Source organism: Cellulosilyticum sp. WCF-2 (genome assembly GCF_003990395.1).
GTDB lineage: Bacteria > Bacillota > Clostridia > Lachnospirales > Cellulosilyticaceae > Cellulosilyticum > Cellulosilyticum lentocellum.
This window is the reverse complement of sequence record NZ_CP034675.1, coordinates 2,001,269-2,116,611: the sequence shown is the minus strand read 5'-3', so window position 1 is coordinate 2,116,611 and position 115,343 is coordinate 2,001,269. Positions and strand designations below refer to the sequence as shown.

Sequence of the window (115,343 nt, the reverse complement as noted above, 5' to 3'; positions counted from 1 at the left end):
AAGAATGTTACCAAAGTTGCCTGTTGGTACAACTACATTCATAGCTTCACCGGCTTTAAGCTTTCCATCCTTCATCATTTTTCCATAAGCTGCAAAATAATAGGCTACTTGTGGTACAAGTCTACCGATATTAATAGAGTTAGCAGAAGAAAATTTATAATTCTTATCCGCTATTTCCTTAGCAAACTCCTTATCTGCAAAAATCTCTTTAACTGTTGTTTGACAATCATCAAAGTTTCCTTCTACACCTACTACTAAAGTATTATCCCCCTCTGTAGTAAGCATTTGGCGTTTTTGTACCTCACTTACACCATCTTGTGGAAAAAATACAATAATTTTAGTGCCCTCTACATTAGCAAATCCTTCTAAAGCAGCTTTACCTGTATCTCCAGAAGTGGCTGTTAAAATGACAATATCTTTTTCTTCTTTATTATACTTTTTACTTACAAGCATAAAATAAGGTAGAATTGATAATGCCATGTCCTTAAATGCAATAGTAGGACCGTGAAAAAGCTCTAAAAAGTTTGCTGTTTTTGTATGTACAAGTGGTGTAATTTCTTTTGTATCAAATTTTTCATCATATGCATGAGTAATGCAATGTTTAAGATCTTCTTCTTTTATATCTTCAAAGAAAAGCTTAATCACACGATAAGCTAATTCTTGATATCCCCATTTTGATAGCTCGTCTAAAGTAAAGTCCATTTTAGGTAGTTCTGTAGGAATAAACAAACCACCTTCTTCAGAAATACCTTGTAAAATGGCCTTTGTTGATGTAATATTTTCTAATTTCTTTCGTGTACTTGTATATAGCATATGTTTAATCTCCCTTTCTCCATTTATTCACTGTGAGCTTATATCACTCTATTATAACATTTTATATAGTAATTGCAAAATATTATTAATACTTGTTCATATTTTTAAATTTTCTAACTATAGGGGATATGTATTATTTTCGACTTTTTTGTAACATTAATTCCAAAAGTTTCATACCTTATATTAGAGAAATGTAACGCAGGTTTACCCCCTGCTTCTCTATAAAATAGTTGTACTATTAATGTCTTAGGAGGTATTTATATGGGATTTCAACATGACTTAGCTTGTCTTGTAAACCAAAAAGTTATTATTCACTCCAATCGTTGTAGCTTCTGTGTCATTATTTCTCAAGTTTGCCCTTGCTATATTCGTGCATTAGAACTTGGTTGCGGAAACATCAGATACTTCAACTTTGACCGCATTGATTATATAGAGGAATGTTTACCTCAGTGCTAATTCGGTCTCATAATTTTATAATGAAATAAGGAGGACTTAATATGAGTTGTTGTGGAAAAAATAATAGAAATTTCTTTTCTCATAATCACAGAGTTTGCTGTGATGACTTTGATGATGACCGTTGCTGTGATAGACATCGTGATGATGACCGCTGCTGTGATAGACGTCGCGATGATGATGACTGCTGTGATAGACGTCGTGATGACGACTTTACTGGTATTTCTTGCCCATTTCAGAATAATAATGATTGTCTCTGCGAAGATAGTTTAAGAGATGTTGCTTGTAAATTAACTAATCAAAGAGTTATTATTCATGTAGACGGCTGCAAAATGTGTGTTGTTATCGTAGGAATCGGCAAATGTTTCCTAAAAACGATTAACCCTTGCACACAAAGAATTGTATACTTTAACTTTAACCGCATTGATAACATTGAAGATGTACTTCCTCGTTGCTTTTAGTTCTTTCAAAAAATGCAGCAGATAGAAAATCTATCTGCTGCATTTTTTGTTTAACCTTAAACTTCTTAACTTTATTTTATACTAAATACAATTTACCTTTAAAAGCAAACATTTTGATTGGTTGGCTATTTACAAACACTCTCTAATTTCTTCTTAATCCTTTGCAACGCATTATCAATAGATTTAGGTGATTTATCAAGTTCTTTAGCAATCTCTTGATAGTTCTTCCCACTAATATAAAGATTTAATACTTGCCATTCTAGTTTGCTTAATGCTTTTATAATTTGATTATTAAGAACCTCTAAATTTTCTTTGCTGATCATTTCATCTTCTGGTGTCATAGATGTATTGTTTTTAATTGTATCTAATAAAGTAATCCCTTCATCGTCCTCTTCATTCCCTTTATGATTAATAGGAATACTCAGGGATATACTTGTATTAAGCGGAATATGCTTCTGTCTTGAAACTGCTTTGAAAGCTGTACTTACTTGTCTCGTCACACAAAGTGTAGCAAAAGACTTAAAGCTTGTGTCTTTATGAGCATCATAATCACAAATAGCCTTAAATAAACCAATCATACCTTCTTGAATGAGATCATCTTTATCTACACCAATAAAGTAATTTGCTTTAATTTTAGTACGTACGAACCTTTTATATCGTTGTACTAGCACTTCAATTGCCTCATTTATTCCATCTCGATATCTTTGTATTAATTCTTCATCGGTTAATTGTTCCAGATCTTTATTTTCTTTTGATACTCCCTGAATAATTGCCATAACCTGCTCCTTACTTAATATGACCTCTAAGTAATTTCTTCACTTGTTCTAAAATTTCCTTACTCATCCAAATTTTAATATGATTATGTTTATCCATATCATGTCCAACTTATGTTTAAGAACCATTTAAATTATTCTATTCAAAAATAATATTATACTCATCTTCTTGTTAAATTTTAAGATACTATTTTTAGTATACTACAAATCACTTTATTTGTTAATACTAAATCCCTCATATAAAAAAGATGACTTCTACTTATTAGAAATCATCTCTTTTATTCTTATGTTTAATAATTATTATTAACTTTTTTAGTGAATTTGTGGCATATAACTATAATTAGCATTAATAGTAGATGAATTAGACGGTATTTCTGTTGTATCATATACAATTTGAATTGTCTTACTTCCATCTGGATTAGTAATTGTTTTTTCATACCCTGGAAGTACTTTAACTTGAGCAGATAATGTAACCGCTTTATTAAGCTTAGCAAATGTATTTGTATATTTATCTGCTTCTACTTCACTACCACAGCCAACTGTAAAGTATAGCTTTACTTCTTGTGTATTTCCCTTGACCACTTCAAAATCATCTTCAAAATCAATTTTGATTTTAGTTTCATCACCAGATTTCACCAGACTCAGGGTATAATTTGAAGGATCTACTAATATTCCTCCTGATTTAATCTGAGCTGATATAACCGTGTTATCAAAGTTAAGTAGTTCTACATCATGTGGTGTGCTTCCACCTATAGTAATCTTTTCTGTGGCTAGATTGCTGATATCAACACTATACTCTATTTTCTTTGCATAATCTATAAAATTAGTATTTAGGGAAATATTGCTTACACTAGTAGGAATAATCTTATTTCCTACATCTTCTGTAAGTACTGGTGGTGTAGGAGCAAATTTTTCAATCTTAAACGGCCCTTGTAGTACTTGTTTATCTTCACCTAATTCTGTTTTTACTTTTACTGCTACATAATAAGTTCCTGGATCTTCCGGCAATTTAATCTCACTATCTGCTACATAAGAATCAAAGTAAGCAATATTTACTCGGCCCGGTGTACTATCTGCACTCGCATAGAACCAATCCTGTGGTATGTCTTTCCATGTATTTGTTCCTGCTTCTTTATATATTGGTATAAAAGACTTTTGTGTAGGTCTTCCTTCGTACCATTCCATGTAAATAGGATAAACTTTATCTTTTTTGAGTTCTACATCAACCACTGTATTATTATTACTAGAACTACTGCCATTATTTATACCTGTTCTATTTGCAGGTGCTGATAATGTCCAGTCTTCTGCAAAAGTAACCTTTTTATTGTCTATCATGATATATCCATAAATTCCATCATCAGCAAAGCTTCCCATGTTATATTTTCCGTCTTTAAAATTCTCTCCATTTGGAACCATGTACCCCCAAAACTTAACTGCCTTATTCGCCCCACCTATATACTTTTCTGTATTAAAGAAACCACTAGGAACTACACTCCAACCAGTTTGTGCATCAGCAGTAGAAGCTTCCCTATAATGTAATGTAGGAACAGGGTCTTCTCCAGATTCTTGGAACCATGTTCCCTCAAACGTATAAGTCTCCCCCGCCTTAAAAGAGTAAGTAGTTACATATGGTTTACTGTTCTTTTTATCAGTTTCATTTCCATGATAGTAACTACCACCACCACCTAATCCATTAACTAATGTCGTCACTTGTTTAGTTTTATTGTTAGTAATCTTTAATGTAGGTGCGTTTTTATTCTTCTTATGGTCATTACAATAAATAGAGAATTGATAATTTATATCTTTTGAGGAAGTGAAAGTATTTATAAATGTAGTCGTTCCTGTTAAGCTGTCTCCAAAAAATGCCTCCTCATTTTCTACGGAGTAATATTGATTATTACTGCCTGTTGTTGCTAATTGGAATACATTATCCTCGCCAATTGGGTAGCAGAAGGTATCTGCTCTTTTTGGTATAACAGAGGTAGGTGTTTTCTCACCATACTTATAATTATAGTGTTTGGTAGATAAATATCCCTGTTTATCTTTTAATAAATCAGGATATGATTCCCACATGTTAGGTTCAATCTTGTCTAATGTCCCCAGATCCTTCCAACTAGTACTTGCATCAAGTGGTAATGTAGGTGCAGTATCTGATTCAATAACAGTATACTCTTGGGCTTTAAGGTAGTTTCCTTTAATATTTACATTAACCTTTGCTCCTGGATTAACTATAATTGGATCTACAAATATTTTTTGGCTTGTGTTTCCTTCTCCAACAAAACTTGACTTAAAAATATCTAGTACAGTATTATCCGCATCAATCGCCTTTAATACTATATCTAATGCACCGAAGCCTGCATCTAATTTGATATTTCCAGTTGCTCTACCAAAAGTATTTCCTAATGCCGTCATAGAAAATACAACTCTTGTTTCATCTATATTTTGTGTTTGACTTACAAACTGCATATCATCATTTACGGTAACATAAACTTTATCACATATTGGCCAATTAACACTTGCCTTATCTGTCGTGATATTTTGATCCCACCATTCCTGCTGTAGTTTGCCGTCTGCTCCTATAAAGTTAACCTGAGAACCTATCTTTACTTGGTCTCCTGTTTCATAAACAAAAGCTCTTATATAAAAAATAGCTTTTCCTTTTAACGTAGTTTCATTAACTGTTTTAGATAGTTCCTTAGATATAATAGAAGTTTGTTCCGTGCCATAATACACCGGAATCTCCACATACTTCTTTGATGTTACTTCACTTGGCAATTCACCGTATACTATAAATGCCTGCATACACATAAATACTGCAACGATTATTGATATAATCCGTCTTCTCATTCTATTCCCTCCTAGAATTTCGGTAACGTTTCCAATTATTTCGAAATAAAAATTTCTCCTTTCTATTCATTTTCTGAAAACGTTCCCATTAAAAACAACTAAAAACCACATCATTTCTGCTCTAATTATATAGGTATTTCTAGTAAATGTAAATCAATATATCTAATTTTTATAAATATTTTTATTATTTAGTATTGATTAAGCTTTAACCTCACTTCAAACTACTTTTAAGAGCCATAGCATCAAGACTTATTTAACACTCCTCTCTAGATAAAATCTTAACTTCTCTTTCGTAGCAAAAAATCACTACTAATGTCTCTATAAAAATCTAGAATAGTTTTCTATTTAAATAATTAGCTAGAGCCACAATAAAAACCGAGAGAATTAAATTCTCTCGGTTTTTATTCGGATTAATTTTTTATATCATCTATATTTTATTATTTAAAGTGCCTTTGTCTTACAACTTCATAAACCATAAGGCTAGCTGCTACTGATGCATTTAATGAAGTAACTTTTCCATACATTGGCACACTCACTACATAGTCACAAGTCTGCTTTGTAAGTTTTGAAACACCTTCGCCCTCACTTCCTACTACAATCCCGATAGGGCCAGTTAGATTTTCTTCAAAAAGGACTTTACCATCCATATCTGCGCAAGCAATCCATAAGCCTTTTTGTTGTAAATCTTTTATAGTCTGAGCAATATTACTTACTTTTGCCACCTTAGTGTGTTCAAGGGCGCCTGCTGACGCTTTTGCAACTGTTCCAGTAAGACCTACTGCCCTTCTTTTTGGAATAATAATACCATGAACACCTGCTGTATGAGCTGTTCTGATAATCGCACCTAGGTTATGTGGGTCTTGAATATTCTCTAAGATAAGTACAAAAGCAGGCTCTCCTTTAGCTGCTGCATCTTCTAGAATCTCTTCTACACTTACATATTCATGTGCAGCTACATAAGCAACAACACCTTGATGCTTTTCTCTTCCTGTGAGCTCATCTAACTTACTTTTTTCTACCTCTAATGTAACAATGCTTTTTGCTTTAGCCGCACTTATAATCTTAATAACTGAGCCTTCCTTTTCACCCTTTTGAATAAGGATTTTATCTATTTCACGTTCACTTTTTAAGGCTTCAATCACTGCATTTCTACCAAATAAAATATTTTCGTCTATTTCAAAATCCTCTGGAACCGCAGACCTTCTATTGTATCCTCTAGTAAACTCTGGCTTTTCTTTTTTAAAGCTTTCTCGTTTGTTAAGCTTATTTTCTTGATTTGGTTGTTTATCTGTACGCTCTTGTTTCTTTCCTTTTGCTTTGCCGTTTCTCATTTCATTTCTCATGTGCTTTCTTTTTCTCCTTTAAGTCACCTAAAGTGACATCTTTTCTAGCCCTAAATCAATCAATTCTTTAATCCGTTCTACTTGCCCATCTATATATAAATAACCAATGAGAGCTTCTACACCTGTAGCATGCCTGTAGTCACCAATATCACCATTTTTAGGTGAAGAATAGCTTTTTGCATTACGTCCTCTACGAAGAACAGCTTTTTCTTCTTCTGTTAAAATGTCTTCTATGGCATAGTAAAGCTTTGCCTGGGTACTGGCTTTTACTAATTCTCTCGAAGCCTTGTGTAATTTATTAACAGGTGCGTTACCTTTATTCATCACATAAGTACGGATAAAAATCTCATAAACACCATCACCTATATAAGCTAGTGCTAGTGGTGAATACGTATTCGCCTTATGATTCATTTTTCCTGCTGTTAATGTTAAAAGATTTTCTATTGTATTTTCCATCTGGACTTCTTGTACCTTTCTCATTATATACGTTTAAAACGTACACCTTCTCTCGTATCTTCAATCAGTACACCTTGATCTTTTAAAAAGTCACGAATACGATCAGCTTCTGCAAAATCTCTTGCTTTTTTAGCTGCTGTACGTTTTTCAATATACTCTTTAATTTCTTCATCGCTTAAACCGTCTTCATTATTGCCTTTTCTGTCATAAATTAAACCGAGGATGTCTGTAAGTTCATTAAATAGTTTCAATACAGCTTCTACGAATGGTTTTGAAGCACCTTCTTTGGCATAAGTATTGGCAAATTTAACAAGTTCAAAAATGATACTAATGGCATCAGCTGTATTAAAGTCGTCTTCCATATGTTCATGGAAACGTGCTTTAAAACCATCTAGTTCTTTAAGTAATGCTTTTTCCTCTTCTGTTAAATCTGCTATTTGGCTATGCTCTAAGGCAAAACTTAAGGTAGCTTTAGCATTTTTAATACGTTCTAAACTATTTTTTGCTGATTCTATTAGTTCTGCACTAAAATTAAGTGGGCTTCTATAATGCGCATTAAGCATGAAGAAACGTACCACATCATAGCCATACATTTCTCCTACATCACGTAGCGTTTTAAAATTACCAAGTGATTTGGACATCTTTTTATTATCGATATTAAGAAATGCATTATGCATCCAGTAATGTGCAAATTCTTTACCATTAGCACATTCACTTTGTGCAATCTCATTTTCATGGTGTGGGAATACTAAATCCTCACCACCTGCATGAATATCTATTGTATCTCCTAAATAACGTTTAGCCATTGCTGAACACTCAATATGCCACCCTGGACGCCCATTACTCCATGGACTTTCCCAATAAGGTTCTCCTTCTTTCTTAGGCTTCCATAGCACAAAATCCATATGATTTTTCTTTTCTTCTGTAAGTGCAACTCTTTCACTACGTCCTGCTTCTAATTCCTCAAGTACTTTCTTAGAAAGCTTTCCATACTGCTCAAATGCTGCTGTATCAAAGTAAACAGTCCCATTTATTTCATAAGCATAACCTTTTTCTATAAGCTCCTTAATCATCTCAATAATACGGTCCATTTCCTCTGTTACACGAGGATGATGAGTTGCTGGTGTTACATTAAGGTTATTTACATCTTTTAAGGTTTCTTCAATATATTGTGTAACCACTTCATTTGTAGATCTACCTTCTTCATTAGCTTTTTTAATGATTTTATCATCTACATCTGTAAAGTTCTGAACATAGTTAACCTCATAGCCTACACTTTCAAAATAGCGGCGTACTGTATCAAATACAATATAAGGCCTTGCATTACCTATATGAATTAGGTTATACACCGTTGGTCCACATACATACATACGTACTTTATGAGGTTCAATTGGTTTAAATTCTTCTTTTTGTTTTGTTAAAGTATTGTAAATTTTAATCATTATTTTTCTCCTTACTGATTCTTTTCTTGATAGTCGTTGCAAGCTTCTTTATTCTCACAGTTTTCATCTTCACAACGATGTTGATTCGGCTGTCTGATGAATTCAGTCTGCTGCATGCGCTCACAAAACTCTGGTGATACATAAATCTCTGGCGACTCATCTAAAACAACGGCTTTTTTCATTCCCTTTAGTTCCTTATCAGATAAACCCATTTGATGCTCTAATGACTTAAGCTGTTCTTCTAAACCTTCTACTGTTCTTCTTAATGTGCAAATTTCCATTTTCACAGGATCTGGCAACTTGACTTGGTCTAAGTCTTCACAAGGATTAATACGTTTTCCTTGAATTCTAACAACTTTTCCTGGAATACCTACTACCGTACTATCTTCTGGTATTTCTTGAAGCACTACAGCATTAGCAGCTATTCTAGAATTATCTCCTACTTTAAAAGGTCCTAATACTTTAGCGCCTGTACTAATCATCACATTATTACCAATGGTAGGATGCCTCTTACCATGATCTTTTCCTGTTCCCCCTAGAGTAACACCATGATAAATCGTAACGTTATCTCCTATCTCACAGGTTTCACCAATAACGACTCCCATGCCATGGTCAATAAATAATCCTTTTCCAATGATTGCACCTGGGTGAATTTCTATTCCTGTTAACCCTCTACCAATCTGGGAAATAAGCCTGGCTATAAAAAAATGCTTTTTCTTATAAAACCAATGTCCCCATTTGTGAAACAATAAAGCATAAAAACTAGGGTACAAAAAGACTTCTGCACTTGTTTTAATCGCTGGATCTCTTTCTTTAATGACACGAATTTGTTCTTTTACATATCCCATAATAGCTTGCTTCTCCTCCCACTTATAAAGATCCCTTTTTTACTACTTTTCCTGCAAATTTTCTGTTTCACATAAAAATAAATGAACTACTTGCTACTTCTACAAATAGCCACTGTCTTTTAGACAATAAAAAAACTCCCCCTCCTTGTTCAGAGGCGAAGTCACTCGCGGTTCCACTCTGATTAAGGGACATAAATCCCCTATCTCATTTACTGGTAACGTCAGTCTACGAGATATGCTAAACGACTTCACATATCCAGCTCCAGAATGCACTTCTTATGAATCACTATGAAACTCTTTCACCAACCGAGTCTTCTCTGACATAATTTTTCATAATACTCTTTCTTTCATTGCTTTTATTCTTATACCATTAATATATTCGATTATCTTAACTTTTGATAATCCTTCATCTATCTACCCATTATAATATAGCCGATTATGAGTTTCAACACCTCTTGTAAATTTTAATACTAGAAATTATAAAGCTACTCAGCTAAAATACTTGTATAGATACAGATAGGAGATTCATATGCAAACTATTTTAGAACATAAACAGCAAAGCTATACAAAGGAAGAGCAGTGCGTTATTGATGAGGTATCTTCAACTTACAAACTTTATGATTTTGTTGCTGCTATCATTTGCACTCGCAATGCTTTTAATTTAGATGAAATAAAAGAATATATTTTAGGTACTACGAGACCTAAAGGCTATAAAGGCCTAAAAGATATTGAAAAAGCTATAAGCCTTATTACTGAAAGTATATCACTTAACGAAAAAATTCGTATTGTAGGGGATTACGATGTAGATGGTGTAACGAGTACTTACGTTCTTCTCACGGTCTTCGAATCCTTAAATTACCCTCATATTAGTCATTACTTGCCGGTTCGCGAGAAGGACGGCTATGGGTTAAACCCAGATATTGTAGCTAATGCTCATGCTGATGGTGTAAGCTTACTGATTACTGTAGATAATGGTATTTCTGCGGTAGAAGCTGTGGCTAGTGCTAAGGAACTTGGAATGAAAGTCATTGTTACTGACCACCATGAGCTGCCTAATGAGCTTCCAATAGCAGATGCTATCATTAACCCACATCAAGTAGATTGTGATTATCCTTATAAAAGTCTGGCAGGTGTAGGCATTGCTTATAAATTAGGTCAAGCCTTAATCTCTCACTTTAAATTAAAACCTGCTCCAGCTTTAGTAGCACGTATTCAGGGATTAGTTGCACTAGGTACTGTCTGTGATGTAGCACCTTTAGTTGGAGAAAATCGTCATATGGTAAAAACAGGTTTGGGTGCACTTAATAAAGGTGCCTTACCTGCCGCTACCATGATTAATTCTCGTATTTCTGTGGGAACTTTAGGTTTTCAAATTGGTCCTAGATTAAATGCTTGTGGTCGACTTGAAAGTGCCGAAACCGCTCTTGAATACTTACGTACCACTGATCCTAATACCCTTTATCCTTTTAAACAACGCTTAGACAGCTTAAATAAAGAGCGCCAAGATGAGGAAATGGACTCTATTGCAAGAGTCAATGCAAAGGTTGAAGCCATGACTACCTTACCCGATATTATTATTGACATTGATGAAATGGCTCATGAAAGTGTGGTTGGCTTAGTAGCTGGGCGTATTAAAGAAAAGTACTATCGTCCGACTGTTGTTTTTTCACGCACTATTCATGGTACTTATAAAGGTTCTGGACGCTCTATCGAAGAATATGATATGTTCCAAAGCTTCAAGCCTTTTCTTCATTTATTAGATGGTGGTGGTGGTCACCCTATGGCTTGTGGTCTTAAAGCTTCCACTGTAGAACAAATTCACGCGTTTGCCAAAGCTGTTAACGAGGCTTCCTCTTTAACAGAACATGATAAAACACCAAAGATTTACGTGGATAAATGTATTTATAACGCTTATGAGTACGACTTTAATGAACTAGAAAAACAACTAAGGCTTTTCTTACCTACAGGTGCTGGTAATAGTGCTCCCACTTTACTCATTAAAGATGCCTCTCTTAAATTTAATACAAAATACGCTAAAAATCATCGTATTTCTGAAGTCGTTGCTAACTTTGGTCCTAAATCTATTGCAAGTACTCTTTGGAATGATGATACCCTTCCTGAAGCTGGCGACTATACCGGTGACATTACCTTGCAAGTAAGTGAAACAGGCTGGCAAATTAAAAGTATTTATCTTGCTATTTAAAACACTGTAAAAAGGCATAGGCTAGTGTAGGTCTTGGGGGAGTCCACTAGCTTATGCCTTTTTTATATGAATTATACTAAGTAGTAAAAGAAATGGCTTACTATTTTCTACGTGTTTTCACATCAAATGCTACAGCAATAATAAAAATAACACCTTTAACAATATATTGAAAAGAAACATCTACTCCCATTAAATTCATGCCATTAGTAAGTGACATGATAATGAGTGCACCAATAATCGTATTGGTTACTTTACCGATACCACCACTTACAGATACACCACCAATATAAGATGAAGCAATGGCATCTAGTTCAAAGGAAAGACCTGCTGTTGGTGTTGCAGACTGCAATCTTGAAGTATAAAGTACACCTGCTAAAGCCGCTAGTGTTCCCATTGAACAAAAAACAAATAAAGTTACTTTTTTTACATCCACACCAGATAATTCTGCTGCTTCTGGATTACCACCAATACCATAAATATATCTACCGAGCTTCGTTTTATTGAGCATAAAGTTATATGCAAATAGTACAACACTCACAACAACTGCTGTCCAAGGAATTCCTTGATAACCTGCAAGCACACCAATAATCAGTAAAATACAAGCTGAAGTAAAGATGAGCGAGAATATAAATATAGGTTTTGAAATCACATCAAACTCATATCTTTGCTTGTTCTTTCTAGCTTTGCACTTAAAGTAGAGCGTTAAAATAACAGCAATAATTCCAATAATAAGTGTCATGACATGAATGCCTGCATTAACAGGTATATCCGGAATAAATCCATTAGATAGCGCATTAAATCCTTCATTCGGTACAATAATGGTTCCTGATTTTTGTGTAGCTAGTGATAATAATCCTCTAAAGATAAACATACCGGCTAGAGTCGTTACAAAAGCTGGTACCCCTATCTTAGCTACTAAAGTTCCTTGATAAAACCCAATCAGTAAACCAATTAATAATACAATAGGAATGACTAGCCACTCGGACAATTGAGCCTTTGTCATTAATATAGCAGCTATGGCTCCTGTAAAGCCAGCCACATAACCTACTGATAAATCAATATGTCGAATAATTAAGATCAGTGTCATACCAATAGCTAGTACTGCCACATAACCCGTTTGATTAATTAAGTTAGAAATATTTCTTGCCTGTACAAAGACACCATCCGTTTTAACAGTAAAAAAGATAAAAATCACAACAAGTGCAATGTACATGGCATAATCACGAATATTATTTTTTGTAAGCTGGCAAATCTCTTGACCTAAACTTAAGTTTTGATTCAATACCTTATTATTTTTTTCTAAGTTACTCATGCTCTCCTCCTATCTTGTTGTAGCCATGGCCATTACTTTTTGCTCTGTTGCTTCTTCTGCTGTAAGTTCTCCAGTAATTGTTCCATTAGACATAACATATAAACGGTCACTCATACCCAGTACCTCTGGTAATTCCGAAGAAATCATAATGATACTCATGCCTTCTTCTACTAATCGGTTCATCAACGTATAAATTTCGTATTTAGCACCGACATCAATACCTCTTGTTGGCTCATCTAATATAAGTACTTTGGGCTGTACAAATAGCCATTTAGCTAGAGAAACCTTTTGTTGATTACCACCGCTTAAATTACCTACTTTTTGTTCAATAGAAGGTGCTTTTATATTGATTGAATTCTTATACTGATTAGCCACATTAATCTCTTCATTGGCATTAATCACATTACCCTTAGTTAATACTTCTAAATTTGCTAAAGTGGTATTATACCTAATATCTTGAATAAGTATTAGCCCATTACCCTTTCGATCTTCGGTTACATAAGCGATACCTGCTTTAATTGCATCTTTAGGATGCTTAAAAGTCTTGGCTTCGCCATTTAAAAGTATTTCACCACTAGTCATTTTATAGCCACTAGGATTACCAAACAAACTCATGGCTAGTTCTGTCCGTCCAGCCCCCATAAGCCCTTGTAGGCCAACAATTTCTCCTTTTCTTACATTTAAGCTGATATGATGTAAAATCTCTCTTCCCTTAGTAACATCTTCTACCGTCCAATCTTTGATTTCAAAGCAAATCTCTCCCTGGTCTTTCTTAGCTCTCTTTGGATAAATATTTTCTATTTCTCTTCCGACCATATATTTAATAATCTCTTGCTCTGTTACTTCTTGCGCTTTAGTATCCATTGAACAGATGGTTGCTCCGTCTCTAAGGACTGTAATAGTGTCCGCTATAGAAATGATTTCTTTTAACTTATGAGAAATCATAATGCAAGTTACTCCTTGACCTTTTAATTCTCTTAATAAATCTAATAGATTTTGGCTATCATCTTCGTTAAGGGCTGCTGTAGGTTCGTCTAGAATGAGTAATTCTACATTCTTGCTTAAAGCTTTTGCAATTTCTACTAATTGTTGATTTCCCACTCCTAAAGCTTTGACTTTTGTAGAAGGGTTAATATCTAATCGTACTTTTCTAAGTGCCTTTGTAGCTTCAATAATTGTTTTATTCCAATCGATTATCTTGCCACTCATGAGTTCATGTCCAAAATATATATTTTCATATAGTGTTAGCTCTGGAATAAGTGCTAACTCCTGATAAATAATGGCAATACCTGCATTTTCACTATCTGCAATAGACTTAAAGGCCTGCACCTCTCCTCTATAAACAATATCACCTGAATAAGCTCCTATTGGATAGACCCCTGATAACACCTTCATTAAAGTAGATTTACCTGCTCCATTTTCTCCAACTAAACAGTGAATTTCACCCTTCTTAACCTTGAAGTTAACGTTACTTAATGCCTTAACTCCTGGAAAGGTTTTGGTTATATCTCTCATTTCCAAGATGCATTCTTCCATGCCTATGCCTCCTTTAAATTAAGACCGGCTGATAAACTGCCGGTCTTAATCTTAATGTTTATTCATAACAAGGTGCTAATTAGTTTAAACCTGTGAATTTAGAAGCATCATAATAGCCTGAATCAATCAACGCTGACTTCACATTGTCCTGTGTTACAACTACAACTGGTGTTTGTTTAGATGGCACTTCTTTTTTACCATTGTCATATGTAGCATCTGTTGCTGGTGTCTCACCTTTTAAAATAGATACTGCCATATTAATAGAATCAGCAGCTAAAGTTCTTGTATCTTTAAATACTGTCATAGATTGTTTACCATCGATTACATATTGAATAGAAGCAACCTCTGCATCTTGACCTGTGATAACATAACTTGATACATCAGAATCTGCTGCAAATACATCAGCAATTGAACGAGATGTGCCATCATTTGGTGCTAGTACAAATACATTTCCTTTATCTGCTGCGCTAACTGCTGTTAAGTGAGCTTCAGCTTTGGATTTAGCGACGTTAAAGTCCCAATCAGTTGTGACTTGACCAATAATAGTTGATAATTGATCACGAGTAAGTTCTTTCGTATCCTTTAAAGCTAAAGCTTCAGAAGAATTTTTGATAACGAAGGTACCGTCTGCAATTTTAGGTTGTAAGATATTCCATGCACCTTGGAAGAATAAGAAAGCATTGTTATCTGTAGCCGCTCCAGCATAAAGATATAATGGATTACCTGTTCCTGACGCTTTTTCACTTAAGAAAGTACCCATTGCTTCTCCAACAGCAACACTATCAAAAGTCACATAATAGTCAACAGCATCGGTTCCTGTAATTAAACGGTCATAAGCAATAACAGTTACACCTGCTGCCTTTGCTGCTTCTACCGTTGCTGCTGCAGCTGAAGCATCTTGTGCACAAATGATTAATACTTTCATACCTTTTGAGATTAAAGTCTCGACATTAGCTTTTTCTGTAGCTGATGAACCTTGACTAAATAGTACTTGATTTGTAAAACCAGCTTTACCTAGAAGTTCTTCAAACTTACCTTGGTCCTGGATCCATCTTGGCTCATCCTTTGTAGGAAGAACAATGCCTACTTCAATATTTCCAGAATTACCACCAGTTGCTTTGCTATCTCCTTTATTGCTACATGCTGAAAAACACAAAACCATCATAATACATAAAACAAGACTTAAAATCTTTTTCTTCATAGCACCTACTCCTTTACGGTTTCTTAAGATAAATTGATTGTAGCATAGGCGTATAAGGAGTTTTTTTATAAGTATCTGTACTTTTTTATGAAGTTTTCATTTTTCTTTTAGGAATAGGATATTTTTGTTACAAAAAAATCCTATTCCTTATCCATCATATTGAGATAGACATCCTCTTTTAAATGAAATCCACCATCAATAATGACTTCATCCATATTCTCTTTGGTTACCTTAATTGGTGTCAAAGCACGATAAGGGATGTCGTAACTACCATCATTTATAGTTTGCTTTGTTTGCACTGGCTCATTTTTAGCAAGAGTTACTGCAAGCTCTGCTGCTTCCTTAGCTAACTTGGTAACATCTTTGAAAATAGTCATTGCTTGAGTGCCCTCTACTATTCTTTGACAAGCTGCAAGGTCTGCATCTTGTCCTACCACACATACTTCTCCTGCTAAGCGATATTCTGCTAGAGCCTTTACAGCTTCTCCTGCCAGATCATCATTGCCACAAATAATACCATCGATAGCACCATGTTGTTCCACCCAATGAGATACTTCATCAAAAGCCACTTCTCTTAACCAATTCTCAGCATATGCCTTATGTAACACCTTAATATTAGTTTTGTTTAAAACCTTAAAAATAGCATCTTCTATTATGGTTACATTATTATCTGTAGGTGAACCACATATCATAATAATGTTACCATTATCAGGCACTTGCTCTGTAACTGTTTCTGCTAATAATTCACCTATCTTTTCATTATCAAAAGAAATATATAGGTCTACATCTGCATTTTTAACAAGCCTATCATAAGCAATCACTTTTATCCCTTGATTTTTTGCTTTTTTAACAAGTGGTGTAAGTGCATCTGCATCCGTCGCTACTAATACAATCACATCTACTTTTTCTGCAATTAAATACTCTATTTGTTCTTCTTGTCTTCCTACTTCCCCATTTGCATTTTGCACATAAACCTCTGCCCCTAGTTCTTCTGCTTTTGAGATAAAAGCATCTTGTTCTCTGTACCATCGCTCTACCACAAAAGAATCAAAAGACAGTCCTATCTTGATCTCTACATTCTCTTGCTTTATGGTTTCTAATGGCTGTCCACACCCTATTAGTAAGCACATACAAGTAGCAAGTAAAATCCCTCCTATTCTCTTCATCTTATAGCTCCTCTCTGTACTCAGTCGGCGTTACACCTATTTGCTTTTTAAATAACCGACTAAAATAATTTGGATCTTTATAACCAATTGCTACACATACCTCCTTTATACTCATTTCCTTAATCATTAGTAGTTGTTTAGCTTTTTCTATGCGTACCTGTGTCACATAATCAATAAAATTTTCTCCTGTTTCGTCTTTAAATACTTTACTAAAATAGTAAGCACTAATATTAACTAATCTTGATACACCATCTAAGGAAATATCTTGATTAAAATGCTCATCAATATATTGTTTTGCCGTAGAAACACTCTCACTATAACATTCTTCTTTAACAGCTTGTACCTGTTTTACTAAACCCGAAAGGGTTTCTTGAAACCAACCGCTTAGTGCTTCATCTCCCTGAAGCTGAAAAATACGTTCTAAACCCTCTTCTTCTGTATAATAGGTTGTATCAACTACTTGTCTTTTAATAAGGATAATGGTTTCTAGTAATTTGACTTTAAGCACTACCTCATTGGCACCATAAAAATCTATAAGTTCTCCTAAAAAGTGATTGGCTTCTGCTAAAACAGCTGTACTATTTCCTTTTTGTACAAGGGTTAAAAAGTGGTTTTCTAGTTCTGTTATGTAGTTTTGCTTACTATGATGAGATAAGACTAAGTCATTGATATGTACCACACTTCCCTCTAATGACCTTAGTGCTCTTACAGCTTCCTTATAAGAAATAAAAAGCTTCTCCATAGACTGTACACTACCTATCCCTGCTCGAAACCTCACATCTATACGTGTCTTTAATTTATTTAGCATATCTCTTGTATATTGTATGATTTTAACACGTTCGTTATACTCATTCTCTAGGTCTAATTCCGGTACAAAAACAACTACCTTATTAGCCATAATAGGACCTATCACACAAGAAAAAAATTCTTTAATAATCTCCTTAAGTTCCTCATAAAACTTTTGTGCTTTTACTGTTACTCCTGTTGGATTAGTCATATTTTTTTCTTTAATCTCATCTCCAAACTCTATAATCATTATATAGCCATTATTAGCCTCAATATCTAAAAGCTCTTTAAAATTGTTAAGCTGATTATCATAGTCCTCTTGAAATAAAATACTGTGTATAAAACCATTTTCAATAACAGGTACAACCGCCTCTAATTTTTCTTTATTCTTAAGTTCAATTTCCCTCACATGTCTTTGCTGATCTACACGCTTCATTGCTTTTCCTAGTATATCTACTATTTTATTACTGTTAAAAGGTTTTGTTAAAAATTCTATCACCCCTAAATCAATAGCTCTTTTGGCATAATGAAATTGATCAAATGCTGTAATGACTACAAAATAGGTATACGGACTAAATTTTTTAATCTCCTCTATTGCATCCATGCCATTAATACCTGGTATTTGAATATCCATTAACGCAATGTCTGGTCTAAAGTGCTCTGCTATTTCAATAGCAATGCGTCCTGTTTTAGCACTTTCAATAGCGCAAACTTCATTAAAATGCTTTTGAATAATCATCTTAAGTGACTCTATAACGATTCCCTCATCATCTACTAATAAAATCTTATACACGCGCCTCCACTCCTTCCTCTACTGACTGATTTAAAGGAATTTTTAAAGCAACCTCTGTTCCTTTATTCATGCCTTCACTACTAATCTCTAAAACTTCCTCAATTCCATAAAATAAACACAAGCGATTAACTACGTTATGTAGACCAATCCCATTAGAGCTCCTACTTTCTTCTTCTTTGCTTGTTTCACCTGATAATACTTGTTTAATTCTCTCTTTACTCATCCCTTTACCGTTATCCTTCACACTAATCCAGATTTTTTCTTCTTTCTCAGCAATGGTAAGTTTGATCTTACCTTGCCACTCAATATCTCTGATACCATATTGAAAGACATTCTCTACAATAGGTTGAAGAATCATACTAGGTACTTTGGTCTGCAGTAACTTGTCATCGATTTCCTTCATGTAGCTTACCTCACCTGAAAAACGTACATTAATAATATAAATATAATAATCTACTAATTGCACTTCTTCCTCTAAGGTGGTTTCTTGATTAATTCTGGCAATATTATATCTAAAAAACTCTGCCATATTTTCAATAAATTCCGATGTACGTTCGGCGCCTTCCATCATGGCTAACTGTACCCCTGCATTTAAGGTATTAAATAAAAAGTGAGGATTAATTTGAGCTTGCAAATATTTGAGCTGAGCATCTTTCAAATGATTTTCCATTAAAAGCTCTTTTTCTTTCATTTGACTTTCTATTTCCATACGTTCTCGTAAACGTTGAATATAGTCTTTGATACTACCAATCATCTTATTAAATGCTTTTGCTAAAATTTCTATTTCATCACCGGTCTCTACATGCATTAAATCTATTTCTAAATTACCTTTAGCAATCTCATTGGCTTGATTAGATAAAAGTATTAAAGGGTGCGTAATACGTCTAGATAAAATAACTAACATCACGCCATTAAAGAAAATAACACTCAATAAAATGATTGTACTTGCTAACTCTAAATATTTAAGCGACGAACGTAACTTTAAATAATTGTAGGAATTATACTGAAACTGAGCACTATTTAAACGGCTAATATAGGCATTAATATAGCCATAGATTTGATTAGCGCTGTTATAACAGTCATTATACTTTTTTATATTTCTTCCTCGTTTTGCTTGGACAGCTTCATTAGTTTTACTTAAATAGTCCGTAGACATTTTTCGAATATGACTTTCCATCATTAAGCTAGTATGATCTGAAGGCTTTTCATTTAGATTTCTTAACATTCCTTGGAACTCTTGTATACTGATGTAATAAGCTTCTAAGTCCGAAGAATTCTTAAGTTTTAAATACTGGTACATATGCTCTTGTACTTTCTTTAAACTTTCTGAAAGTTGCATCAGATTCGTATTACTTGTATAAACTGAATCAAACTTATTAATGGTATAATTAATATTCACATAGGTAATAAAGTGAGCGGCTAAGGTAATTACTGAAGTGTAAATAAATACAAAAACAAGCTTACGGCTCATAGATTGATTAATCTTATTATTCATCCTTATCCCCTTAATTCGTATTTACTTTATAGGTATCTATATTCTCTGCATCAATGACATTAATATTAACTGATAAATATTCATTTACTCTTCCCTTTAAATTAAAATCTTCAAGAGCTTTTATGGCTTTTTCACCCATTTGTTTTGTATCAATTGCAATCGTAGAATGAATAATATTCTTGGCAATAGCATCTAGAATGATATCCGACTCATAATAACCCATAATTTGAATATCACCTACACGGTTATAGTCTACTAATGCTTGGTAGGCACATTGCGTATCCTCTGCAGATAAACAAACTAAGACATCTGTGACCTTCTGTGGATTTAGAATAATATTTCTTATAGATTCTTCCGCACTAAAGGCATTGGCTCTATTAATCGCTTTTGTTTCTACTGTTATTTTCTCTTTTTCTAAAACTTCTTTAATGCCCAGACAAATCATATTTTGATTATTACTTTCTGCTTCTGCATCTACTAATACTGTTACCTTGTTAATAGGCATTTCAATTTTCTTAATCTGCTCACCATAGGCTTTCCCTAAATTAACACTATTAATCCCCACGAAGCTCTTTCTTTTCCCCTCTACGCCATCATACAACAAAGTAATAACCGGTATGCCTTTCTGATCTGCTTCCTCTAAAAGTGTCGTTGTTTCTTTATCTTCTGGAACAACTAAAATACCATCTACCTCACTAGAAATAGCCATTCGTAAGTAATCATTAACTGAATAATCATTACCTAATTCTTCTCCTAAATTTTCGACTAAAATATGTTGTTTTTTCCCTTCTTCTTTAGCTGCTTCAAAAACACTTTCCCAAAAAGAATCACTTGCTCCTCCTGAAATAAAAACATAGTGCTTATCATAAGCCAGCGAGGTCGTCATTTCTGCTACAGATAAATGACTAATCTTAGCTCTTAAAAAAATAGTTCCCAAAGCAACAATCATTAAGGCAGCCATACAACTTACAATCATACTTATTTTTAAAAGCTGTTCATTACTCATTCTCCCTCTTGGATTTTTCATTTAATTTCTCCTTAGTCCTTGTTATATTGCACATTATTTTAATTTTATTATATAATATTTTATATATTATTACTATTTTTAACTTTATTCTTTTTAAAGGACACTCTTTTATTGTGAACCTATTTCTAATCGACCTATCACCCTACCTATTTACCTTCATATCCCATTTATGCTATAGTGATTAAATGTTTAAACAAATTCAAGTTATTTTACATATAAGTAGGAGGTAAATATGACAACCCTATTACTAATCAGACATGGAGAAACACCCTGGAACGTTTTAGCCAAAGTTCAAGGGTGTCAAAATATTGCTTTATCTGAAACTGGAAAAGCCCAAGCTTCTTTGTTAAGTGAAAGGTTAAACGGTGCATTTACTGCCGTTTACACTAGCCCCTTACATAGAGCCTTTGAAACTGCTGAAATTATTTGCAAACCAACACAGCTTAGTCCTATACCTTTAGAAGCACTAAAAGAAGTAGATTTCGGTTCTTGGGAAGGCCTTACCTTTAAGGAAATCTCCAAGTTATATCCTACACATTTCAACACCTGGCTTACAGATGAATTAACTGGACCTATGTACGATGGAGATGGCAGTATTCAAAATGTCAGCAGGCGTGCTAAAGCTTGTATTTACAGCATCGTTCAAAAACATCCTAATGAAACCATTGTCATGGTCTCTCATGGTGGACTTATTAAATCAGCTCTTATTGGTCTTTTTGATTGGAAAATGAATATGTATCATCACTTTGCTTTAGGCAATACTTGCATTACCACTATTCGCTTTGACGAGGCGCAAAGGCCCATGCTTGTTAGTTTAAATGATACCACCCATTTAAATACACCTGTTACAGCGGTTTAATTACCGGCACTTTCATAAATACTAATTCCTTTATTAAAGGTAGCGTAAGCAATTCCCCATCCTGCAAGTGCAATAAGTACCTCTACACCTATTAATTTAAGAGCTGCCTCTCCTGTTAAAAAATAACTTGCAGGGTAAAAAGCTACAAAAGCAAATGGCACAATCGTTGATAAAACTAGTTGTATAGACTTTGAATAAATGGAAACCGGGTATTTTGCAAAGTCAGACATATCATAGGTAAGCTGCAAAATACCTCCGCTATTTTTTACCCAAAAAGCTAAAGAAGCAAAAAATAATTTTATATCTGTATAAATAAGTGCACCTGCTCCTATTGAAATAATAAATAAAACAATATTAAGGAGATTTACACTCACAACTCCCTTTTGAATAGATCCCCCTACTAAGAGAAACCCTACCATCAATTCTCCTAAAGCATCTGGTTGAAACTTATCACTAATCAGCTGAAAAAAAGGATTCATAGGACGTAATAAATAGCGATCAAATTCGCCTCTTATAACCATTCTAAAAGAAAGCATCCATACATTATCTGTTAGTAAATGATCAATCCCCCTAGGGATTTGTGCAAATCCATAGATAAAAAGTAATTGATTAAAATTCCAACCATTTAGTTGTGGAATTTGATTAAAAATCAAAGCCAGGCAAATAATGCCACAGCTTTGAACTAATAAGTATCCTAATAAACCAATTATAAAATCCACCTTGGACTGCATTAAAGTCTTTAAATACTGTGCTACAAACAACTTATACAATTTAGCATACTTTTTTAATTCTTTCATTTTTATCCTCCCAGTACCGTAAGTCTCTTAGTTGCCTTATGCCATACGATACAGCTTAATATATAGAGTAATATTACCCATACAATTTGTTTGCCCATAGCCAAATAGAGGCTACTACCTTGTAATTTTCCTAGATAAATCATAACCGGCGTATAATTCATGGAAGTAAAAGGTAAATAATCAAATACATGTCTTACTGCCTCAGGAAAAAATACAATTGGAATAATCTGTCCAGTAAGGAATAATAACAGTGCATTTTTAATCATTGCCATTCCCCATACATACTGAGTATAAAAAGCAATCATACCAAAACAAAACTCAAAGAAAAACAAAATGAGAAAACTCATCAACCCACTTACTATATAAAAAATTATAGTACTTAAAGAAGGTGGTATTATTCCTTTACCTACCCAATTAACTAGAATAAGGCCTAGCCACACAAACCCTGCGGGCATAACTATTTGACTGAACATCCCTCCTAGAGATTCGAACAAAAGCTTTACCTTATAGTTAATAGGCTTTATGAGATTACTCGCTATACTTCCTTCTACAACATCTATTCCAATATCTGTTGCAATTCCTACGCGAACAATACTTCCCGTTACATAGCTCATAAAAATATAGGTAATCATCTCATCTATAGTGAAGCCACCTAATATCTGTTGGTTACTATTTTGATATACAGCCACCCACAAATAGTAATTGGCTAATACCTCTAAAAAGCTGGAAAAAATGAAGAGATAAACACTTATAGGGTAAGCTAAAAAAGTCTGAATCTTTGCTTTCATAAAAGGGATATAAATACGAAGCTGGTGTTTAAGTTTTTTCATATAATCCCCCCCTACTCTTCTATCATGCCATGCTTATAAATACTTTTTACAATATCGCCAATATCTGTATCTTTCATCTTCACATCTCTAATTTCACTGGTTTTAGCTACCTCATTCATCAAATCTGTAAAGTGGAGCTGATCTTTTTTAAAGCAAAAGCTAATCTCTGACGGATGAAGCTCATAGCTTAGCGCATCCTCTGACAATCCAAATCGTTTTCTATAATCTATTCCTTCAAATGGTTTTGTATCTTTTACATCAAAACTAACTGTTTTTTTAGCGCCAAATAAAGTTTTAATCTTTTCAATAGTGCCATCATAAATTAACTTACCCCCATCAATAATAATAATGCGATTACAAAGCTCTTCAATATCACTTAAATCATGGGTAGTAAGTACAACCGTTGTTTGATAACGCTCATTAATTTCCTTAATAGCAGCTCTAATATGATCTTTTACTACCACATCTAGCCCAATAGTAGGTTCATCTAAATATAATACTTTAGGATTATGTAGCAGAGCTGCTGCAATATCAGCTCTCATCCTTTGACCTAAAGATAAGGTTCTTACTGTGCTTTCCATAAAAGATTCTAACTCTAAGGTTTGATTCAAAAAAGCCATACGTTCCTTATAATCCTCATCACTTACACCGTATATTTCCTTTAAAATTGAAAACGTTTCCGAAAGTGGCAAGTCCCACCACAACTGTGTGCGCTGCCCAAAGACTACTCCTATATTTTGCGCATTCTTTTGCCTTGCTTTATAAGGAACAATGCCATTTACAGTACACGTTCCTTTAGTTGGCATCAAAATACCTGTCATCATCTTGATAGTGGTAGACTTACCAGCACCATTACTTCCGATATACCCTACAATCTCTCCTTTATGAATGCTAAAGGAAACATCTTCTACGGCTACCTTTTTTACTTTATCAAATGAAATTAACCCTTTAAATGCTCCCTTCAAGCCTTTATACTTCTTATTAGAAACAAACTCTTTGGTCAAATGATCTACTTCTATCATAATTTGTTCCATACGTTCCCCCCATAATACATGAATAAATTTTCAAATAATTACTAATTATAGAACATTTGTTCTCCGTTTGCAATTAAATTATTTTAGGTTTTAAATAAGTGCCCCTTTATTTTTTTTCAATATTAGATTAGAATATAATGATACTAATTATTTATTCTTAAATTTTCTATTTATAAAATAGATAGATGTATGCTACATATATTTATCTTGGTATAAATCAAATGATAAGTGAGGTTGTAAATATGTCGTTAGAAAATACTTCTTCTAATTTTATCCGCAATATTATTGTTGGAGATTTAGAAAGTGGCAAACATAATGAAATCATTACACGTTTTCCACCAGAACCAAATGGTTACCTTCATATTGGTCATGCTAAATCTATTTTACTTAACTTTGGCTTAGCTGAAGAATTTAATGGGAAAACCAATCTTCGTTTTGACGATACTAACCCAGTTAAAGAAGATACAGAGTATGTTGAATCTATTGAAGAAGATGTTAAATGGCTTGGCGTTCAGTGGGAGAAAAAATTATTTGCTTCTGACTACTTTGAAGAAATGTATAATCGTGCTGTCCTTTTAATTAAAAAAGGAAAAGCTTATGTATGTGATTTAACACCAGAAGAAGCTAAAGAATACCGTGGCACATTAACAGAGCCAGGTAAAGAAAGTCCTTATCGCTCTAGAAGTGTTGAAGAAAACTTAGATTTATTTGAGCGTATGAGAAAAGGCGAATTTGCCGATGGTGAAAAAGTACTTCGTGCCAAAATTGATATGAGCTCTCCTAATATGAATATGCGTGATCCTATTATCTATCGTATTGCTCATGCTTCTCACCATAATACAGGTGATAAATGGTGTATCTACCCAATGTATGACTTTGCTCATCCACTTGAAGATGCTATTGAGGGAATTACTCACTCTATTTGTACCCTTGAATTCGAAGCTCACCGTCCACTTTATGACTGGGTTGTTGAAGAATGTGAAATGGCAGCAAAACCTCGTCAAATCGAATTTGCTAGACTTAATATGACTAATACTGTTATGAGTAAACGTAAACTTAAACAACTCGTTGACGAAAGAGTTGTTGATGGTTGGGATGATCCTCGTATGCCTACTATTTCTGGTCTTCGTAGACGTGGTTATACGCCAGAAGCTATCCGTAACTTCTGCAGAGAAATCGGAGTTGCCAAAGCTGACTCTACAGTAGATAGTCAAATGCTCGATTTCTTCCTTCGTGAAGATCTCCAATCAAAAGCTACTTTAGCTATGGCTGTTTTAAAACCACTGAAACTTGTGATTACTAACTATCCAGAAGGACAAACAGAACTTCTTGAAGTTGAAAATAATGCAAAAGACCCAGAACAAGGTACACGCATGATTCCATTTTCTCGTGAAATCTACATTGAACAAGATGACTTTATGGAAGTACCTGCTCCAAAATACTTTAGACTTTATCCTGGTAACGAAGTACGTCTTAAAGGCGCTTACTTTGTTAAGTGTACAGATATTATTAAAGATGAAGCTGGTAATGTGGTAGAAGTACACTGTACTTATGACCCAGAAACAAAAAGTGGTTCTGGCTTTACAGGTCGTAAAGTAAAAGCTACTATTCATTGGGTAGATGCTGCTACTGCCGTTCCTGCAGAATTTAGATTGTTTGAACCTCTTATTTTAGATGATGCCCCAGAAAATGAAGGTAAACACTTCTTAGAGCAAATCAATCCAAATTCACTTGAAGTATTAGAAGGCTTTATTGAAAATGTGGCTTTCAAGGATGCAAAACCACTTGATAAATTCCAACTTGTAAGAAATGGTTTCTTCTGTGTTGATGGTAAATACTCTACAGAGGACAAACTTGTTTTCAACCGTATTGTACCACTTAAAAGCTCATTTAAACTTTAATACAAAATAACAAAAGGCCATTATAGGGTTAACGGATAAGTTAATCTTATAACGGCCTTTTCATTTATTAGTCGCTACAAAAATGGCTTTGCCTTACCACTTAGCAAGTAGCTCTTTAACTTGTTTTGTTACTTCTTCCTCTGTTGTATTTTCTATTACTTCGATCCCTGGCATTGTAGGGATAGAAAAATCCTTTGTTTTAACATAGGCATCCCAATTTTCTAGTTTCCAAGTATCCCTATCTGATGCTCTCAAAATCATACGCTCATGAATAAGTGCTATGTCACAATATACCCATACTAGCTTTAATTCTGCTTCCATTGAAGCTAAACGTTGCTCTAGTCCTTCTATATAGCTCCTATTCCTAAATTCCTTAGTGAAAGGAGCATTTAAAATAACTTGATCATTATAAATAAGTGCTTCAAGTGCAACCTCCATAGCTGCAATATATTCAGCATCCCTTAAATACGTATTAAAAAAATCAGAATCTCTATTATAGGGCTGATGAGCTGCTGCATATGCTGCTTTTGATAATGGAATAAAGGTATCCTTATCTAGATAAACTGGCTGGCTTAAACTACTTGCAATTTTTTTAGCCACAAAGGTTTTACCACTTGCAGGTGGTGATCCTACTAAAATAAGCTTCTTCATTATTCTCCCAACCTTCTTACCACATAATGGCCATATTTTCCTTCAAAAAAGATATAATTCTTTGCAATAGCATAAAAAGCACTATTATAACCATATCGATCGACACAGTGATCATCTCTTTTAATCCCCAATTTATCACAGATATGCACTAACTTTGGTGTCGTTACAAAAGGTAAAATAATATTATATACGTTTTGCTTATGTAAAAACTCTAATAAGCGTGTTGTGTAACCTAGATTCAAATACGCCTCATCTACCTTAATTTCTCTAATCATTAGCGTGCCATCTGCTTCTTCCTCATAAACAAATTTAAGATTATCATTAATAACCAAAGCAGTTAATCCTTGAAATGGCAGTAAAGTTTCTGGCACTACTCTTACATGGAAACCAGCTTCTGTTAAAAGTGCCTTTAAATCGTTCATATTTTTCCCCTACCTTCTATTTACTTTTTATTTACACCATATTATAATCTTTCCTTTTATCATATACAATATTCTTAATTAATAAAGGTTTGCTGCTCTACTATTCTTTTATCATCACTTTTAAACATAGACCTTACATCCTTTAGTGCAATTTTTAATTTTTCATAATCTGAGCTAGATATAAGTGGGTCTTGTCCTGCCTCATAAAGATGCACAGCTCTTTTAGCTGGTAAAATGCGATAATGATATTTCCCTTTGACCCGTGAATAATCTACCCAAGTTGGAATATAAGTCACCTCTTTTATGGATAATTCTCCTGTTAAAGGTGCTTTATTTAAAATGATATTAAAAATGGCACTTGTTTCTTTATAGCGAGATCTCTGCCCGGATATAAAATTACCTTGTGAATATAAAATAACCACTTCTTTTGATCTTCCATTCATTTGAGTTTTACGTATTTCCATAGGCTCCAGTACATGAGGATGACTCCCCAGTATCACATCTGCATCATTTTCTACTAGAAAATTCACCATTTCTTTTTGTGCTTTGTTAGGTGTTCTTGCATATTCCACACCAAAATGTATACTTACGCAAACTAACTCTGCTTTTAAATCTCTTGCTTTTTTAATATCTGCAGCTATTTTTTCTTTATTAATATAATTGATACTATATTCTTTCCCCTTGCTTACCTTAATACCATTGGTGCCATATGTATAAGCTAAAAACGCTATCTTACTTCCCTTTACTTCTTGAATGAGAATAGTTTCACTACTTTCCTTTGTTTGATATGTACCTGTGCATTGTAAACCTCTTTGCACTAAAACATCTATCGTTCTCTTTAATCCTTCAAAATCTCTGTCTAAGCTATGGTTATTAGCCGTTGTTAAAACATCAAAACCTACGTCTTTAAGCGCATCAGCAAGCTCATCTGGTGCATTAAACCGGGGGTAGCCTGTATACTTTTTATCTTTTCCCGAAAGTGTTAGTTCTAAATTGCCTATGGTTAAATCTGCTGCTTTTAAATAAGGTGCTACTTCCTTAAACATATAATCATATGCATACGTTTGAGTCTTAGGATCATATCCACTTGTGATTTGAGGCTCATGCATCATAATATCTCCTACAGTGGTGAGCTGTATCGTCTGGGGTGTTAGCGCTTCTTGCCATTTTCCTAATACCTCATCTACCTGTGAAGTCGCTTCCTTTACATATTGCCAAACATTTTGTGACTGCTTAAAATTTTCATCAATCTTTCCCCCTGAAATAACCTGAGAATGGCCCATACTTATTGTCAGAACCATTATTTGTAACAATTGTATATAGCAATGAGACATTTCTTTTTCCCTCACCTCTATCTATTTTTAATTCTATTATAGCACCCAATTCCAATTTTTACTAATTATTTAGATTTTTCATACCAACAAAAAGAGCTATTACTTTTAAATAATAGCTCTTTTTGTTGGTATTTATATGTTATTTGATTTTTTTATTCCTAGATTTACCATTTCTGAACAAATGAACATGAGTACAACAAATATCATAAGAAATACAGGCATAATCTTAAAACTCATTCCTTTGGCTAAAAAGCCAAATACAGGAGGTATAAAGGTACTGCCTACATAAGCACAAGCCATTTGGATTCCCATAATGCCTTGAGATTGCTCTTTTCCAAATCTCTGAGGTGTTTCATGAAGCATGGCAGGATAAATAGGTGCACAACCCAAACCAATAAGCATAAGTCCTATTAACTGACAATAGCTCGTAAATGGCATTCCTAGTAAAATAACTCCCAGTAAACAAATGATTTGACCTAAACGCATCATTTTAATATTATTAAGTTTTATAGCTAAAAAGCCTGCCAATAATCGCCCTACTGTAATCCCTAGATAATAGATGGATACCCACTTTGCTGCTTTTTCAGCTGATAAACCTAATGTGTCTACTAAAAAGGTACTTCCCCAGAGTCCAGTTGTTAATTCTACACCGCAGTAGCAGAAAAATGCTATAAGCGCTGGTTTAGCGCCTCTCATTTCTAATAATTCACTTATACGTGTATTACTTTTTTCACTCTCTTTATTCTCTTCTTGTTTCTCCATCTTCTTCCATAATGGTAAAGTTACAAATAAACAGATGACTAAAATACCTTGAATTAAGCCAATAGTGGCATAACCCATTCTCCAACCACTCTCTCTTAATAACCAAAAAGACATAATAAACGGTCCAGCAGTAGCTCCTACTCCCCAGAAGCAATGTAGCCAATTCATATGCTTTGCTTCATAATGTAATGCCACAAAATTGTTAAGGGCCGAATCTACAGCTCCCGCTCCTAGACCTAAAGGAATACCTAATAAACATATTCCCCAAAAGCCAGGTACCATATAAGTTCCTATAAGGCCCAAAGCTGTCATTAGTACACTTATGGCTGTTACTTTTCCTGTCCCAAATCTTTTAATAAGTCTTTCACTGAATAAGCTAGATATAATCGTACCTCCAGCCACAATCATTGTTGCAATCCCTGCATAAGAAACCGGAACATTGAGTTCTAAATGCATCATAGGCCAAGCTGAACCTAATATAGAATCTGGTAATCCTAAACTAATAAATGAAATATAAATAATTACTAACAAAATCGTAGACATATTTTTTCCTTTCTTAATCCCTTCTTACTTATTCATTTATGGTATGACTTATGATAATAGGTTCACCGAAGGTCTTTAGTAACCCACCTGTAACCTCTACCTTTTCTTTACTTATTAAATTGATATAACTTCCATCTTGTAAAGGCACCTTTACACACGCTTCTTTCCCCTTTAAAGTGAAAAGCCCTACTAAGATTTGCTCCTTAGTTTGATAACTGCCTACTACTATATGTGCCTCATCATAAGCTTCAAGTTCATAATTGCCTTTAGCGACAATGTCTTGCTTTTTAATATTATATAATGCTTGTAATAAATGAGTTAAATCATGGCCTGTTTCCCAGTTAATTGGCTCCTTCTCAAATAGACTTGGTGTATGTTCTGCTTCTACTTCTTGTCCACCATAAATAAGTGCTGTTCCTTTTTGAAAATACATGAAAGCTGTTAGGTTCTTAAGGGCTTTTTCATCTTGAACCCTCTGTTTAATTCTAGCTTGATCATGATTTTCTAAGCATCTAAGCTTTACATAGTTAGAAGGATAAATGACCTCTTGTTTTTTTAATGCTGTAATATACGAGGTAAGTGTAGCTTTGCCTTCTATATAAGCCACAAATTCATCCCAAATATCATAATCATAAGTTATATCAAAGGCCTGATAAACTTCACTATCCGAACAAGCATTAAAACCTAGATGACGTACATATTTTACAAACCCTGGATGTACTGATTCTGCTAGCCAAATAAAACCAGGGTGAATCTTTTCCACCTCACTTCTTGCTTCTAACCAAAATGCAAGTGGTACAAGTGAAGCTACGTCACAGCGTACACCATCTACAAGCTTTGCCCACATTTTTAAAGTTTCTATTTGGTAATCCCACAAAGCTTTATTCTGATAATCAAGATCTATCACATCTGCCCAGTCACCTGCTTTATTACCTAGACTTCCATCTTCTTTTTTATAAAAATACTCCTTATGTTCCTTTGCCAATACCGAATCTATAGCGGTATGATTATAAACCACATCTATGATACACTTCATATCTTTTTTATGTATTGCTTCTACTAAATGCTGAAAGTCTTCTAGCGTTCCATATTCAGGATTTACTTTCCTGTAATCTTTAATAGCATAAGGGCAACCTAAGCTCCCTTTTTTACCTTCCACTCCAATTGGATGAATAGGTAAAAACCATATCACATCTGTTCCTAGAGCTTTAATACGATCTAAATCTTTTTCTATTGCTTTAAAAGTACCTTCCATGGTATGATTACGAACATAAATTGAGTAAATCACTTGATTTCTAAGAGATATTTCTGTACAAAGAGCCATTTTCCCAACCTCCAATAATCTGTTATTTTCTCTTATCATACCATTTCTTAAGCCTATATACTTCTCAAATATTGACCGTTTTTTATGCTTTTATGACTTTTTTCGATATTGTATAGGCGAACAATTCTCTTTGTTTTTAAATAACTTAATAAAGTTACTCATATTATTAAATCCTACTTCTAAACAAATTTCCGTAATTTGCATGTCTGTTTTTATTAATAACTGTTTAGCCATCTTTAAACGGTAATCATTTACATAAGCCATAGGTGCTTTACCTATCATTCTTTTAAAAAACCTACTAAAATATTGCTCATTCATATTTAAGATAGTTGCTAAATCTTTCACATAAAATGCTTCCTTATAATGTTCTTCTATATAACTAAGAACCTTTTTAATAGATTCAACCTTATAATCTACACTACCACTTTTATCTTCTAAAAATAACCCATTATTTTGAAGAATCATTAATATATTGAGGAGTTCTACCTTAATATTTAGCTGGGCACTTAAGCCTTCTGCTACACTTCCTCCAGTAGCTATTGAAAACTGTCCGCTTTGCTGATGCCACTGAACGATTCTCTCATAATGAATTAAAATCTCCTTTCCCACCATATTCTTTATACCTATGAATCTTGGAAAATGTAATTTATTTTCTAAAATAGGCTGGATGAAACGTGCTTGTACTTCATCGTACATACTAAAGCCTAACATTTCTAAGTTAAAGACTAGGGCACTTTCCTTTACATTTCCTTCTGCCTTAAGGGCATGAAGTTCTTCTTGATTAATAAAGCAAAAACCTTTTTCTAGCCAAGTTGGCTCCATATTGATATCTACTAAAAACTGTCCTTCTTCCAAATAAATAAGTTCTACTTCTTTATGCCAATGGTGGTTAACTTCTAACTTTATACGATTATGATCATGCTCATATAATACACAAGGAAAATACGCCGTCCCATGATTTTTTTGTTCTTTTAACGCTTTATTGTTCATTTTTAACTTCCTCTATTTTAAAAATATACGATTAGTAAAAAACCTCTTATAGATTATTTATCGTCTATAAGAGGCTTTTTCACTATTCTATTCTTCACTTGGATTCATATACGCTTTTCTTAAAGTATAAGAGGCGTATTATTTGCACAAAATAATACGCCTCTTATTTATAACTGAGCCACCCGGGAATCGAACCCGGGACAACTTGATTAAAAGTCAAGTGCTCTACCGACTGAGCTAGTGACCCAAACTCTCTTTTACAAGAGAAATCGGGGTGACAGGACTCGAACCTGCGGCCTCCTGAACCCAAATCAGGCGCTCTAGCCAAACTGAGCCACACCCCGTTTTATGTTAGCAACCATTTACTTTCCCAGTCTGCCTCCAGATGGATATCATCACTAACAAATGACCCATACGAGAATCGAACTCGTGTTACCGCCGTGAAAGGGCGGTGTCTTGACCGCTTGACCAATGGGCCGTGTTGACTTTTATTATATTACATGAACTATTTACATATGTCAATACTTTTTATATCAACTTTAATAAAAAAGACACTTCTTCTGAAGTGCCTTATCTCATTATATTAACTTTCTTCATTATAGTATATATTTACAGCTCTTTATGTGTTAAGTGCTACAAAGACTAATTTAAATGCCATTAATCCTAAGAAAACCACCCCTAAGATTAATGTAAACTTTGCTGCTTTAAATTTCTCCGCGCCAATTTCCTCTGACTCAGCTTTTTTAACCATTTGCATTTGTACTAAACCACTAAGTACTTGGGTTGCTCCAACCACTACAATTGCTAGGTCTACAGTCACCTTACCCAGTAACATTAGCCCCGCAAAAACAACGGCTAGAACGCCACAAACAATTGCAATTATTGTTCCTATATCCAACTTATTTTTCAAGTTTATTTCCTCCTAGTCGTGACTTATTTTATATTTAATTTCATTATAACAAATTTTATTTGATATTTGTTGCTTTTTCTTTTGTGAAGTATGTGATTTTATGCTATTTTATTTTTCATGTTCACTATTTCTTCACTTGTTCTGCACCTTTAGCATATGCTTAATCTCTCTATCTTATTTTTAACCTCTTAAAGTTTGCTTTCTAGCATTTAATGATTCTACTTGATAAGTCTTAAAAAGCCTTTTTCTTCTATTCAAATTTCTCTCCAAATAAATAAGTCATAGAAAAAGGTGCCTTTCATTACTTATCACTAAGTAATGAAAGGCACCCTGACTCACCATTTTATGTATAGAAGCTTATAAGTTTTCAATAACACAGTTAGCAAATTCTGCTCCTGTTGCACCATCATTTCTACCTGTCATTTTAATAGTATCATTTGCAATCTTAAGTGCTGCAATAACACGGTCAGCTTCATCTTTATAGCCAATATGACGAAGAAGTAATTCTGCTGCTTTAATCATACTTGCTGGATTAGCATATTGTTCTCTTCCTGTCTCCACCATTCTTGGTGCACTACCATGAATCGCTTCAAACATCGCATACTTATTACCTACATTAGCACTACCTGCAGTACCTACACCACCTTGGATTTGAGCAGCTTCATCTGTAATGATATCACCATAAAGGTTAGGAAGTACAAATACTTCGAAATTCTTTCTTACTTTTTCATTAATAAGATTAGCAGAAATAATATCTACAAACCAGTCATCTACTTCTATTTCTGGATATTCTTTAGCTACTTTATAGCAAAGCTCTAAGAATTTACCGTCTGTTTTCTTAAGAATATTAGCTTTTGTAATAATAGCTACACGTTTTTTACCATTTTTACGTGCGAATTCAAAAGCTTGTCTTGCTATTCTTTCTGTGCCTTGCGTAGTTGTTACTTTAAAATCAAAAGACATATCAGCATCTAAAGCAATCCCTTTGCTGCCAAGTGCATATTCACCCTCTGTATTTTCACGGAAAAAGGTCCAATCAATACCTTCTTCTGGTACTGCTACTGGTCGTACGTTAGCAAATAAGTCTAACTCTCTTCTCATGGCCACATTAGCGCTTTCAATATTAGGACCATCACCTTTACTTGGTGTTGTCGTTGGGCCTTTTAAAATAATATCACAGGCTTTAAGCTCAGCAAGCACATCATCTGGAATAGCTTTATTAGCTGCAATACGGTTTTCTATCGTTAAGCCGTCAATTTGTTTAAATACAATTTTGCCACTAGCTACATCATCTTTAAGTACAGCACGAAGAACGCGCTCAGCTTCTGCTGTAATAGCAGGTCCAATACCATCTCCACCACAGCAGCCGATAATGATTTGATCTAGCTTACTGTAATCTACAGCCCCTGTATCATTTTTCATTCTTTCTACTCTAGCTAATTGTTCCTCTACTAAGGCTGCGAAGTGAGCTTTTGCTGCTTCTAACTTATCCATCTTATATACCTCCTAAATTTTCCGTTTTATATCCTTTTCTATTATATCAGAATAAATATACACTTGTCTAAATTTTATATCATAATCTTATAAAAAAATAATGGAGATGCTGCTTTAACTTCAACATCCCCAACTACATTTTTTAACCTAAATACTTTGTGTTTCTTCAAGTTATTTTCTCATGCTGCCTTAGATGTCTATTTTTGTGAAAGATAATGATTAATATATTCTTCTAATTCTTCATCACTCATAACAGTCGTACGACCATCTTCATATTGTGTATCTACCCAATCTTTAATGCTAATACAGAGTGGATCATTTTTATCAATACCTTTTAGTTCACTACAATCAGGATTACTATTAATCCAGTGAGCAATACCTGCAAGGCCTGATGTATTACTAATAGAGACACGTACAGGTCTATTTAAAAGTTTTTCAGTATCAAAAATATTATAGATTTCTTCATTTTTAAGTAAACCATCTGCATGGATTCCTGCTCTTGTTACATTGAAGTTTTTACCTACAAATGGTGTACGTTCTGGTATTTTCTCTCCAATTACATTTTCAAAATACTCTGCAAGCTCAGTGATTACTGTTGTATCCATACCATCTAAAGTACCTTTTAACTGTGCATACTCCATAACCATTGCTTCTAGAGGTGTATTACCTGTTCTTTCTCCTATACCAAATAAAGAACAGTTAACACTATTACAACCATAAAGCCATGCTGCTGTTGAATTAGCTACAGCACGATAAAAGTCATTATGTCCATGCCATTCAATCCATTCATGAGGTACACCAGCATATTGATGAAGTGCATACATAATACCTGGGACACTACGTGGAATCATAGCACCTGGATAACTTACACCGTAGCCCATTGTGTCACAAGCACGAATTTTAATTGGCATCTTAGTTTCTTCACTAATTCTCATCAGTTCCCTCGCAAAAGGAACAACGAATTTATAAATATCAGCTCTTGTAATATCTTCAAAATGGCAACGAGGAATGATGCCTTTATCAATACATTGTTTAACAATCTTTGTATAGTGTTCAATTGCTTCTGAACGTTTCATATGTAGCTTATGGAAAATATGATAATCTGAACAGCTTACTAAAATACCTGTTTCATTAATCTCCATGTCCTTTACAAGCTGAAAATCTTTTTCAGATGCACGAATCCAAGAAGTAATCTGTGGAAACTCATAACCTAACTCTCTACATTTATAAACAGCTTGCCTGTCTTTCTCGCTATAGAGGAAGAATTCACTTTGTTGAACAATGCCATTAGGCCCACTTAATCGATGTAACATTTTATAAATATCAACAATTTGCTCAGTTGTATAAGGCGCTCTTGACTGTTGACCATCTCTAAAAGTCGTATCTGTAATATAAATCTTTTCCTGCATAGTCATAGGCACATGCACATCGTTGAAGGCAACTCTAGGAATTTCATCATAAGGGAAAAATTCCCTAAACATATTCGCCTCAGCTCTATCCTCTAATAAATGGTTCTTTTCAGGGCTAGTAAGTAAATTAGTTCTCTTATTTAGTTCAAACACAGTATCACTCCTTGCATCTTTCTATTTTAAATCCTTTAATTATCTGAAAATTACTTATGTATAATTGTATACAATCATACTATTCATGTCAATAAAAAATTAAATATTAAATTATAATTTTTTAAATAAAAAAATATTTTACAAGAGTAACATTTTTTTCCATACTTCATACTATAGTTAATGAAGAAGCTAAGAACAAAGTTTCTCAAAACTTGTTTTTATTTCTAGAAAAAAATATTATCATTTACTATTTTGGTAATATAAGTAATTTTTCAAATAGAAGGTTCATATAATTAAATATAGTTTTCATAAGGAGGTCAAATATGTCTGCTTTTAATGGTTGCTGCAATTCGGGCTGTAACACACATTCATATTCTGACTGTCATCCCACTTTTAAGCATAATTGCTGTAACCAATGTCACTTAAGTTGTTCATCCTGGTTACCCCTTATCATTTTGGCTCTTATTCTTATTTGCTGCTTAGGTGAATGTGGTTGTCTTATTATTATGCTAGGAGTTGTTTGTCTACTTTGTAAAGGAATATTATAGATTAAATTTTTAAATATAGGAGGCAATATCATGGAAGATTTTAGATTCTTAGAAGATAACTGTACTTGTATTATCATTATTATAGCATTCTTCTTACTATTTTGCGGTAAAGGCAGTTGTGGTGGCGGCTTTAACCTAGATTGCTTATTCAATAATTTCTTTGGTGGCTGTGACAATTCTGCTTGGATGTGGATTATCATTATTGTTATTGTTTGGATGTGCTTCTGTAAATCACCTTGTGGTTTCTTAAGAAACGATATTCAATAGGCTTAATAAAATAAATAAAAATAGGAGGAGGACTCTTTAGTCCTTCTCCTATTTTATTTATTTCATTTATATACTCACTATCTAATTGGAAGAGGCTGACCAAAAAAGTGGATTTTTCCATCTTTTTAGTCAGCCTCTTATTAGGGAAAAGGTTTTACCGAAATGGCTCATTAAATAGTTTTTCTTTCTTACAAAAATAATTATATCATTGTCTTTCTGCTTTTCAATATAAGTCAATCCTTCTTAACAAGACCTTTATACAGTCTCACTTTATGCATCCATACTTCCTTTTTCTATTGCTGTTACAATTTTGAATAAAACAAGCTTATACATGAGCTTCTTCAGATTTTCCCTGTCTTTATTTTCATCTCTGTAAAGTCTCCCTAGTTCCTCATGCTCTTCCAGGCTTTTTTCAATCATATCATTATAAATAATCGTGTCTACTACAGTTTGTAGTAATTTACTTTCTTCTGGCATAAAGGGTATCATCGCTTTTAATAGCTGTGCTTCCTTGCATAAATTTTGTTCACAGCTTTGTCTATAACCATCTAATTGTCGTTTCATCTGAGATATGTATTTCTTGTCCATATATCCCCATATCAATCCCGCTATTTCTGTTAAATCCTGTTCTAAATTCACGACTAAATTCTCATTCTCCATATGATCACTCTCTTATTAACGAATTCATTAGTATTTTATTCTTTAACTCAGATAAAAATAACCATTTCGGTTCTAATCTTCCTCAGAACTATCATACATTATAAAAGATACCCTAAATGGAGGTTTTGTATGAGCACTCTAGATCGGGCTGTAAATAATGATGTATTAATGATCTCTAAATCACTTCTTCCTTACCTAAGGGCAGACCGTCAAAGGCCTGTAGCTGTTCTTATTAAGGCCATGGAGTTGATGTATACGATTAATTTATATTCCAGTGAGGATTTTGTGCGTTCAATGAGCCGTTCACAAGAGACCGGTTGGGAAAAAAATTTTCTAACGGATGTTAAACAAAATCTTTCTAGCGATAAAGCTTATTTTATAGATGCTATTTTAAAACTTACAGAAGCCAGAGACTTATTAAGCCCACGTAGTACTACTGATGGTTTAGATGAACCTACTTATTCCTTGCATGCTAGTGACTCTGGTATACCTGAAGATGCACCCCTGGCACCACCGATTACACCTTCTGCCACTTCAGCAGAAACACAAAGTGCTTCACCCAATCCTAGTCAAATCATAGATAAATTATCTCCTTTACTAGATCCTAGTCAAGTTCAATTATTAAAATTACTTTCCGGTTTTATGAAATAAACGATGATATAAACTATTCTTAAAGGAGGTAAACGATATGAAGCTCTCTGAAAACCCTGCTTTTCAAGGTGTTGATCAAGATTTTGTTAGTCGTTTAGAAACTATTTTGTCCAGTGCAAATTATAAAAGTAATGTAGAGGTATTGGGTCTTCTTATGGCTATTTCTAATGAAGCCAATCAAAAAAATATCCCCTTTACTCCTGAGATGCAACTTGCCATACTTCAATATTTTAAAAGTCAACTTCCTAAAAATCAAAGAGGACAATTTGATGCTCTCGTTAAAATGCTTTCTTCAAAAAAAGGCTTTTAACAAACATAGTATTGCTCTATAAAATAAAGGTGCTAATCTTTCATAGCACCTTTATTTTTTCTATTTTATTTAAAAACCTCTATAAGCTTTCTTTTACTAAAATGGTATCTCATCATATATATTCATTCCTATTGTTAAACACACATAAAAAGTAATGATTGCTAATAATAAAGTAGAAAATACAAACCCTTTACTGAAGACTCTTCTACCCTTTTGTTTTTTTCTAGCTTTCTTTTTTTGTTTTTGCTCTGCCATGCACTTATCCTACCTTATCTAAAACTTATCATTCTTATCCTAAATAGATAGTTCTTATTTTGCAAGCAAATCATAGTATGGTCATATTTTATTTGCAATTTGTTTACTTTCTATAACGTTCTATTTCTAATGGTTCATTGTTTGAAAAGAGATGAGGATTAATGGCTAGCATGTCATTAAGTAACGCTGCCACTCCCTGGGTCTCGCAAATACGAACTGTAGCATCACCAAACTTTCCTAGATGCATCACACCTTTTTCCTTAAAATAATCATCTACTTTCCAAAAATATTCTGACCAATGATCACCACAATGTCTTCTAGAAGGCACTGATAGCTCTTCTCCCTTTTCATTAATAACAACTAATGGCTCCATTTCATCTGTCAGACGTCCTTTAATATCTACCCACTCTTCTACGCCGTGTATAAAAGTATTTCTTCTAAGGTCCACTCCTAAAAGCATAATCTGTGCATTTCTATCTAATAATTTTCCCCAAGGAGACTGTCTTGCACAAGGCGTATGCCATAACTCATTATCTTTTATAAAATCTTCTTTATCTTGTCCTATGGCAGCTACTGAATGTGTAGGATGTAGCGATCTTACAACACCTGGCCTTTTTCTAAATAACTCTGGCAAAATGCCTACACATACCTCTGAATGAACTACATCAAATTTAGGATTTTCTGCATTAATATAAGACCACGTATGGGTAGGCAAGACCAATAGCCCTTCCTTCATGTAAATCATTAAGGCGTCTAATACGGTGTCAGCACCACCTTCTACTTCTCCTATACTCTTCATAGAAGAGTGAACTAATAAGGTGCCTCTTGGATTAATCTTTAATTTTTCTAGTGCTTGCAATAAGTCTTGCTTTGTGTAAGCCATTATTATCTTATCCTTTCTACTAGGTATAATATGTATCTTATGTCTACCATATCATGAGTCACCTTACTTAGCAAACTTTTCTAGCTATTCATTAAAATACTTTATATTTTTACCAAAAATTCTTCATCTTTTTCGGCTCTTTGACAGTTATTAATCCTTGTATTAAGATGAGTAATAAGATTAACACAAAGGAGCCTTATTATGAAAAAGTCAAATATATTAGTCATAGGAAGCTTAAATATGGATTGGATTATTGAAGTAGATCATACCCCTATAGCTGGTGAGACCTTACTAGGCCATTTTGCAAAAGAAGTTCCTGGTGGTAAGGGGGCTAATCAAGCTTATGCTGCTTCTAGCTTAGGTGGTCATGTGACTATGCTAGGCGCTGTAGGCAAGGACCCTTCCGGTGAAAAGCTCCTACAAAGCCTTCAAAAAGCAGGTGTAAATACCTCTCCTATTCAAGCAAATTCAGAAACGGGCTCTGGTATGGCCATTATCTATCTTAATAAGATGGGTAATAATTCTATCGTAGTACTCCCTAATGCCAATAACACAGTAACAAAAGAAGTGATCATGGCTCATGATGAGCTCTTTAAAGTAGCCGACATTATTATGCTACAATTAGAAATTCCTTTAGAAGCTGTCTATGAAGCTGCTACCTTAGCACACAAGTATCATAAGACCATTATCCTTAATCCAGCACCTGCCATTAGTCATTTACCTAATGAAATACTAAGTAAAATTGATTATATAACCCCTAACGAAACCGAATTGAGCACTTTAACAAATCAACCTGTTACTACAGTAGATGATGCTATTATTGCTGCACAAACTTTACTTCGCTCTGGTGTTAAACATGTCATTACGACTTTAGGTGAAAAAGGCGCCGTTTTAGTCACACTAGAAGAAGCTCGTCACTTCCCTGCACTCAGTGTCAAGGCAATCGATACAACTGCTGCTGGAGACTCCTTTAATGGTGCCTTAGCTGTTTATCTTGCTGAAGGAAAATCCATTGAAGAAGCTATTGTCTTTGGTAATCAAGTGGCTGCTATAACAGTTACTCGTGAAGGTGCTCAAAGTTCAATTCCTTTCCGAGAAGAAATACTACCCACTACAGAAAACTTATAAAATTTTATGATAATCTCATATCTATTTACAAAGTAAAAAGACATGTTACTTAAAAGTACATGTCTTTTTACTTTGTATTTTATTATTTAGCTACAAGGTTAACAATACGTCCTGGAACATAAATTTCTTTAACCACCGTCTTACCTGCTAACTTATCAGCAATAAGCTCTTTTGCTTTTGTAATTGCTTCTTCTTGACTTGCTTCTGGAGAAATCATCATACGTGCAGCAATTTTTCCTGTGATTTGAACAACGATTTCTACTTCATCTTCTTTCATTTTTTCTTCATCGTAAGTTGGCCATGTATTTTCAAATACACTGCCGCTTCCGCCTACTTTAGCCCAAAGCTCCTCACTAATATGTGGCACAAATGGTGCTAAAAGAATAACAAGAGCCTTAAGTGTTTCATTAGCAAGGCCTCCTTCTTTCTTTTGAAGGTCAAGAAGCTCATTAGTGTATTGCATGAAGCCACTTACTACTGTATTTAAGTTGAAGTTTTCCATACGCACTGTAATATCGCGAATAAGTTTATGGCGAATTCTTTCCATATCTTTTGTTTCAGCTACTGCAGTATTTTCATCCACTAATTTCCATACTTTATTAAGGAAACGGTAAACCCCTTCAATACCTCTATCATCCCATTCAGAATCAAGTTCTGGTGGTCCAATGAAGAGTTCATACATACGAAGTGAATCACAGCCATATTTTTCAACAAGCTCATCTGGAGAAACAACATTTCCTTTTGATTTACTCATTTTAGCGCCAGCTTTAGTTACCATACCTTGGTTGAAGAGACGTTTGAATGGTTCTTCAAAGTCTACTACTCCAATATCAAATAAAAATTTAGTATAGAAACGAGCGTAAAGAAGGTGAAGAACAGCATGCTCGATACCACCAACGTACATATCTACTGGTAGCCATTTTTTCATATCTTCTTTGCTAATAAGCTCCTCATCATTGTGTGGGTTTGGATATCTTAAGAAGTACCAAGATGAACCAGCCCATTGTGGCATTGTGTTTGTTTCACGTTTAGCTGGACCACCACATTTTGGACAAGTTGTGTTAACCCACTCATCAATAGCTGCAAGTGGAGATTCACCTGTACCTGTTGGCTCATAGCTTTCTACATCTGGAAGACGAATTGGAAGGTCTTCTTCTTTAACCCCTACAATACCACAGCAGTCACAGTGAACAACTGGGATTGGTTCTCCCCAATATCTTTGACGTGAGAATACCCAGTCACGAAGCTTGTAGTTAGTTGTTTTCTTACCAATATTTTGTGTTTCAAGGAACTCTGGAATGGCTTTTTTAGCTTCTTCAGATGGCATGCCATTGAAATCTCCTGAATTAATCATGACACCAGCTTCTGTGTAAGCCTCAGTAAGCTCTTCTTCTTCTCCTGACTTAGAAATAACCTGGATGATTGGTAAATCAAATTTCTTAGCAAAAGCAAAGTCTCTATCATCATGAGCTGGTACACACATGATGGCACCTGTACCATAGTCAGCAAGTACATAGTCAGAAATCCATACTGGAATTTTTGCTCCATTAAGAGGATTGATTGCATATCTACCTAAGAATACACCTGTTTTTTCTTTGTCAGCCATACGGTCTACTGATGATTTTGTAGAAGCATCAAATACATATTTTTCAACTTCAGCTTTTTGGCTTTCTGTAGTAAGTGCCATCACTTTTGCATGCTCTGGTGCCATTACCATAAAGCTTGCCCCATAAAGTGTATCTGGTCTAGTGGTGAAAACTTTAATCTTTTCATCTGTACCTTCGATTTCGAAGTCGATTTCAGCACCATAGCTTTTACCAATCCAGTCAGCTTGCATCTTTTTAACTTTTTCTGGCCAATCAAGACCATCTAAGTCATTAAGAAGTCTTTCTGCATAATTTGTAATTTTAAGCATCCATTGACGAAGGTTTTTCTTCGTAACGGTACTGCCACAACGATCACAACAGCCTTCTTTTACTTCTTCATTTGCAAGACCTGTTTTACATGATGGACACCAGTTGATTGGCATCTCTTTTTCATAAGCAAGTCCATTTTCAAACATTTTAAGGAAAATCCATTGTGTCCATTTGTAGAACTCTGGATCTGTTGTATTAACTTCCTTATCCCAGTCATAAACAGCACTGATATCGTGAAGTTGACGTTTGAAGTTTGCAACGTTTTCTGCTGTAGCAATAGCTGGGTGTACTTTCTTTTGGATGGCATAGTTTTCTGCTGGAAGACCAAAGGCATCCCATCCCATTGGGTGAAGGACATAGTGGTTTTGAAGAATTTTATAGCGGCTCCATACATCTGAAAGTACATAACCTCTCCAGTGACCTACGTGAAGACCATTTCCTGATGGATATGGGAACATATCTAAACAGTAATAAGGCTTTTTACCTTCTGTTTCAACATTAACTGGGTGCTCTTCCCAATGTTTACGCCATTTTTGTTCAATCTCTTTGTGATTGTATTGCATTGTTTTGCCTCCTTAGGTATTGTGTTTAAATCACTATAACATGTACAATTACTATTTATAATAGTGGCTATATAGTGATGTTTTTCCTTTAGTAAATAGCATCAAAAAAACCTTCCGACTCTTAGATATTCCAAGAGACGAAAGGTTCTATTTCCGCGTTACCACTCTTATTTGCAGGGAATCCCCTACACACTCAAACTTCTATAACGGGAAGACCCGCCATGACCTACTATGAGTTCAGCCTGGAACTTAGCGACGAGTTCACAAAATCCATTTTACTACTTCACACCACCCAGTAGCTCTCTGATAAAACGACTTTCCTACTACTTCGCATCATTGTTTTTAATGTATACTATTTTTATAAGGCAAATTTTATCATACTTAATGATGAAAAGCAACGGTTTATTGAGGATATTAACATAATGTAGTACACTTTATTCTTCATTTTCTTCTTCGTTTTTCTCTAGTGTCCTTTTTTTCTTATTATTTCTTTTATAAAGGTTAACACCAATTAGTATAACAGGGATAATTATGACAACAAAAGGTAGAAGTCCTGTAACTAAAATGATGAGCCCTTTACCTATTTCCATTAAGGTATTCATAGAGCCTTTAAACACTTCTTCTACTTGCTTACCAAAGGTTGGATCTACTACTTCTTCCTCTACTACTATTTCTTTTACTTCTTGCACTTGAATAGAAAGCGTACCCATATCTACTAAAGCATCATAGTGCTGAAGTGTACCACTTAGATTTTCTATTTCATAAGTAACATTACTAACTTCTTGTTCTAATTCAAATAGTTCCTGAAGCGTCCCTGATTTCTCTAGAAGTTTTAGTAAACGGTCATATCTTGCTTTTAATGTCTTTAACCTGATTTCTGTATCTACATAAGCACTTGTCACATCTTCACTATTGCAAGATAAGTAAGATACATTACCAAATTCACTTCCCCGATTGACAAAAACATCAAACTGGGCCTGTGGCACTCTCACTGTTAAAGTAGCTGTTCGGTTATTAGAATCCTTATTGTAAAAGCTACTTCCTTGAATATTCGAACTTTCTATGTAACCCCCTAAGCTGATTACACAGTTCGTTAAGCTTTCAACCGTTTGACCAAAGTGCTCTGTTTGAATCTCCATATTTCCTGTTTTAATCACTTTACGATTATACGTTGAGGTGGTATTAATTTTCGGATTCTCACCAGTATACCCCGCTGCATCTTGGACTGCTTTTTCTTCGCTAGTAACTGAAGATTCATTGCTAGTATAGGCTGCTTCTTCTTGTGGTGCTGCATAAGCATTCTCAGCAGGTACAGCAGCTGTTTCACTTGCAGACTTACTACCACAGCCATTAACTAATACCATGCTACTTATTCCTACTACAAACATTAGTTTTTTAAATTGATTTCCCCATTTTTTCATCACTTGACTCCCCCTCAATATTTATTTAATTCTTTAGACGTAAAAAAAACAACTGAGTTCCCCATTTTATTTAAATTTTCAAAAATATTTTATTTTTCATTAGGGATTCCACTTGCAACCCACATATATAGAAGTGTAAAAACAAATTAAATAACTTCCCACGGCATAATCACCGCAGCATCAACCTGAGGAACTGACCGGGTCGACCAAGTCTCAATCTATTGTTATAGGTACCTCTGGCTCTAAGGAAAATGTTCACTTGTGCGCTGACAGGGAGGCTCCACTTATAAGTTATCGAGTGCGTTTTTATATCTATAGCAGTACCAACAAACAAAGTTTCAAACCAGAGTCTTAAGGCCTAAGCTTCCTCTCATAAAGGTGCGCCGGCTAAGACTTTTAAGAGCTCCTCACTCATTGGTTTAGCTTTCATAATACCTAAAGTATACCTCTTCTTATAGCATCTATATGCTGAGGAGCCATTATTATGCCTTTGATGAGGCTTACTGAAGGAAAAATGAAAGTTAAACTAGAGTCTGGGAGACAAAAAGGGAATCATGCATGTATGCATGGTTCCCTTTTTGTCGTTTAGTTGATTTCAATCTTAATGTTCTACTCTTGTACTTGATCCTTAAAAACTACCTCTACTGATTCTACTTCCTCACAGCCCCTTAAAAAATTAAGGGCTGCTTCAGCTAATGCTCTATTACTTAATTCCCCTTCAAAATTATCTTTAAAATCTTTATCTATCTCTTTATCTTCTATTTCAAAAAATGCATTCACCCACTGCATCCATCCTGGCCTCCTAGCTTCTGCTGTACCCTCACTAATCAACTGGACTGGATTAATATCTTTGCGGCGATAAATGCCTAGAAAAAAGCCTATCAGTATCATATTGCAAACCAAGTTAGACCCTCCATAGGAAACAAAAGGCATATAAGCGCCACTTACACTTGGAAGAATCCCTAAGTTTAAGAGTATACTCAATATAAATTGTACACTGAATAAGCTACTAATACTGATTAATAAATCATGTCCATACCCTTCTCTCACCTTAGCTGCTGTTTTAAAGCATCTTATAAGAAGTCCTATAATCATACACACCAAAATAATAGCTGGTAATATTCCCAAAACACCAATCATAAAATTAAGGATATAATCCGTAACCCCCATGCTTCCATAAGGTGATACCACTTGCGCTACTCCTGATTGCTCTAATGTATAAAATAAACCATCATTTCCTACAAGACTTGCACCCTTACACATATTTCTAAGCTGTATCGTAAGCCATCCATCTCCCATAGGGTCAATACTAGGATTGAGCCAAGCCCTTATACGATCCACCCGTTGAGGGGCCTCTATTATCTTTTTAATAAAGAAGGTTCCCGCCACTCCTAGTATAGTAATCCACACGATGAAATGATGCTTTTTTATCGATATCAGCTTTAAACAGTTAGGATAATGTCTATAGAAAATCCCCACTAGCACAATAAAAACGATTATCCCTTGAGCAAGATTCCCTCTCACATAAAATATTGTAGGAAGCATCATCAGCACGAATAAAAGCATAGCGCCAGGCTTTCCTTTCTTACTCCATTTTCTTGCTAATCCTATATAACTTATTATAATGAGTGGGGAGACTAATACCGCTGTTTCAAGCTGAAAAACACCTATTCCTAACCATTTTTTTGCTCCATGGAAGATACCTATTCTTATCCATTTTTTTGCTCCATTTAATTCATATCCCCATAAAAAAGTTAGGATAAGTAAAACCAGTGCTACTACATATAAAAGTAACGAATATTTCTCTATCCTTTTATAATCCATAAAATACATACCTATTAAACCAACAGCACCTATTACTATACAGATAAATTGCTTGTGCAAGTAACTTGTCCCTTGCATATATGTACTAAAATAATACTCATAAGTAAACATAGTAATTAAACTAATTCCCAGAAGACCTACTATAAGTAAGACTGTAGGCCACTCTAACCTCGGCTTATGCATTTTGTGAAGACTCTTACCGATCTCCACGCTCTCTCCCATTTGTCTTACTGCTTCTTCATAAGCCTTATCCTCTGTGTATCCTTCTTCCTCCATTAATGTTTCCTTTAAAGATTCAATATGGTCATTTAATTCTTGAGCTATTTGAGGATGCATCTTTTTATATCTTACTTGCTCTAATACTTCTTTAAGAAAAGCATCTACATAATGGTTCACTAAGTACCCCTCCCCCTATTACCTTTCTTACACCTTCAGAATAAAGCTGCCACTCTTCTTTCTTCTCTTTAAGTCCCTTTTTTCCTGCTTCTGTAATGCGATAATATTTACGCTTTCTAGCCGACTGGGTATCTTCCCAATAAGCCTCTATCATCCCTTCATTTTCAAGAGCATGCAAAATAGGATACAGGGTTCCTTCCTTAAGTGTAAAAAGGTTGTCGGTTCTTTGCTCTAATGCTTTAGTGAGCTCATAACCATACTGGTCCTTCTCATTTAATAGTTGTAAAATGAGTAAGGTAGTTGTTCCCTTAAGTAATTCTTTGCTAATCGCCATCTCTATACCTCCCATTACAATACATCGTAAATCTATGTATAGATTACTATATCTTTTCAAAAAATGCAACAGTTAAAAAAAGTCTTAGTTTTATGTACTGAGAAGACGCTTTATATCTTTTTTAGGAAATAGATAGACATTATAAAAGTTCAACTAGAGTGCATATTAAAAAACAGCCACTCTAAGAAGATTAGCTGTTTTTTTTGTGTTTCTATAACTTAAAGAAAAGCGTAGCAATATTAAAATACACTAAAATAGAGCATGTATCCACAATGGTTGTAATTAATGGTGCTGCCATAATAGCTGGATCTAACTTACATTTTTTAGCGATAAGCGGTAAGATGCATCCTATCACTTTTGCCATAACGATTGTACATACTAAGGTACATCCAACGACTATAGCTAATGTTAAATCACGATACATTAAAAATATTCTAAGTCCATTAACAGTGGCTAATACCATACTCACTATTAATGAAATACGAAACTCTTTAAAAATAACTTTAAAGAAATCCTTGAACTTAATCTCATCCAAAGCTAACCCACGAATAATCAATGTAGAGCTTTGTGACCCACAATTGCCTCCTGTATCCATCAACATAGGAATAAAAGCAACTAGTAATGGAATAGTGGAAAAGGCTCCTTCATATGTGGTAATAATGGTACCAGTAATAGTAGCAGATAGCATAAGCACTAAAAGCCATAAAATACGATGTTTTGCATGATTTAATACAGAAGTTTCAAAATAGCTTTCTTCGCTAGGGCTCATAGCCGCCATCTTAGTCATATCTTCTGTTGTCTCTTCCTCTATAACATCCATAGCATCATCAACGGTTACAATTCCTACCAGATACTGCTCTGTGTCTACTACAGGTATAGCTAAAAAGTCATATTTTCCAAACATCTTAGCCACATTTTCTCGGTCCTCATGGGTATAAGTCCAGATGACATTGGTCTCCATAATGTCTCCAACCTTATCTTCATCCTTTGACATTAATAAATCTTTAACTGATACTAAGCCAATAAGCTTGCGGTTTTCTGTTACATAACATGTATAAATCGTTTCTTTGTCTATTCCTTCTGTACGAATACGTTCAATTGCCTCTGACACACACATATCTTTTTTTAAATGAATATATTCAATAGTCATCATGCTTCCAGCACTATCTTTAGGATAGTTTAGAATAGTATTAATACTATTTCTAGTTGCTTCATCTGTATTTTTCAAAATACGTTTTACCACATTTGCCGGCATTTCTTCAATAATGTCTACTGTATCATCTAAGAACATTTCATCCATTACTTCTTTAAGTTCCTGATCTGTAAGACCCTCAATAAGCAATTTTCTCGTTAAACTATTCATATAAGAAAAAGTTTCTGCTGCTGCTGCTTTATTAAGTAATCTAAAAGTAATAAGTAATTGTCTTTCCTCTAATGCTTCTAAAAGCGTTGCTAAGTCTACAGGATTCATCTCATGAAGCTGCTCTTTTAAAGTAGAAAAATCCTTTTGATTGATTAATTGTAAAATGATTTCTTTATTCATTTTTTGTCCTCCTCTTTACACTTTGAATTTATATTCATCCTGTAAGCGCAAGACATGTTCTTCATAAAAAATACTAATTCTTCTATATCGGCCAAAGAACGGATGGTTTCTTAGCCACATAGAATCTCTTCTTTTTCCTATTCCGATTTATGCCCTGCCCACTACATTCACCATCCATTCTCCTCACCTCTCTTTTATCACTTTTATTTTGGCAAATAAAAAACCACGCCAAAGCATGAACACTGGCGTGGATCTATATCAATCATCACTTTATAATAGAGTCTAATTCTACTATACTACCGTTCAAACTTTAGCTTCACAGGGCGCAATGACTGGAGTCATCTTGAAATTGCATTAGATTATGCCTTGGATTCGACATAGCCTGCTAACCAACTAATAGTGTCTCCACTATTTCGCGGCAGCAATCCTTATCCCTGTGGTAACCTTATCTACCGGACTATTCAATTCTCTTCCAATCTATACTTAAAAGCCATCTTTGTCAATGTTATTTTATGTAAATCTTTTTATTTCTTTCATCCCCAATCCTTTCCCCTAACAGTCTTATATAATCATCTTTTATATAATATAAGCGTTTATACCTTGCATATCAACTTTATACCATAAATCACTTGTCCCTACTAAATCAACACTCTGCACTGATTCTTTAGCATAGACCTTCTTAACAAGAGATGAACTTGCTGTAGGGTTTGATCTCACATTAAGTACATTTACTAAAATAGCGCTTTATTAGATTAATCTTATACTATTTGACACCGTAAATATAAAGCTTTAGATAACGCTCAAACAACCTTATTTTAACTTATATGAATGATAAATCATCATTACAGTCTGTATAAGCCAAAGGAATCCTACAGGTAAACAAATAACAGGACTCACTTCTAATCCCATAATCAAAAACCAACAAACTACAAACACAATCACGTACACGACTATCATACTACTCATCGTTTTAAAACTTGCTTTTCCTGTTTCGATTTTCTCACATTCGTCTAACTTATCAAAATAGTCTTTTTTGAAACCTGAATTCATAGGGTCTGAATCAAGCTCAGGCCTTACTTTCTTTATAAGCGAGATATTCGCTACCTCTCCCATAAAGGCTAACACCGCATTCATGATAAACAATACAAAATACACAGATGCCAAATCTTTTTGTAGATTCACACCAAACGCTGTGAAGTTGAGAATCGCACACACTGTAGAAAAAGTCATCACAATGCTCATTTTATTTTCATTTTTATCAAATAAAGAGCCTTCATCATTGCTATAACCATCTTTTTTTAATAAATTGTTAAAATAAAAATATCCCACCATTCCAATAATGCCACATACTAATGCAATCCAGTAAAGGTTTGGAGCAAACTGATTAAATGCTGCCTTAATAGCTGTTGGCTCACTCCTATTCATCAGTATTTGCATGCCACTTCCTAGTATAGCACCACCTAAACCACAAAGTGCAATCACCCCTAAACCTTTTCTCCATTTATAATCTCTCATACTTCTTCCTCCTCCCAACTAAACAAATCTTCAACTGTCTTACCAAAAATCCGTGCAATACGTAGTGCTAATACCACCGATGGATGATAATCTCCACGTTCAATGCTACTGATAGTCTGTCTTGATACCCCACACAGTTTACCAAGTTCCGTCTGGCTAATGCCCTTCTCTTCACGATACATCTTCACACAATTTAGTAATGGCATAATCCACCTCCTTTTGACAACTATTCTTGTCATAATTACATTATATTTTTGACAACTATTCTTGTCAATGACAAATTAACTTGTCACTAGAAAAAGATTAGCCACTACATAGAAAATATTTTCCATTATAAATATAAACTTATAAAGATATACTACATTTAAGCACGCTTATAATCATATCACCTGTTATTTAGGAGGGATTCATATGGCTAGTTATACTGGTACTGTTAAATGGTTTGATAATGAAAGAGGCTATGGTTTTATCTCAACAAATGATGGGCGAGATGTCTTTGTCCATCATTCTAAGGTAAAAGAAAAAAACTATAATAAAGATTTACATGAAGGTGAAAGTGTGAATTTTGATATCATTCAAAATGATAAAGGTTTAGCTGCCTCAAATGTTCAAAAAATATAATTCAAATTAAAAGGAGTATGTCATGCATAAAGTTCACTATAATGTATCAGGTTTACAAAATTCCGAGACAAAAACTCAAGTCAAAAATGCACTAAGTAAAATAGATGGGGTTTCAATGGTTAATGTTGATTTAGGTGAATGCTCTATAGAGGTAGGCTTCAACGATTCTACCAATGAAAGCACCATTAAGGCATGTATCGAAAACACTGGCTGCCAAATCGAATAGTAAGAAAATATTAAAAACCTACAATCACTATAGATTGTAGGTTTTCTGATTCTATATCTAACTTACTATTCCTATATCATCTTTATTCTGATACTAATACTTGACGCACGGTTTAGGACCCCCTCTAACAATTGCTTGTTGTTACTACACTAAGGGCGATAGCATAATCGTATGTTCTTTCGTCTCCCATTATACCTAAAGAGAAGTAAATTGATATTAGAAAAGTAATGGTTTTCAGGTTTATTAATAAAATGTTTTATTATAGACGCCATTTTTAAGAGTACTTTGACAATTCTCCACTATATATGTTTAACTTATCTATATGAAGCACTATTAAAGGTCTTCTAGATAATATACAAATTTTATACAAAAAGGAAATTAAAAAATGAAAATTGGATTTGATAATCATCGGTACCTAACTATGCAATCTGAACACATTCGCGAGCGTATTAGTCAATTTGGTGACAAACTATATCTAGAGTTTGGGGGGAAGTTGTTTGATGACTATCACGCATCACGTGTACTTCCAGGCTTTGCTCCTGATAGCAAACTTCAGATGCTTATGCAACTATCGGACCATGCAGAAATCATCATTTCTATCAATGCCGCCGATATCGAAAATAATAAAGTAAGACATGATCTAGGTATTCCCTACGACCAAGACGTTCTACGTCTTATTCAAGTCTACAGAGAAAAGGGGCTATATGTTAGTAGTGTAGTGATTACACGTTACACGGGACAGGCCTCTGTAAATATGTTCCAATACAAATTAGAAAACATGGATATTAGGGTATATCATCACTATTCTATAGAAGGTTATCCTAACAATGTATCTCACATCATCAGTGATGAAGGCTATGGCAAAAATGATTATGTAGAAACAACTCGTCCATTAGTTATTGTTACTGCACCAGGACCAGGTAGCGGTAAGATGGCTACTTGCCTTTCTCAATTGTATCATGAAAATAAACGTGGTCTAAAAGCTGGATATGCTAAATTTGAGACTTTTCCAGTTTGGAATCTTCCTCTAAAGCATCCTGTAAATTTAGCTTATGAAGCAGCCACAGCGGATCTTAATGATGTCAACATGATTGATCCTTTCCACTTAGAAGCCTATGGCATAACTACAGTAAACTATAACCGCGATGTTGAAATTTATCCTGTACTAGCAGCCATGTTTGAAGGTATTTATGGCAGTTGCCCATATGCGTCTCCAACAGATATGGGGGTCAATATGGCCGGCAACTGTATTATCGATGATGAGGTATGTCAAGAGGCTTCTCACCAAGAAATCATCCGTCGTTATTACCAGTCTATGAACCGCTTAATCAAAGGTGAAGCTACCAAAGAGGAAGTATACAAAATCGAACTATTGATGAAACGAGCTAAAATCACTACTGATGCTAGGTTGGTTGTACCTGTTGCTAATGCATTAGCTGCTGAAACTGGAGCTCCTGCTATAGCCCTAGAGCTTCAAGACGGCAGCATTGTCACTGGCAAGACTGGTGATCTTCTCGGTGCTTCTTCTGCTGCTTTATTAAATGCAGTTAAAATACTAGGAGGCATTGATGATGCCATTCATCTTATCTCCCCTGACTTTATAGAACCCATTCAAACCCTAAAAACGCATTATTTAGGTAGTAAAAATCCTCTCTTACATACAGACGAGGTTCTAATTGCACTTTCTATGTGTGCTGCCACTGATCCAAATGCCAAATTAGCATTAGAGCAACTTCCAAAACTAGCTGGCTGTCAGCTCCACGCTACTGTAGTCTTATCTCCTGTCGATATGAAGACTTTCAAGAAGCTTGGCATTGAGCTTACCACTGAAGCAGTTTATAAGAACAAACCTCTATAATGCTTTCTCCATTACTTACACCCGGTAGATTGCTCTCATACTGGGTGTAAAAAAGAACTGGGCACTTATTTTAGTGCACCAGTTCCTTATCAACTATCTCTTTTCATATGCCGCTACTGCTTTATTGTATTCATCAGGTTCTGCAATCTCTTCTATAATCACGTCTCCATCTTCAGCATTATAATAACGGTAAATATATACGCCTTCTTTAATTTCATCCTCTTCAATTAAAGACACCGCCATATACATTTTGCGTCTCACCTCAAAGGTATCCATAATTGCAAACTCTCTCTCCGTTCCATCTGATACAGGAATACTGATTACTTCATATTCATTCATTACATCGTCTCCTATTATTATACGCTAATCTTTAAGTAACATTATATTCTACTGATAAAACAATTGCAATTATGCCATTCTATTTCTTAAAATCAATCATTTCTTCTTTATCTAAATAAACAGTGGTTTCACCAATCTGTGTCTGAGCAATAACCTTTCCTTTTCTTATAGAATAAGCTACTGGTACTTGTCTTCTTACGGCATCATACCCATTCTCTGCTGGAAGAATAATGAGGTTAGCCGGTTTGCCTTCTTCAATGCCATATTGATCTTGGATATTTAATGCTTTTGCACTATTTTTTCCGATAAGCTTAAGGCTTTCATTAATTTGGCCATAACCCATGATTTGGCAGACATGTAAGCCCATATGAAGCACTTGAAGCATATTGCCTGTCCCTAATGGATACCATGGGTCAAAGATATCATCATGACCAAAGCATACATTAATATCTGCTTCTAGCATTTCTTTCACTCTCGTAATCCCACGACGTTTTGGATAAGTGTCAAAACGTCCTTGTAAGTGAATATTCACCAGTGGATTAGCTACGAAATTAATGCCTGACATTTTAAGCAGCCTAAACAGCTTATAAGCATATGCTCCATTATAAGAATGCATGGCTGTTGTATGACTTGCTGTTACTTTATGTCCCATTTGATTTTCATAAGCTTTAGTAGCAACTACTTCAATAAAACGTGATTGTTCATCATCAATTTCATCACAATGTACATCAATTAAAACATCATATTTTTTCCCTAGCTCAAAGATTTTTTCAATAGAGGCTACCCCGTATTCTCTAGTAAATTCAAAGTGTGGGATGGCGCCAATAACATCTGCCCCTAATTTTAAAGCTTCTTCTAGGAGCTCTAATCCATCAGGGTAAGATAAGATTCCTTCTTGTGGGAAAGCAACGATTTGCAAGGTTACGAAGTCTTTTAGCTCTTCTCTTAGTTCTACTAAAGCTTTAATGGCTGTTAATTCTGGATCTGTTGTATCTACATGGGTACGAATAAACTGAATCCCATTAGCCACTTGCCATTTAATGGCTTGTCTTGCTCTATTTTTAACGTCTTCTTTATTTAAAGCTTCTTTTCGCTCTGACCAACATTGAATACCTTCAAAAAGTGTCCCGCTTTCATTCCATCTTGGCTCACCTGCTGTCAAGGTTGTATCTAAGTGAATATGTGGTTCTACAAAAGGTGGTACCACAAGCCATCCTTTTGCATCAATGATTTCTTCATGCTCTCCTACTTCTATCATAGGAGCAATTTCAGTAAAGCACCCATTTTCAATTTTAATATCTACTAACTGAGCCTTATCTTCTAATTTCGCATTTTTAATAATCATATCGTTTCTCCTTATCTATTTATTAATTGACTGATTCATTTCCTAAAGAACTTACTACTATTTATTTTCCTCTTATCCTTCATCTCTATACTATTTAGGATATAAGTAAAGCGAAGTACTCTTTGCGTTCCTTGGTACCTCGCTTCACTTATATCCTCTATTTTTCTTTTCGATTGCTAAAAACCACTGTGAGCATAGCGTAACTGATTACAGATGTTACGACTGCATTAATAGGGGTAATACCTGGTAAGAAATGTGCTGCCAGTACACCTAATGCCCATGCTATGATTCCAATCATATTAACACCTTTAAAGCTTGCTTTTTCAAAAGCTTCATATTTGCCTTTATTGATAATAAAGTAGTCTGCAATGATTACCCCACCAATACTTGGCATAAAGGTATTGAGTAAGTTGAGCCAGCTCATAAAGTTGTTATAAAGAATTACCGCAAGTAGTGTTCCTACTATCCCATTAATAATCACTAGTTTACTTTTAGGTTGTTTGGTAATATTTGAAAAGCCAAGCCCTGAAGCATATAAAGCATTATCATTAGTTGTCCATATATTAAGCCCTAGTACAATAATAGCTGGTACGATCAGCCCTTGAAGAAACATGACTTCTGAAATGTCTGCTTCTCCTGTTACCATGGCACCAATAGCACCAAAGATAAACATTAATGTATTTCCTACTAAGAAGGCAATGACTGTGGTACTTACACCAATGCGTTTACTTTTTGCAAAGCGTGTGAAGTCTGGTGTTAAAGTTCCTCCACTAATGAAAGACCCTACTACTACAGCTACAGCGCCACTCATTGTCATAGATTCCTCTGGCGTAATAGCGGCAAGCCCACTTATTCCTCCCACACTATTAATAGCCATTCCTACTGATGTAGAACCTAAAATAGCAATGGCTGGTACTGCAATAGCACTTAATATCATAAGGGATTTCATCCCGAAGTAAGCTGTTGCTGTCATTAAAAGACCTGCTATAGCTACTAATACCCCTACACTAACCCCTGTTACTTTAGAAACTGGAATAGCGAACATGGCAACGCCTACACCAAACCACCCAATTTGTGTGGCACCTAATAAAAAGGATACTAAGTAAGACCCTTTTTCACCAAAGGAATAACGTGCTAATAGGTGAGTTGATAAACCTGTGTCTCCTGCAATGTAAGCCAGTAATCCTGTATAACTACATAAGATGACATTTCCAATAAATACGGCTACAAAGAACTGCTTTAAGTCCATACTTGTTCCTAATGTACCACCACTTAGCATACTTGCTGAGAAAAAGGTAAACCCTAGCATGACCACTAACATGGCTAGAAAGCCTTTCTTATGACTTGCTGATACTACTCCTAATGAAAAATCGTGATCTTCATGTTGTTTTTGCTTCATCTGTACTCTCCTTATCTCAAGTACCATAAACAGAAAAAGAACCCCTTAGTTTGACCTTTAATTGTAAACTAAGGGGCTCTACTTCTAGAAGAGCCCCTATCTCATGGAGCTCTTCTACCGATCCGTTTACCTTATAAGCCTCACTGGACTTAATTAAAGGTACTTTATTTTTTTGTTTTATTTAATATAACATTTATGTTAACTTATGTCAATTTCCATCTTTTTCATTTTTCATTGTTTAACTACGAAGAATGTTATTTCTGCTTAATCCTTCAAACACTCTAGTTCCTCTAAGTACACACAATGCTTTATTGTATTATTTTTTATAGCTTCTATACATAGTTCATAATCCATCCACATAACTGCTTCTATCTCTTCTTGTTGTAACTTAAGCTTGCTTAAGTCAATGTCATTTCTTTTTAATCTATAAACCCTTGTAATCTGATTGTCTATAAACGCTTTGCCATAAAAAATATTCGTTTCTGCTATGCGCCTAATCATACGCTCTTCTAGTTCTTCTGAGGAGGCTTTTATACCTAGCTCTTCTTCTAATTCACGAAGTGCTGAATCTACATAGGTTGAACCTGCAGGTATATGTCCTGCTGAGGATATATCATAGCAACCTGGATGGGAATCCTTGTCTTTACTTCTTTTTTGAAGTAAAACATCTAATCCCCCCTTACCATTATCTCTTACAATCCATACATGAGATGTTCTGTGTAAATCTCCCTCAGCATGTACCTTACTTCTTTCTTTTATAATGCCTGTTGGCTCTCCATTTTCATCTACAATATCAAGCATTTCCATGACTCATCCGCCACCACCTATCTTATAGATTATTATTTATTTGCTATCTTATAAATCTCATACATAGCTTTCTCATCTAATACCTTAAAGCTTCCAATGGTACGTGTTCCATAAAAGGCACATCTTCTTGCTAAATCTCTCAAGCTTTCTTCATCTTGAATACCTATTCCTAATTCACTAAAACAAGTTGGTGCACCAATTGACTTAAAATAGCCTACCAATTTTTCTATGGCACGTACAGCACATTTCTTAGTATCTTCTTCTTCAATCCCCCATACTTTTTTACCAAACTGAGCAAAGCGTTCTGGATTTTCCTCATAACAATAATTTGCCCATGCTCCCCATATGGTCGACAAGCTAGCGCCATGTGCCACATCAAATTTACCACTTAATTCATGACCTAATTGATGAGGTGCAAAATCACTTACTGCCCCTAAACCAGTAAGTCCATTATGAGATATGCTACCACACCACATGAGTTCACTCATGGCTTCGTAATCATAAGAATTCTGTAGTGCTTTTTCTCCATAGCTAATCACCGTTCTAAGGAGTGCCTCTGCTACTTCATCCGTAAAAGTATTACCTTTGGTTGGTGTAAAATAACGATCTAGCGTATGCATCATAATATCTACTATACCGTATGTAATTTGCTCTTTAGGTAAAGTATAAGTGATTTCAGGATTCATAATGGCAAATTTAGGGCGATTAAAATCTGTACTTAAACCACGTTTTTCACCTGTCTCTTCATTGGTTAAAACAGAGGAATTACTTGTTTCACTCCCTGCTGCTGATAAAGTAAGTATACAGCCTACAGGTAAACTTCTCTCTACCACTTGCTTACGCAGCCAAAAGTCCCATAGTTCCACCTCTGGATTAGCTACACCATGGGCAATCGCTTTTGCAGTATCAATCACACTTCCTGCGCCTACGGCTAAAATAAAGTCGGCTCCAAAAGCTTTGGCTTCTTCTATAGCCTTCTTAGCAAAGCCTAAACGAGGGTTGGGTTGTACACCTCCTACTGCTTTATAAGGTATATTCTCCTTTTTAAATTGCTCTAAAACTCTATTTAATAGGCCGCTTCTAACAACACTGCCTCCACCATATACGATAAAAATACGGTTTCCTTCAAACTTTTTAATAGCTGCTGTAACTTGTAACTCTGTATCCTTCCCAAAAATCACTTCTGTTGGTGCCCAGTAAACAAAATTATTCATGTCATTTTCTCCTCTGCCCTTTTGGATTTTATTACACTCATTGTTTCTAACATTATTATATCATAGGGTTTTATTTTCTTGACACTATTAAAGCATCTACCACTTCTTAAAATAGTGTGACAATACCCAAAAAGAAAGCCCAATGAACACTTTGGAGCTAAGTGTTTATTGGGCTCTTTATAAAACTTATTATTTTACTATATACCCAGCTATTCCTCTAAAGGTTTGTAGGCAAACCACCAAGCATAACTATTATAAAGCTTCGAATTTTCTTCAGCTTCATAAATATCTGTAGCTGGTGGAATAATCACCTGTTCACCTATGAGCTCATTATTTGGCCAGTTAGCTGGCATGGCGACTTTATTAGCATCAGCTACTTGAAGGGCTACTAAGGCTCTTATAATCTCCTCCATATTTCTACCAACCTCTGCTGGATAATATAAAATAAGCCTTACTTTGCCTGTAGGATCTACATAATAAACAGCTCTTACTGTTTTAGTACCTGTTGCAGTTTGTATCATTCCCAATCTTTTAGCCACATTTCCTAAAGGATCTGCAATAATAGGAAATGGTATACTTACCCCTAAGTTGTCCTTAATCCAATTAACCCATTCAATATGTGGCTGTACTTGGTCTACTGATAAACCTAGCAAATCTGCATTTAACTTTTGAAAGGTTGGATAGTTTTCTGCAAATGAAACAAACTCCGTGGTACACACAGGTGTAAAATCCCCTGGATGACTAAATAAAATAAGCCATTTCCCCTCATAATCATCAGGTATTACCCTTATACCATGGGTTGTCTGCACTTTCATTTGTGGCAGCTGATCACCTATTAAAACAAAGTTATCTGGCATTGCTAAACCTCCCTTATATATGCCCTCACAAGATAGTCGTCTTGTGTCTCTTAGCATATATATGAGACATTAAGCTTTTCCTATGCCTTTAACTTTTGTTGGTAACGTGCCACAAAATAAGCCGCTATGGACCTTGGGACTTTGATTAAAAGTTTGTTTTGTATGCCTGGAATAATTACTTTCTTACCTTTTTGCAGTCCCTCAAAAGCCTTTTTCGCGACAAACTCCGCAGACATGGCAAAACCAGCATCTATTCGCCCCGCCGATTTAGCGAACTGCGTTGCTGTTGCCCCTGGGCACAAGCTAGACACTGTCACACCATAAGGCTTTAATTCCTTATAGAGTGCTTCTGATAACGACAGGACATAAGCTTTAGTTGCATAATAAACAGCTGTATAGGCACCTGGATGATAGGAGCCTGTAGAAGCTACATTTAAAATTTTGCCTCGTCTTCTCCTTTTCATTTCTTTTGCGAATTCATAAGTAAGCTCTGTTAAGCTTGTCATATTTAATGTCATAAGTGCTTCTATCTTTGTAGCGCTGCACTCACAAAACTCACCTACATAACCAGCTCCTGCATTATTAATGAGTATATCTACTGAAAGTTGCTGCTGCTTTATCCATAAATAAAGTGCCGCTCCTGCCCCTGCCTGTGATAAATCTTGTTTGCAAATGACTACCTTCAAATCCGTTCTTTTTCCCTTTAATTGTTTTTCCAAAGCCGCAAGCTTGTGTTCATTTCTTCCTACTAAAATGAGTGAATAACCCTTATCCCAGAATATTTTAGTTAAAGCTAGACCTATCCCACTTGTAGCGCCTGTAATTAGTACATAACCTTGCATTTCACTTACTTCCTCCTTATGAGCTTTCTTTAGTACTCTGCTTACTCTACTACTATTTTTACAAAGCCTTCTATTTACAAAAAGCTTTAATCTCTTAACCACTAATAAGCATTATATCACAAACAACCTTCTTATTTTATTATTCATGTAACGACTCTTTCACTATAACTTAATCCTATTTCACTTGCTTTTTTTGCCACTATTGTTATACTAATTATATAACAATTATCTTAAACGTTCAGTTTCTATGATCTAAAGCAACTTCTTAGATATTCATACTCACTCTTTATAAAAACTGAATCACTATCTTTCAATTTTGAATCAAAGGAGGCTTTTATGCTTATAGAACTCGATTTTAATAGCGAAAAACCTATTTATGAACAACTTTACGAAGCGATCATCTTAGCTATGGCTAATGGTGAGTTAGCGCCTAATGAATCTCTCCCTTCTGTTAGGAGCTTAGGTGAAGAGATTGGCATTAACCTGCATACTGTTAATAAAGCTTATAATTTACTCAAAGAAGAAGGCTATATTCAGATGGACAGACGAAAAGGTGCTCTTGTAAGTTCACTTCCTATTCAGGCCTCACCTAAAACTGAAGCTGAATTAGAGGACGCTTTTGCCCTACTTACTGCTAAAGCTAAGCTAATGGGCCACAATGAAGCTTATTTGCTAAACCGCCTATCTCATTATTACAAGCAAACAGGAGGTGTTCAAAATGACTAATACAACCTTTACTATTTTATCCGTTATTGGAACTAACGTTATCCTTTATATTCTTTTTATATTAACACCTTATTTTTCTACTGCTGATACGTATATGGGGGTTTTCTTAGAACATGCTTATCGTCAAACACCTGAAGCCAAAAAAATCCTTAAAAGTTTTCTTATTCATACAACCATTACTTTTATCATAACAACGCTTATGATTTTATTACTACTCATTAAAATACCCGTTTTAAATCATAGCCCTTTATTGGGGGGTATTCTTTTATTAGAAACTTTATTATACTTTGTTGTTTATGGTAAGTCTTATGCGCAAACAAAAGCTTATAAGAAAAGTTTAAATCTGCCTCAACCTACAGGCGGTAAACTTCTTATTGATACTTCTTTTATGGAGCAAAAAAATAAAATTAAAATGATTTATAAAAAGCTTTTATATATCCCACTAGTAATTGGCCTTTTTCTAGGAGCTTATACACTTTACCACTATAATGAAATGCCTCAGCTTATTCCTACTCATTTTAATATCGTAGGTGAAATTGATGGCTGGGCTAATAAAAATATTGCCACAGCACTTTTCCCTTCCGGCATGACAATACTCATCACACTTCTTTTTAGTTATAGTTTAGATAGCGCCTTTAACAAAAGAAGCAAGCTGAGCAAAGAACAGTTAGAAAAAGGGAAGACTGTTATTTTGAAATATCTTAAATGGAGTGCACTTACTATTCTTATTTTAGTTTTTGCCATTACGTCAATGATGATGGGCATTGTTTTTTCTACCGTTCAAGGAGTAACTTTAACTCCTATTTATAACTATCTTTCAGTAGGCGCTATTTTCTTAAGCGTTATTTTAATGGGATATAATAGCTATTGCTATAAGCGAAATCTTCCCTACAAGGAGGAAAATGAAGCTTACCTTCCTCCTGAAGAACAAGATGATTATTGGCTTTGGGGACTATTTTATAATAACCCTAATGACCCTGCTGTTTTAGTCGCTAAACGTCATGGTCTCGGCTGGACCATCAATATCGGTTCTTTCAAAGGAAAGCTGATTATTTTAGTCACTCTTTTAGTGATTATTGGTGCCATTATTTTTTCCTCTTATTAAACACTATTGTTTATCTTTTTAGTCGATTTATAAATACAATCAATAAGCTCGCTAACTTAACTGATAGTTCATAATAAGAGGTTATGCTGATAATGCTTTTAAAATCTTTATCATTGGCATAACCTCTTCAATTTATTTATCCTCTTTTTTCTTTTTTATCGTTTTAAGGATTATTTCCTCGGAAATAATCAAAATTTCTTAATTTCTTCCCCTTGGTGAATTTCATTCATAATCTTTGCCCATAAATCTAAATGATAGTTATTACTTCTTGGCATTGCATCAGGATTACTATAACCGGTCCATATAGTTGCTGCATAATAAGGCGTATAGCCTACAAATAGTAAATCTGTATTATTACTAGCAGTACCTGTTTTCCCAGCTATAGGCATCTGTTTAAAGTGATTTCTAATCTTACCACCTGTATGAGCACTTGGCCCATCTACTACCTCACAGAGCATTGTTGTTAGTTGCCCTGCTGCTTCTTGGCTAAGTACCTGATGACTATTTTGCAACTCACCTTGTGTACGATCTAGTAATATATTGCCTTCCCTATCTTTTACTACTGTATAAAAACTAGGTGCTAGATAAGTACCTTCATTGGCAATAGTCGCATACGCTGCTGTTAATTCTAAAGGTGTAACGCCATCTGTTAAACCTCCCATACTCAGTGCATAAGTTTTATCTTCCTCTCTAAGTGTAGTAAAACCAAATTCCTTTAAATACTCAAAAGATTTGTCTATACCCACTTGCTCTACTAATACCTTGGCGGCTATCACATTCATAGAATTAGCAATTGCTTGAGTTATGGTATAGGAGCCTTGATATTGACCATTCCAATTCAGTGGAGTCCAGCTCCCCCCCTCCTCTATGGTGAAGCTTACTTTTTCATTGCTAATCACCGTATCTGGTGTAATTTTCCCTTCATTTAAGGCTGGTGCATACGCTGCTAATACTTTAAAAGTAGAGCCTGGCATACGCTTTGCCTGCGTTGCATAATTAAAGCCATGATAGTACTTCTCTCCTCTACCTCCGTATAAAGCTTTAACAGCTCCTGTTTTATAATCAGTGACGACAAAAGCGCTTTGTGGCTGTGGCATAGTAATCAGATTTTCACTCACTATTGTGTCTCCTTGTCCTATATGCCATTTTTCAAGTTGCTTTTCTTTAAATGCCGGAATATCCTCTTGGCTATTTAAAATGATACTTTGTACCTTCTTATCAAACATTGTTCCATTAGCTTTTACACCTGCTATACTATACTCTACTTGTATTTTATAAAGACTCTCTGGATAATTACTTTCATCAGCCATATATTTTTCTACAATACTTTGCACTCTAGAGTCTAATGTTGATTCAATCTGAAGCCCATCACTATAGATCTTGGCTTTTGCTTCTATCTCTGAAATATTATAAACCGTTTGTAAATCTTCTAGTATTTGCTTATATAGGGCATCCACAAAATAGCTCTGTATTGCTTCCTTAGGAGCTCCCTCTAATAGTTGTTGGAGTCCTTCACCTAATCTCTCATAAGGCTTTTCCAGTAATGCCTGCTCTTTTTCCTCTGCTGTGAGGTAGCCCGCCTTTTCCATTTGTTCTAAAACCTGTTTAACTTTTTCCCAGTTATTTTCAGGGTGAGTATACAGACTATAATAGGTAGGTCTTTCCGTAAGTACTGCTAATGTAGCCCCTTCTACTAAGCTAAGCTCTGATGCTGATTTCCCATAATATTGATTTGCGGCTGCTTCTATTCCTACAATATCTGCACCAAAGCCCATGCTATTTAAGTAATATTCTAAAATAGTATCTTTCGAATAAAGCTGTTCAAACTTAATCGCTAAATACTGCTCTTGTATCTTTTTTTCTAGACTATTTCCTTCTAGGGCGACAGCATCTTTAATTACTTGCTGGGTAATGGTACTAGCCCCATCTGATAATGACCCAGAACTAAAATTATTAACGACAGCACCTAATATCTTTCTTATATCAATGCCATGATGTTCATAAAACCTACTATCTTCAATAGTAATAACTGCTTGTATAACGGATGTTGGTATTTCTTCTATTCCTATATAACTCCTATTATCTGCAGCTGAGAATTCATCTATTTTTTCCCCTAACACATCATATATAATAGAATTAGCTTTTATGGGCTGCGTGATGTTGACCTCACTTATATCAGGTGCCTTACTTATAGTTTTAGCCACATAAACTATGATACCTATCAGTATTAGTAATAAGCCCCCTAATACGATACTAACCAGCACACGCCTGGTCTTTGTCTTTTTAGACTTTGTTCTCTCCATCTATTTTCCTTCTTTCCTCTCTATTTCATCCCTTCGAATAGTATATTCACTTCATTATCAGCTTGGTTTATAACAAATCATGTGCATAGGCTTTAATAGGTGCTTTTCTAAGTAGGGCATAAGCTAACACATAAAATAAAGTACTATAAACTAGTTGTCCCCAAAAACTAATTATTGGCTTAATCACCATCAGCATACTAAGCATAAATAAAGCTGTCATCTGTGTATGAAATAAAATTTCAGCAATAAAGCTCAGGGCTAAAAAAATGGGTAAAATGCTTAAAACACAAATGGCTGAACTTGCTTTTAAGCGATAAAATAAGCTGCCAATTAAAGATCCTAGGGCAAAAACAAATAAACCTATCCCAATCTCTTCTTTTATACTCGAGACAAATATACTTCCAAATTGAAGATTTTGAAATTCCTTCAAAGTATCATCCAAAAAACCATTTTTCACAGATGCTGCTGGACATAGATATCTCGCTCCTAAAGTAAATAGGCTAGTAATGCCACCATTAATACTTTCTAAAATGATGATTCCTACTGTTCCTACAAGTAGCATTTGTCTTAGATTATTTTTACGATTAGCATAAATACTAATTATGCCTGGATATTCATAATAGCTAAAGCTCATCCCTAATACAAATAAGTAAATGCCCGTTATAATATAGGGTGTTGAAAAAACTAATTTTGCCTGGGCCCTTGCACTTAAATCTAAACCTACATAAGCCTCATAAAACTTCATCAGTGTTATGGCCATTAAAATACTTCCTAATATCAAAACAATGAAGCTTCGTTTAAAAAAAGCTTTAATAAAAAAAGCATTTTCCTGTTTTCCCTTCATACCTTACCTCCTTTATAACCAATTATGGGCATAGGCTTTAATAGGTGCTTTGTAAAGCAGGCCCACAGTGAGACCTATAAATACAGGTATAGCTATGCTTCCTACTAGAATAGGTGAAAAGCCATTCATTCTCTCATACCAAGGTGAAAGCTGATACCTCTCAAATACCTTAATCCCTATAAAAGCTAATACACATAAACCTAATACAAAGCTTCTCCTATGTAACCTATAAAAAAGAGCACCTATTAGGAGTCCTACACTTATGCTTAGTAAACTCAAAAATAAATCCTCTAACAAACTCCAACTTTGAAAACTCCTATAAGGAAGTTGACTTAACCTACCTATACTTTCTGTCAGTATAAATGTAAAACCCCTCATCAATAAGGTTCCTATGCAGCTGACTATGAGGCTATAACTTATTATCCCTTGCAGGCACCTTTTGCGATTTGCCAAAATACTTATGTATCCGCCAAACTGATGGCCACTTAATAGAACCCCTATTCCTCCTAATACAAGCAGCAAAAAAACTATATGTCCCGTATAAAACGAAAGCACCACGCCGCTTTGCTGATTTTCCTTGAAGATTTGCCACTTAACTAAAAACTCTATGCCATCTAACATAACCATTAGCCACATACTCTTTAATATCATCTTAGTTATACCTTTTTGAAGGAATCCAAGAGTAGTTTTATAATCACTCATTATTTATACTCCTTCCCCTTTGTAAGTTCTACAAAAATCTGCTGAATACTCATAGGTGATATTTCTATATGAGTAGATTGAATCAGCTTTTGATCTAGCTCATCAAGTTCTCCAATATAAGCATAGGTTGCACTCTTACCAAAGCTTTCTTTAGGCTTTGCCATTTTCAAAGCTGTTAAACGTTCTAATTCTTCTTTATTTCCAGATAAATAAATGGCTTTTGACTTTAGGCTTTCTACTTCTTCTTGGAGAAGCCTTTCTCCTTGATCAATAATAATTACTTCTTCTAATAAATTTTCTATCTCATTAATGAGGTGAGTAGAAATAATAAAAGTACGTGGCTCTTTTACATATTCATCTAATAAAATTTTATAAAATTGTTCTCTATTAGGAGCATCCATTCCTAATGTAGGTTCATCTAAAATAGTGAGCGGTGCCTTTGAACAAAGAGCCACTATCATAAATAATAAAGACTTCATTCCTCTAGAATACTTACGATAGGCTATATCCACTGGAATATCAAAAAATGCCACCAACTTTTGTTCTAACTGTTTATCATAACCTTCATAAAACTGGCTATACAGCTGCAGAATAGCTTTTCCTTTCATATAAGGCGCATAAAATTCTGCTTCTCTAGCAATACACACCTTCTTTAAAATAGCTGGATTCTTCCTAGGATCTTCTCCAAAAAGCTGTATACTTCCCTCTCTAGCAATTAACTGATTCACTAGAAGATTAATAAGTGTAGTCTTACCTGCCCCATTTCTTCCTAATAAGCCATATATCTTATTAACTTCAAGATTAAAACTCATCTCTTTTAGTACCTCATGTGAGCCAAAGCTATAATTTAAATGCTCTATCTTAACAGCTAGTTCCTCCATCATAATTCCTCCTTACTCATCTCTATCATCTCTATTAAATCTTTCTTACTAATCCCTAACTTTTTCGCTTCTTCAAGGAGATTGGTAATAACAACTTGCTTGAAGCTCTCTTTCCGAGTTTCTTTAATAGCGCTAACAGCCCCAGTACTAATAAACATACCAATCCCTCTTTTCTTATATAAAATATGGCGTTCTACTAATAGATTAATCCCCTTTAAAACCGTAGCTGGATTGATCTGATAAACCCTGGATAACTCATTAGTAGAGGGGATTTGTGTTTCTTCTAGGAAACCTTCTTGTAAAATTTCATCTTCTATGGCTCTAGCTATTTGAATATAAATTGGTTCTTCCTCATTTAATATCCACTTCACCCATTACACCTCCTGGCGTTTCTGTTAAATGGTTAGTTACTCAACTAACTAACCATTTAACTAAGTTATAATGCTTTTTGTATTTTTTGTCAATACTTTATATTTATATATTTTTAAATTTTATTAATTATATTTATAGTCATTTTTTGCATAATAATAGGGAGACTGAATGCTTATACCTCTTTGCGTTTCATCTCCCTATTTACACTTATACGCCCTATGTAGAACATCTTCTTTTTCAAAAAGAGTACGTGCATATGCTTATGGCTTATATGTAATCGTCATCTCTTTCTTGATTGTGTTACCTAACACATCTGTTACTTCTATCACTACTTTATTCTCTCCTGGTTCTAAATCCACCCAGCCTGCTTTAGTTCTATTTTCCCCTTCTTTCTCATCTATCATTTTTTCCCCATTTAACCACCCCTCACAAGATCTATTAATGTAGAACTCAAGGCGAACTGAACGTTCAGCCACTCCCTTTTCTATCATTTCTATGGTTTCTTGAATTGGTTCCATCTCAAAGGGCGTATCATAATAGAAAATGTTATAATACAATTCTTCTGTCTCACCTTTTCTATTAGTTGCTTCTACAAGTAATTGATTTGCTCCAGCAACAAGTTCCACCGTATGTTCAAATCTTTCCCCGTTTAATTCTAGTAATGTAGCATCTTCTTGATTTTCATTAAGAATCATTTTTAACTTAACGTATCGCTTGGTACTTCCATTTAATGAAAAAATAGGGTTTTCAGTGAAATGAGATTTATAAAATTGATCATGCTTCAAACCTTCATCAAATACAATCTCTTGAGTCTTTAACTTAGTCGTTAGTACACAACCATATACATAGCTATCAGAATCATTGCACACCGTTATGCGTATTTTCCCTTCAGGACCTTTGATATTATAATACACGTTTTCATCTCCCTCTAAGGTAACTTCTCCCTTCCTTGAGGTTATTTGCAATATTCCATTCTCTGACATGAAGATTTCTTCACATTCTTGGTCCTTTCCATATATCTCAGAATACTCTAAGTAACTATTAAAGGTGAGTTTCTCATTAGGAGCTAGCCAGTAATAATATTCCTTATCTCTTTCTACAAACCCATCGTTCAAAATAAAATAGTAATTATTATAATCAAACCAATTTAATGCATTAACCACTATACTATATCGAATAAGCGGATTCTGTGACAGCTCCTTTTTATCCTTTATTTTACAAGGTAACCAAAATATCTTTCCCATCTTTTTCTCTCCATAAGCTGCAATTATTTTGCCTCTAGTGGATAGTAAAGGGACTATAGTATTTTTAGGTTTTAGCTCATGCACCTCCGTAACCCACCTATCTACTTTTCGATTCAAATACCATTTTAAACTCTCATTTTCTATTTTTATTTCTCCCTTAGCTACCCTGCCTCCTTGTTCAAACCATTGGTTAAAATACTTCTTTGTAAAATCTTTGCACAACGGATTTAGAATCAATCCTCCACCTTCTTCTACAAATAAATTAATGAGTTGTAGTTGGTTAGCAGTGATTCCCTCTAACTCATCTGCTACAATAATAAAGGAAATATTAGAAAAAATATCATTGCTTAAATATTTACCTATTTCATCTATCTGCTCAGTATTCGTAATAATCAAGTAATCAATCCCAGGATTTTCTTCTATGGTTTGATTATATTGTGTTTGTTTTTTCACGTCTCCAAAGCGTTTTCCATACTGCTGATCCCAGATAAACTTCACACTCATTATCACAATAACTATCACTATAAGTAATACTACTGATAATAATTTCTTTTTATGACAACTCATAATCTTCCCCCTAAGCTGGTATTTCCTAATCTACTTTGTAGCTATACTTTTAAAGACTACAGTTATTCTTTATTATTTTTTAAGTATTCTAACATTTGCTTCTTTGTTTTTAGATGTTTTATTTTGCTATTTACTTGTTTTTTATTGTTGCTTCTCCCTTTTGGTAGTTATCTACTAAAAATACGTCAAAAAGGTTCTTCAACAACTGAAGAACCTTTAATAATCTTTTTATTTAAAACCAAAATTCTGTTCTTATTTATGCTCTAGCAGCAATGACCTTTTGCTGAATATCTACTGGTGCTTCTTCATAACGTTCAAAGTAGTAATCTACTTCTCCCCTGCCTTGTGTCATTGATCGTACATCTGTAGCATAGGTGTAAAGCTCTGCTAGAGGTACCTCCGCAATAATAACCTGTTTACTATCTCTTTGATCCATACCAATCATATGACCTCTGCGTTTTTTCATATCTCCCATAATATCGCCTGTGTATTCATCTGGCACTTTAATTTCTACATGGGCAATAGGCTCTAATAAAGTAGGACTTGCCTTTCCTACACCTTCCTTGAAAGCTAAGGTCGTTGCCATCTTAAAGGCCATTTCAGAAGAATCCACAGGGTGGTAAGAACCATCTAATAAAACAGCTTTAACCCCTACTACTGGATAGCCAGCTAATACTCCTTTTAAGGTACACTCTTCTAAACCTTTTTCTACAGCGGGGAAGTATTGCTTAGGAACTGAACCTCCAAATATTTTTTCTTCAAATACATAAGGCATTTCTAAGTCTCCTGAAGGTTCAAATGCCATGACTACATCACCATATTGTCCATGTCCGCCAGATTGTTTCTTGTGCTTGCCACGTACATTAGCCTTACCTTTAATCGTTTCCCTATAAGGCGTAGTAGGTTGTGCTAAATACACATCTACTTTAAATTTATTCTTTAACATACTCACAACCACATCTAATTGTTGTTCTCCTATACCGCATAGGATCGTCTCATGTGTTTCTTTATCATTTTCTACAGATAAAGTATAATCTTCCGCCATAAGCTTCATTAAGCTACTAGACATTTTTTCTTCATCACCTTTACCTGTAGGGAAGATTGCTTTTTTCACTAAGCCTTTTGGAAATACCATAGGCTCATATTGGTAAGCAAAATCTTTATCTGCCATGGTATCACCTGTTCTAGGTGTTTTGAGTTTAGCTACTGCACCTATATCCCCTGGATACAAGGCAGCTACTTCTTTTTGTTCTTTTCCTGAGAGTACATAAAGATGGCTAAAACGCTCCACTTCACCTGCTCTTACATTGAGTAGCGCATCATCAGTTTTAATGGTACCCGTTTTGACCTTAAACAAAGAAAGTTTTCCAATAAAGGGGTCTACAATCGTTTTAAAGATAAAGATTGATTTTTTTTCATCATTAGAACAAGCTATTTCTTTTACTTCTTCTGTTTTTTGATGAATACCTATAGAAGGCTTAGCTTCATTTGGTGCTGGAAATAAGGAGACCATTGTATCCATTAAAACAGATATACCTGTGGCATTAACAGCGCTGCCACAAAGGACTGGTACAATTTCTTTATTCATCACACCTTTTTTATAAGCTGTTTCTATTTCCTCGGGTGTTAGCTCCTCTTCAGCAAAATATTTTTCCATCAGTACTTCATCAGTCTCAGCTACGGCTTCTAGAATCATGGTTCGTATAGGCTTAATAGCTTCCTCTAAGTGGTCTGGTATTGGGCAAGTTACTACCTTTTGCCCATCAAAGCGGCGACCTAACATTTTAAGAACATGTACATAGCCTACAAACTGTCCTTTTTCATACCAAGGCACTTGAACTGGCGCAATGCTCGTACCAAATTTCTCCTTACAAGTAGTGAGAATGGCTTCAATATTCACATTAGGTGCATCCATTTCAGTAATAAATAGCATTTTAGGGATATCCGCTTCTGTAGCTATCTCCCATGCCTTTTCTGTACCTACCTCTACACCTGCAGAAGCTTTAATCACTATAAGCGCACCATCTGCTACACTTACAGCTTCCTTAACACCACCTACGAAATCAAAGTATCCCGGTGTATCCAGTAAATTGAGTTTATAATCTTTCCATAGAATAGGTACTAAAGAGGTGCGAATCGAAATCTTACGTTTTATTTCTTCTGGATCAAAATCACTGACTGTACTGCCTGACTCAACTTTTCCTAACCTTGATGTCATACCTGCGGCATACAACATAGCTTCTGCTAAAGTTGTTTTACCTGTACTTCCGTGTCCTAATAAAGCAATATTACGAATATATGATGTTTCATATGCTTTCATAGAATGACCTCCTTCAAGATAAGATAACTACTTGCTCCTTATTAATATTATTTCTATGCTCGTATTAAAATTCCTTTTTTTATTTATTATTTTAGAAACAAAAAATATTTTTTATTTTTATAGTCATTTTATACAAAAACAAAAGCAATATCGCCTGATATTTCAATATTTTCCGGCAATACTGCTTTATTGTTGTACCTAGTGATTAACCATACAAAGCTCATCAAGTGCTGCTAGTAACTCTTCTAAATTTGTTTTCATATCTACGCTTTTTACAAGCTCATCAAGCTTTTCTTCTAGCGTCTCGTCTATTTCTTCTATGCCTTGTTTTTCTAAGTAATTAATTAAATAGTTATAAATAAGTGCTTCAAAGTTTCTTATAAATAAACTACTTAAATAATCATTAAGTGCTAGCATTTGCATAATAGTCGAGTCTAAATTTAGATTCATATGCCCCAGAACAGCTTCATTGATAATGCGTGAAACAACAGCTTCTAAGCTATCTACTGAGTACTGGTATAAGGCAGTCAAAATTTTAATTTCATCTATATCTTTATATTTCTCTCTAGTATGAAATTTTTTGTAGAGTAGCTGCGTTTCTTTCACTTCTTCCCCCTCCTTCTCCTAAAAATATACCCCTTTCTCAAAAGCAACTTGCTACCCTTATTATAACACTCCTACCGGGTATTTACATGGCCTTTTAAATCTTTGTGATTTCTTACCAAAATAAGAAGAGCCTTTACTAGCACTTCACCAGTAAAGACTCTTTTTACCTCTTAGTATAGTGGATATTGATTTAATAATGCAGCTACTCTTTGTGCACATTCTTCCTTGTTTGCTTCAAAATCTTTAAGTGTTAGGTAGATAATCTCTGCAATTTCTTTCATATCAGCTTCTTTCATACCCCTTGTAGTAACAGCTGCTGTTCCAAGTCTTACACCACTTGTAACAAATGGTGAAGCTGGATCAAATGGAATCGTATTTTTATTACAAGTAATACCGATTTCATCTAAAAGATGTTCTGCTTCTTTACCTGTTACATTCATATTCCTTACATCTAAGCTCATCACGTGATTATCTGTACCACCTGATACAATGCGAAGGCCTTTGCCGATTAATGCATTAGCAAGTGCTTGTGCATTCTTAATAATCTGAGCTTGATAAGTTTTAAACTCTGGAGAAAGCGCTTCTTTAAAGCTTACAGCTTTAGCTGCAATGACATGCATTAATGGGCCACCTTGGATACCAGGGAAAATAGATTTATCAATCATTGGTGCAAACTCTTTACTACAAAGAATCATACCACCACGTGGTCCTCTAAGTGTTTTATGAGTAGTTGTTGTTACAAAGTGTGCATAGGGTACTGGGCTTGGATGAAGTCCTGCTGCTACAAGGCCAGCAATATGAGCCATATCTACCATAAGGTATGCGCCCACTTCATCTGCAATTTCTCTAAATTTAGCAAAATCTATTATTCTAGAATAGTTACTAGCACCCGCAATAATCATTTTAGGTTTATGTTCTAAAGCAATTTCTCTTACCACATCATAGTCAATTGTTTCAGTTTCCTTATCTACACCATAAGATACGATATGGTAGTGCTTACCTGACATATTAACTGGGCTACCATGAGTTAAGTGACCACCATGACTAAGGTCCATACCCATTACAGTATCACCTGGTTTAAGAGCAGCAAAGAAAACAGCTTGGTTAGCTTGTGAACCTGAGTTAGGTTGTACATTAGCATGCTCTGCTCCAAAGAGCTCTGTAGCACGGTCTCTTGCTAAATCTTCAATTTGGTCAACGACTTCACATCCACCATAGTAACGTTTGCCTGGATATCCTTCTGCATATTTGTTAGTTAAGGTACTTCCCATGGCTGCCATAACTGCTTTAGAAACAAAGTTCTCTGAAGCAATTAATTCAATTTTGTTGTTTTGTCTAGCAGTTTCTTTTTCAATTAGCTCTTTAATCTCTGGGTCTACAAGGTTTAATTCATCTAATGTGTACATTTAATATCCTCCTATGGTGAAGGCAATTAATAATTAAGAATGAATAATAAATAGTTGTTAATTAAAACACCTTCTGATTATTTATTCTTCGTTATTTTTTATTCTTCACCTTTCATTCTTTATTTTTAATTTTTAATTTTTAATTTTTAATTCTTAATTCTTCATTTCTCCATATACGCAGCATAACCTTTTCGAAGTGCTACTTTATTCATTTCTATGGTTTTAGCTGGTACAGTTTTTTCTACAATCTCTTCCCACTCTTCTAGTGAATCTCCAATATAAGCTGCATAAGCACCAATCATTATCATATTCACCACTTTAACATTACCAATTTCTTCTGCAATGGTTAAAGCATCAATAAAACAGTGTTCTTTACACCCTGCTTTTAAAGTCTCTAAAATGTTTTCTGGGTACTTATCAGCTCCCATAACGACTGGCATTGGATCAATTTCTTGGGTGTTAACAATGATTACCCCATTTTCTTTTAAATAAGGTAAATAACGAAGTGCTTCTAACTTTTCAAAAGCAAAGATAATATCTGCTTCGCCTACTTCTACAAGTGGTGAATAGACTTTCTTACCATATTTCACTTGCATCACGACACTACCACCACGTTGTGCCATACCATGTACCTCTGACATTTTTACATCAAGACCTTTAGTCATAGCATGGTTCCCAATAATACGACCTGTTAAAAGTGTTCCTTGACCACCTACACCAACAATGAGTATATTCTTTGTCATATTATTTTACCTCCTTGCTAATCGCTTGTTTTGGGCAAACCGAAGCACATAAGCCACAACCTGCACAAAGTGCTGTATTAATACTTATGCCTTCTTCACCTTTGCAAATAGCTGGACAACCTAATTTTAAACACATGCCACATTTAATGCAAGTCTCATCATTAATATCAAAGTTGGCCCATTTTTCTTTAATAATTAATTTACAAGGTGCTTTTGTAATAATAACAGAGGGTTCTTCTTTGGCTGTTTCCTCTTTTAAAGCTTTTTCCACAGCTTTCATATCATAAGCATCAACAGTTACTACATTGGGTACGCCTATTGCTTTGCATAATGCAGGAATATCTACTGCATAAGTTATTTCATTTTTTAGGGTTCGACCTGTTGCAGGATTGTGTTGATGGCCTGTCATGCCTGTAATAGAGTTGTCTGCAATAATGACTGTAGAAACACCTTTATTGTACACAATGTCCACAAGTCCAGTAAGACCAGAGTGCATAAAAGTAGAATCTCCAATAATCGCTACAACATTCTTGCTAAATTCCCTACCTCTTGCTTTTTCCATACCATGAGCCATACCAATACTTGCCCCCATACATACACAAGTATCCATGGCCCCATGAGGAGGTGCTGAGCCTAAAGTATAGCAGCCGATATCTCCTGTTACTATGAGATTTAATTTATTAAGAATCGTATAAACACCTCTATGTGGACATCCAGGACAAAGTACTGGCGGTCTTACAGGTAATTTTTCTGCTGCTCTTACAGTTGGTACTTCTAAACCAAAAGCTACTTTAATTTGCCTAACAGATATTTCTCCCTGTCTGCCAAAAAGTTCTTTCCCTTTTGCATTAAAGCCTAGCGCTCTTACTTGTTCTTCAATAACTGGCTCTAATTCTTCTACTATGTATAACTCTTCTACTTCATTAGCAAAATTTTTAATCACTTCTGTAGGCAGTGGATTAACCATATCTAATTTTAAAATATTAGCAGTAAGGCCTGCTTCTTTTACATATTGATAGCAAATACCACTTGTAATAATACCCACTTTACTATCTGCTTTCTCAACATGGCATAAGCCAAGTTGATCTGCATCTTCTGCTAAGCGTAAGTTACGTTCTTCCACCATAATATGCTTAGGTCTTGCATTAGCTGGTGTCATAACATATTTGCGAATATCTTTCACATAAGGCTTAAGTTCTACAGCTTCTCTTTCCCCTATTTCTACAATTCCTTGTGAGTGAGATACTCTAGTAGTAGGCCTTACAATAACTGGTGTATCATAAGCTTCACTGATTTCCATGGCTTTTTTAACAAAGACCTTACATTCCTCGCTATCAGAAGGTTCAAGAACAGGTACATTGGCTGCCTTTGCTATCATTCTAGTATCTTGCTCATTTTGTGAGCTATGCATACCAGGGTCATCTGCAACAAATAAAACAAGCCCTGCATTAACACCTGTGTAAGAGACAGTAAATAAAGGGTCTGCTGCAACATTTAAACCAACATGCTTCATAGCTACAACAGATCTAGCACCTGCTACGCTACTTCCTATAGCTACTTCTAGAGCTACTTTTTCATTAGGTGCCCACTCTGCATAAATCTCATCATATTTAGCTATAAATTCTGTAATTTCAGTGCTAGGTGTTCCTGGGTAAGCTACTGCAACAGTTACTCCAGCTTCATAAGCTCCTCTTGCAATGGCTTCATTTCCAAGCATTAACTTTTTCATGAAAATCCTCCTTCTTTATGATGTAACGATAGTTTTTCGCAACTATTTCTATGATAGCACTAATTTTCTTTATTTTTCAAGCTTTTATGAATATTAATTAGTATAAATGCTAAATTATTTATTAGCAAGTTATTTATAGCAAAACATCAAATGTCATAATTTTAAGTCTATTACTGGAAGCAATAAAGTAGAGACCTTGTAGCTCATAGGCTACTTACGGTCTCTACTCATTCTCTTCTTCTGTTAAGCTTGATCTTTACTTTACTAATAAAAAATGTATTTTAAAACGTATATAGGTTAGCCTACTTAGCTCCTCTGTTAGTGTTCTCTTCAAACAAACTAAATACGCTTCTAACCCCTTGATTTCTTCTCCTGTCACCTGATGTTGCCCATAGCGATAATTTAAGTAAATAGTTATCATTTCTTCAAAAAGTACTTCTTTTACGCTTAATTCTTGGTCTATGCGCTTGGCGTATTCAAGCATCGATTCCTCTTCTTGTTTCTCATACCCTCTTTTTCCTAAATAAAACAATATCTCTTTCAGTAATAACTTAGCTTTTTCATTTGTTACGGCTTTCCTAAGCTTCCTCTTATATTGCAAAGCCACAATTCCTATATAAGTCAGAAATAATGTGGGCAAGATGACTAAACTTAATCCTATGATCCATAAAATAATCCAAGGTACCAGATTTTCTTCTTTTACTCGTTCCTCTATAACAGGTGGCACAAGCGCAGGTGATTGCTCTGGCATGTTGATTTCTGGTGTGCTAGCTTCGGCTCCCATACTAGCTAGTGTCACATTCCAGTTTTGAGCACTATAATTATTAAACTGAGGTGTTGCGTCAAAAGGAACCCAGCCATATCCTTCTATATAAGCTTCTACCCAAGCATGCATTTTACTTTCTGTTACTGGATAAACACCGTTAACGCTTTGATTATAATCTACAACAATGCCTTCTACATAACGCGTAGGAATATCCATACATCTTGCCAGTACTGCTATAGCTGTAGCAAAAGACGTACAATAGCCTTCTTTTTGCTCAAATAAAAAGTAATCTACAAAGTCTTCATCTTTAGGGACTGCCTCTGGTATTTTAGTATAAGTAAATTGGGCTAAGTACGCCTTAATGGCTTCTAATTTGTCATAGGTAGTAGGACTGTCTTTGGTGATATTCTGTGCTAGTTCATATACTCTAGCAGGTAGATGACTAGGTAATGCTGTATAATCCTCTTTAATATGCCCTGCTCTTTCATAAAGCTGTTTTTCTAGTTTTGTACTTGTAAGAAAACCAGCTATCCCTTGCTGAGGATAAGCTTGCCAAAAGACGGCATCTTCTGGTAAAGCTGTTGGCACTAGAGACGTCTCTATAGGGTTCTCTTGATAATGGAAATTTTCTAAGCTCCTTAAATAGTCCTTAAATATTTGACTTCCTAAGTTCATTTCCACAAAAGAAAAATGATAATTAAAACCTTTTTTCTTGGTCCGTTTATAAGTGATATTTACCCCTTTGGTAGAAGGTAGCTTTTCATCTTCTTCAAGGCGCATATCGTAGGTAGCATTCGTATAAAATAAGCTTTTTGTACGTAGTTTTTCGAAATTGATGGCGATGCTAGCCGGATGAAAAAGTTCTTGGGCTGTATTGATTCCACTACGATATAAGGAATACAGTAGTTCCTTATATTCTAACTGATACTCCTGCTCATCTTCTACTTCATAGGCTTTCTCTCTATCCCATCCATGTCCTGTATAGCTATTTCTTACATTACCTTTTAAATAAGTAGGATTCTTAGGCATAGGGGTTTGCTTTAACTGATAACCTAGTTTTTCATAAAGTTGTTTTATTCTTGTATTTTCTAATAAGGGCAGTACTTCTACTGTTAAAAGGACTTCTTCTGAATTTTCTAGCTTACCCCCTAACTCCATCTTGTCTTGATCTGAAAATCTAATTTGAAACTCACCTGTATCCCCTCTTGTAAATCCTTGAATTGAAGTAGCTAGGTCACTAATGCCCTCTGCTACTTGCTGAGCTGTCTTAATAACAAACTGCCAACTAATAGGTTTTGGAGAGGCTGGCCCTATGATAGAACCAATGCCTATAAGAATCGCAAATGGTACTAAAAAAGTGCTAGCTTTCTTGCTATACTGTTTATTCTGACGCTGATTTAACTGGCTCCCGACTTGTATTAAAACCCATGCCATATAACTTAGCACCAAAACGACAACCTCTTTACCTACCTCTATTTTTTTTATAGTTAAGCCAATCATCCCTATTAAAATAATAGCACTAAGGCCACTTTGCAATTTTATGGATTTCTGTAACAAGTAAAGTGGTAAAAGAACTACTATGTTCAAAATAATACTGCTGCAAAAGGCTTTATAAAATACATAACGATCCTCTATACCTCCATATTGCTCAAGCCACTGGAAGCTTTCATAGAAGCATTTAATAACATCAATATGGAAACAAGCAAGAACGCCTATAAGAAGCCCTATTGCCGCACCTAATAATAAATAGGTTTGTATATACTTTTTATACTTATTGATTTGATCAATCATCAGCCCTATAAAAAATGCTTCTACTACTATCAGCATAATGGGTAATTTTAGTTTCGAATAAGTATTGATGAAAAGTAAAATACCTAACCCTAACAGAATGGTTTTAATAAGATGCTCATAAGTCTGCCATTGCTCATTTGTCATACTTTTCATCTATAGCACCTCCTCTAGCTTAGTTCCTAAGCTTAAACAAACCACCTGTAAATGAGACTCTATAAATAGATCCATTAGCTTCTTTGTTTCCTCATCTGGTACTGCTTCTACTAGAATAATAGTTACTTCATTGCCTCTTGAATAAACTGGTAATAAACAAGTATATAGTGTTTGACTTAAGGTATTAGTCACTAAGATATACTGCTGATTTTCATAAATACTTCTTTCACTCATTTGTATCATGTCTGCTAAAGTAAAGGACGTATTAAAAATGGCGCTGCTACTTTTTTCATATAAGCTCTGAAAATCTGTTTCGCTGTAAATCTTCTGAGACTTTATTTTTTCTTCAGAAAAAAAGATTCTACATGGTATCTTCTTTTTTAAGCAATACTGCGCTAGGGCTAAAATACTTTCGATAATCAGATCTTGGACGATTAGTACTTCTATCTCTTTCCCCTTGGTTTCTGATAAATCCCAAAATAATAAAACACCACTTTCAGGAATAGCGACCCTTGTTCTACTCATCAGCTCTTGTTTTTTAGCACTTAACTTCCAATGAATCATTTTCTTTGTATCACCATAAGTATATTTTCTAGCTTCTGCTGTTAATTCCTCTTCTTGCTTTTTTAAAGGATACAAACTTTGCTTGGCATCCTGGTTTACTGCAATAAGCTTTGAGTCATTTATAGTAATCACTCTCGGTAATACAGTTAGCTTTAACTTAGAGGCTAAGGGATAGGTCATAGGAAACAAGCCAAAGAAATCCACAATTTTAACAGAATCAATCCCTACTTCATATTCTCCTCTATAATTACATACCATCATAGAACTTAAACTTTGCTTGTCACCAGGAAGCATGCAGTACTCTGTATCTTCCTTTCCCTCTAAAACATAAGATCTATCTTTAAAAAAGTGCACCTTTATACTGTGATAAGTCACTTTATCCTCATTACAAAGCTGAAAAAAGTAAGGGACAGGCTCTCCTTTAACAACTGTTTTAGTTCCTACACTTTGATAGATTTTAAAATGCATATAAACATAAAGTACATAAATTAAAGCCACTACTGGAACAGCTAAGGAAAAATAAAATAGACCATAAGCTAAATTACCACCAAAAAAACTGGCGAAGGTACAACTGGCTATTATGCTTAATATCACCATGATTCGACTAATCCACATGATAAACTCCTCCCCCTCTCCTCTATCTTATAAGGTAGGCTGTTTTATTTTAGATAAAATCACCTTAAGGAGCTTTTCAGGTGTTTGCTTATTAAGCTTTGCTTCACTAGAAAGAACCAAGCGATGAGCAAGTACAGGAATAACCATCTTCCGTATATCATCTGGAATGACAAAATCTCTTCCATTCATATACGCTAGAGCCTGTGAACTACGGCTTAAAGCTAAGGTTGCTCTAGGACTAGCGCCTAAGCTAATGGCACTATTATTTCTCGTTTCTTCTACAAGCCTTAATAGATAGTCAATCAAATCAGGATGGACTTTTACTAATTGAACTTCCTTAATCATAGCAATAATGTCTGCTTCTTCTACAACATAATCAATCTGTTTCCACTTGCTATCTTCTAAAAAGGCTTGAACCATTTTAATTTCACTTTGCTTATCAGGATAGCCAATGGAAATCTTCATCAAAAAGCGGTCAAGCTGTGCTTCTGGTAAATTATAGGTGCCTAAGTAGTCTATTGGATTTTGCGTAGCAATGACCATGAAAGGCTGAGGCAGTTGATAGGATTTGCCATCTACAGTAACTTGTCTCTCCTCCATGGCTTCTAGTAAACTAGCTTGGGTTTTCGGAGAAGTACGATTAATCTCATCTGCTAAAATAATATGGTTCATAATTTGCCCTTTAACTAGTTCAAACTGGCCATTTTGCATATTATAAATAGTCATCCCTGTAATATCACTAGGTAAGGTATCTGGCGTAAACTGAATTCTTGAAAAGCCTGAATGAATGGTATGAGCTAAGGCATTGGCTAAGGTAGTCTTTCCAACCCCCGGCACATCTTCTAACAAAATATGTCCTTCGGAAATAAGTGCTACGATTACTAGTTCTAGCACCTCTCTTTTTCCTATAATCACTTGCTCCATATGTTCTAGCATCTTATGAACTAACCCTTGTTTTTCCATTATATTACCCCCTTAAATAAATACCTTTTTTGCTTACTTTATTTTACCTACTTTTTTCTCAGCTTACTTTGTAAAATCTACAATACTATTGTTATAATAATGCATTTTTTATTGATGGCTTTTCAGCCACATTAAATAGCTACTTTTTATGATAAAATTTGGCAGGCCCTACGGCTTTACAGTGAAAACAGTCGCGTGTATACTAGTTAGTAATCTTTAAGTGATAAGGAAAGGATTTAGCGATGAAAGAAACGGCTACTCATGAACAAATTTTAAATTTTGCTGTACATACTGGAGAATTGATGCTTAAAAGTGGTGCAGAAACCTATCGAGTAGAAGATACCATTGCCCGTATTTTAGAAAAGCATCATTTTTGCTCGGTGGATACTTTTGTTATCCCTACAGGTATTATGGTGACGATAGAAGGTGAGACCTTTTCTTTGTCTACAAAAGTAGTTCGCGTTAAAAATCGAGGAACACGTCTTGATCGAATTGAACTTATTAATCAGCTTTCTAGAGATTATGTATCAGGAGAGGTTTCTTTAACTGAAGCGGAGATGAGGTTAAAAGCTATTTCAGAGAGTGAGGGTTATAAAAACCGCACTGTTATTATTTGGGTAGGCATTAGCTGTGCTTTTTTCTCTATTATGTTTAAAGCCAACGCTTTAGATTTTTTTATTACTTTTTTTGTAGGTTTAGGAGTAGGTTATTTACAAAATCGCTTAACTAGAAAGCATATTGTTACTTTCTTCGTTTTATTTATTTGTTCGCTTTTTATAGGTTTTAGTGTTATGTTTTGTTACTACGTATTTAAGGATTCTATTAAGATAGAACCTATTATTATCGGATGTATTATGCCACTCCTTCCCGGGGTAGCTTTTACAACAGCCGTTCGTGATGCCATTGGAGATGAGCTTATATCAGGAATTGCAAGAGGCGTTGAAGCGTTATTAGTAGCTGTAGCTCTGGCTGCTGGCATTGGTGTCTCTCTTAGTGCTTCCTTTTGGTTAGGAGGACTATTATGATTGTGAGTATTGTAAGTGCCTTTATTTCAACCATAGGTTTCTCTATTGTTTTCCATATACAAAAAAAGCACTTGCTTATTTGTGGAACAGTAGGTGCCCTAGGATGGGCTATTTATTTACTTTTAGAAAGAATGGGGGCTTCTACAGTATTAGCTTCTTTTGTAGCTGCCTTAGTGGTTACACAAGCTTCTTACTTTTTATCTAAGCGTCGTAAAACCCCTATTACTGTTTTTTTAATTGCTGGTATTATTCCTTTAGTTCCAGGGTTAGGGCTATATCGTACCATGTTTGCCATTTTAGAGTCTAATTATTCTTCTGCCATTGAATATGCTACTTTGACCTTTGAAATTGCAGGTGTCATTGCTGGCGCTATTGTGATTATATCTTTACTTCCTTTATTATGGCGAAAGCCTAGGCGTTAATGCCTAGGCTATCTTTTTACTCCTTTGAAGAAAATAGCCATTGTACCTGGACCTGAATGACTACCAACTGCTGCACCAACGTAATTGATTTTGATTTCTTTGACTGGGCATTCTTCTAGGATCATTTTTTTCACTTCTTCTGCTTCTTCTAAACACCCACCATGGCTAATAAAGACTTCAGCATTTTTTGGGTCTACGATATCTTCCTTGAGCTTTTCTACTAAAGCTTTTAAAGATTTTTTTCTTCCTTTGACTTTTTCTACTGGTATCAAACGGCCTTCATCATCTACATGCATAACCGGTTTAATTTGAAGTAAGGTTCCAAAGGTAGCTGCCGCCTTTGAAACACGGCCCCCTCTGAATAAATGATTTAAATCTGCTACAGTAAACCAGTGAATGATGTGTAACTTATTCGCTTCAATCCACTCTACTAATTCCTGCAAATTCATGCCGTCTTTTATTTGTTCTAGTGCATAATGAATTAAAAGACCTAATCCCATAGATGCACATTTACTATCTACTACTGCCATTTCTGCTTCTGGATATTCCTCTTTTACTTCTTCTAAAGCCATACGTGCACTATTAACGCATCCACTTAAAGCTGAAGAAAAGCCAATATAAATAACAGGCTGGCTATTTTGGGCGCATTTACGAAAAATCTCGGCAAATTGATACGCATTAGCTTGAGCAGTTTGTGGCATGGCTCCATTTAAAATAGCTTCATAAAAACTCTCATATTGCATAGTCTCTGCTAAGTCATCTTTTTTTTCTTCTCCATTCATAATGATCGTTAATGGAATCACTTGAATGTTATGAGCGCTAGTATATTCAAAAGGTAAATCACAACAAGAATCAGTTACCACTTTTATTTTCATTCTGTCCTCCTTAGGCAACCATTAGATGGCATTTATTTCTATTTATTATATCATCAAACCATTAATTTGTATATTTAAAATAGTCTATCCTTTCTTTGATATCTTATGTTTTTATATGAGTAGATACTGGCACTACTCAAAATAAATACTTTTGTGTCCATTGAAGCTTGTTGCCTCCTTAATCTATTAAATACTCTTATTATGCTTAAAATATTAAAAACAAATAAACGGTATGCCTTTAACTGACATACCGTTTATTTTGATATTCTTTCAATTAATTAGAAGCTGCTCCTCTACTACAAGCACATTTTGCGCAACTACATTTTGTACAGCTACCACAGCAATCTCTGTCTCTATCCCTATCTCTGTCTCTGTCTCTATCTCTATCTCTGTCTTCAGTTGTCTTTGCATCTTGACCTACTGATAAAGGCCTAATACTTGGTTCAAGTAAGTCTCCACATACGAAATCTAAGCAATCATTATTCTCGTCTTGAACTGGTGATAATTTTGGTGGTACAGTAAGACCTTCATGTTTGAATCTGTATTGTACAAAGTAAATAGATTTAATATAAAGTGTTAGACCAATAGCAAAACATTCTTCATTATCGCCTACTACTTTTGCAAGTGCCTGAGCTGATATACCTTGTTGGATTGTATTATTAGTTGGGAAATTATTGCATCTAACCTCACGGCCTTCTTCATCGTTAATAAATCCCATGTAATTAATAGTTGGAACAAGTTTATTACAACCACTTGGATTTTCCCTTGCGAAAGCTACGCCATAAGGTGTATAAAGGTCAAAGGTAATACAACTTGGATTAGTGCAAGGATCAAAACCACAGCTGTGTTCATCTCCTAAATATCTTACTGTCATCATGCCTTGTTTTACAACTTTACAACATTCATTAATAACAGATACGGAGAAAGTTACATCGATGTCTTTTAAAGTGATTCTGCTTAAATTAGGGTTTCCTTTAGCGGGTACTATTTCTGAAAATCTACAGTCACAAGGGTCAACAAAATTAAAGTCTATGTCTACTACCTGAAGTTGAAGTTTGCAAGCATGGCGAAGATCGCATTTGCTTAAACCATCAAATAAAATATCAATTGTTTCTCTTGAATCATTTTGGCAAACATCTTCAAGCTCATCTAAGCAAATAGTACGGCAAAGATTGATACCGCTTTCATCAAAAACAACTGGAGCCATCATGGTTAAAACTTTAGGTTCTCCAATAGGAGGACACATTGCAACAGCTTCAATAGGTGACATTTTATTTTCAGCAGGGTGACAAATATCACAAATACCTGCATTAGGTTTCTCAAAAAACTTAGCATCGTTGTTACCACAACATTTACTCATAATTAAAAACCTCCTGTATGATTCTAACTTATAGTGAATCATAATTTGTCGTTTCCAATACTATAATATGGAAATTAAAGTCCGTTGGTGACATTTATGTATAAATTTATTTTTTCATCAATATATTTATAAAGAAGTGTTTTTTATTTATTTTATCTCACCTTAATTGGCTATAGTAAGGAGGTTTCCATTGTGTCTTATGTTTGTTATCACAGCAAAAACTTCATGTTCATAGACTCTTCAGTAAGAAATGGCGTTTTCTGTAGATTTTTTCCTCCTAGCGGAAAATCCAAGCCTTTATTACTTCAAAGTACACCAACTACTCATTATAGTGCTACCATAGCAGGTGATGGTAAACCTGAAATAGTGGTCATGCCTAATGCCACTCATATCTACTACTATACTTATACAGGCTCTTCATTTAATAAAACGCTACTGCTCACATCAGAAACTAGTACCTCTTTAATGCACCCTATGCTCTATACTCAAAATGGCATAAGTCAACTTATTTATCTCATGCAGGTTGCTCCTCATTATCAACTGATGCACCAAGCCATAGGGGAAGGAACCTCTAAAGCTCTTGCTGCTTTTAATCAATGTCCTAATCAAATTAAATACATGACAACCCCCACTGCCTTGTATTTCTTTTATCTTTTAAAAGAGGATTATTATAGCTTAAACTGCATCAAAATAGAAGCCACTGGCGTTAGTACCTTCTGTTATTTGCATAGTGAAAAACCTATTATCGACTACAGTATATGTTTAAGAGCCGGTGAGGTGCATGTTTGTTACGTCTTAGAAAATCTCGGTAAATATCAACTTTATTACATGAATCCCTCTACCCTACAAATAAACTTCTTAACTTCTAGTGCCACACCTATGGCTCCTGCTATTTTTTACTATTATCATGGCTTATGGATTAATACTTTAATTGACCATCAGCTTCACCTTTTGCTTTCTGTAAATTCTGGTGAAAGTTTCAGTATTCCTGTCCCTTGCTCTATCCAAACACATTTGCAGCGCACTTTTTTTGTAAGCACACCATTAAAGAATTTAGCTGCTAGTGAACTTTATGTTTCCCTAGATACTAAGCTTAAGCTTTGTACACTCTCAACCATTGATTTCGAAGGCTTTCATGAGTATAGTTCAATGCCTGTAGAATTAGAGCTACTACTAGAAGGTTTAGCCCTTCATAGATGTAAAAAGGAAAACTGTGAAATAATCGCTGAGAGCAATCGTTTAAAACAAGAGTTAGGGATGTTAAAAAAGCAAACGCCCTCTTCTTCTACTAAAAAGCAAACTAATATTTCCTCTGCTAAAACAGCTTTTATGGAGGAGCTTACAAGTTGGGACCTTCCCCCTAGGCTCTAGACAAATAAATAAAGGGTAGGATTATTACCTTATAATAATCCTACCCTTTATTTATTTCATATTTCTCTTTTAGCAATAATGTGCGGTAAATACTTTTTAAATTTCCCTTGATTTTCTGCCCATTTTATTCCTATTAGTGGTAAGACTATCCCTAGCAAACCACCTACTAAAACCCATAAGTCCTCACTTCCAAGCCGAAAAAGCTTAGATGCACCAAGTCCTATCACTAGCCCTATAATTAGTCCTATAAGAGGAAAACCATACATCACATAAGTAGCCTTTAGAAAAGTAGGTTGTGCTAATTTTAGTTCCACCATATCTCCTACCTGGCATTCTATTTTTTTTTCACACCTAAGTATGCAGTCTTTTTTACCTGTTATATAGTCACAAGCATGGCATTCTCCGCACATCTCTTGTCGTTCCATTTGAACAATAGCATATCGCTTTCCTACTTCTTTTACAACACCATATGGCATGCCTTCACCTCTTTTCTTTATCTCATTCAATCCCTTAAATGCTTTTTCTCTATTTTACCACTATTTTTACTTTTCATCTACACGAATTGATCCAGAACTTGTTTTTAATTCCAGCTTATATTCTGCACCATTCCCTAATTGGGCGTTAGCTTCTGTTTCTCTTTTATCTTCATAATTCCAAACAATGCTACCTTTAATGTCACCTGAAGAAGTATTTGCTCTTATGGTAGTATTACTAGTTTTAAGCCCCATTTCTATCTCCCCTGAGGTAGCTGTAAACTGTGCATCACCAGTAAGCCTCAGCTCTTCTATCTCTATATCACCAGAACTAGATTCACAGTTTCCTTTTCCTTCTAAAGCTTTCATTATAATCTCTCCTGAAGTCGTTCTTAAGCGCCAGCTTTCACCTATTACTGTACCTAGCTTCAAATCACCTGATGAAGCCTCCATTTCTAGCTCTCCTTCTATTTCCCCTATAGTAATCTGTCCTGAAGAAGTATAGATTTCATGTGCTTCTCCTATTAAACTATTTATTTCAATCTCTCCAGAACTTGCCATACAGCTTCCTTTTCCTTTTAAACTTTTGATAATGGTTGTTCCTGAAGAAGATGTAACCTCATACGTATCTGTTTCTATTCCCTCTAATCGTTTATCTCCTGAGCTAGTAGTTAATTGGACTTCTTTAGCTTTAATAGCCTCTCTACCCACTAAATTCCCAGAGGATTGAGTAGTCTCTAACTTTTCTAATTCCAATACGCCATTAAGGTTAATATCTCCTGAACTGGTTGTAATCATTAAAGTACTCCTATAACTACTAGGTAACCAAATTTCTATTTTATGTTGTGGTTCTATTCCAAAATAATGACTATTCGGCCTTTTCACCAAGATTCTTCCAGCGCTTTGGCTTATTTCGAATAGATCTCTTTTCTCCTTATCATTAGTACTTTCTACTACCTTTAAATCACTTCCTTCTCCTACATTAACTTCAACATCAGCTAAATTAACATCTAACTCTAAAATTTCTATTGCCTCTAATGCACAGGTCTCTTCTTTTACTTTTTCTAAAGGACCGTTAAAAGGTACGCCTTTAAGTAAATTGTTAGAAAAAGGATTATGCCCTGTAGCCCACGAAATCATCACGCTTCCTAGGCCAATCAATATAACAAGTAGTAATCCTAGCTGAATCATCTGATAAGTTTTATTACTGTTCACCGCTTATCTCATCCCCTTTATTTCAAAAATTAATTTAATAATTTGTTCAGCTACAACTCCCATGATAAAAATAATCCAAGAACAATACCATATGCCAAATCTAAAGCTGATTACTAAATAAAGCAGTACAATACAAGACCACATAATAGAACTAATGGAACGATAAATCTGCCTTTTTTGATCATTGCCTTGCTTCCACTCCTTGAACTCTTCTACGATGGTAGTATCGCTTTTTTCATATTTAGGTTTTGATACAAAGTGATAAACTAACAGACAGGTTGCAAAGCCTGCAATACCAAGAAAAATCAGAGCCGGTATATCTGTTCGCCTTAACCAAGGAATCTCCTCACAAATAATGCCTGAGATAATGGCTATAATATATAACCCAATAGAACCACTTACTACTAAAGCTGTTTTTTTGCGCTGGGCTTCTTGTTCTTTATAATTGAGTGGATTTGCAGGCTCTAAGGAACGCAATAATTCATTTAAGTCTCCTATACTTGTAATGGCTATATTATATGCCTCTTCTTCTGTCTTCCCTGATGCTACTAAGTCCATGTACTTAGCTGTTAGATTTCCTATTAACTCCTCCTTTAAGTCCAAAGTACGATGCGTTGCTGGTGCTTCTTCAAACAATTTTTCAACTGTTACCCTTATTTTATTAACCATTATAATCCTCCCACTTCTCTATTTTTAAATTAATGCATCAATTACTGCCTTGGCTTCATCCCAGTCTGCTTTATTACGTTCATAAGCCATTTTTCCTGCAGGCGTAATTGTATAATAACGCCTTCTAGCCCCGGTTGTTTCATCTCCCCAATAAGATATAATATAGCCCATTTGTTCTAGTCTTCTAAAAGCGCTATATAAAGTAGCTTCCTTTAACTCATATTGGTTATCGGTTTTATCTAATATACTTTTGTTAATTTCATAGCCATAGCTATCTTTTAGCATCAGTTGTGCTAAAATAATCGTTTCTGTATGTCCTCTAATTAAATCAGATGTAATTGACAAATGCCTTCTCCTTTCCTGTCTTTTTTATTTGAATTTTTTATATTTTACATATAATATATTCTTATATACCTCGCCTGTCAAGGTATATTCTTAAAAAAAGTATATAAAACTGCAAAAGGGCTCTTCCTTACTTTTAATTGAAGTAAGGAAGAGCCCTTCTCGTTTTAAATCTCTGTATAGGTTTTTTTAAATATTTCTTGTTCAATGATGTAAACATCATTTGTATCTGTTTCACTAATAGCTAAATAGTCACCTACATGCCCGTATTTATACTTATCTGGTGAATAAACTGTAAACACCTTTACTGCCTTTTCTAGAGGTCTTGCATAAATCGTATTATCACCCTTCATAATACATTTTTTAGTATAGCTTTCTAAATAAAGTACCTTTCCTGTGTTTTGTTTTCTAATTCTAGGAAAGTATTCTATTTTAACATCAAAGGGTTCTTCTAGAATTTTATAATTCGTGCCAAAACGTTCCTCATTCATTAAAGAAATAGAACCTTCACGATCTATAATTAAGATATCAGATGCTTTAACAATGCGTTCAATATCTGACTCTAAACTCCTAATAATAATAGGCTCACCTTCAGGTAAAACCTCACTTAATCTAACAAACCCTATAGGTATAGGAATCTTTTTATAATGTCTTAACTTGCTTAAATCTATTTGCATTTTACCTGCATCTACTACCTCAAAGGATTGATAATAAGCTGTTAATTTTCTTAAGAAGTACTCATCATAGTTAAGATGTCCATAAAGCTCGTTAAATTTACTTTTACTAATAAACCCTGCAGCTCTTTCTACATGTCCTCCTCCATTACCTAAGTCACCTGCTAAATAGGCTGCTAATTCATTGGCCATCACTTCTTTTACACAACTTCTTACAGAAAATTTAATGCCTTCATTTGCTTCATTATATACAATACACACATTAACACTATCTACTTGAAGAGCAAAATCACTGATAAGCCCTAAAATATTTGGATCGCACTCTTGTGCTTTTACCATTACATATTTATGTGCATCATTGTAAGAATGACGAATAAGCGCCATTCCTGCAATCTCTAATTCTCTTAAAGTAAGTACCGCATTTCTAAGGCGTCTTAATAGCTGCTTGTCATATTTTAAGCTATCACGCATGTCTTTATCTAACGGGTGGCTTATTTCAATAAAAGAACTGCTATCTGTAAAAAGACCATAATATAGGGCCATAGATACATCTGGATGTTCATTAACATCATATCCTGCTTCACACAGCATATCCCATACAACAGTAGCTGAACTCGCTAAATAATTTCTAATTTCTTGTAACTTAATAGCCGGTACTTCTTGTACATGATGATCAATAATAGCTACATGCTGCGCTTCAAGATGTCTCACATTACCAGCCCCATACTGACAATCTACTGTAATTAGTAACCCTTCTACCTTTAGTTCTTCTATGTATTCAATTGGAATACGTAGTGCTTCTATAAACATCACAATATTAGGCTTAGTAATCAATAAATTACCGCTATATACTAACCTGACTTCTTTCCCTTTGCTTTCAAAATATTTATATAAAGCATATCCTGCTGCAATAGTATCTGGATCTGGATTATCATGGCACTGAATAATGATTTGATTATAGACTTCTAATTCTGCTAATCTCATGTGGTCTCCCCCTACTAATTGTTCTTGTATTATATTAGCATAGCTTGAGAATGGGTGTCATCCTAAAAAATAAACTAATATTTGCATATCTTTATATATTTGACTATAATAGACATTATATTATTAACTTTTGTGAACTATTTCACATATTCATATTGGAGGTCCTATTCATGTCAGACAATCTCGAGAGACTCACTTTAGATGATGTGCTTACAGCTAGAGAACGTATTAAATCAACTTGTATACATACTAGTCTTATTCGTAGCTATGAACTTAGTAAGGAATTTCATAATGATGTTTATTTAAAGCCAGAGAACTTACAAGTAACGGGTGCTTTTAAAATTCGTGGTGCTCTTAATAAAATTAAAACCCTTTCTGATGAAGAAAAAAAACGTGGCCTTATTGCTTCTTCTGCTGGTAATCATGCTCAAGGTGTTGCTTATTCTGGTCATGCCCTTGGAATAGATGTTACCATCGTTATGCCAGAAACCACTCCACTTATTAAAGTACAAGCTACTAAAAACTGGGGAGCTCATGTTGTATTAGCAGGACAAGTTTATGATGAAGCTTACGAAACAGCTAAAAAGTTAGAGCAAGAAAATGGGTATACCTTTATCCATCCCTTCAATGATAAGGAAGTTATGGCTGGTCAAGGGACTATTGCTCTTGAAATTTTAGAGGACATGCCAGATACAGATGTTATTTTAGTACCTGTTGGAGGTGGTGGTCTTATAAGTGGTATTGCTATAGCAGCTAAAGCCATTAACCCAAATGTTAAAGTCATTGGTGTAGAATCTACAGGTGCACAAGCGATGAGATTATCTTTAGATGAAGGCCATCCTGTTTCTCTAGATCAAGTAGACAGTATTGCTGATGGTGCTGCTGTTAAAAGTGTTGGAAACCTAACCTTTGACTACGTTAAAGAATATGTAGATGATATCATCACCTTAGATGATGAAGATCTAATTGAAGCCATCTTCTTATTAGTAGAAAAACATAAAATTGTAGCTGAAGCCACTGGTGCTTTATCTATTGCTGCTCTTAAGAAACTTCATCTAAGAAATAAAAAGGTTGTTTCCGTTATTAGCGGTGGTAATATCGATGTCCTTACTATGTCTTCATTACTAGACCGTGGTCTTTATTCACGCGGTAGACTATTTTGCTTTTCTGTTAAACTTAAAGATACACCTGGACAATTAGTTAAAATTGCAAATATCCTTGCCCGCGTAGGCGCAAACGTTGTTAAACTAGATCATAACCAATTTAAAGCTTTAGACCGTTTACGTCATGTAGCACTAGAAGTAACTGTTGAAACGAATGGACATGACCATATTCAAGAAGTGAAAAAAGCCTTAGAAGCAGAAGGCTATATGATTGAAGTCATTTACTAAAAAAGTGGCTAGTAAAGCCGGCACTTTCCTAGTCAACTAAAAAGAGTAGCAAAGGTATTCCCTTTGCTACTCTTTTTAGTTGATATCAGACCTTAAAGTCTAATCACTTCTACTTTATAACCATCTGGGTCTGTTACAAAATAATATTTAGGTGCTTCCCCTGGAAGTCCTTTAAGTGGTGTTACTTCATAACCCATAGTTTGGTGTCTTTCATGACTTGCTTCCAGATCTTCTACTCCTACAGCAATATGACTAAAACCATTTCCTAATTCGTAAGGTTTTTCTGGATTATAATTATAAGTAAGCTCTAATTCATATCCACCTTCTTGGTCAGATAAATATACTAAAGTAAATTCATGTTCTTTAAAATCTTTTCTTCTCGTTTCGATTAAACCAAGTGCTTCTTTATAAAAAGCTAGTGATTTTTCTAAATCCATTACTCTAATACAAGTGTGTAACATTTTCATCAGTATTCTCCTCATTCATCTAGTCTATTTTATGCATAGTTTATTCTACCACAGATTCTCACATAAGTACTAGTCTGCTTTTATTGACTCAAATAAAAGCTTAATGCCTTTTAAAACCTTAGGCATTTTACTACACCCTTATGGCCTTCTATATACACAAGTTTACTTAAATATTAATTTCTAATATCACAGGGCAATGGTCAGAACCGAGTATTTCTGCATCAATAGCAGCCCCTACTAACTTACCTTTTAAAACCTCTGAAGCTAAGAAATAATCTATTCTCCATCCTGTGTTTTTTTCTCTTGCTTTAAAACGATAACTCCACCAGCTATAAGCGCCTTCTAAATCAGGATAAAAATAGCGGAAGGTATCTATAAATCCTGCTTCTAATAATTCTCCGAATTTACCTCTTTCCTCATCACTAAAACCAGCATTTCCTCTATTCGTTTTTGGATTTTTAAGGTCAATTTCTTTATGTGCCACATTAAGATCCCCACAAATAATGACTGGTTTGTTTTCTTCTAATTTCTTAAGATAAACTTTAAAAGCATCCTCCCATGCCATACGATAATCAATTCTAGCTAGCTCATTTTGTGCATTAGGTGTATATACGGTAACCACATAAGCTTCTTCAAACTCAGCTGTAATAACACGTCCTTCAGTATCATGTTCAGCTATACCCAAACCATAGCTGACACTAAGTGGCTCCTTTTTAGAAAAAAGTGCTGTTCCTGAATAACCTTTTTTCTGGGCATAATTCCAGTACTGATAATAACCTGGCAGTTCTATTTCTACTTGTCCCTCTTGACATTTCGTTTCTTGAATACAAAACACATCTGCATCAACTGCTTTAAAATAATCTAAAAATCCTTTTGTTAAAACGGCTCTAACGCCATTCACATTCCATGATACACATTTCATTCTTGCCATCCTCCATCTTTTATCTTTTGTTTTTTATTTTATTCTTTACATACATCTACCCATTCACCTTCGGTGATTTCTGCTAATTCATGAAGTGACATCTTCACCACTGCATGAGGGCTTCCTGCTGCTGGATAAACTTCCTCTGACTGTTTAAGACTCTCATCTAAATAGATTTTTACTTGTTTAGGTAATCCAAATGGACAAACGCCACCTACTGGATGTCCTGTTTTTTCTAAAGTTTCTTCATAGCTCATCATCTTAGCTTTTGTGTGAAAAGTATCTTTAAATTTTCTATTATCTATTTTGGCCGTTCCACAAGCAACAATAACGATATCTTCATCATTTACATTAAACGCTAAAGTTTTAGCAATTTGCATCTCTGTAGTTTTGAGAGCTTCTGCCGCCAAGCTCACTGTAGCACTACTTTCTTCTAACAAAACAATTTGATGACTGACTTGCTTTTCCTTAAAAAAAGCTTCTACTGCTTCTATACTCATTTGTATCATCTCCTTTTTGTCCTATCTCATTACTTTTTCCTGTTCTTATTATTTTTAATGACTTTTACTTTTTTATCTCTCTTTATACCTATTTCTATAGAAAATTATTGGCAAAGTACTCAATTTGCTCACTTTTTACGGCTAAGTTTAAATTTTGTCCTGCATCAAAACCTGCTGTAATAATTCCTATAAGCCTTCCATACATATCCAGTAGTGCTCCTCCTGAACTACCATTAGAAATAGGCGCTGTAAACTGAATCATAGACATATCTTGAATTTCTCTAAAAGCTGAGATGATACCATCCGATACTGTATTAAATAAACCTAACGGACTTCCTATAGCCACTACTTTTTGTCCTCTTACTAAGTGTTCTCCTCTGTATAGAGGTAAAGGCTTACAACGCTTTTCTACTTTGATTAAAGCTAAGTCATAATTGGGATGATATTTTACAATTCGTGAAGTCACATAAGACTGCTCTTCATTCTCAAATTGTACTTCAAAATGACAACCGTCTCTTACAACGTGAAAATTAGTCAATATATATCCCTCTTCATGGATAACCACTCCTGATCCCCCTTTGAAAGCTCTTCGTTGCCCATCTAACACTGTAATCATCACAATAGAAGTAGAAAGCTGTGCTAATTCTTCATAGCTTAATTCTCTAAGTATCCCAGTATTATTTCCTATAGAAGTAGTTACTGTGCTGCTTACTAAAGGTGCTTGATGATTAGGTACTATTGGCCTTGATGGTTCTGCTGAATGATTACTTTTTGGTGGCACACTTCTTGATGGCATTGCCGATGAAGGTACTCTAGGTGTTTGCCTCTGTATACCATTGCCCACACTGCCTTTATGACTACCTCCTAGATTAATAGAACCTCTTCTTGCGCCGCTTTCTTTAATTGTGGTGTTTTGCTGAGGAGGTCTTTGTATCGATATACTTTGAATAGGTGCCGTGACTACTTCTGATGGTTTTACTATTTGCTTTTTATAAGTTTCAAAAGGAACTAGAGTGGCGGGTACTTGCGCCTTTATAGGATAGCGATATACCTGTGATGTCCTCAGTACTTCTTCATACGCTGCCAAGCAATCCTCTTGTGGATTCATATAAAGTACATCACAGCCCATTAAAAATAAAAAATATAAGAATAAGTATTCTTGCCTTTTAATGGGCCCTACATAAACTACTTTTCCTAATTGTCCTCTTTCTTTAGTTACTAATAAAGGAAGATAAGCTGCAATCCAGCTTAGTAATTTAACTGCAAAATTCTTAGTGGTAGATGCATTAGCATGGGGCATATAGCGCTCATACATATGTAGGACTTCTTTAAAAGCACATTTTTTAGTCCATTCTAATGTATCTGATGTAAGCTCGGCTGGAAAAGGTAACCTGAATTGTTCTTCTGGCTTTGCATCTTTAATCTTTAACCACTCTTCATAAGCTTGAATATAACCCTCTGTTTCCTGTGGTGATAGACTATATTTTAATTCTTCTAAGCGCAAATAAACTGTATCTTTTGCTTTTAACAAAAAATAATCATCTAACCTTTTCACTTGTTGTGAAAATATTTCGTCTGTTTTTTCTACCCCAATGGCTCTTATAAAGAAGGCATTTCTTGTTAAACTGCCAGCCTCTTCTTTGGTTAGCTCATGCTTTATGAAGTCCTCTATAGGATTTTCACACGTTAGGCGAACTACTTTTAATGGCTTAGTCGTAAAAATCATTTTCTCCTTCTCCCCCCAACTCTAAGAAATCTGTTTATGCTACCTATTATATATAAATATAATAATTAAATAAAGCTGTGTTTTATCTTATCAAATAATGCTATAATAAAAAGTAATTAATATTTTATACAAAAAGGAGTGTATTACTATTGGGATAACGGCAGCAAATAACATCTTAGAAACACTTTTTGACGATTCTTCTATGCGTGAAAATAATTACTTTTGTCAGCTTATAGGCATAGCTAATGCTTCATCCTATAATGATACATTAGCTCTCATTCATCATAAATTATCTGAGCCTCATAAAGGTATTATTTTTGATAGAGAAATTCCTAAACCAAATGATCGCTCACTTATTGACGCTATTTTAAATGAACTGACACGTATGAGAATTGGTGCCTTTGCTAGTGAAGATATTAATCTCACTTCGTCACAAACACTTAATGCAAAGATTAGACAGGCTCTAGACCCTGTTATTGCACTAGCCATACAAAAAGAGCGTTTTGCTAATGAAACTATCCGCAATAACTTTATTGCAAAACTAATGATTTGGTGTAATGTTTATGTCGATGAGCTAGACTTTTCCGGCAAAGAGCCTCCAAAATGTTTATTTTATGGTTCTATTAAAAAGCATGAGTTTTACTTTTTAATGCTTCTTGCTCATATTGGCATTGATGTGCTTTATTTTAATCCAACTGGAGATACCCTCATAGATACTTTAGATGAAAATAATCTTTGTCAAAAAGTCATCTTAGGTCCTACCACACAGCAAATCTTGCCACTTATGGAACATGTAGAAAAAGGAGTTGTCGTTGAAAAAGTAACTACTTTTGCACGTAAAGCAACTAATGAGCTTGAGCAAACCCTATATAATGATACAGGTATCTATAAGCCTTGGCAGTTCTCTGATGGTACCACACGCCCCATTATTATGGACTCTGTTATTGAAGATACGCTTACTTACTGGAATGAACCAGCACGTCTTAGACCTGGCTTTAAGACTTCACAAAAAACAGTTTATACCCCTATTTTCTTCAGTAAAATAAGCGGTGTTTATAATGATCATAATGAATACTTTTCTTTGGTAGATAAACTTAAATCAGCTAATAAATGTGTATTTTACGAGACCACTCAGCTTACCTCTGTAGGCTATGGTCAAACTAGAAGTATTCAGTATCATAATATGCAAGGCCAAGGTATCCCTCAAAACACAGCTCAGTACAATCAACAGGATTTATATTCTTTAGCTTTTTGTTTAAATCCTGACAAGACTATTAATCGCACCACAGTTAAAGAACATGTACTCTATAAAAAATTATTAACTTTAAGAGGTGAAATCCAAGAATTCATTTTAGCTAAACTAGAAGAAGTATTTTCACCTAGCAATACGGCTTTCTTTAACTTTCCTATCACGGATAAAGAAAGGCTAAGACTCATGGCCGCTATTTTCACAGCTGAAGACAGTCTTTTGAATCTTATCGATGGTTATGACTTTACAGCGGATGTGCCAAAGGTCATCTTGTATCTTAACTCAAGAGATACTTTTAATACAGACGATGCCATGTTACTAGGATTATTACGTACCATAGGTCTAGATATTGTCATCTTATCACCTAATGGTGCCAATAATATAGAGCTTGTTATTTCTGATAAATTCATTAATCAAATCAAGCTTGAAGAATTTGTTTATGATTTACCCCTTAAAGCACCTGCTAAAAAGGGATCATTCTTTAGTAAATTATTTAGGTAAAAGGAGTGTTTGTACATGGGAATTTCATTAAATCAAGGAGCAGGTAGTGCGCCAGTTCCTACCTTAGAAGCAACCGTTCTAGGTGGTGTTAATCTAGAAAAAGCAGATGCTAATACACAGCTTGTTCCTGTTCAAGAAGCTGAGGTAGTAGCTTTCACACAATCTTATAAAGAAAAACTTCGCCAGCTTCCTGAAGTTGAAAAATTAACCGAGGAAATTCATGTAGATGATATGAATAGTATTCTTGTATTTGGTCAGGAAGCTTCTACTGGTATTTCTAAAATCTCTGATAATCTACTTTCTACAATGAAAGCTGTTAAAGCTGAAGAAGCTGGGGAAATGATTCAGCAGCTTACAAAAGTTATGGATAAATTCGATATTAAAGAATTAGAAGATATCAAAGAACCATCTGCACTTCAAAAACTCTTTAACAAAGCTAAAAACTCCGTAGAAGCTCTTTTCCAAAAATATGAGAATATGGGTACAGAAGTTGATAAAATATATGTCATTCTTAAAAAATACGAATTACAAATTCAAAATTCTAATGTAAGTCTTAAACAAATGTATGAAGGTAACATTGCTTACTACCAACAACTTGAAAAATACATCGTAGCTGGTGAAATGGGACTTGAGGAATTAGATACAAAACTTATCCCTCAATATGAACAAGAAGCTATGGCTTCTGGTGACCGTATGGCTATGACTACAGTAGAAACACTTAAACGTACGCGTGAAATGTTAGAGCAACGTGTTTATGATCTTCAAATTGCTGAAAACATTGCGCTTCAAACGATTCCAATGATTCAAGGTATTCAGTACAGTAACTTTAATTTAACACGTAAAATTAATTCTGCTTTTATTATCACACTTCCAATCTTTAAACAATGCTTAGCTCAAGCTGTTCTTCTTAAACGTCAAGAACTTCAAGCTAAGAGTCTTAAAGCGCTTGATGATAAAACAAATGAATTATTACTTAGAAATGCTCAAAATATGGCTACTCAAACAACAGCTATTGCAAAAATGGCTGGTAGTAGCTCTGTTCAAATGGAAACGCTTGAAAAGACCTGGCAAACTATTGTTCAAGGTATTGAACAAACCAAACAAATCGAAGATGAAAATCATCGTATGCGTCAAGAAAATAGCATGAAGCTAGAACGTATGAAACAAGACATGCTAGCTCCAAAAAAATAATAAGCATGCATTCTTTAAGAAATAGAGGACTCTCCTCCATAGAACAAACATGCTAAACAGTAAAAAGTCATCTTACAGGTAAATACCTGTTAAGATGACTTTTTACTGTTTATTATTTAAGTTAATAACTTTCATGACTTAAAAATCTCTCTTCGAGACCTCTCTAGGCCACGAAAGTAATATCTTTCTAGAAATCTTTAAATCTTTATCTTGTGGAAAATATAAATCACAGAAGAAATTATGATAATTTGCAGTCCAAACGTATTTATCCCAAACTCTTATATTTTCTTTATGAATAAGTAACATTTCTTCAAGCTTTTCCTTATGGCACAGCAATAACTCATGTTTTATTCTTTCAAACTCATACTCATTGTTGCATTCTTTATAATAGCGAAAAATAGTATTTAAATAGTTCAAAAACCATCGTCCATCTGTATCAATTAAGATTTTATTTTGTTGTGGCATGGTATCATAGTAGTTAATATAGCTTTGCAAACGTTCAACTGTTCTATCATCTAAAATAATTCTTGGATAACACGCTAGTTCACTCTCTGTATGATGAGCATCCAGAAGAGCTGGCCCAAAAACTATATCTTCATTAATATAAAAGTCCCCTACACTTATGCCACCTCTAACAAACAATCCTTCTAATGCTAAATTAAATTGATATTCTGATACATTATCTAGAATCTCATCTATTTCTACTTCCCCATCGTCTTTAATCGGATAAGCAACTACCATATTATCTGTAAAAATTTTTATTTTTCCCTGACTATACTTGTTAGGAATAATACACTGCTTATTCTTATTAATAAGATAGTTCATCTCTCTAAGTAGTTTATCTCCAGATCCATTCTTACAAGAATCTACTATCATTTGTGAAAAGCCTAATATATCTATTGCACATACAACAGAATTAACCAATGTGGGATTATCTTGATCATATTTATGTTTAGTCATCTTAACACATCCTTACCTATTGCAGTATCTCTATTTTATCTACTGATTAAATTATTAGAAGCTTTTGCCTCTGTCTTCCCTATTTTATCTTATGTACTTAAACTTAACAAGTTATCCCCCCTACTATTTCTGCTTATCCTAATTGATCTTTTCTATAACTTATTTTATGTCTTACATCATGCTATAATAATAATATATACTTTATAATTACACGGAGAATTAATATGCAATTAATCATAAATGATAAAGAAATCATTTTTAATACTCAATATGGCAAGAGAAAAAAAATGGTGCTAGAAATTTCACCTGAGGGACATATTACTATTAAAGTTCCATCTAAAACCCCTGAAAATGAAATCATAGCTTTTATAAAAGCTAATGCTAAATCTATTTTTGCTTTTCAAGATCGCCTAGAAAATAGAAAATATATTTCTAGCAAGAAAAATTATACTGAAGATGAGACTTTTTTATTCCAAGGAAAGGCCTGTCAATTAGGAGAGTTACTAGAAACTATTCCTGAAACAGAAGAAGAAATACAGCTTCTTTTAAAGAAATTTTATATAACACAAACCAAAGTAATTGTTAAAAAGAGAGTTAAGCACTTTGAAAAACTCATTGGTGTAAATGCTAAAAGTATTACCGTTGTAGATTCACCTTGTTCTTGGGGCACTTGTAATAGCTATAAGGAACTGACTTTTAATTATAGACTTTCAATGGCGCCACTTCAGGTCATTGACTAAGTGGTAATCCACGAACTTTGTCATATCCATCATCTCAATCACGATCGTTCTTTTTGGAGAAAAGTAGGTGCTTATGACCCTCACTTTAAAGAACACCAAGATTATCTAGCACGTTTTGGCGGCGTAATGACCATATAGTAAAGAACCTAACAAGTACTTAGCTTGTTAGGTTCTTTACTATAATGATCTATCGTATTAATGTGTCATTTTCTTATTTAAATAAATAGGTCTTATAAAGCAGCCATGTCTGTTCTTCCCACTTATAAATACTTACATTATCAAAATTGCAATCAAAATCACATGAATATTTTTGAATTTACGCCCATACTTTTTCATATAAAGGTTGTAACTTTTTAGATGCCACTGTTACATGAAAGAGTAATCTACCACCTACTGCTTCCTGCTTACTCCTTACCCTCTATACTAGTGCCACTATTAAATAGCATGAGCTCCTTTAAGCTAATATGTCTATTACGAAAACGTTCTTTACCTACTGTACCTTTTTTCCATTCTATAGCTACTTGAGGACAGGCATGAATGCATGCTAAACAATGCTCGCAATGATGCTGAAATTGTATTTCTGCTTTCTCTACAATAATATTCTCTACCGGACATACCTTACTACAAGTTCCGCAATGATTACACTGATTAGAGACGGTAAAGTACTGGTCACAATTTTTTTCTTTAGCAGGAAAAAATTTATATATTATCTTATTAATGAATGTATAGGATTCCACCTTTATGGTTTGATTGCTTTTAACAGCTTCTATAATAGGTTTTAATTGAGCATTTACCTTATTTTCCATTCCCTGAGTATCATTCACCTTATAACTAGGAATATAGTTTTCTACGGCTTTAAGTTTTTTACTATAACTTAAGTGCTGCCCCTTTTGTATTAATAACTTTTCTACTGCTCCACATATTCCCTTTACAGCTCCTCCATAAGTTGCTACAGCAAATATGTAGGGATTCTGACTTGTAATAGTTAGCTCTGAAATAAAGCGTTCTACTTGATAAGGTAATCCCCAGTAATAGGTTGGAAATACAAACCCAATCACTTCATCAACGCAGTTTATATTACCATTTTTCATCGGCAATACTTGCCCTCCTATGGCCTCCCCTATTTGTTTTGCTACATATAAACTATTGCCTGTTGCTGAAAAGCAATAAATAACTGCCATCTATATTCCCCCTTAAATTTTCCTTCAATGACTTATTGATTATCCTTTATATTATATTACACTTGTATGTATTTTCTGTAAAATAAAAGTAACCTAGCATAACTCCTAGAGTTAATTGACTAAGTTACTTGATGTAATTGTTTCTTCCTTTATCAAATTATATGGTAATACGACGTTGATATTGTCTTACTACACAAGATAACGCAAAATTAATAACAAAATAGGTTAGTGCCACAAAACCATAAAGCATTATAATTTGGCCAAAACCTCTTAAGCTTCCTAATACAACATTACTATTTCGAGTAAATTCAGCAATATCCACAACCTTTAAGAAAGAGGTATCTTTGATAATTGTAATAACCTGTGAAAGGAGAGCTGGAATAATACTCTTAAAGGTCTGTGGTAATATAATATAAATTAAAGTTTGAGCAAAATTAAAGCCTTGAGAAGCTGCTCCCTCAAATTGTCCCTTTGGAATAGAATTAAGTCCTCCTCTTACAATCTCCGCAACAACTGCTGAAGTAAATAAAGTAAAAGAAAAGATTCCTAAAGGAATAGGATCTCCTGGAATAGTAAACCTAATCCATAAAATCCAAAGAATATTAGGTGTACATCTAAAAATCTCAATATAAATAGCTGCAAGCGTAGCAAATGGAGATAACACGCCCTTGCAGTAATTTCTCATAAGCGCTAAGATGGTCCCAAATATAATACTTAATATAATAGTTCCTAATGCAATTAACAGCGTCAACTTTAAGCCATCTAGCATAAAAAGAATATTTTCACTTGTAAAAATCTCACTCATTAGGCCACCTCCGTTTTCACTGTTTGACCAGGATGTTTTGGCTTAGGTGGTTCTTTAGCTTTACGCTCTAAGTATCTTGCCAAAGATGCTAATGGGAAACAAATGATAAAGTACATAGCTGCACAAACCAGATATCCTTGTGTGTAATGTCCTCCCGAACTACTTGCCCAAGAATCTGCAAAATACATTAAATCAAGCCCTGCTACCATTGCTAATACTGAAGTATTTTTAACTAAGTTTAAAGCTTGATTAGCAAGCGGTGGCATAATGATTTTTATCGTCTGTGGCAAAATAATATATCTCATCGCTTGAATATAAGAAAAGCCCTGAGAGTTAGCAGCTTCTAATTGTCCTTTAGGAACAGCTTCTATACCTGTTCGAATAACTTCTGCTACATAAGCACCATGATAAATACCTACTCCCATGACACCTAATAAAAATTTATCTACGCGTCCCCCTATTAAGTAGGGTAAACAGCTGTAATAAAAGAAAATCTGTATAACTAAAGGTGTATTTTGAAAAATTTCTATATACACTCTAGCAATCAATTTAAGTGGCTTTCTCTTAGTAGAATACAGTACACCAAAAAGAATCCCAAGCATAATGGCTACTAACAAGCCCACTATAGATACTCTTAAAGTCATACTAAAGCCTTGTAAATATAAGTCAAACTCTTCAAATAAATCCATCCACCATTTTAGATTAAATAAACCTTTCATAGCAACTCCATCACCTTCCTTGATACTCCATATTCGGTTCTGCCTATACCCTAAAATAAGGATTCAAAGGCGAAAAGGAAGTTCTGTTCACCAATGAATCCTTGAAATTTTATTTAGCAAACTTCAAACTATTCAACACCCCAAGCTTTTAACATTTCAGCCATTTTCCCACTATCTACTAAGTCTTTTACTACACCATCAACTGTTTCTGCCAATTCTTTATTACTAAGAGCAGAAGCCACACCATAATCTTGTTCTGCGAAACGGTCTTCTAAAATCATGGTTGAATCATCGCTATAACCAGCTAAAATCGCACGGTCTACAGCAAATACATCAATATTTTTAGTAGAAAGGGCTGTACTTAAAGCTGGATAACCATCAAATTCTTCAAAAACAGGTGTTACATTAATACCTGTTTCTTTGATATAAGCTTCAAACCCATCTTTAGTGATAGAACCTTGAGAAACACCTATAATCTTGCCATCTAGATCATTAATAGATTGAATTCCAGAATCTTTTAGTACCATTAAACCTACTGCATCTGTATAGTAAGGTGTTGAGAAGTTCCAAGACTCCTTACGTTCCTCTGTAACAGTAAAGGTAGCAATAACTAAATCAATTTCTCCACTATCTAATAACCCACCTCTTGTTTTAGCAGTAACACCTTGGAAAGCTACTAATTTCTTTTCTTTCGCTTCAGCTGCAGTGCAATCAAAAATCTTACCTGCTATTTCATAAGCTAAATCAATTTCAACACCTTCATATTCTCCTGTCGCTGTATTTTGAAGTCCAAAACTAGGTACATCTATTTTACACCCTACTTTAAGTACACCTGCATCTTTAATTTTTTGAATGCCACCTGTTGCACTTCCACCAGCTTCCGATGTCCCTGTTTTAGTACAACCTCCTAAAACACCTAGCATGGTTACTGCTAATAATGTTGCCATTATTTTTTTAATTCCTTTTTTCATATCATCAACTCCTTATTTAGGTTTTATTTATTTCATAATGCTTAAAATATTTCTTATGTACTTTATACCAACCTTCTTAACGTAATATTTTACTTAGGAATAGTTTGGTACGCTCATTTTCTGGATTTTCGAAGAAATGCTCTGGTGAACCACTTTCTACAATAGAACCATCGTCCATAAAAATGACACGATCTGCCACTTGTCTTGCAAAACCCATTTCATGTGTTACACAAACCATCGTAATATTTTCTTCAGATAACTTAATCATAACATCTAATACTTCTTGCACCATCTCTGGATCCAGAGCACTAGTAGGTTCATCAAATAAAATGATTCTTTGTTTTGTAGCAAGTGCCCTTGCAATAGCAACTCTTTGTTGCTGTCCTCCTGATAAGTTTTGAGGATAGGCATCCTTTTTCTCCAAAAGGCCTACTCTTTCTAAATACTGAAGTGCCATTTCCTCTGCCTCTTTTTTAGGCATCTTTTGTAATTTCATAGGAGCAAGTGTAAGATTTTCTAACACTGTCATATGTGGATATAAGTTAAATTGCTGAAATACCATGGCTGAGGAGTTTCTCACAACCTGTGTTTTGTTTTTCCTTGTTAATAACTGTCCATCAATTTCTACTTGCCCTGAGGTTGGTTCTTCTAAATGATTAATACACCTAATCAGTGTACTTTTCCCACTCCCACTAGGACCAATAATAACTAGCTTCTCTCCTTCATTAACCTCTAAATCAATGTTTTTTAAAACATGATGATGACCAAAAAATTTATTAAGACCACTAATCTTTATCACATAAATCTACCTCCTTATTTAAACTTTTCTGCGTTGTTTTCTATCTAATTCCCTTATAACAAATATTACAATAATTGTAAATTTAAAAGAAAACAAAACAGCGCCACGAAGAAAATGAATTCTCGTAAGCGCCATTGCTTCATATGTCTAAATACTTTATATATTAGTGTAATTATAACTAAGGTCTTTTCTCTTGTCAACTCATAATTTTCCCTTAAGACTCTTTTCGACCTTCTATCTCTCCTATTTCTTTCTCAGCCATCTCTATAGCATATCTTAGAATTTCTTCTGCTGCTTTAAGACCACTAACCCTTGCAATACGTACTTGTTCTTTACATATTCCTTCAATATAGGCTTCTTTAGGAACAATACCATAATCTGCTTCATGGACCATTTGATAGTCAAAAATAGAGTCTCCTGCAGCCATAATAGTTTTTTGATAGTAGTTCTTTTGAATATATGCAAGTGCTGACCATTTATTAATACATTCTGGATATAAATAAATCTTTTTGCCATTGACTTGTATTTTCCAACCTTTATTTTCATTAGCATTCTTAAATAACTGAACGGCTTCTTCATCAATATTGCCTCGCTCTCCTATAATAAGCCAAATAAGTCCATCAGACTTATTGTATCCTTTAATAGGCTTTTTATAGTGATTCAGAAATGATGTTAAGACTTCATCATAATTTACAGGTAATGCTTTAATTTGCTCTTTTATATAATCTGACCACTGTTTATCCTCTTCTCCCTTGTAAATAATAGTTCCTCCATTATTAACTACATAAAGCTCAGGGCAGATAGTTTCCTCAAATAATTGAATCCTCTTGTATTGCTGATGGTTTCTAGTCGTAATTGGTACGACAGGTACTAAGTCATTAAGCTTTTTAAGTAAAGTAATTGCTTCTAAACTCATATACGAAATTTCTTTTCCATTATAAGCTTCGACTAAGGCATATTCACATTCAGCTTCTGCTATAAATAGCTTAGAATAAATTAAAGTACGATCTAAATCCGTTGCAAAAAACATAGAAGTTTTCCTTTCACATTCATTTTTATACATCACACATATCTTTGATTAAACCACAGCAAGAGTAGCACATGTCTTGATATACTTCCACCGGTACACCTCTATCTCTTGCCAAAAGTAAAATGTGCTTAAGGTGCTTATCCTCTTTATCTTTTACAAGGATTTTCCAAGGTACCCTTCTTAATAATACTCTTGTTGTTTCACCTACCCCTGGCTTCACTCTATTAATACTGGAGATATCGAAGCACTGCCTAATATTTTCTACACTCTGTGCTGCATTAAAGGCTCCCATCTCCTTATTAACTAAATCCTCTTCATGGATATTAAGCTGAGAAAAATGAGTAGCAATAGTATCTACAAAGTCATTAGATACATCAATCTCCTCCCACTCCTTGTAAAACTTGGAACCATGAAAATCATAGGGGCCAATAAGGTCATTTCTTAAAAAGGTACGACTCATAAGTCCTGATACTGTTGCATTTAAACATGCACTTGGTACTAAGAAGTCCGCTCTTGTCCCATATAAAGAGGTACATTCTCCTGGATCGCAAAGTACTGCTAGTGTATCATCTAAATCCACTTCATATTTATTTTTAAAATGCTTACAAGCTTTCTCTAAAGTATGGCTTATAACACCTTTTCCAGTCCAACCATCTACAAATTGAATATCTCCTGCTGGATGTTCTTTTAATATATATAAAAGGGCATTCTCATCTATTCCCTTATCTCTAATAATAGAAACACTATAGTGAGGCACATTTACTTGATATTTATAAGCTAAATAACGCTTAATCAATACACCAATAGGTGTACCTGCCCTAGCTAGAGAAACAATAACGACATCTTTTCCTTTTTTTCTGTAAATCAGTTCGGCTACTATCCCTGTATAAAAAGCAATCTCCTCTGCCGTTTCTTCTAAGGTATTTTTATAAAGAGTCATATATTCCTTTGTTGGCATATATTCAATAGGAAGCATTTCAGAGTAGTGAGTACCATTTTGCATGGCATATTCACGCTCTAAGTTATTTTGTTCTTCTAATAAACCGTTGATATTCTTTAATAAGAAAATACAATCTTCTTTCCTATAGCTCCCCATAGGTAAAGGCTCTTTTATATGCTTTACATTTGCTACTCCTTGCTCATTCATAGATTTCCTCCAGCTTGCCATCACAGCAAACAAAATATATTTTTCTAATCCCCTTTTCACTAAATACCTCTGCCATCATTTGCTTAAATTCTGGCCTTACATCTCTTTCTATAAACCAAAAGGCTTCTTCATAGTTACCTTCTTGAATATTATAAATATAATTAATAACCGTTTCATCCTCAGGCCTTTTATACGCTAGAGCTGTATGTAAAGGATAATCTGGTCTTTTAGCTGTCATAATAGGACTACGTGTAGTAGATTGATAATAAACCCCTTCTCCCATAGCACATGCCATCATAGCCGGTACATAAATAAACTCCTCCGTACCTATGCACAGTGTCTTTGTTGAAGTTCTATAGCCTGATAGTACTTGCCCCAGTTGTAATAGACGCTTCTCAAAGGTTTTATTTTCATTAGCTGTTAGTCCAAAGCGTCCATTAGCGCTCATATAACCTACTACCTGTTCTCTTTGATCTCCGCCTTTGATCACTTTCTCTGTCATATGGTCTAAGCCTACCTTAAGCGTTTCATATCTTCCGTACCTACCATTATAGTAACTTATAAGTTGAACGCTTTTTGGTGTTTTTGTTACTACCACTTCTTCCTGTAATACATTTGTATTTTCTTCCTCTACGATTTCAGGATATTTTAAAATCTCCTTTGTTTCCATGGCTTCCTCTGATAAAGACTTTAAAATAATGGGTGCAATAGTTCCTTGAATGACTGATATAAATTCAATAGTAACTCCAAGCTTTTCAGCTAAAAGCTTGGCTTTCTCTTTCTGCTCTTCGTTTCTCCAATCTAAAAGTGCCACTACACTATAAGCTTTAGCACCACTTTTTTCATGCAACGCTTCTATTAAATTAAGCGCAGTATTTCCTGTAGTAATTTCATCATCTACTAATACAATATGCGAAAAACGTTTAAAGAAAAGAGGGTCTTTTGTATAACATTCATGTCCTGTTGCATGAGAATGTTCTTCTTGAAAAGCAAAAGTAGGTACTTCACTTATAATAGGTTCTCTGGTGGTATGAATAAATGTTGCTTTATTATCAAAAGCACTAAACATACTATGGCCTAAGCCTGTGGCTGTTTCTGCAAAGCCAATGAAAAGTGTCTCCTGTTCTAACGGATAGGTCACTTCTAAAACCTTTTCACAGGCTTCCTTAGGTAATTCTTTCTTATTAAAGAGCTCCAAAAGCTCATCTTCCTGTAATACTTTACCCACCTGCTTTTTATAATAAACTTCTGCTAAAAGCGTCCCTCCTAATCTAGTCATATAAGGATTAACGGCTAAGTGCTTACCTAATACTTTACTTACAAATAAAAAAATACGTTTTTTATTTTTTCTAACTCCCACTTCAAATAGATGATTTAAAGGGATAGCTTCACTCGTTTCTTGTAAATCAATATGTATCTCTAGACAATCCAATGCTTTAAAAATAACTTGTTTAGAACAAGGCTGTGTAGTCTTCATTTTCATTAATCACTCCATATATTTCAGCTTTAGCTAGTACTTTTCTAGCCCAATTTGTATGTGGTTTCATTTCATTCATTTTATTGCCACCCTTACTCTTAATTACGCCGCTACCTTGATTTCCTATGATTTGCATAGCATCTTCATATTCTTCTTTAGTTACTACTTGCAAAGCATTAACTAAGCGAATGTGAGAAGGATGAATAATCGTTTTACCTACTAGTCCATTAACTTTATCTAAAACAACTTCCTTAATAAGTCCATCTTCCGCTTTATTAACAATGGCCCTACGTGCAATGCTACCTTCTTCTCCATATTTTCTAAATGGTGTTTGACGTAATTCTGGCTTTAGCAACCTGCTATGATTACTAAAAAACTCCCACACTGGACCTGAAATAACAAAGCCGTCTTCAGCTTGACCAAAATAATTAATAATCCTTGCCATACAATCCCGAATAACAGCCACATCATAAATAGTAGCATCAATACTTCTTCTAATGCCAAAAAGCCCTGTAAAGTCTGTGGCTCCAATTCTAATATTTAAAACATTTTCTCGGTACTTAACCGCTAAGTTTTTAATCGTCTGTAATTCTTCTTGTCCGGTTTGTAAATCTATCACTTGCTTAGTTTCTATAATAGGCATTGCATAAAGTTTAATGCCTGCCGCATCACCTGCTTTCTTAATAAGTGATAGCTGTTCTTCTCCTTCTATGCTATTAAACTTCGGCAGATTAATCCCTGTTATATGCTTTACAATCTCCTCCTCAGATAATAGGCGCTTTAACTGCTGTGTACTACGAATACGTATGAAAAGTAGGGGGAGATCTTCTTCTTTCACTATACCATTTTTCAAAGCTTGTCCCAGCCCTATAAAGGTTTCTTTAAGACGCATCTCTGCTTCTTCTACCTGAGAATCTGCAATACCATCTTCAAGACAAATTACAAGTGTCGTAAGTGAAATATATTTTCTAGTTACTAAATAGTCATAAAGCTTTTCATGAATTGCCGGAATGTACAGTGTTGCGCCTAATGCATAACTCAACTTTTCTTTTTCAGTATCTTTAAAAAAAGCATTTGGTTCTTTAAAAAATACACGTTCTTTCTCTTCTTCACTTAAATGTGCATAATGAAACATTCCCCTTACCCTCTTTCTATATATTGGTAATTCTATTATACTGAAGAAATATGAATTTTGTATAGATATTTCCATATTATTACATCTATTTTTTATCTTCTAACATATATCCCATCCCTCTTTTTGTTACAACATACACATCATACCCAAAAGGGCTTAATTTCTTTCTTAAGTGACTCATATACACTTCTATAATCTCTGTAGAAGCATCACTATCATAACCACAAATTCGCTCAAAAATTTGTTCTTTAAAAAGCAAAATATCTTTATTTAACATTAAATATTCAAGCAAATGAAATAAACGCTCGTTTAGTTCTATTTTTTCATCTTTAATCCATACACTTTTTTGCTTTAGGTCTAGGTGTAAATCTTTAAACACCAAAGTATTTTCTTCTGTCATTTTTCCTAGGCGTTTTAAAATGACATACATTCTGGCTTTTAATTCTTCCATAAAAAAGGGCTTCGTTAAATAATCCTCTGCCCCTAACTGAAAAGCTCTTAATTTGTCTCCTAAATCTTCCTTGGCTGTTAAAATAATAACTCCTAACTGCTGCTTTTTATTTTGTACTTCTGCTAATACACTCATACCGTCTTTTCCAGGTAACATTAAATCTAAAATAACTAAATCATAACTAAATGCCTCTAAGTGTAAAAGGGCATCTTCACCTGTATAAACCTGATCTATCTGGAAATCTTCCTTTAAATAGGTATAAATATTATCACTGATTTTATAATTATCCTCTACCAATAATACCTTAATCACATCTTTATCTCCTTTATACCTTAGTTCAGAAATAATATATCGCATTTCCCTTAATTCTTACTTAACCTTTATTATATCATGATTACAGCTTTTCATCCTATTTCACATTTGTATTTCTTGCTCAATAAAAAAGTGTGCTACTCGTAGCACACTTTTTTATTCATCTCTTATTTATATAGATACTCATTAACCAATATTAATACCGAAGTTATTGCAAAGTGCACCTAAACCGCCTTGATAACCACTTCCAATTGCATTAAACTTCCACTCACCATTATGGCGATATAATTCACCTACAACAATGGCTGTTTCTATTGAGAAATCTTCCCCTAAGTCGTAACGAATAAGCTCTGTTCCTGCTGTTTCATCTAAAACACGAATATAAGCATTAGATACTTGTCCAAAGTTTTGATTTCTTTGCATTGCTTCATGAATGGTTACTGTAAAAGCAATTTTTTCAATGTTAGCAGGCACAGTATCTAACTGAACTTTCATTTGCTCATCATCACCATCTCCTGCTCCTGTTGTATTATCACCTAAATGAGTTACTGAACCTGATGGATGACGTAAGTTGTTATAGAAAATAAAGTCTGCATCAGAGGTTACTTTGCCAGCACCATCTGTTAAGAAAGCTGCTGTGTCTAAATCAAATGACTGCCCTCCATCATATTTATTGGTGTCCCAACCTAATCCAACAATAATATTTTTAAGTCCTGGATTAGATTTTGTTAAATCTACTTTTTGTCCTTTTGCAAGTGTTATACCCATTTTTTCTTCCTCCTTATATATTAATTTTTATACATCAAGTCCATAGTTTTTGCAAAGTGCAGCAAGACCACCTTGGAAACCACTACCTATAGCACTGAATTTCCAGTCAGCTCCATTCCTATAAATTTCACATACTACAATAGCCGTTTCTATAGAGAAGTCTTCCCCTAAATCATAACGTAATACATCTTCTCCTGTATCTTTATTAATAACACGTACATAAGCATTAGATACTTGTCCAAAGTTTTGACCTCTTTCTATAGCTTCATGAATAGTTACGGTTACAGCCATTTTTTCCACATCAGCAGGCATTTTTGCAAATTCAAGAAGGATTTGCTCATCATCGCCATCCCCTTCTCCTGTACGGTTATCTCCTGTATGAATAACAGCTTCATTTCTACTCTTTAAATTATTGTAAAAGATAAAGTCTTCATCATGATTGGTTCTACCATTACTTCCTACCAAGAATACAGAGGCATCTAGATCAAAGTCAAAACCTCCTGAATACTTATTAGTATCCCAACCAAGTCCGATAATAACCTTTTTTAAAGCTGGGTTTCCTTTTGTTAAATCAATTTTTTGGCCTTTTACTAAATTAATTGCCATTTGTATTACCTCCTCTATTGCTTATGTGCTTCTTGAACTTATATTTTTAGTTGAAACGTACTAAATATAACGACTTACCATGTTTTTAAGAGATGGATCATTAGTACCATTGCCTACTGCAGCAAATTTCCATTCACTTTCATGTCTATAAACTTCTCCTACAACTAAAGCTGTACTACCTTTATAGTTATCTGTTAAATTAAAACGTACAAGTTCTTGATTAGTATTATGGTCAACAATTCGAATAAATGCATTTTGAATCATCCCAAAATCCTGTCTTCTATTAATACAGTCATAAATATTAACAACAAAAATAATTTTCTCAATTTGTGCTGGTATGCTATTTAACTCAATAAAAATTTGTTCATCATCACCAGCACCATCACCTGTTAAATTATCGCCCATATGCTTAACACTTTTAGATGCATGTGTTAGATTTCCAAAGTAAATGACGTCTTTATTAGAAAGTAATTTGTCACCTGCTCCTAACATAATAGCAGAGGCATCACAATCGATATCTTTATTACCGCCTCCAAACAAACTACCTAGTAAACCTTTTCCTGAGCTTACAGGGTCCCAACCTAGACCAACCATAATTTTATTTAAGCCAGCATTTCCTTTTGTTAAATCAATCTTTTGTCCCTTTACTAAATTAATTGCCATTCGCTTTCCTCCTAGTTCTCCCTTTTACCTTTTAAAGATGGTATTTGTTTTATTATATCATATTATTATCGCTATAACAGAGAGATTTTATAAGATTATTATTTTTTATAAACAAATTCTCTAATTAAAAGTTTCACCTGCTCATATTTTTTTTAATATTTTTATTTATTTTCATCTTTTTTTTTAGCTAAATATGAATTTTTACCGATAAAATTGAATTTTTTTATTAAAAGTGATATAATTCGATTATCAGTTAGTAGAATCAAGGGGGTGCTTATGGTACGCAAAACGGTTTATGCTCCACACTATGATTTTTTCATTGATCAATCGAAAAAAACAGATGTATATAATATGGACTTTTTTCATATGCACAAAAAATATGAAATTTATTATCTATTAGAAGGCTCACGTAAATACTTTATTGATGACTCTATCTATCTAGTCAACGCTGGGAGCTTAGTACTCATTGATGCAGACTCTGTTCATAAAACAGCTAATATGGGGGATGTACCTCATAGCCGTATTGTCATTAATTTTAGTAGTAGCTTTATTGAAGATTTCTCAGATGAATTAAAAGCGATGAATCTCACTTCTATTTTTAAAACTAAATTCACCGTATTACCTCTTTCTTTTAAGTACAAGCTTATTATTGAAAATATCTTGTTTAAACTTGTAGAGATAGGCAGTGATGATATTGAACTCGGTGCTAAGGCAACAGCTGAAGATGAAACTTTACCTAATGCCTACAAAAAAACCTTACTTAAATTGCAGTTATCCGAATTACTTATTATGATTAAAGAATACTTAGAGATTTTACAGCAAAAAGAATATGAATCTCATCAAATTGTTAATAACAAAGTAGATAAAATAATAAAGTATATTAGTGCTCACTATACAGAGGATCTAACACTTACGTCTATTGCCGAACAATTTTATATTAGTCCTTTTTACTTAAGTAAGATCTTCAAAAAATCTACTAACCTTTCCATTATAGAATATATTAACAGCCTTAGAATTAGGAACGCAAAAGAACTACTTGAAAGTTCCTCTACTAAGATTGCAGATATAGCAGAATTAGTAGGTTTTTCAAGTAGTTCTCATTTTAGTCGAACCTTTAAATTGGTTACAGGTCTTTCTCCTCAGCAGTATAAGAAATATTATTCTACTAAGTAGTCTGTTACTTGATCAAGATTTAAGGTTTCTCCAATATGATTTTTTACCACCACATCGTGAAGTCTGATTTTATCTACATTACGTATGATAAAGCCTGATTTCACGATTTTTTCTTGAAAACTAAGCATTTCTGGATAGTCAGGAGTTGCATCTTCTTTAAACTCAATAAACACATTTTTAAAGTTAAGTTCTTTAATCGTTTGCTCTGGAAGTCCATAAATGAAGCCTGCACATACTTCTGAGTTTTCACAATAAATATTTTCGAAATTCAATGTTCCTATATAAGGTGTACGTTCATCTACTGGAAGCTTATCTTTGCTCCATACATACTCTGTTTTTCCATCTGGATCACAGAAATAGAAACAATTAAGAGTGAATGGTGTTAATACCCCATCCATTTTGATATTTTTTATATAAATCTCATCAATAACAGCAGTATTTCCTCTACCACGTCTTGTTTTGATTCTCAGTCCTCTGTCTGTGTTTCTAAAGAAACAACGCTCTACATATACATGTTTGATGCCGCCTGACATTTCACTGCCTAATACTACACCACCATGTCCATATTCCATTAAACAATTTCGGATAATAATATTTTCACTAGGTCTTCTCATATCTACTGGTACACTAATTTTACCAGATTTAATAGCAATACAATCGTCCCCTAATGAGAATTTTACACCAATAATTTCTACACCATTACAAGATTCTGGATCAATTCCATCTGTATTAGGTGAATCCTTTGGGTTATTAAGTGTTAAATTGATAAAACGAAGCTTTGTACTTCTAACAGGATGAACTGTCCATGAAGGTGAATTTTTGATCGTGATTCCTTCTACTACAACATCATCACAATCAACTAAGTAAAGGCTACGTGGCCTCCACGCTCCTCTTTTCACCTTACAATCAACCCACCAATCAGCATTTTGACCATTACCATCAATTGTTCCTTGTCCAATAATGCGTACATCACGAACACCAATTCCTGTAATAATGCTAGCGTAACAGTCTGCCATATCTCCTTCCCAAGAAGCAAGATAAGCTATACTACCATCTTTAAGTATCATTTCCCCAGGTAAAATAGGATAATCCTTTCTATCTGTATGAGCTAATAAAGTAGCACCTTCTAATAACTCAAGCGTCATATGACTTTTAAGAAAAAGTGGAAGTATTTTATACGTTCCTGCTGGTATTACAACTCTTGCACCTTTTGGTGCTGCCATAATAGCTGCTTGGATAGCTGCCGTGTCCATAGTCACACCATCGCCTACCGCACCGAAATCCTTAACGTTTAAGATAGCAGTATCAGAAAGGGTAGCCACTGTATCGGCTACCTCCTTTCCGTTTGCTGATAAACTAATGTGATATTCGGTCGCTGGTGTTAAGTTATAAATTGTAAAGATATTTGTCTTAGGAGACGCCTTAGCTTCACCATTTATACTTAATGAATAGTCTTGGTCTACAAAGTGACAAGCCTCATTCTCTATTTCAATCGTTACACTTGTCGAAGTTACATTGGCTATATTCCACATCGCACACCATTCCTCCTCTTAGCCTTTAATACCACTACTTGCAATACCTTCAATAAAGTATTTTTGAGCTGAGAAGAATACGATAATTGATGGAGCAAGACCAACAAGTGACATAGCAATAACTTTATTCCAGTCAAAGGTACCACTTGTCGCATCCATTGACATTTTAAGAGCAATTGTTAATGGATATTTTTTAACTGAAGTTACGAAGATTAATGGACCCATGAAGTCATTCATTGTCCACATGAATGTGAATAACGCACATGAGATAAGTGCTGGTTTAAGCACTGGTAATAAAATTTGTATCAGGGTTTGGAAGCTTCCACATCCATCGATTTCAGCTGCTTCATCAAGATCTCTTGGAATACCTCTAAAGAACTGAATGAGCATAAATACGAAGAATAATTCTGTTGCAAATAATGCTGGAAGCACTAATGGTGCATATGTGTCAAGTAAACCGAATGATTTCCACATCATGTAACTTGGAATTCTTAAGATAATATTTGGAAGTAACATTGTACCAATTACACATGAGAAGAATAATTTCTTTAATGGAAAATTAAATCTAGCAAAACCATATGCTGTTAATGATGAAGAAATAACTACGAATATTACTTTTGGAATTACAATCTTAAATGTATTTAAGAAGTAATGTCCCATTGTATATTCTGTTCCTGTTTTCCATCCATCAATATAAGGTTGGAAGTCAAAAGAACTTGGAATAAATCCAATTGAAGTAAAAATTTCTGCGTTTGATTTAAATGAAGCACCAATTAACCAAATAATTGGATACACCATGATAATAGCTACGAAAATTAAGATAGCATACATACACGCCATTTTAATAGCTTTCTTTCTTTTTCGTTTTGCTTGTCTTTGCATTTCTGCCGTTCTTCCCTGTTCTACTGCTGCATTTTGACTAAGTTGCTGTGTCATCTTATTCTTCACCTCCATTATCACTGTAGTATACCCAGTACTTAGAACTATTGAATGTAATTAATGTAAATGCCATTACAATGATAAATAG

At 34.5% G+C, this 115,343-nt stretch carries 107 protein-coding genes, 3 tRNA genes, 1 pseudogene, 1 riboswitch and 2 other annotated features (2 of these 114 running past the window's edge); of the genes and pseudogenes, 22 read left to right on the top strand and 89 right to left on the bottom strand.

What is annotated here, in order from left to right:
- Positions 1–813 carry the 5' portion of a threonine synthase gene (thrC, locus tag EKH84_RS09355; protein WP_127066067.1) on the bottom strand. Its footprint begins 666 nt before the window's first position, so 813 of the gene's 1,479 nt are visible here — the first part of the coding sequence; it begins with the start codon at positions 811–813; its stop codon lies off the left edge, out of view.
- 261 nt (positions 814–1,074) lie between these two features.
- Here thrC and EKH84_RS09350 point away from each other — a divergent pair, with 261 nt between their 5' ends.
- Positions 1,075–1,269, top strand: coding sequence for a hypothetical protein (locus EKH84_RS09350; RefSeq protein WP_013656379.1), 195 nt, complete (start codon positions 1,075–1,077; stop codon positions 1,267–1,269).
- 41 nt (positions 1,270–1,310) lie between these two features.
- Complete coding sequence (locus tag EKH84_RS09345) at positions 1,311–1,727, top strand: hypothetical protein (RefSeq protein WP_013656378.1); 417 nt, start codon at positions 1,311–1,313, stop codon at positions 1,725–1,727.
- Between the two features lie 125 nt (positions 1,728–1,852).
- Here EKH84_RS09345 and sigH read toward each other — a convergent pair whose 3' ends face one another.
- The 6 genes from sigH to epsC form a co-directional block, all read right to left on the bottom strand.
- Positions 1,853–2,503, bottom strand: a complete 651-nt coding sequence (gene sigH / locus EKH84_RS09340; protein ID WP_127066066.1) for an RNA polymerase sporulation sigma factor SigH — start codon at positions 2,501–2,503, stop codon at positions 1,853–1,855.
- 309 nt (positions 2,504–2,812) lie between these two features.
- Positions 2,813–5,347: a hypothetical protein gene (locus EKH84_RS09335; protein ID WP_127066065.1), complete on the bottom strand. Its 2,535-nt coding sequence runs from the start codon at positions 5,345–5,347 to the stop codon at positions 2,813–2,815.
- Positions 5,348–5,784: 437 nt separating this feature from the next.
- Positions 5,785–6,690, bottom strand: coding sequence for a 23S rRNA (guanosine(2251)-2'-O)-methyltransferase RlmB (rlmB, locus tag EKH84_RS09330; protein WP_243118655.1), 906 nt, complete (start codon positions 6,688–6,690; stop codon positions 5,785–5,787).
- A 27-nt stretch (positions 6,691–6,717) separates the two neighbouring features.
- On the bottom strand, positions 6,718–7,146 hold the full coding sequence (locus tag EKH84_RS09325; RefSeq protein WP_041713511.1) for a Mini-ribonuclease 3: 429 nt from the start codon (positions 7,144–7,146) through the stop codon (positions 6,718–6,720).
- A gap of 23 nt (positions 7,147–7,169) precedes the next feature.
- Entirely contained in the window at positions 7,170–8,585 is a 1,416-nt protein-coding gene (gene cysS / locus EKH84_RS09320; protein WP_127068030.1) for a cysteine--tRNA ligase, read from the bottom strand.
- A 14-nt stretch (positions 8,586–8,599) separates the two neighbouring features.
- Positions 8,600–9,436, bottom strand: coding sequence for a serine O-acetyltransferase EpsC (gene epsC, locus EKH84_RS09315; RefSeq protein WP_013656372.1), 837 nt, complete (start codon positions 9,434–9,436; stop codon positions 8,600–8,602).
- A gap of 148 nt (positions 9,437–9,584) precedes the next feature.
- Positions 9,585–9,796: a binding site (T-box leader), on the bottom strand.
- Between the two features lie 169 nt (positions 9,797–9,965).
- Here epsC and recJ point away from each other — a divergent pair.
- The gene (gene recJ / locus EKH84_RS09310; protein WP_127066064.1) at positions 9,966–11,639 is read left to right on the top strand and encodes a single-stranded-DNA-specific exonuclease RecJ; all 1,674 of its coding nucleotides are present in this window, start codon (positions 9,966–9,968) and stop codon (positions 11,637–11,639) included.
- Positions 11,640–11,739: 100 nt separating this feature from the next.
- On the opposite strand, the gene EKH84_RS09305 is transcribed toward recJ, so the two are convergent.
- From EKH84_RS09305 to EKH84_RS09275, 7 genes are all read right to left on the bottom strand, one after another.
- Positions 11,740–12,951, bottom strand: a complete 1,212-nt coding sequence (locus tag EKH84_RS09305; RefSeq protein ID WP_013656370.1) for a sugar ABC transporter permease — start codon at positions 12,949–12,951, stop codon at positions 11,740–11,742.
- A gap of 9 nt (positions 12,952–12,960) precedes the next feature.
- Positions 12,961–14,487, bottom strand: coding sequence for a sugar ABC transporter ATP-binding protein (locus EKH84_RS09300; protein WP_127066063.1), 1,527 nt, complete (start codon positions 14,485–14,487; stop codon positions 12,961–12,963).
- Between the two features lie 79 nt (positions 14,488–14,566).
- Positions 14,567–15,688: a sugar ABC transporter substrate-binding protein gene (locus EKH84_RS09295; protein ID WP_127066062.1), complete on the bottom strand. Its 1,122-nt coding sequence runs from the start codon at positions 15,686–15,688 to the stop codon at positions 14,567–14,569.
- Between the two features lie 140 nt (positions 15,689–15,828).
- Positions 15,829–16,854, bottom strand: coding sequence for a sugar ABC transporter substrate-binding protein (locus tag EKH84_RS09290; RefSeq protein WP_127066061.1), 1,026 nt, complete (start codon positions 16,852–16,854; stop codon positions 15,829–15,831).
- Position 16,855: 1 nt separating this feature from the next.
- A complete protein-coding gene (locus EKH84_RS09285; protein WP_127066060.1) occupies positions 16,856–18,433 on the bottom strand; it encodes a response regulator in 1,578 nt (525 codons plus the stop codon).
- Entirely contained in the window at positions 18,426–19,928 is a 1,503-nt protein-coding gene (locus tag EKH84_RS09280) for a sensor histidine kinase (protein WP_127066059.1), read from the bottom strand. Before EKH84_RS09280 ends, EKH84_RS09285 begins: the two co-directional genes overlap by 8 nt.
- A gap of 10 nt (positions 19,929–19,938) precedes the next feature.
- Positions 19,939–20,955, bottom strand: coding sequence for a substrate-binding domain-containing protein (locus tag EKH84_RS09275; protein WP_127066058.1), 1,017 nt, complete (start codon positions 20,953–20,955; stop codon positions 19,939–19,941).
- Positions 20,956–21,187: 232 nt separating this feature from the next.
- On the opposite strand from EKH84_RS09275, the gene EKH84_RS09270 reads away from it, so the two are divergent.
- Entirely contained in the window at positions 21,188–21,814 is a 627-nt protein-coding gene (locus EKH84_RS09270) for a histidine phosphatase family protein (RefSeq protein WP_127066057.1), read from the top strand.
- On the opposite strand, the gene EKH84_RS09265 is transcribed toward EKH84_RS09270, so the two are convergent.
- From EKH84_RS09265 to EKH84_RS09255, 3 genes are read right to left on the bottom strand one after another with little or no spacing between them, the layout of a single operon-like run.
- Positions 21,811–22,611 carry an ABC transporter permease gene (locus EKH84_RS09265; protein ID WP_127066056.1) on the bottom strand — a complete coding sequence of 267 codons (801 nt, stop codon included), beginning with the start codon at positions 22,609–22,611 and terminating at the stop codon, positions 21,811–21,813. The two genes, EKH84_RS09270 and EKH84_RS09265, sit on opposite strands and share 4 nt — an antisense overlap.
- A gap of 2 nt (positions 22,612–22,613) precedes the next feature.
- A complete protein-coding gene (locus EKH84_RS09260; RefSeq protein ID WP_013656361.1) occupies positions 22,614–23,441 on the bottom strand; it encodes an ABC transporter permease in 828 nt (275 codons plus the stop codon).
- Between the two features lie 11 nt (positions 23,442–23,452).
- Positions 23,453–24,475 carry an ABC transporter ATP-binding protein gene (locus EKH84_RS09255; protein WP_127066055.1) on the bottom strand — a complete coding sequence of 341 codons (1,023 nt, stop codon included), beginning with the start codon at positions 24,473–24,475 and terminating at the stop codon, positions 23,453–23,455.
- Positions 24,476–24,717: 242 nt separating this feature from the next.
- Here EKH84_RS09255 and EKH84_RS09250 point away from each other — a divergent pair, with 242 nt between their 5' ends.
- The gene (locus EKH84_RS09250; RefSeq protein WP_127066054.1) at positions 24,718–26,376 is read left to right on the top strand and encodes a glutamine--tRNA ligase/YqeY domain fusion protein; all 1,659 of its coding nucleotides are present in this window, start codon (positions 24,718–24,720) and stop codon (positions 26,374–26,376) included.
- Between the two features lie 93 nt (positions 26,377–26,469).
- Here EKH84_RS09250 and EKH84_RS09245 read toward each other — a convergent pair whose 3' ends face one another.
- The 12 genes from EKH84_RS09245 to EKH84_RS09190 all read right to left on the bottom strand — a co-directional run bounded on the left by EKH84_RS09245 (position 26,470) and on the right by EKH84_RS09190 (position 36,368).
- The gene (locus EKH84_RS09245; protein ID WP_127066053.1) at positions 26,470–27,027 is read right to left on the bottom strand and encodes an AAA family ATPase; all 558 of its coding nucleotides are present in this window, start codon (positions 27,025–27,027) and stop codon (positions 26,470–26,472) included.
- Positions 27,027–27,449, bottom strand: coding sequence for a hypothetical protein (locus tag EKH84_RS09240; RefSeq protein WP_127066052.1), 423 nt, complete (start codon positions 27,447–27,449; stop codon positions 27,027–27,029). The genes EKH84_RS09245 and EKH84_RS09240 overlap by 1 nt, the downstream gene beginning before the upstream one ends.
- 74 nt (positions 27,450–27,523) lie before the next feature.
- Positions 27,524–28,783: a CapA family protein gene (locus EKH84_RS09235; RefSeq protein ID WP_127066051.1), complete on the bottom strand. Its 1,260-nt coding sequence runs from the start codon at positions 28,781–28,783 to the stop codon at positions 27,524–27,526.
- Between the two features lie 132 nt (positions 28,784–28,915).
- On the bottom strand, positions 28,916–30,088 hold the full coding sequence (locus EKH84_RS09230; protein WP_127066050.1) for an MFS transporter: 1,173 nt from the start codon (positions 30,086–30,088) through the stop codon (positions 28,916–28,918).
- Positions 30,089–30,116: 28 nt separating this feature from the next.
- Entirely contained in the window at positions 30,117–31,412 is a 1,296-nt protein-coding gene (locus tag EKH84_RS09225; protein WP_127066049.1) for an alpha-amylase family glycosyl hydrolase, read from the bottom strand.
- A 90-nt stretch (positions 31,413–31,502) separates the two neighbouring features.
- Entirely contained in the window at positions 31,503–32,402 is a 900-nt protein-coding gene (locus EKH84_RS09220) for an AraC family transcriptional regulator (protein WP_127066048.1), read from the bottom strand.
- A gap of 174 nt (positions 32,403–32,576) precedes the next feature.
- Positions 32,577–32,649, bottom strand: a tRNA-Lys gene (locus EKH84_RS09215).
- Positions 32,650–32,671: 22 nt separating this feature from the next.
- Positions 32,672–32,746, bottom strand: a tRNA-Pro gene (locus tag EKH84_RS09210).
- Between the two features lie 62 nt (positions 32,747–32,808).
- Positions 32,809–32,880: transfer RNA gene (locus tag EKH84_RS09205), tRNA-Glu, on the bottom strand.
- A 141-nt stretch (positions 32,881–33,021) separates the two neighbouring features.
- Positions 33,022–33,312, bottom strand: a complete 291-nt coding sequence (locus EKH84_RS09200) for a hypothetical protein (RefSeq protein ID WP_013656352.1) — start codon at positions 33,310–33,312, stop codon at positions 33,022–33,024.
- Positions 33,313–33,669: 357 nt separating this feature from the next.
- Positions 33,670–34,806, bottom strand: a complete 1,137-nt coding sequence (locus EKH84_RS09195) for an isocitrate/isopropylmalate family dehydrogenase (RefSeq protein WP_127066047.1) — start codon at positions 34,804–34,806, stop codon at positions 33,670–33,672.
- A 197-nt stretch (positions 34,807–35,003) separates the two neighbouring features.
- Positions 35,004–36,368 (bottom strand): 2-isopropylmalate synthase, encoded by a 1,365-nt coding sequence (locus EKH84_RS09190; protein WP_127066046.1) that lies wholly within the window; start codon positions 36,366–36,368, stop codon positions 35,004–35,006.
- 578 nt (positions 36,369–36,946) lie between these two features.
- On the opposite strand from EKH84_RS09190, the gene EKH84_RS09185 reads away from it, so the two are divergent.
- On the top strand, positions 36,947–37,183 hold the full coding sequence (locus tag EKH84_RS09185; RefSeq protein WP_013656349.1) for a hypothetical protein: 237 nt from the start codon (positions 36,947–36,949) through the stop codon (positions 37,181–37,183).
- Positions 37,184–37,453: 270 nt separating this feature from the next.
- Here the strand turns inward: EKH84_RS09185 and EKH84_RS09180 are convergent, their stop codons facing one another.
- Positions 37,454–37,843 (bottom strand): hypothetical protein, encoded by a 390-nt coding sequence (locus EKH84_RS09180; protein WP_013656347.1) that lies wholly within the window; start codon positions 37,841–37,843, stop codon positions 37,454–37,456.
- 129 nt (positions 37,844–37,972) lie between these two features.
- Here EKH84_RS09180 and EKH84_RS09175 point away from each other — a divergent pair, with 129 nt between their 5' ends.
- Both EKH84_RS09175 and EKH84_RS09170 read left to right on the top strand, forming a co-directional pair.
- Positions 37,973–38,494, top strand: a complete 522-nt coding sequence (locus EKH84_RS09175) for a hypothetical protein (RefSeq protein ID WP_127066045.1) — start codon at positions 37,973–37,975, stop codon at positions 38,492–38,494.
- A 37-nt stretch (positions 38,495–38,531) separates the two neighbouring features.
- Positions 38,532–38,804 (top strand): hypothetical protein, encoded by a 273-nt coding sequence (locus tag EKH84_RS09170; protein ID WP_127066044.1) that lies wholly within the window; start codon positions 38,532–38,534, stop codon positions 38,802–38,804.
- Positions 38,805–38,900: 96 nt separating this feature from the next.
- On the opposite strand, the gene EKH84_RS21975 is transcribed toward EKH84_RS09170, so the two are convergent.
- Together EKH84_RS21975 and EKH84_RS09165 are read right to left on the bottom strand one after the other, a co-directional pair.
- Entirely contained in the window at positions 38,901–39,059 is a 159-nt protein-coding gene (locus EKH84_RS21975; RefSeq protein WP_013656344.1) for a hypothetical protein, read from the bottom strand.
- 103 nt (positions 39,060–39,162) lie between these two features.
- Positions 39,163–39,942, bottom strand: a complete 780-nt coding sequence (locus tag EKH84_RS09165) for an AAC(3) family N-acetyltransferase (protein WP_127066043.1) — start codon at positions 39,940–39,942, stop codon at positions 39,163–39,165.
- Positions 39,943–40,143: 201 nt separating this feature from the next.
- Here EKH84_RS09165 and rbsK point away from each other — a divergent pair, with 201 nt between their 5' ends.
- Positions 40,144–41,070: a ribokinase gene (gene rbsK / locus EKH84_RS09160; protein WP_127066042.1), complete on the top strand. Its 927-nt coding sequence runs from the start codon at positions 40,144–40,146 to the stop codon at positions 41,068–41,070.
- Between the two features lie 82 nt (positions 41,071–41,152).
- Here rbsK and leuS read toward each other — a convergent pair whose 3' ends face one another.
- The 8 genes from leuS to EKH84_RS09120 all read right to left on the bottom strand — a co-directional run bounded on the left by leuS (position 41,153) and on the right by EKH84_RS09120 (position 50,788).
- A complete protein-coding gene (gene leuS / locus EKH84_RS09155; protein WP_127066041.1) occupies positions 41,153–43,549 on the bottom strand; it encodes a leucine--tRNA ligase in 2,397 nt (798 codons plus the stop codon).
- Between the two features lie 130 nt (positions 43,550–43,679).
- Positions 43,680–43,895: a binding site (T-box leader), on the bottom strand.
- A gap of 88 nt (positions 43,896–43,983) precedes the next feature.
- Positions 43,984–44,970, bottom strand: coding sequence for a DUF4349 domain-containing protein (locus EKH84_RS09150; RefSeq protein WP_127066040.1), 987 nt, complete (start codon positions 44,968–44,970; stop codon positions 43,984–43,986).
- 609 nt (positions 44,971–45,579) lie between these two features.
- Positions 45,580–47,190, bottom strand: a complete 1,611-nt coding sequence (locus EKH84_RS09145) for an FtsW/RodA/SpoVE family cell cycle protein (protein WP_127066039.1) — start codon at positions 47,188–47,190, stop codon at positions 45,580–45,582.
- The gene (locus EKH84_RS09140; RefSeq protein WP_013656338.1) at positions 47,162–47,524 is read right to left on the bottom strand and encodes a PadR family transcriptional regulator; all 363 of its coding nucleotides are present in this window, start codon (positions 47,522–47,524) and stop codon (positions 47,162–47,164) included. The genes EKH84_RS09145 and EKH84_RS09140 overlap by 29 nt, the downstream gene beginning before the upstream one ends.
- A gap of 211 nt (positions 47,525–47,735) precedes the next feature.
- Positions 47,736–49,067 carry a magnesium transporter gene (mgtE, locus tag EKH84_RS09135; protein ID WP_127066038.1) on the bottom strand — a complete coding sequence of 444 codons (1,332 nt, stop codon included), beginning with the start codon at positions 49,065–49,067 and terminating at the stop codon, positions 47,736–47,738.
- 287 nt (positions 49,068–49,354) lie between these two features.
- A riboswitch (M-box (ykoK) riboswitch) is annotated at positions 49,355–49,531 on the bottom strand.
- 112 nt (positions 49,532–49,643) lie between these two features.
- Positions 49,644–49,784, bottom strand: coding sequence for a hypothetical protein (locus EKH84_RS22940; protein WP_190283549.1), 141 nt, complete (start codon positions 49,782–49,784; stop codon positions 49,644–49,646).
- A gap of 93 nt (positions 49,785–49,877) precedes the next feature.
- Positions 49,878–50,582: a DUF3169 family protein gene (locus tag EKH84_RS09125; RefSeq protein ID WP_127066037.1), complete on the bottom strand. Its 705-nt coding sequence runs from the start codon at positions 50,580–50,582 to the stop codon at positions 49,878–49,880.
- Positions 50,579–50,788: a helix-turn-helix transcriptional regulator gene (locus EKH84_RS09120; RefSeq protein WP_127066036.1), complete on the bottom strand. Its 210-nt coding sequence runs from the start codon at positions 50,786–50,788 to the stop codon at positions 50,579–50,581. The genes EKH84_RS09125 and EKH84_RS09120 overlap by 4 nt, the downstream gene beginning before the upstream one ends.
- A gap of 205 nt (positions 50,789–50,993) precedes the next feature.
- On the opposite strand from EKH84_RS09120, the gene EKH84_RS09115 reads away from it, so the two are divergent.
- The 3 genes from EKH84_RS09115 to EKH84_RS09100 all read left to right on the top strand — a co-directional run bounded on the left by EKH84_RS09115 (position 50,994) and on the right by EKH84_RS09100 (position 53,287).
- Positions 50,994–51,203, top strand: coding sequence for a cold-shock protein (locus EKH84_RS09115; RefSeq protein ID WP_127066035.1), 210 nt, complete (start codon positions 50,994–50,996; stop codon positions 51,201–51,203).
- A gap of 22 nt (positions 51,204–51,225) precedes the next feature.
- A complete protein-coding gene (locus EKH84_RS09110) occupies positions 51,226–51,429 on the top strand; it encodes a heavy-metal-associated domain-containing protein (protein WP_127066034.1) in 204 nt (67 codons plus the stop codon).
- 385 nt (positions 51,430–51,814) lie between these two features.
- The gene (locus tag EKH84_RS09100) at positions 51,815–53,287 is read left to right on the top strand and encodes a DUF1846 domain-containing protein (protein ID WP_127066033.1); all 1,473 of its coding nucleotides are present in this window, start codon (positions 51,815–51,817) and stop codon (positions 53,285–53,287) included.
- A gap of 93 nt (positions 53,288–53,380) precedes the next feature.
- Here EKH84_RS09100 and EKH84_RS09095 read toward each other — a convergent pair whose 3' ends face one another.
- The 7 genes from EKH84_RS09095 to EKH84_RS09065 all read right to left on the bottom strand — a co-directional run bounded on the left by EKH84_RS09095 (position 53,381) and on the right by EKH84_RS09065 (position 60,090).
- Positions 53,381–53,626, bottom strand: a complete 246-nt coding sequence (locus EKH84_RS09095) for a DUF1292 domain-containing protein (protein ID WP_127066032.1) — start codon at positions 53,624–53,626, stop codon at positions 53,381–53,383.
- A gap of 79 nt (positions 53,627–53,705) precedes the next feature.
- Positions 53,706–54,971 carry a cytosine deaminase gene (locus tag EKH84_RS09090; protein WP_127066031.1) on the bottom strand — a complete coding sequence of 422 codons (1,266 nt, stop codon included), beginning with the start codon at positions 54,969–54,971 and terminating at the stop codon, positions 53,706–53,708.
- Between the two features lie 157 nt (positions 54,972–55,128).
- On the bottom strand, positions 55,129–56,370 hold the full coding sequence (gene codB, locus EKH84_RS09085) for a cytosine permease (RefSeq protein WP_127066030.1): 1,242 nt from the start codon (positions 56,368–56,370) through the stop codon (positions 55,129–55,131).
- A gap of 264 nt (positions 56,371–56,634) precedes the next feature.
- Positions 56,635–57,177 (bottom strand): NUDIX hydrolase, encoded by a 543-nt coding sequence (locus EKH84_RS09080; protein WP_013656315.1) that lies wholly within the window; start codon positions 57,175–57,177, stop codon positions 56,635–56,637.
- A 32-nt stretch (positions 57,178–57,209) separates the two neighbouring features.
- Positions 57,210–58,391, bottom strand: a complete 1,182-nt coding sequence (locus EKH84_RS09075) for an iron-containing alcohol dehydrogenase (protein WP_127066029.1) — start codon at positions 58,389–58,391, stop codon at positions 57,210–57,212.
- A gap of 209 nt (positions 58,392–58,600) precedes the next feature.
- Positions 58,601–59,248 carry a peroxiredoxin gene (locus tag EKH84_RS09070; RefSeq protein ID WP_127066028.1) on the bottom strand — a complete coding sequence of 216 codons (648 nt, stop codon included), beginning with the start codon at positions 59,246–59,248 and terminating at the stop codon, positions 58,601–58,603.
- 80 nt (positions 59,249–59,328) lie between these two features.
- The gene (locus EKH84_RS09065; protein ID WP_127066027.1) at positions 59,329–60,090 is read right to left on the bottom strand and encodes an SDR family NAD(P)-dependent oxidoreductase; all 762 of its coding nucleotides are present in this window, start codon (positions 60,088–60,090) and stop codon (positions 59,329–59,331) included.
- 336 nt (positions 60,091–60,426) lie between these two features.
- On the opposite strand from EKH84_RS09065, the gene EKH84_RS09060 reads away from it, so the two are divergent.
- Both EKH84_RS09060 and EKH84_RS09055 read left to right on the top strand, forming a co-directional pair.
- Positions 60,427–60,816 carry a GntR family transcriptional regulator gene (locus tag EKH84_RS09060; protein ID WP_013656304.1) on the top strand — a complete coding sequence of 130 codons (390 nt, stop codon included), beginning with the start codon at positions 60,427–60,429 and terminating at the stop codon, positions 60,814–60,816.
- Positions 60,809–61,921, top strand: a complete 1,113-nt coding sequence (locus EKH84_RS09055; RefSeq protein WP_127066026.1) for a DUF1648 domain-containing protein — start codon at positions 60,809–60,811, stop codon at positions 61,919–61,921. Before EKH84_RS09060 ends, EKH84_RS09055 begins: the two co-directional genes overlap by 8 nt.
- Before the next feature lie 188 nt (positions 61,922–62,109).
- On the opposite strand, the gene EKH84_RS09050 is transcribed toward EKH84_RS09055, so the two are convergent.
- The 14 genes from EKH84_RS09050 to EKH84_RS08985 form a co-directional block, all read right to left on the bottom strand.
- Complete coding sequence (locus EKH84_RS09050) at positions 62,110–64,224, bottom strand: transglycosylase domain-containing protein (RefSeq protein WP_127066025.1); 2,115 nt, start codon at positions 64,222–64,224, stop codon at positions 62,110–62,112.
- A gap of 67 nt (positions 64,225–64,291) precedes the next feature.
- Positions 64,292–65,068 carry a hypothetical protein gene (locus tag EKH84_RS09045; protein ID WP_127066024.1) on the bottom strand — a complete coding sequence of 259 codons (777 nt, stop codon included), beginning with the start codon at positions 65,066–65,068 and terminating at the stop codon, positions 64,292–64,294.
- Positions 65,069–65,080: 12 nt separating this feature from the next.
- The gene (locus EKH84_RS09040; RefSeq protein ID WP_127066023.1) at positions 65,081–65,770 is read right to left on the bottom strand and encodes a hypothetical protein; all 690 of its coding nucleotides are present in this window, start codon (positions 65,768–65,770) and stop codon (positions 65,081–65,083) included.
- Positions 65,770–66,651, bottom strand: a complete 882-nt coding sequence (locus tag EKH84_RS09035) for an ABC transporter ATP-binding protein (protein ID WP_127066022.1) — start codon at positions 66,649–66,651, stop codon at positions 65,770–65,772. The genes EKH84_RS09040 and EKH84_RS09035 overlap by 1 nt, the downstream gene beginning before the upstream one ends.
- Positions 66,651–67,022 carry a GntR family transcriptional regulator gene (locus EKH84_RS09030; RefSeq protein ID WP_127066021.1) on the bottom strand — a complete coding sequence of 124 codons (372 nt, stop codon included), beginning with the start codon at positions 67,020–67,022 and terminating at the stop codon, positions 66,651–66,653. Before EKH84_RS09030 ends, EKH84_RS09035 begins: the two co-directional genes overlap by 1 nt.
- Positions 67,023–67,283: 261 nt before the next feature.
- On the bottom strand, positions 67,284–68,834 hold the full coding sequence (locus EKH84_RS09025) for a hypothetical protein (protein WP_127066020.1): 1,551 nt from the start codon (positions 68,832–68,834) through the stop codon (positions 67,284–67,286).
- Between the two features lie 256 nt (positions 68,835–69,090).
- A complete protein-coding gene (fusA, locus tag EKH84_RS09020; RefSeq protein WP_127066019.1) occupies positions 69,091–71,154 on the bottom strand; it encodes an elongation factor G in 2,064 nt (687 codons plus the stop codon).
- A gap of 198 nt (positions 71,155–71,352) precedes the next feature.
- Positions 71,353–71,760 carry a hypothetical protein gene (locus tag EKH84_RS09015; protein ID WP_013656296.1) on the bottom strand — a complete coding sequence of 136 codons (408 nt, stop codon included), beginning with the start codon at positions 71,758–71,760 and terminating at the stop codon, positions 71,353–71,355.
- 170 nt (positions 71,761–71,930) lie between these two features.
- A complete protein-coding gene (gene glyA, locus EKH84_RS09010; protein WP_127066018.1) occupies positions 71,931–73,166 on the bottom strand; it encodes a serine hydroxymethyltransferase in 1,236 nt (411 codons plus the stop codon).
- A 161-nt stretch (positions 73,167–73,327) separates the two neighbouring features.
- Complete coding sequence (locus EKH84_RS09005) at positions 73,328–73,909, bottom strand: indolepyruvate oxidoreductase subunit beta (protein ID WP_127066017.1); 582 nt, start codon at positions 73,907–73,909, stop codon at positions 73,328–73,330.
- A gap of 1 nt (position 73,910) precedes the next feature.
- Positions 73,911–75,638: an indolepyruvate ferredoxin oxidoreductase subunit alpha gene (iorA, locus tag EKH84_RS09000; RefSeq protein ID WP_127066016.1), complete on the bottom strand. Its 1,728-nt coding sequence runs from the start codon at positions 75,636–75,638 to the stop codon at positions 73,911–73,913.
- A 256-nt stretch (positions 75,639–75,894) separates the two neighbouring features.
- Positions 75,895–78,348 carry a DUF4129 domain-containing transglutaminase family protein gene (locus tag EKH84_RS08995; protein WP_127066015.1) on the bottom strand — a complete coding sequence of 818 codons (2,454 nt, stop codon included), beginning with the start codon at positions 78,346–78,348 and terminating at the stop codon, positions 75,895–75,897.
- Entirely contained in the window at positions 78,349–79,527 is a 1,179-nt protein-coding gene (locus tag EKH84_RS08990; RefSeq protein ID WP_127066014.1) for a DUF58 domain-containing protein, read from the bottom strand.
- 27 nt (positions 79,528–79,554) lie between these two features.
- Positions 79,555–80,490, bottom strand: a complete 936-nt coding sequence (locus EKH84_RS08985) for an AAA family ATPase (protein WP_127066013.1) — start codon at positions 80,488–80,490, stop codon at positions 79,555–79,557.
- A gap of 242 nt (positions 80,491–80,732) precedes the next feature.
- Here EKH84_RS08985 and EKH84_RS08980 point away from each other — a divergent pair, with 242 nt between their 5' ends.
- Both EKH84_RS08980 and EKH84_RS08975 read left to right on the top strand, forming a co-directional pair.
- Positions 80,733–81,515, top strand: coding sequence for a threonine/serine ThrE exporter family protein (locus EKH84_RS08980; protein WP_127066012.1), 783 nt, complete (start codon positions 80,733–80,735; stop codon positions 81,513–81,515).
- Positions 81,512–81,937, top strand: coding sequence for a threonine/serine exporter family protein (locus tag EKH84_RS08975; RefSeq protein ID WP_127066011.1), 426 nt, complete (start codon positions 81,512–81,514; stop codon positions 81,935–81,937). The genes EKH84_RS08980 and EKH84_RS08975 overlap by 4 nt, the downstream gene beginning before the upstream one ends.
- Before the next feature lie 8 nt (positions 81,938–81,945).
- Here the strand turns inward: EKH84_RS08975 and EKH84_RS08970 are convergent, their stop codons facing one another.
- Both EKH84_RS08970 and EKH84_RS08965 read right to left on the bottom strand, forming a co-directional pair.
- Entirely contained in the window at positions 81,946–82,812 is an 867-nt protein-coding gene (locus EKH84_RS08970) for a DegV family protein (protein WP_127066010.1), read from the bottom strand.
- A 274-nt stretch (positions 82,813–83,086) separates the two neighbouring features.
- A complete protein-coding gene (locus EKH84_RS08965) occupies positions 83,087–84,172 on the bottom strand; it encodes a hypothetical protein (protein WP_127066009.1) in 1,086 nt (361 codons plus the stop codon).
- A 192-nt stretch (positions 84,173–84,364) separates the two neighbouring features.
- Here EKH84_RS08965 and EKH84_RS08960 point away from each other — a divergent pair, with 192 nt between their 5' ends.
- Positions 84,365–85,543, top strand: coding sequence for a hypothetical protein (locus tag EKH84_RS08960; RefSeq protein WP_127066008.1), 1,179 nt, complete (start codon positions 84,365–84,367; stop codon positions 85,541–85,543).
- A gap of 56 nt (positions 85,544–85,599) precedes the next feature.
- Here EKH84_RS08960 and EKH84_RS08955 read toward each other — a convergent pair whose 3' ends face one another.
- The 5 genes from EKH84_RS08955 to EKH84_RS08935 form a co-directional block, all read right to left on the bottom strand.
- Positions 85,600–86,019, bottom strand: coding sequence for a SoxR reducing system RseC family protein (locus EKH84_RS08955; RefSeq protein WP_127066007.1), 420 nt, complete (start codon positions 86,017–86,019; stop codon positions 85,600–85,602).
- 66 nt (positions 86,020–86,085) lie between these two features.
- The gene (locus EKH84_RS08950; protein ID WP_127066006.1) at positions 86,086–87,231 is read right to left on the bottom strand and encodes a DUF4097 family beta strand repeat-containing protein; all 1,146 of its coding nucleotides are present in this window, start codon (positions 87,229–87,231) and stop codon (positions 86,086–86,088) included.
- Between the two features lie 3 nt (positions 87,232–87,234).
- A complete protein-coding gene (locus EKH84_RS08945) occupies positions 87,235–87,900 on the bottom strand; it encodes a permease prefix domain 1-containing protein (protein ID WP_013656282.1) in 666 nt (221 codons plus the stop codon).
- 24 nt (positions 87,901–87,924) lie between these two features.
- The gene (locus EKH84_RS08940) at positions 87,925–88,245 is read right to left on the bottom strand and encodes a PadR family transcriptional regulator (RefSeq protein ID WP_013656281.1); all 321 of its coding nucleotides are present in this window, start codon (positions 88,243–88,245) and stop codon (positions 87,925–87,927) included.
- Positions 88,246–88,409: 164 nt separating this feature from the next.
- Complete coding sequence (locus EKH84_RS08935) at positions 88,410–89,900, bottom strand: DHH family phosphoesterase (protein WP_127066005.1); 1,491 nt, start codon at positions 89,898–89,900, stop codon at positions 88,410–88,412.
- 170 nt (positions 89,901–90,070) lie between these two features.
- On the opposite strand from EKH84_RS08935, the gene ilvA reads away from it, so the two are divergent.
- Positions 90,071–91,291, top strand: a complete 1,221-nt coding sequence (ilvA, locus tag EKH84_RS08930) for a threonine ammonia-lyase (protein ID WP_127066004.1) — start codon at positions 90,071–90,073, stop codon at positions 91,289–91,291.
- Between the two features lie 92 nt (positions 91,292–91,383).
- Here ilvA and gloA read toward each other — a convergent pair whose 3' ends face one another.
- The 4 genes from gloA to EKH84_RS22480 all read right to left on the bottom strand — a co-directional run bounded on the left by gloA (position 91,384) and on the right by EKH84_RS22480 (position 94,906).
- Entirely contained in the window at positions 91,384–91,758 is a 375-nt protein-coding gene (gloA, locus tag EKH84_RS08925) for a lactoylglutathione lyase (RefSeq protein WP_013656277.1), read from the bottom strand.
- Positions 91,759–91,924: 166 nt separating this feature from the next.
- Complete coding sequence (locus EKH84_RS08920) at positions 91,925–92,680, bottom strand: exodeoxyribonuclease III (RefSeq protein WP_127066003.1); 756 nt, start codon at positions 92,678–92,680, stop codon at positions 91,925–91,927.
- Between the two features lie 38 nt (positions 92,681–92,718).
- Positions 92,719–93,180 (bottom strand): YbaK/EbsC family protein, encoded by a 462-nt coding sequence (locus EKH84_RS08915; RefSeq protein ID WP_127066002.1) that lies wholly within the window; start codon positions 93,178–93,180, stop codon positions 92,719–92,721.
- 94 nt (positions 93,181–93,274) lie between these two features.
- Positions 93,275–94,906, bottom strand: coding sequence for a serine protease (locus EKH84_RS22480; protein WP_127066001.1), 1,632 nt, complete (start codon positions 94,904–94,906; stop codon positions 93,275–93,277).
- 115 nt (positions 94,907–95,021) lie between these two features.
- Here EKH84_RS22480 and EKH84_RS08905 point away from each other — a divergent pair, with 115 nt between their 5' ends.
- Both EKH84_RS08905 and EKH84_RS08900 read left to right on the top strand, forming a co-directional pair.
- On the top strand, positions 95,022–96,656 hold the full coding sequence (locus EKH84_RS08905; RefSeq protein WP_330369352.1) for a YceG family protein: 1,635 nt from the start codon (positions 95,022–95,024) through the stop codon (positions 96,654–96,656).
- A 15-nt stretch (positions 96,657–96,671) separates the two neighbouring features.
- Positions 96,672–97,847, top strand: coding sequence for a toxic anion resistance protein (locus EKH84_RS08900; protein ID WP_013656272.1), 1,176 nt, complete (start codon positions 96,672–96,674; stop codon positions 97,845–97,847).
- A gap of 138 nt (positions 97,848–97,985) precedes the next feature.
- Here the strand turns inward: EKH84_RS08900 and EKH84_RS08895 are convergent, their stop codons facing one another.
- Positions 97,986–98,807 (bottom strand): hypothetical protein, encoded by an 822-nt coding sequence (locus EKH84_RS08895; protein ID WP_127066000.1) that lies wholly within the window; start codon positions 98,805–98,807, stop codon positions 97,986–97,988.
- Between the two features lie 224 nt (positions 98,808–99,031).
- On the opposite strand from EKH84_RS08895, the pseudogene EKH84_RS08890 reads away from it, so the two are divergent.
- A pseudogene (locus EKH84_RS08890) lies at positions 99,032–99,685 on the top strand (M48 family metallopeptidase).
- 266 nt (positions 99,686–99,951) lie between these two features.
- On the opposite strand, the gene EKH84_RS08885 reads toward EKH84_RS08890, so the two are convergent.
- From EKH84_RS08885 to EKH84_RS08825, 13 genes are all read right to left on the bottom strand, one after another.
- A complete protein-coding gene (locus tag EKH84_RS08885; protein ID WP_127065999.1) occupies positions 99,952–100,728 on the bottom strand; it encodes an EFR1 family ferrodoxin in 777 nt (258 codons plus the stop codon).
- 157 nt (positions 100,729–100,885) lie between these two features.
- A complete protein-coding gene (locus tag EKH84_RS08880) occupies positions 100,886–101,533 on the bottom strand; it encodes an amino acid ABC transporter permease (RefSeq protein ID WP_127065998.1) in 648 nt (215 codons plus the stop codon).
- Positions 101,533–102,252 carry an amino acid ABC transporter permease gene (locus EKH84_RS08875; protein WP_127065997.1) on the bottom strand — a complete coding sequence of 240 codons (720 nt, stop codon included), beginning with the start codon at positions 102,250–102,252 and terminating at the stop codon, positions 101,533–101,535. The genes EKH84_RS08880 and EKH84_RS08875 overlap by 1 nt, the downstream gene beginning before the upstream one ends.
- 128 nt (positions 102,253–102,380) lie before the next feature.
- The gene (locus EKH84_RS08870; RefSeq protein WP_127065996.1) at positions 102,381–103,223 is read right to left on the bottom strand and encodes a transporter substrate-binding domain-containing protein; all 843 of its coding nucleotides are present in this window, start codon (positions 103,221–103,223) and stop codon (positions 102,381–102,383) included.
- A 76-nt stretch (positions 103,224–103,299) separates the two neighbouring features.
- Complete coding sequence (locus EKH84_RS08865; RefSeq protein ID WP_013656263.1) at positions 103,300–104,022, bottom strand: amino acid ABC transporter ATP-binding protein; 723 nt, start codon at positions 104,020–104,022, stop codon at positions 103,300–103,302.
- A 214-nt stretch (positions 104,023–104,236) separates the two neighbouring features.
- Positions 104,237–105,052: an HAD hydrolase family protein gene (locus EKH84_RS08860; RefSeq protein ID WP_190283548.1), complete on the bottom strand. Its 816-nt coding sequence runs from the start codon at positions 105,050–105,052 to the stop codon at positions 104,237–104,239.
- A 25-nt stretch (positions 105,053–105,077) separates the two neighbouring features.
- Positions 105,078–106,199 carry a cysteine protease StiP family protein gene (locus EKH84_RS08855; RefSeq protein ID WP_127065994.1) on the bottom strand — a complete coding sequence of 374 codons (1,122 nt, stop codon included), beginning with the start codon at positions 106,197–106,199 and terminating at the stop codon, positions 105,078–105,080.
- Positions 106,192–107,682: a phosphoribosyltransferase family protein gene (locus tag EKH84_RS08850; RefSeq protein ID WP_127065993.1), complete on the bottom strand. Its 1,491-nt coding sequence runs from the start codon at positions 107,680–107,682 to the stop codon at positions 106,192–106,194. The genes EKH84_RS08855 and EKH84_RS08850 overlap by 8 nt, the downstream gene beginning before the upstream one ends.
- Positions 107,651–108,811: an HpcH/HpaI aldolase/citrate lyase family protein gene (locus EKH84_RS08845; protein ID WP_013656259.1), complete on the bottom strand. Its 1,161-nt coding sequence runs from the start codon at positions 108,809–108,811 to the stop codon at positions 107,651–107,653. Before EKH84_RS08845 ends, EKH84_RS08850 begins: the two co-directional genes overlap by 32 nt.
- Positions 108,812–108,896: 85 nt before the next feature.
- A complete protein-coding gene (locus tag EKH84_RS08840; RefSeq protein ID WP_127065992.1) occupies positions 108,897–109,574 on the bottom strand; it encodes a response regulator transcription factor in 678 nt (225 codons plus the stop codon).
- 186 nt (positions 109,575–109,760) lie between these two features.
- Complete coding sequence (locus EKH84_RS08835; protein WP_013656257.1) at positions 109,761–110,342, bottom strand: TerD family protein; 582 nt, start codon at positions 110,340–110,342, stop codon at positions 109,761–109,763.
- 27 nt (positions 110,343–110,369) lie between these two features.
- A complete protein-coding gene (locus EKH84_RS08830; RefSeq protein ID WP_127065991.1) occupies positions 110,370–110,948 on the bottom strand; it encodes a TerD family protein in 579 nt (192 codons plus the stop codon).
- A 60-nt stretch (positions 110,949–111,008) separates the two neighbouring features.
- Positions 111,009–111,611, bottom strand: coding sequence for a TerD family protein (locus EKH84_RS08825; RefSeq protein WP_013656255.1), 603 nt, complete (start codon positions 111,609–111,611; stop codon positions 111,009–111,011).
- A gap of 276 nt (positions 111,612–111,887) precedes the next feature.
- Between EKH84_RS08825 and EKH84_RS08820 the strand changes: the two genes are divergently transcribed.
- Entirely contained in the window at positions 111,888–112,784 is an 897-nt protein-coding gene (locus EKH84_RS08820) for an AraC family transcriptional regulator (RefSeq protein WP_127065990.1), read from the top strand.
- Here EKH84_RS08820 and EKH84_RS08815 read toward each other — a convergent pair.
- The 3 genes in view from EKH84_RS08815 to EKH84_RS08805 are tightly spaced (at most 55 nt apart) and all read right to left on the bottom strand, a layout consistent with a single transcriptional unit that may run on beyond the window.
- Complete coding sequence (locus tag EKH84_RS08815) at positions 112,769–114,316, bottom strand: glycoside hydrolase family 28 protein (RefSeq protein WP_127065989.1); 1,548 nt, start codon at positions 114,314–114,316, stop codon at positions 112,769–112,771. The two genes, EKH84_RS08820 and EKH84_RS08815, sit on opposite strands and share 16 nt — an antisense overlap.
- Positions 114,317–114,334: 18 nt before the next feature.
- Positions 114,335–115,198, bottom strand: a complete 864-nt coding sequence (locus tag EKH84_RS08810; RefSeq protein ID WP_127068026.1) for a carbohydrate ABC transporter permease — start codon at positions 115,196–115,198, stop codon at positions 114,335–114,337.
- A gap of 55 nt (positions 115,199–115,253) precedes the next feature.
- On the bottom strand, positions 115,254–115,343 hold the 3' portion of the coding sequence (locus EKH84_RS08805; protein WP_127065988.1) for a carbohydrate ABC transporter permease. The gene runs 816 nt beyond the window's last position; the window shows 90 of its 906 coding nt (coding positions 817–906); its start codon lies off the right edge, out of view; its stop codon occupies positions 115,254–115,256.

Excerpts from the sequence above, each read along its gene's own strand:
- EKH84_RS09065 (WP_127066027.1), bottom strand. The coding sequence starts at position 60,090 with ATGCAAGGTTATGTACTAATTACAGGCGCTACAAGTGGGATAGGTCTA.
- EKH84_RS09240 (WP_127066052.1), bottom strand. The coding sequence starts at position 27,449 with ATGAACGATTTAAAGGCACTTTTAACAGAAGCTGGTTTCCATGTAAGA.
- rbsK (WP_127066042.1), top strand. The coding sequence starts at position 40,144 with ATGAAAAAGTCAAATATATTAGTCATAGGAAGCTTAAATATGGATTGG.
- EKH84_RS09225 (WP_127066049.1), bottom strand. The coding sequence starts at position 31,412 with ATGGCTCTTTGTACAGAAATATCTCTTAGAAATCAAGTGATTTACTCA.
- EKH84_RS09270 (WP_127066057.1), top strand. The coding sequence starts at position 21,188 with ATGACAACCCTATTACTAATCAGACATGGAGAAACACCCTGGAACGTT.
- EKH84_RS09070 (WP_127066028.1), bottom strand. The coding sequence starts at position 59,248 with ATGCCAGATAACTTTGTTTTAATAGGTGATCAGCTGCCACAAATGAAA.
- EKH84_RS09220 (WP_127066048.1), bottom strand. The coding sequence starts at position 32,402 with ATGAACAATAAAGCGTTAAAAGAACAAAAAAATCATGGGACGGCGTAT.
- EKH84_RS08920 (WP_127066003.1), bottom strand. The coding sequence starts at position 92,680 with ATGAAATGTGTATCATGGAATGTGAATGGCGTTAGAGCCGTTTTAACA.
- EKH84_RS09325 (WP_041713511.1), bottom strand. The coding sequence starts at position 7,146 with ATGGAAAATACAATAGAAAATCTTTTAACATTAACAGCAGGAAAAATG.
- EKH84_RS09115 (WP_127066035.1), top strand. The coding sequence starts at position 50,994 with ATGGCTAGTTATACTGGTACTGTTAAATGGTTTGATAATGAAAGAGGC.
- EKH84_RS09235 (WP_127066051.1), bottom strand. The coding sequence starts at position 28,783 with ATGTCTCATTGCTATATACAATTGTTACAAATAATGGTTCTGACAATA.
- EKH84_RS09280 (WP_127066059.1), bottom strand. The coding sequence starts at position 19,928 with ATGAATAATAAGATTAATCAATCTATGAGCCGTAAGCTTGTTTTTGTA.
- leuS (WP_127066041.1), bottom strand. The coding sequence starts at position 43,549 with ATGCAATACAATCACAAAGAGATTGAACAAAAATGGCGTAAACATTGG.
- EKH84_RS09170 (WP_127066044.1), top strand. The coding sequence starts at position 38,532 with ATGAAGCTCTCTGAAAACCCTGCTTTTCAAGGTGTTGATCAAGATTTT.
- EKH84_RS09245 (WP_127066053.1), bottom strand. The coding sequence starts at position 27,027 with ATGAAGAAGCTTATTTTAGTAGGATCACCACCTGCAAGTGGTAAAACC.
- EKH84_RS09080 (WP_013656315.1), bottom strand. The coding sequence starts at position 57,177 with ATGGAAATGCTTGATATTGTAGATGAAAATGGAGAGCCAACAGGCATT.
- epsC (WP_013656372.1), bottom strand. The coding sequence starts at position 9,436 with ATGGGATATGTAAAAGAACAAATTCGTGTCATTAAAGAAAGAGATCCA.
- EKH84_RS09305 (WP_013656370.1), bottom strand. The coding sequence starts at position 12,951 with ATGAGTAACTTAGAAAAAAATAATAAGGTATTGAATCAAAACTTAAGT.
- EKH84_RS08815 (WP_127065989.1), bottom strand. The coding sequence starts at position 114,316 with ATGTGGAATATAGCCAATGTAACTTCGACAAGTGTAACGATTGAAATA.
- EKH84_RS09060 (WP_013656304.1), top strand. The coding sequence starts at position 60,427 with ATGCTTATAGAACTCGATTTTAATAGCGAAAAACCTATTTATGAACAA.
- EKH84_RS09230 (WP_127066050.1), bottom strand. The coding sequence starts at position 30,088 with ATGTCTACGATTTTGTTAGTAATTATTTATATTTCATTTATTAGTTTA.
- EKH84_RS08835 (WP_013656257.1), bottom strand. The coding sequence starts at position 110,342 with ATGGGTATAACACTTGCAAAAGGACAAAAAGTAGATTTAACAAAATCT.
- EKH84_RS08845 (WP_013656259.1), bottom strand. The coding sequence starts at position 108,811 with ATGTTTCATTATGCACATTTAAGTGAAGAAGAGAAAGAACGTGTATTT.
- EKH84_RS08885 (WP_127065999.1), bottom strand. The coding sequence starts at position 100,728 with ATGGCAGTTATTTATTGCTTTTCAGCAACAGGCAATAGTTTATATGTA.
- EKH84_RS09075 (WP_127066029.1), bottom strand. The coding sequence starts at position 58,391 with ATGAATAATTTTGTTTACTGGGCACCAACAGAAGTGATTTTTGGGAAG.
- fusA (WP_127066019.1), bottom strand. The coding sequence starts at position 71,154 with ATGAAAGCATATGAAACATCATATATTCGTAATATTGCTTTATTAGGA.
- EKH84_RS08915 (WP_127066002.1), bottom strand. The coding sequence starts at position 93,180 with ATGAGTATAGAAGCAGTAGAAGCTTTTTTTAAGGAAAAGCAAGTCAGT.
- EKH84_RS09120 (WP_127066036.1), bottom strand. The coding sequence starts at position 50,788 with ATGCCATTACTAAATTGTGTGAAGATGTATCGTGAAGAGAAGGGCATT.
- EKH84_RS08895 (WP_127066000.1), bottom strand. The coding sequence starts at position 98,807 with ATGACTAAACATAAATATGATCAAGATAATCCCACATTGGTTAATTCT.
- EKH84_RS21975 (WP_013656344.1), bottom strand. The coding sequence starts at position 39,059 with ATGGCAGAGCAAAAACAAAAAAAGAAAGCTAGAAAAAAACAAAAGGGT.
- sigH (WP_127066066.1), bottom strand. The coding sequence starts at position 2,503 with ATGGCAATTATTCAGGGAGTATCAAAAGAAAATAAAGATCTGGAACAA.
- EKH84_RS09300 (WP_127066063.1), bottom strand. The coding sequence starts at position 14,487 with ATGGAAGAATGCATCTTGGAAATGAGAGATATAACCAAAACCTTTCCA.
- EKH84_RS08975 (WP_127066011.1), top strand. The coding sequence starts at position 81,512 with ATGATTGTGAGTATTGTAAGTGCCTTTATTTCAACCATAGGTTTCTCT.
- EKH84_RS08935 (WP_127066005.1), bottom strand. The coding sequence starts at position 89,900 with ATGAGATTAGCAGAATTAGAAGTCTATAATCAAATCATTATTCAGTGC.
- EKH84_RS08985 (WP_127066013.1), bottom strand. The coding sequence starts at position 80,490 with ATGGAAAAACAAGGGTTAGTTCATAAGATGCTAGAACATATGGAGCAA.
- EKH84_RS09350 (WP_013656379.1), top strand. The coding sequence starts at position 1,075 with ATGGGATTTCAACATGACTTAGCTTGTCTTGTAAACCAAAAAGTTATT.
- ilvA (WP_127066004.1), top strand. The coding sequence starts at position 90,071 with ATGTCAGACAATCTCGAGAGACTCACTTTAGATGATGTGCTTACAGCT.
- EKH84_RS08995 (WP_127066015.1), bottom strand. The coding sequence starts at position 78,348 with ATGAAAAGTATGACAAATGAGCAATGGCAGACTTATGAGCATCTTATT.
- glyA (WP_127066018.1), bottom strand. The coding sequence starts at position 73,166 with ATGTACACATTAGATGAATTAAACCTTGTAGACCCAGAGATTAAAGAG.
- recJ (WP_127066064.1), top strand. The coding sequence starts at position 9,966 with ATGCAAACTATTTTAGAACATAAACAGCAAAGCTATACAAAGGAAGAG.
- EKH84_RS09050 (WP_127066025.1), bottom strand. The coding sequence starts at position 64,224 with ATGGAGAGAACAAAGTCTAAAAAGACAAAGACCAGGCGTGTGCTGGTT.
- EKH84_RS09140 (WP_013656338.1), bottom strand. The coding sequence starts at position 47,524 with ATGGCGATTAGCAAAGAATTACTTAAGGGAACAACTACCTTACTCATT.
- EKH84_RS09275 (WP_127066058.1), bottom strand. The coding sequence starts at position 20,955 with ATGAAAAATCCAAGAGGGAGAATGAGTAATGAACAGCTTTTAAAAATA.
- EKH84_RS09110 (WP_127066034.1), top strand. The coding sequence starts at position 51,226 with ATGCATAAAGTTCACTATAATGTATCAGGTTTACAAAATTCCGAGACA.
- EKH84_RS09180 (WP_013656347.1), bottom strand. The coding sequence starts at position 37,843 with ATGGAGAATGAGAATTTAGTCGTGAATTTAGAACAGGATTTAACAGAA.
- EKH84_RS09335 (WP_127066065.1), bottom strand. The coding sequence starts at position 5,347 with ATGAGAAGACGGATTATATCAATAATCGTTGCAGTATTTATGTGTATG.
- EKH84_RS08965 (WP_127066009.1), bottom strand. The coding sequence starts at position 84,172 with ATGAGTAAATGTTGTGGTAACAACGATGCTAAGTTTTTTGAGAAACCT.
- EKH84_RS09255 (WP_127066055.1), bottom strand. The coding sequence starts at position 24,475 with ATGGAACAAATTATGATAGAAGTAGATCATTTGACCAAAGAGTTTGTT.
- rlmB (WP_243118655.1), bottom strand. The coding sequence starts at position 6,690 with ATGAGAAATGAAATGAGAAACGGCAAAGCAAAAGGAAAGAAACAAGAG.
- EKH84_RS22480 (WP_127066001.1), bottom strand. The coding sequence starts at position 94,906 with ATGATTTTTACGACTAAGCCATTAAAAGTAGTTCGCCTAACGTGTGAA.
- EKH84_RS08955 (WP_127066007.1), bottom strand. The coding sequence starts at position 86,019 with ATGCCATATGGTGTTGTAAAAGAAGTAGGAAAGCGATATGCTATTGTT.
- EKH84_RS09260 (WP_013656361.1), bottom strand. The coding sequence starts at position 23,441 with ATGAAAAAACTTAAACACCAGCTTCGTATTTATATCCCTTTTATGAAA.
- EKH84_RS09095 (WP_127066032.1), bottom strand. The coding sequence starts at position 53,626 with ATGAATGAATATGAAGTAATCAGTATTCCTGTATCAGATGGAACGGAG.
- EKH84_RS08825 (WP_013656255.1), bottom strand. The coding sequence starts at position 111,611 with ATGGCAATTAATTTAGTAAAGGGACAAAAGATTGATTTAACAAAAGGA.
- EKH84_RS09295 (WP_127066062.1), bottom strand. The coding sequence starts at position 15,688 with ATGAAGAAAAAGATTTTAAGTCTTGTTTTATGTATTATGATGGTTTTG.
- EKH84_RS09125 (WP_127066037.1), bottom strand. The coding sequence starts at position 50,582 with ATGAGAGATTATAAATGGAGAAAAGGTTTAGGGGTGATTGCACTTTGT.
- EKH84_RS09045 (WP_127066024.1), bottom strand. The coding sequence starts at position 65,068 with ATGAAGGGAAAACAGGAAAATGCTTTTTTTATTAAAGCTTTTTTTAAA.
- EKH84_RS09025 (WP_127066020.1), bottom strand. The coding sequence starts at position 68,834 with ATGAGTTGTCATAAAAAGAAATTATTATCAGTAGTATTACTTATAGTG.
- EKH84_RS08855 (WP_127065994.1), bottom strand. The coding sequence starts at position 106,199 with ATGAATGAGCAAGGAGTAGCAAATGTAAAGCATATAAAAGAGCCTTTA.
- EKH84_RS08900 (WP_013656272.1), top strand. The coding sequence starts at position 96,672 with ATGGGAATTTCATTAAATCAAGGAGCAGGTAGTGCGCCAGTTCCTACC.
- mgtE (WP_127066038.1), bottom strand. The coding sequence starts at position 49,067 with ATGAATAAAGAAATCATTTTACAATTAATCAATCAAAAGGATTTTTCT.
- EKH84_RS09165 (WP_127066043.1), bottom strand. The coding sequence starts at position 39,942 with ATGGCTTACACAAAGCAAGACTTATTGCAAGCACTAGAAAAATTAAAG.
- gloA (WP_013656277.1), bottom strand. The coding sequence starts at position 91,758 with ATGAAAATGTTACACACTTGTATTAGAGTAATGGATTTAGAAAAATCA.
- EKH84_RS08870 (WP_127065996.1), bottom strand. The coding sequence starts at position 103,223 with ATGAAAAAAGGAATTAAAAAAATAATGGCAACATTATTAGCAGTAACC.
- EKH84_RS09055 (WP_127066026.1), top strand. The coding sequence starts at position 60,809 with ATGACTAATACAACCTTTACTATTTTATCCGTTATTGGAACTAACGTT.
- EKH84_RS08875 (WP_127065997.1), bottom strand. The coding sequence starts at position 102,252 with ATGAAAGGTTTATTTAATCTAAAATGGTGGATGGATTTATTTGAAGAG.
- codB (WP_127066030.1), bottom strand. The coding sequence starts at position 56,370 with ATGAAGCAAAAACAACATGAAGATCACGATTTTTCATTAGGAGTAGTA.
- EKH84_RS08880 (WP_127065998.1), bottom strand. The coding sequence starts at position 101,533 with ATGAGTGAGATTTTTACAAGTGAAAATATTCTTTTTATGCTAGATGGC.
- EKH84_RS08970 (WP_127066010.1), bottom strand. The coding sequence starts at position 82,812 with ATGAAAATAAAAGTGGTAACTGATTCTTGTTGTGATTTACCTTTTGAA.
- EKH84_RS09150 (WP_127066040.1), bottom strand. The coding sequence starts at position 44,970 with ATGAAAAAATGGGGAAATCAATTTAAAAAACTAATGTTTGTAGTAGGA.
- EKH84_RS09175 (WP_127066045.1), top strand. The coding sequence starts at position 37,973 with ATGAGCACTCTAGATCGGGCTGTAAATAATGATGTATTAATGATCTCT.
- EKH84_RS09290 (WP_127066061.1), bottom strand. The coding sequence starts at position 16,854 with ATGAAGAGAATAGGAGGGATTTTACTTGCTACTTGTATGTGCTTACTA.
- EKH84_RS09100 (WP_127066033.1), top strand. The coding sequence starts at position 51,815 with ATGAAAATTGGATTTGATAATCATCGGTACCTAACTATGCAATCTGAA.
- EKH84_RS09195 (WP_127066047.1), bottom strand. The coding sequence starts at position 34,806 with ATGGATAAGTTAGAAGCAGCAAAAGCTCACTTCGCAGCCTTAGTAGAG.
- EKH84_RS08820 (WP_127065990.1), top strand. The coding sequence starts at position 111,888 with ATGGTACGCAAAACGGTTTATGCTCCACACTATGATTTTTTCATTGAT.
- EKH84_RS09035 (WP_127066022.1), bottom strand. The coding sequence starts at position 66,651 with ATGGAGGAACTAGCTGTTAAGATAGAGCATTTAAATTATAGCTTTGGC.
- EKH84_RS08980 (WP_127066012.1), top strand. The coding sequence starts at position 80,733 with ATGAAAGAAACGGCTACTCATGAACAAATTTTAAATTTTGCTGTACAT.
- EKH84_RS09345 (WP_013656378.1), top strand. The coding sequence starts at position 1,311 with ATGAGTTGTTGTGGAAAAAATAATAGAAATTTCTTTTCTCATAATCAC.
- EKH84_RS08810 (WP_127068026.1), bottom strand. The coding sequence starts at position 115,198 with ATGCAAAGACAAGCAAAACGAAAAAGAAAGAAAGCTATTAAAATGGCG.
- EKH84_RS09250 (WP_127066054.1), top strand. The coding sequence starts at position 24,718 with ATGTCGTTAGAAAATACTTCTTCTAATTTTATCCGCAATATTATTGTT.
- EKH84_RS08850 (WP_127065993.1), bottom strand. The coding sequence starts at position 107,682 with ATGAAAATGAAGACTACACAGCCTTGTTCTAAACAAGTTATTTTTAAA.
- EKH84_RS09185 (WP_013656349.1), top strand. The coding sequence starts at position 36,947 with ATGGAAGATTTTAGATTCTTAGAAGATAACTGTACTTGTATTATCATT.
- EKH84_RS09090 (WP_127066031.1), bottom strand. The coding sequence starts at position 54,971 with ATGATTATTAAAAATGCGAAATTAGAAGATAAGGCTCAGTTAGTAGAT.
- EKH84_RS08990 (WP_127066014.1), bottom strand. The coding sequence starts at position 79,527 with ATGTGGATTAGTCGAATCATGGTGATATTAAGCATAATAGCCAGTTGT.
- iorA (WP_127066016.1), bottom strand. The coding sequence starts at position 75,638 with ATGAAAAAGTTAATGCTTGGAAATGAAGCCATTGCAAGAGGAGCTTAT.
- EKH84_RS08945 (WP_013656282.1), bottom strand. The coding sequence starts at position 87,900 with ATGGTTAATAAAATAAGGGTAACAGTTGAAAAATTGTTTGAAGAAGCA.
- EKH84_RS08830 (WP_127065991.1), bottom strand. The coding sequence starts at position 110,948 with ATGGCAATTAATTTAGTAAAAGGCCAAAAAATTGATTTAACAAAAGGA.
- EKH84_RS09040 (WP_127066023.1), bottom strand. The coding sequence starts at position 65,770 with ATGAGTGATTATAAAACTACTCTTGGATTCCTTCAAAAAGGTATAACT.
- EKH84_RS09005 (WP_127066017.1), bottom strand. The coding sequence starts at position 73,909 with ATGACAAAGAATATACTCATTGTTGGTGTAGGTGGTCAAGGAACACTT.
- EKH84_RS08860 (WP_190283548.1), bottom strand. The coding sequence starts at position 105,052 with ATGTTTTTTGCAACGGATTTAGATCGTACTTTAATTTATTCTAAGCTA.
- EKH84_RS09265 (WP_127066056.1), bottom strand. The coding sequence starts at position 22,611 with ATGAAAGAATTAAAAAAGTATGCTAAATTGTATAAGTTGTTTGTAGCA.